The 115,343-nt window shown below is 44.1% G+C and carries 101 protein-coding genes and 14 tRNA genes (1 of these 115 running past the window's edge); 38 read left to right on the forward strand and 77 right to left on the reverse strand.

What is annotated here, in order from left to right; all coding sequences use genetic code 11:
- Nucleotides 1–354 precede the first annotated feature (354 nt).
- The 3 genes from OA79_RS01585 to OA79_RS01595 are packed head-to-tail and all read right to left on the reverse strand — an operon-like array spanning nt 355 to nt 3,624.
- Nucleotides 355–1,527, reverse strand: a complete 1,173-nt coding sequence (locus OA79_RS01585; RefSeq protein ID WP_063331479.1) for a sodium ion-translocating decarboxylase subunit beta — start codon at nt 1,525–1,527, stop codon at nt 355–357.
- Nucleotides 1,528–1,559: 32 nt separating this feature from the next.
- Complete coding sequence (oadA, locus tag OA79_RS01590) at nt 1,560–3,341, reverse strand: sodium-extruding oxaloacetate decarboxylase subunit alpha (protein ID WP_063331480.1); 1,782 nt, start codon at nt 3,339–3,341, stop codon at nt 1,560–1,562.
- A 37-nt stretch (nt 3,342–3,378) separates the two neighbouring features.
- Nucleotides 3,379–3,624 carry an OadG family protein gene (locus OA79_RS01595; protein WP_063331481.1) on the reverse strand — a complete coding sequence of 82 codons (246 nt, stop codon included), beginning with the start codon at nt 3,622–3,624 and terminating at the stop codon, nt 3,379–3,381.
- A gap of 157 nt (nt 3,625–3,781) precedes the next feature.
- Here OA79_RS01595 and OA79_RS01600 point away from each other — a divergent pair, with 157 nt between their 5' ends.
- Entirely contained in the window at nt 3,782–4,789 is a 1,008-nt protein-coding gene (locus tag OA79_RS01600; RefSeq protein WP_231908777.1) for a tRNA dihydrouridine synthase, read from the forward strand.
- Between the two features lie 77 nt (nt 4,790–4,866).
- Here OA79_RS01600 and OA79_RS01605 read toward each other — a convergent pair.
- The 9 genes from OA79_RS01605 to OA79_RS01645 all read right to left on the reverse strand — a co-directional run bounded on the left by OA79_RS01605 (nt 4,867) and on the right by OA79_RS01645 (nt 12,214).
- A tRNA-Arg gene (locus tag OA79_RS01605) sits at nt 4,867–4,943 on the reverse strand.
- Nucleotides 4,944–4,966: 23 nt separating this feature from the next.
- Nucleotides 4,967–5,043: transfer RNA gene (locus OA79_RS01610), tRNA-Arg, on the reverse strand.
- Between the two features lie 54 nt (nt 5,044–5,097).
- Nucleotides 5,098–5,174 (reverse strand) — tRNA-Arg (locus tag OA79_RS01615).
- Between the two features lie 60 nt (nt 5,175–5,234).
- A tRNA-Ser gene (locus OA79_RS01620) sits at nt 5,235–5,324 on the reverse strand.
- A 68-nt stretch (nt 5,325–5,392) separates the two neighbouring features.
- Complete coding sequence (gene csrA, locus OA79_RS01625; protein ID WP_013795210.1) at nt 5,393–5,581, reverse strand: carbon storage regulator CsrA; 189 nt, start codon at nt 5,579–5,581, stop codon at nt 5,393–5,395.
- A gap of 146 nt (nt 5,582–5,727) precedes the next feature.
- Entirely contained in the window at nt 5,728–6,969 is a 1,242-nt protein-coding gene (locus OA79_RS01630; RefSeq protein WP_063331482.1) for an aspartate kinase, read from the reverse strand.
- A gap of 47 nt (nt 6,970–7,016) precedes the next feature.
- A complete protein-coding gene (alaS, locus tag OA79_RS01635) occupies nt 7,017–9,632 on the reverse strand; it encodes an alanine--tRNA ligase (RefSeq protein WP_063331483.1) in 2,616 nt (871 codons plus the stop codon).
- Nucleotides 9,633–9,847: 215 nt separating this feature from the next.
- Nucleotides 9,848–10,948, reverse strand: a complete 1,101-nt coding sequence (alr, locus tag OA79_RS01640) for an alanine racemase (RefSeq protein ID WP_063331484.1) — start codon at nt 10,946–10,948, stop codon at nt 9,848–9,850.
- Nucleotides 10,949–10,960: 12 nt separating this feature from the next.
- Nucleotides 10,961–12,214 carry a D-amino acid dehydrogenase gene (locus tag OA79_RS01645; protein ID WP_063331485.1) on the reverse strand — a complete coding sequence of 418 codons (1,254 nt, stop codon included), beginning with the start codon at nt 12,212–12,214 and terminating at the stop codon, nt 10,961–10,963.
- A gap of 191 nt (nt 12,215–12,405) precedes the next feature.
- On the opposite strand from OA79_RS01645, the gene OA79_RS01650 reads away from it, so the two are divergent.
- On the forward strand, nt 12,406–12,855 hold the full coding sequence (locus tag OA79_RS01650; RefSeq protein WP_063331486.1) for a regulatory protein RecX: 450 nt from the start codon (nt 12,406–12,408) through the stop codon (nt 12,853–12,855).
- Nucleotides 12,856–12,908: 53 nt separating this feature from the next.
- On the opposite strand, the gene OA79_RS01655 is transcribed toward OA79_RS01650, so the two are convergent.
- From OA79_RS01655 to OA79_RS01665, 3 genes are all read right to left on the reverse strand, one after another.
- Nucleotides 12,909–14,480, reverse strand: a complete 1,572-nt coding sequence (locus OA79_RS01655; RefSeq protein WP_063331487.1) for a coiled-coil domain-containing protein — start codon at nt 14,478–14,480, stop codon at nt 12,909–12,911.
- A 159-nt stretch (nt 14,481–14,639) separates the two neighbouring features.
- A complete protein-coding gene (gene recA / locus OA79_RS01660; protein ID WP_197465344.1) occupies nt 14,640–15,695 on the reverse strand; it encodes a recombinase RecA in 1,056 nt (351 codons plus the stop codon).
- 100 nt (nt 15,696–15,795) lie between these two features.
- Nucleotides 15,796–16,293: a CinA family protein gene (locus tag OA79_RS01665; RefSeq protein ID WP_063331488.1), complete on the reverse strand. Its 498-nt coding sequence runs from the start codon at nt 16,291–16,293 to the stop codon at nt 15,796–15,798.
- A 78-nt stretch (nt 16,294–16,371) separates the two neighbouring features.
- Between OA79_RS01665 and mutS the strand changes: the two genes are divergently transcribed.
- Nucleotides 16,372–19,005: a DNA mismatch repair protein MutS gene (gene mutS / locus OA79_RS01670; protein ID WP_063331489.1), complete on the forward strand. Its 2,634-nt coding sequence runs from the start codon at nt 16,372–16,374 to the stop codon at nt 19,003–19,005.
- 129 nt (nt 19,006–19,134) lie between these two features.
- The gene (gene fdxA / locus OA79_RS01675) at nt 19,135–19,458 is read left to right on the forward strand and encodes a ferredoxin FdxA (RefSeq protein ID WP_063331490.1); all 324 of its coding nucleotides are present in this window, start codon (nt 19,135–19,137) and stop codon (nt 19,456–19,458) included.
- Between the two features lie 557 nt (nt 19,459–20,015).
- Here the strand turns inward: fdxA and OA79_RS01680 are convergent.
- Complete coding sequence (locus OA79_RS01680) at nt 20,016–21,236, reverse strand: EAL and HDOD domain-containing protein (protein ID WP_063331491.1); 1,221 nt, start codon at nt 21,234–21,236, stop codon at nt 20,016–20,018.
- Between the two features lie 137 nt (nt 21,237–21,373).
- On the opposite strand from OA79_RS01680, the gene ilvD reads away from it, so the two are divergent.
- The 3 genes from ilvD (at nt 21,374) to OA79_RS01695 (ending at nt 25,385) form a co-directional block, all read left to right on the forward strand.
- Entirely contained in the window at nt 21,374–23,218 is a 1,845-nt protein-coding gene (ilvD, locus tag OA79_RS01685; protein WP_063331492.1) for a dihydroxy-acid dehydratase, read from the forward strand.
- Between the two features lie 74 nt (nt 23,219–23,292).
- The gene (locus tag OA79_RS01690) at nt 23,293–24,135 is read left to right on the forward strand and encodes a 23S rRNA (adenine(2030)-N(6))-methyltransferase RlmJ (protein ID WP_063331493.1); all 843 of its coding nucleotides are present in this window, start codon (nt 23,293–23,295) and stop codon (nt 24,133–24,135) included.
- 26 nt (nt 24,136–24,161) lie between these two features.
- Entirely contained in the window at nt 24,162–25,385 is a 1,224-nt protein-coding gene (locus OA79_RS01695; protein ID WP_063331494.1) for a sensor domain-containing diguanylate cyclase, read from the forward strand.
- Nucleotides 25,386–25,446: 61 nt separating this feature from the next.
- Here OA79_RS01695 and OA79_RS01700 read toward each other — a convergent pair whose 3' ends face one another.
- Both OA79_RS01700 and OA79_RS01705 read right to left on the reverse strand, forming a co-directional pair.
- Nucleotides 25,447–25,869: a secondary thiamine-phosphate synthase enzyme YjbQ gene (locus OA79_RS01700; protein ID WP_063331495.1), complete on the reverse strand. Its 423-nt coding sequence runs from the start codon at nt 25,867–25,869 to the stop codon at nt 25,447–25,449.
- A 6-nt stretch (nt 25,870–25,875) separates the two neighbouring features.
- Entirely contained in the window at nt 25,876–26,385 is a 510-nt protein-coding gene (locus OA79_RS01705; protein ID WP_063331496.1) for a dihydrofolate reductase, read from the reverse strand.
- Nucleotides 26,386–26,529: 144 nt separating this feature from the next.
- Between OA79_RS01705 and OA79_RS01710 the strand changes: the two genes are divergently transcribed.
- Nucleotides 26,530–27,381 (forward strand): thymidylate synthase, encoded by an 852-nt coding sequence (locus OA79_RS01710; protein WP_063331497.1) that lies wholly within the window; start codon nt 26,530–26,532, stop codon nt 27,379–27,381.
- 65 nt (nt 27,382–27,446) lie between these two features.
- Here the strand turns inward: OA79_RS01710 and OA79_RS01715 are convergent, their stop codons facing one another.
- From OA79_RS01715 to OA79_RS01730, 4 genes are read right to left on the reverse strand one after another with little or no spacing between them, the layout of a single operon-like run.
- Nucleotides 27,447–27,683 carry a DUF2164 domain-containing protein gene (locus tag OA79_RS01715; protein ID WP_063331498.1) on the reverse strand — a complete coding sequence of 79 codons (237 nt, stop codon included), beginning with the start codon at nt 27,681–27,683 and terminating at the stop codon, nt 27,447–27,449.
- Between the two features lie 24 nt (nt 27,684–27,707).
- Nucleotides 27,708–28,505: a prolipoprotein diacylglyceryl transferase gene (lgt, locus tag OA79_RS01720; protein ID WP_063331499.1), complete on the reverse strand. Its 798-nt coding sequence runs from the start codon at nt 28,503–28,505 to the stop codon at nt 27,708–27,710.
- 27 nt (nt 28,506–28,532) lie between these two features.
- Complete coding sequence (gene ptsP / locus OA79_RS01725) at nt 28,533–30,821, reverse strand: phosphoenolpyruvate--protein phosphotransferase (protein ID WP_063331500.1); 2,289 nt, start codon at nt 30,819–30,821, stop codon at nt 28,533–28,535.
- Between the two features lie 45 nt (nt 30,822–30,866).
- The gene (locus OA79_RS01730; RefSeq protein ID WP_063331501.1) at nt 30,867–31,352 is read right to left on the reverse strand and encodes an RNA pyrophosphohydrolase; all 486 of its coding nucleotides are present in this window, start codon (nt 31,350–31,352) and stop codon (nt 30,867–30,869) included.
- Between the two features lie 135 nt (nt 31,353–31,487).
- Here OA79_RS01730 and OA79_RS01735 point away from each other — a divergent pair, with 135 nt between their 5' ends.
- On the forward strand, nt 31,488–32,144 hold the full coding sequence (locus tag OA79_RS01735; protein WP_063331502.1) for an HAD family hydrolase: 657 nt from the start codon (nt 31,488–31,490) through the stop codon (nt 32,142–32,144).
- 62 nt (nt 32,145–32,206) lie between these two features.
- Here the strand turns inward: OA79_RS01735 and OA79_RS01740 are convergent, their stop codons facing one another.
- Entirely contained in the window at nt 32,207–33,403 is a 1,197-nt protein-coding gene (locus tag OA79_RS01740; RefSeq protein ID WP_063331503.1) for a class I SAM-dependent rRNA methyltransferase, read from the reverse strand.
- A 129-nt stretch (nt 33,404–33,532) separates the two neighbouring features.
- Between OA79_RS01740 and OA79_RS01745 the strand changes: the two genes are divergently transcribed.
- Entirely contained in the window at nt 33,533–34,399 is an 867-nt protein-coding gene (locus OA79_RS01745; protein ID WP_063331504.1) for an HDOD domain-containing protein, read from the forward strand.
- 12 nt (nt 34,400–34,411) lie between these two features.
- Here the strand turns inward: OA79_RS01745 and OA79_RS01750 are convergent, their stop codons facing one another.
- The 19 genes from OA79_RS01750 to ffh form a co-directional block, all read right to left on the reverse strand.
- Nucleotides 34,412–35,479 carry an ABC transporter ATP-binding protein gene (locus OA79_RS01750; RefSeq protein ID WP_063331505.1) on the reverse strand — a complete coding sequence of 356 codons (1,068 nt, stop codon included), beginning with the start codon at nt 35,477–35,479 and terminating at the stop codon, nt 34,412–34,414.
- An 8-nt stretch (nt 35,480–35,487) separates the two neighbouring features.
- A complete protein-coding gene (locus tag OA79_RS01755; RefSeq protein ID WP_063331506.1) occupies nt 35,488–37,134 on the reverse strand; it encodes an ABC transporter permease in 1,647 nt (548 codons plus the stop codon).
- A gap of 42 nt (nt 37,135–37,176) precedes the next feature.
- Nucleotides 37,177–38,250, reverse strand: coding sequence for a Fe(3+) ABC transporter substrate-binding protein (locus OA79_RS01760; protein WP_063331507.1), 1,074 nt, complete (start codon nt 38,248–38,250; stop codon nt 37,177–37,179).
- Nucleotides 38,251–38,433: 183 nt separating this feature from the next.
- Entirely contained in the window at nt 38,434–39,261 is an 828-nt protein-coding gene (locus OA79_RS01765) for an HDOD domain-containing protein (RefSeq protein WP_063331508.1), read from the reverse strand.
- A 117-nt stretch (nt 39,262–39,378) separates the two neighbouring features.
- Nucleotides 39,379–40,584 (reverse strand): UbiH/UbiF/VisC/COQ6 family ubiquinone biosynthesis hydroxylase, encoded by a 1,206-nt coding sequence (locus OA79_RS01770; RefSeq protein ID WP_063331509.1) that lies wholly within the window; start codon nt 40,582–40,584, stop codon nt 39,379–39,381.
- Nucleotides 40,585–40,598: 14 nt separating this feature from the next.
- On the reverse strand, nt 40,599–41,915 hold the full coding sequence (locus OA79_RS01775) for an aminopeptidase P N-terminal domain-containing protein (RefSeq protein ID WP_063331510.1): 1,317 nt from the start codon (nt 41,913–41,915) through the stop codon (nt 40,599–40,601).
- Nucleotides 41,916–41,959: 44 nt separating this feature from the next.
- Nucleotides 41,960–42,550: a UPF0149 family protein gene (locus tag OA79_RS01780; RefSeq protein ID WP_063331511.1), complete on the reverse strand. Its 591-nt coding sequence runs from the start codon at nt 42,548–42,550 to the stop codon at nt 41,960–41,962.
- An 82-nt stretch (nt 42,551–42,632) separates the two neighbouring features.
- Entirely contained in the window at nt 42,633–43,475 is an 843-nt protein-coding gene (gene folD, locus OA79_RS01785) for a bifunctional methylenetetrahydrofolate dehydrogenase/methenyltetrahydrofolate cyclohydrolase FolD (protein WP_063331512.1), read from the reverse strand.
- A gap of 109 nt (nt 43,476–43,584) precedes the next feature.
- Nucleotides 43,585–45,309, reverse strand: a complete 1,725-nt coding sequence (recJ, locus tag OA79_RS01790) for a single-stranded-DNA-specific exonuclease RecJ (protein ID WP_063331513.1) — start codon at nt 45,307–45,309, stop codon at nt 43,585–43,587.
- Between the two features lie 73 nt (nt 45,310–45,382).
- Nucleotides 45,383–46,480, reverse strand: a complete 1,098-nt coding sequence (locus tag OA79_RS01795) for a GGDEF domain-containing protein (RefSeq protein ID WP_063331514.1) — start codon at nt 46,478–46,480, stop codon at nt 45,383–45,385.
- A gap of 168 nt (nt 46,481–46,648) precedes the next feature.
- Nucleotides 46,649–47,368: a 16S rRNA (uracil(1498)-N(3))-methyltransferase gene (locus tag OA79_RS01800; protein WP_063331515.1), complete on the reverse strand. Its 720-nt coding sequence runs from the start codon at nt 47,366–47,368 to the stop codon at nt 46,649–46,651.
- An 83-nt stretch (nt 47,369–47,451) separates the two neighbouring features.
- Nucleotides 47,452–48,837 carry a threonine synthase gene (gene thrC, locus OA79_RS01805; protein ID WP_063331516.1) on the reverse strand — a complete coding sequence of 462 codons (1,386 nt, stop codon included), beginning with the start codon at nt 48,835–48,837 and terminating at the stop codon, nt 47,452–47,454.
- A gap of 11 nt (nt 48,838–48,848) precedes the next feature.
- Nucleotides 48,849–50,150, reverse strand: a complete 1,302-nt coding sequence (locus OA79_RS01810; protein WP_082825336.1) for a homoserine dehydrogenase — start codon at nt 50,148–50,150, stop codon at nt 48,849–48,851.
- Between the two features lie 138 nt (nt 50,151–50,288).
- Complete coding sequence (locus OA79_RS01815) at nt 50,289–51,005, reverse strand: DsbC family protein (RefSeq protein ID WP_063331517.1); 717 nt, start codon at nt 51,003–51,005, stop codon at nt 50,289–50,291.
- Nucleotides 51,006–51,106: 101 nt separating this feature from the next.
- The gene (gene rplS, locus OA79_RS01820; protein WP_063331518.1) at nt 51,107–51,469 is read right to left on the reverse strand and encodes a 50S ribosomal protein L19; all 363 of its coding nucleotides are present in this window, start codon (nt 51,467–51,469) and stop codon (nt 51,107–51,109) included.
- Between the two features lie 69 nt (nt 51,470–51,538).
- Complete coding sequence (gene trmD, locus OA79_RS01825; RefSeq protein ID WP_063331519.1) at nt 51,539–52,291, reverse strand: tRNA (guanosine(37)-N1)-methyltransferase TrmD; 753 nt, start codon at nt 52,289–52,291, stop codon at nt 51,539–51,541.
- A gap of 21 nt (nt 52,292–52,312) precedes the next feature.
- Nucleotides 52,313–52,858, reverse strand: coding sequence for a ribosome maturation factor RimM (rimM, locus tag OA79_RS01830; RefSeq protein ID WP_063331520.1), 546 nt, complete (start codon nt 52,856–52,858; stop codon nt 52,313–52,315).
- 14 nt (nt 52,859–52,872) lie between these two features.
- A complete protein-coding gene (gene rpsP / locus OA79_RS01835) occupies nt 52,873–53,121 on the reverse strand; it encodes a 30S ribosomal protein S16 (RefSeq protein WP_013795135.1) in 249 nt (82 codons plus the stop codon).
- Between the two features lie 177 nt (nt 53,122–53,298).
- Complete coding sequence (gene ffh, locus OA79_RS01840; protein ID WP_063331521.1) at nt 53,299–54,678, reverse strand: signal recognition particle protein; 1,380 nt, start codon at nt 54,676–54,678, stop codon at nt 53,299–53,301.
- Nucleotides 54,679–54,807: 129 nt separating this feature from the next.
- Here ffh and OA79_RS01845 point away from each other — a divergent pair, with 129 nt between their 5' ends.
- From OA79_RS01845 to OA79_RS01855, 3 genes are all read left to right on the forward strand, one after another.
- Nucleotides 54,808–55,575 carry a cytochrome C assembly family protein gene (locus tag OA79_RS01845; protein ID WP_063331522.1) on the forward strand — a complete coding sequence of 256 codons (768 nt, stop codon included), beginning with the start codon at nt 54,808–54,810 and terminating at the stop codon, nt 55,573–55,575.
- A gap of 83 nt (nt 55,576–55,658) precedes the next feature.
- Entirely contained in the window at nt 55,659–56,915 is a 1,257-nt protein-coding gene (locus OA79_RS01850; protein ID WP_063331523.1) for an HlyC/CorC family transporter, read from the forward strand.
- Nucleotides 56,916–56,925: 10 nt separating this feature from the next.
- On the forward strand, nt 56,926–57,471 hold the full coding sequence (locus OA79_RS01855) for an NUDIX hydrolase (RefSeq protein WP_063331524.1): 546 nt from the start codon (nt 56,926–56,928) through the stop codon (nt 57,469–57,471).
- 9 nt (nt 57,472–57,480) lie between these two features.
- Here the strand turns inward: OA79_RS01855 and OA79_RS01860 are convergent, their stop codons facing one another.
- The 10 genes from OA79_RS01860 to dinB all read right to left on the reverse strand — a co-directional run bounded on the left by OA79_RS01860 (nt 57,481) and on the right by dinB (nt 64,813).
- Nucleotides 57,481–57,789: a hypothetical protein gene (locus tag OA79_RS01860; protein WP_063331525.1), complete on the reverse strand. Its 309-nt coding sequence runs from the start codon at nt 57,787–57,789 to the stop codon at nt 57,481–57,483.
- A 35-nt stretch (nt 57,790–57,824) separates the two neighbouring features.
- Complete coding sequence (locus OA79_RS01865) at nt 57,825–58,688, reverse strand: DUF72 domain-containing protein (protein WP_063331526.1); 864 nt, start codon at nt 58,686–58,688, stop codon at nt 57,825–57,827.
- Nucleotides 58,685–59,194 carry a transcription elongation factor GreB gene (greB, locus tag OA79_RS01870; protein ID WP_063331527.1) on the reverse strand — a complete coding sequence of 170 codons (510 nt, stop codon included), beginning with the start codon at nt 59,192–59,194 and terminating at the stop codon, nt 58,685–58,687. The genes OA79_RS01865 and greB overlap by 4 nt, the downstream gene beginning before the upstream one ends.
- A gap of 89 nt (nt 59,195–59,283) precedes the next feature.
- Nucleotides 59,284–60,114, reverse strand: a complete 831-nt coding sequence (locus tag OA79_RS01875) for a mechanosensitive ion channel family protein (RefSeq protein WP_063331528.1) — start codon at nt 60,112–60,114, stop codon at nt 59,284–59,286.
- A 29-nt stretch (nt 60,115–60,143) separates the two neighbouring features.
- Complete coding sequence (locus tag OA79_RS01880; protein WP_063331529.1) at nt 60,144–60,515, reverse strand: hypothetical protein; 372 nt, start codon at nt 60,513–60,515, stop codon at nt 60,144–60,146.
- Nucleotides 60,512–60,973, reverse strand: a complete 462-nt coding sequence (locus tag OA79_RS01885; protein ID WP_063331530.1) for a DUF2489 domain-containing protein — start codon at nt 60,971–60,973, stop codon at nt 60,512–60,514. The genes OA79_RS01880 and OA79_RS01885 overlap by 4 nt, the downstream gene beginning before the upstream one ends.
- 97 nt (nt 60,974–61,070) lie before the next feature.
- Nucleotides 61,071–61,871, reverse strand: a complete 801-nt coding sequence (locus tag OA79_RS01890) for an inositol monophosphatase family protein (RefSeq protein ID WP_063331531.1) — start codon at nt 61,869–61,871, stop codon at nt 61,071–61,073.
- An 18-nt stretch (nt 61,872–61,889) separates the two neighbouring features.
- Nucleotides 61,890–62,558 carry an alpha/beta hydrolase gene (locus tag OA79_RS01895; RefSeq protein WP_063331532.1) on the reverse strand — a complete coding sequence of 223 codons (669 nt, stop codon included), beginning with the start codon at nt 62,556–62,558 and terminating at the stop codon, nt 61,890–61,892.
- 138 nt (nt 62,559–62,696) lie between these two features.
- A complete protein-coding gene (locus tag OA79_RS01900) occupies nt 62,697–63,677 on the reverse strand; it encodes a hypothetical protein (RefSeq protein WP_063331748.1) in 981 nt (326 codons plus the stop codon).
- A gap of 74 nt (nt 63,678–63,751) precedes the next feature.
- Nucleotides 63,752–64,813, reverse strand: coding sequence for a DNA polymerase IV (gene dinB / locus OA79_RS01905; protein ID WP_063331533.1), 1,062 nt, complete (start codon nt 64,811–64,813; stop codon nt 63,752–63,754).
- Nucleotides 64,814–65,202: 389 nt separating this feature from the next.
- On the opposite strand from dinB, the gene OA79_RS01910 reads away from it, so the two are divergent.
- The 7 genes from OA79_RS01910 (at nt 65,203) to OA79_RS01935 (ending at nt 69,069) form a co-directional block, all read left to right on the forward strand.
- Nucleotides 65,203–65,847, forward strand: a complete 645-nt coding sequence (locus OA79_RS01910) for an LPP20 family lipoprotein (RefSeq protein ID WP_063331534.1) — start codon at nt 65,203–65,205, stop codon at nt 65,845–65,847.
- Nucleotides 65,847–67,040, forward strand: coding sequence for a flagellar assembly protein T N-terminal domain-containing protein (locus tag OA79_RS01915; RefSeq protein ID WP_063331535.1), 1,194 nt, complete (start codon nt 65,847–65,849; stop codon nt 67,038–67,040). The genes OA79_RS01910 and OA79_RS01915 overlap by 1 nt, the downstream gene beginning before the upstream one ends.
- Before the next feature lie 64 nt (nt 67,041–67,104).
- Nucleotides 67,105–67,335: a cell division protein ZapB gene (locus OA79_RS01920; RefSeq protein ID WP_063331536.1), complete on the forward strand. Its 231-nt coding sequence runs from the start codon at nt 67,105–67,107 to the stop codon at nt 67,333–67,335.
- Nucleotides 67,332–67,814, forward strand: a complete 483-nt coding sequence (locus OA79_RS01925) for a hypothetical protein (RefSeq protein ID WP_063331537.1) — start codon at nt 67,332–67,334, stop codon at nt 67,812–67,814. The genes OA79_RS01920 and OA79_RS01925 overlap by 4 nt, the downstream gene beginning before the upstream one ends.
- Nucleotides 67,815–67,819: 5 nt before the next feature.
- Nucleotides 67,820–67,987: a hypothetical protein gene (locus OA79_RS18165; protein WP_156486200.1), complete on the forward strand. Its 168-nt coding sequence runs from the start codon at nt 67,820–67,822 to the stop codon at nt 67,985–67,987.
- 11 nt (nt 67,988–67,998) lie between these two features.
- On the forward strand, nt 67,999–68,934 hold the full coding sequence (locus tag OA79_RS01930) for a ProQ/FINO family protein (protein ID WP_063331538.1): 936 nt from the start codon (nt 67,999–68,001) through the stop codon (nt 68,932–68,934).
- A gap of 51 nt (nt 68,935–68,985) precedes the next feature.
- Nucleotides 68,986–69,069 (forward strand) — tRNA-Tyr (locus OA79_RS01935).
- A 158-nt stretch (nt 69,070–69,227) separates the two neighbouring features.
- Here OA79_RS01935 and OA79_RS01940 read toward each other — a convergent pair.
- The 10 genes from OA79_RS01940 to OA79_RS01985 all read right to left on the reverse strand — a co-directional run bounded on the left by OA79_RS01940 (nt 69,228) and on the right by OA79_RS01985 (nt 71,687).
- Nucleotides 69,228–69,710 (reverse strand): hypothetical protein, encoded by a 483-nt coding sequence (locus OA79_RS01940; protein WP_063331539.1) that lies wholly within the window; start codon nt 69,708–69,710, stop codon nt 69,228–69,230.
- A 64-nt stretch (nt 69,711–69,774) separates the two neighbouring features.
- Nucleotides 69,775–69,850, reverse strand: a tRNA-Lys gene (locus OA79_RS01945).
- Between the two features lie 26 nt (nt 69,851–69,876).
- Nucleotides 69,877–69,953, reverse strand: a tRNA-Pro gene (locus OA79_RS01950).
- A gap of 1 nt (nt 69,954) precedes the next feature.
- Nucleotides 69,955–70,030: transfer RNA gene (locus OA79_RS01955), tRNA-Asn, on the reverse strand.
- A 39-nt stretch (nt 70,031–70,069) separates the two neighbouring features.
- A tRNA-Lys gene (locus OA79_RS01960) sits at nt 70,070–70,145 on the reverse strand.
- A 14-nt stretch (nt 70,146–70,159) separates the two neighbouring features.
- Nucleotides 70,160–70,235: transfer RNA gene (locus tag OA79_RS01965), tRNA-His, on the reverse strand.
- Nucleotides 70,236–70,258: 23 nt separating this feature from the next.
- A tRNA-Pro gene (locus OA79_RS01970) sits at nt 70,259–70,335 on the reverse strand.
- Between the two features lies 1 nt (nt 70,336).
- Nucleotides 70,337–70,412, reverse strand: a tRNA-Asn gene (locus OA79_RS01975).
- A gap of 42 nt (nt 70,413–70,454) precedes the next feature.
- Nucleotides 70,455–70,545, reverse strand: a tRNA-Ser gene (locus OA79_RS01980).
- A 62-nt stretch (nt 70,546–70,607) separates the two neighbouring features.
- On the reverse strand, nt 70,608–71,687 hold the full coding sequence (locus OA79_RS01985) for a polysaccharide deacetylase family protein (RefSeq protein WP_082825337.1): 1,080 nt from the start codon (nt 71,685–71,687) through the stop codon (nt 70,608–70,610).
- Between the two features lie 209 nt (nt 71,688–71,896).
- Between OA79_RS01985 and OA79_RS01990 the strand changes: the two genes are divergently transcribed.
- From OA79_RS01990 to glsB, 4 genes are all read left to right on the forward strand, one after another.
- The gene (locus tag OA79_RS01990) at nt 71,897–73,108 is read left to right on the forward strand and encodes a glycine C-acetyltransferase (RefSeq protein WP_063331540.1); all 1,212 of its coding nucleotides are present in this window, start codon (nt 71,897–71,899) and stop codon (nt 73,106–73,108) included.
- Complete coding sequence (gene tdh, locus OA79_RS01995) at nt 73,105–74,130, forward strand: L-threonine 3-dehydrogenase (RefSeq protein ID WP_063331541.1); 1,026 nt, start codon at nt 73,105–73,107, stop codon at nt 74,128–74,130. Before OA79_RS01990 ends, tdh begins: the two co-directional genes overlap by 4 nt.
- An 11-nt stretch (nt 74,131–74,141) precedes the next feature.
- Entirely contained in the window at nt 74,142–75,008 is an 867-nt protein-coding gene (gene nudC / locus OA79_RS02000) for an NAD(+) diphosphatase (protein ID WP_231908778.1), read from the forward strand.
- 99 nt (nt 75,009–75,107) lie between these two features.
- The gene (gene glsB, locus OA79_RS02005; protein WP_063331542.1) at nt 75,108–76,019 is read left to right on the forward strand and encodes a glutaminase B; all 912 of its coding nucleotides are present in this window, start codon (nt 75,108–75,110) and stop codon (nt 76,017–76,019) included.
- Between the two features lie 92 nt (nt 76,020–76,111).
- Here glsB and ppnN read toward each other — a convergent pair whose 3' ends face one another.
- From ppnN to OA79_RS02055, 10 genes are all read right to left on the reverse strand, one after another.
- Nucleotides 76,112–77,485, reverse strand: coding sequence for a nucleotide 5'-monophosphate nucleosidase PpnN (gene ppnN / locus OA79_RS02010; protein ID WP_063331543.1), 1,374 nt, complete (start codon nt 77,483–77,485; stop codon nt 76,112–76,114).
- Between the two features lie 125 nt (nt 77,486–77,610).
- Entirely contained in the window at nt 77,611–78,837 is a 1,227-nt protein-coding gene (locus OA79_RS02015) for an MFS transporter (protein ID WP_063331544.1), read from the reverse strand.
- A 148-nt stretch (nt 78,838–78,985) separates the two neighbouring features.
- On the reverse strand, nt 78,986–81,820 hold the full coding sequence (locus tag OA79_RS02020; RefSeq protein WP_082825338.1) for a M16 family metallopeptidase: 2,835 nt from the start codon (nt 81,818–81,820) through the stop codon (nt 78,986–78,988).
- An 82-nt stretch (nt 81,821–81,902) separates the two neighbouring features.
- On the reverse strand, nt 81,903–84,665 hold the full coding sequence (locus tag OA79_RS02025; RefSeq protein WP_063331546.1) for a TonB-dependent receptor: 2,763 nt from the start codon (nt 84,663–84,665) through the stop codon (nt 81,903–81,905).
- A 103-nt stretch (nt 84,666–84,768) separates the two neighbouring features.
- Nucleotides 84,769–85,761, reverse strand: a complete 993-nt coding sequence (locus OA79_RS02030) for a DUF4880 domain-containing protein (RefSeq protein WP_063331547.1) — start codon at nt 85,759–85,761, stop codon at nt 84,769–84,771.
- On the reverse strand, nt 85,758–86,276 hold the full coding sequence (locus OA79_RS02035; RefSeq protein ID WP_063331548.1) for a sigma-70 family RNA polymerase sigma factor: 519 nt from the start codon (nt 86,274–86,276) through the stop codon (nt 85,758–85,760). Before OA79_RS02035 ends, OA79_RS02030 begins: the two co-directional genes overlap by 4 nt.
- A 78-nt stretch (nt 86,277–86,354) precedes the next feature.
- A complete protein-coding gene (locus OA79_RS02040) occupies nt 86,355–87,020 on the reverse strand; it encodes a glutathione S-transferase (RefSeq protein WP_063331549.1) in 666 nt (221 codons plus the stop codon).
- Nucleotides 87,021–87,145: 125 nt separating this feature from the next.
- The gene (locus OA79_RS02045; RefSeq protein WP_063331550.1) at nt 87,146–88,861 is read right to left on the reverse strand and encodes a putative bifunctional diguanylate cyclase/phosphodiesterase; all 1,716 of its coding nucleotides are present in this window, start codon (nt 88,859–88,861) and stop codon (nt 87,146–87,148) included.
- Nucleotides 88,862–88,879: 18 nt separating this feature from the next.
- Nucleotides 88,880–89,296 (reverse strand): response regulator, encoded by a 417-nt coding sequence (locus OA79_RS02050; protein ID WP_063331551.1) that lies wholly within the window; start codon nt 89,294–89,296, stop codon nt 88,880–88,882.
- Nucleotides 89,297–91,087 carry a CHASE domain-containing protein gene (locus OA79_RS02055; RefSeq protein ID WP_063331552.1) on the reverse strand — a complete coding sequence of 597 codons (1,791 nt, stop codon included), beginning with the start codon at nt 91,085–91,087 and terminating at the stop codon, nt 89,297–89,299.
- A 784-nt stretch (nt 91,088–91,871) separates the two neighbouring features.
- Here OA79_RS02055 and OA79_RS02060 point away from each other — a divergent pair.
- The 12 genes from OA79_RS02060 (at nt 91,872) to OA79_RS02115 (ending at nt 109,125) form a co-directional block, all read left to right on the forward strand.
- Entirely contained in the window at nt 91,872–93,575 is a 1,704-nt protein-coding gene (locus OA79_RS02060; RefSeq protein WP_063331553.1) for a purine-cytosine permease family protein, read from the forward strand.
- A gap of 20 nt (nt 93,576–93,595) precedes the next feature.
- Nucleotides 93,596–95,083: a mannitol dehydrogenase family protein gene (locus OA79_RS02065; RefSeq protein WP_063331554.1), complete on the forward strand. Its 1,488-nt coding sequence runs from the start codon at nt 93,596–93,598 to the stop codon at nt 95,081–95,083.
- A 140-nt stretch (nt 95,084–95,223) separates the two neighbouring features.
- Complete coding sequence (locus tag OA79_RS02070) at nt 95,224–95,967, forward strand: helix-turn-helix domain-containing protein (protein ID WP_063331555.1); 744 nt, start codon at nt 95,224–95,226, stop codon at nt 95,965–95,967.
- A gap of 209 nt (nt 95,968–96,176) precedes the next feature.
- Nucleotides 96,177–98,243, forward strand: coding sequence for a TonB-dependent siderophore receptor (locus OA79_RS02075; RefSeq protein ID WP_063331556.1), 2,067 nt, complete (start codon nt 96,177–96,179; stop codon nt 98,241–98,243).
- Nucleotides 98,244–98,840: 597 nt separating this feature from the next.
- Entirely contained in the window at nt 98,841–101,093 is a 2,253-nt protein-coding gene (locus OA79_RS02080; RefSeq protein WP_063331557.1) for a TonB-dependent receptor, read from the forward strand.
- Between the two features lie 105 nt (nt 101,094–101,198).
- Entirely contained in the window at nt 101,199–101,885 is a 687-nt protein-coding gene (locus tag OA79_RS02085; RefSeq protein WP_063331558.1) for a TetR/AcrR family transcriptional regulator, read from the forward strand.
- A gap of 13 nt (nt 101,886–101,898) precedes the next feature.
- Nucleotides 101,899–102,882: an ABC transporter permease gene (locus OA79_RS02090; protein WP_269447810.1), complete on the forward strand. Its 984-nt coding sequence runs from the start codon at nt 101,899–101,901 to the stop codon at nt 102,880–102,882.
- On the forward strand, nt 102,879–103,826 hold the full coding sequence (locus tag OA79_RS02095) for an iron chelate uptake ABC transporter family permease subunit (protein WP_063331559.1): 948 nt from the start codon (nt 102,879–102,881) through the stop codon (nt 103,824–103,826). The genes OA79_RS02090 and OA79_RS02095 overlap by 4 nt, the downstream gene beginning before the upstream one ends.
- Complete coding sequence (locus OA79_RS02100; protein WP_063331560.1) at nt 103,823–104,596, forward strand: iron ABC transporter ATP-binding protein; 774 nt, start codon at nt 103,823–103,825, stop codon at nt 104,594–104,596. The genes OA79_RS02095 and OA79_RS02100 overlap by 4 nt, the downstream gene beginning before the upstream one ends.
- The gene (locus OA79_RS02105; protein ID WP_063331561.1) at nt 104,596–105,609 is read left to right on the forward strand and encodes a siderophore ABC transporter substrate-binding protein; all 1,014 of its coding nucleotides are present in this window, start codon (nt 104,596–104,598) and stop codon (nt 105,607–105,609) included. Before OA79_RS02100 ends, OA79_RS02105 begins: the two co-directional genes overlap by 1 nt.
- Nucleotides 105,599–107,371 (forward strand): ABC transporter ATP-binding protein, encoded by a 1,773-nt coding sequence (locus tag OA79_RS02110; protein WP_063331562.1) that lies wholly within the window; start codon nt 105,599–105,601, stop codon nt 107,369–107,371. The genes OA79_RS02105 and OA79_RS02110 overlap by 11 nt, the downstream gene beginning before the upstream one ends.
- Nucleotides 107,372–107,373: 2 nt before the next feature.
- Nucleotides 107,374–109,125 carry an ABC transporter ATP-binding protein gene (locus OA79_RS02115; protein ID WP_063331563.1) on the forward strand — a complete coding sequence of 584 codons (1,752 nt, stop codon included), beginning with the start codon at nt 107,374–107,376 and terminating at the stop codon, nt 109,123–109,125.
- Nucleotides 109,126–109,166: 41 nt separating this feature from the next.
- Here the strand turns inward: OA79_RS02115 and OA79_RS02120 are convergent.
- A tRNA-Arg gene (locus OA79_RS02120) sits at nt 109,167–109,243 on the reverse strand.
- Between the two features lie 200 nt (nt 109,244–109,443).
- Between OA79_RS02120 and OA79_RS02125 the strand changes: the two genes are divergently transcribed.
- Nucleotides 109,444–109,797 carry a c-type cytochrome gene (locus tag OA79_RS02125; RefSeq protein WP_063331564.1) on the forward strand — a complete coding sequence of 118 codons (354 nt, stop codon included), beginning with the start codon at nt 109,444–109,446 and terminating at the stop codon, nt 109,795–109,797.
- Here OA79_RS02125 and rep read toward each other — a convergent pair.
- The 4 genes from rep to OA79_RS02145 all read right to left on the reverse strand — a co-directional run bounded on the left by rep (nt 109,794) and on the right by OA79_RS02145 (nt 114,859).
- A complete protein-coding gene (rep, locus tag OA79_RS02130) occupies nt 109,794–111,842 on the reverse strand; it encodes a DNA helicase Rep (RefSeq protein WP_063331565.1) in 2,049 nt (682 codons plus the stop codon). The genes OA79_RS02125 and rep overlap by 4 nt on opposite strands.
- 265 nt (nt 111,843–112,107) lie before the next feature.
- Complete coding sequence (locus tag OA79_RS02135) at nt 112,108–113,022, reverse strand: bile acid:sodium symporter family protein (protein WP_063331752.1); 915 nt, start codon at nt 113,020–113,022, stop codon at nt 112,108–112,110.
- Nucleotides 113,023–113,237: 215 nt separating this feature from the next.
- Nucleotides 113,238–114,008 (reverse strand): hypothetical protein, encoded by a 771-nt coding sequence (locus tag OA79_RS02140; protein WP_063331566.1) that lies wholly within the window; start codon nt 114,006–114,008, stop codon nt 113,238–113,240.
- A gap of 71 nt (nt 114,009–114,079) precedes the next feature.
- Nucleotides 114,080–114,859, reverse strand: a complete 780-nt coding sequence (locus OA79_RS02145; RefSeq protein ID WP_063331567.1) for an IclR family transcriptional regulator — start codon at nt 114,857–114,859, stop codon at nt 114,080–114,082.
- 229 nt (nt 114,860–115,088) lie between these two features.
- On the opposite strand from OA79_RS02145, the gene OA79_RS02150 reads away from it, so the two are divergent.
- Nucleotides 115,089–115,343 carry the start of a tripartite tricarboxylate transporter substrate binding protein gene (locus tag OA79_RS02150; RefSeq protein ID WP_063331568.1) on the forward strand. Its footprint extends 699 nt past the window's final position, so the window shows 255 of its 954 coding nt (coding positions 1–255); the start codon lies at nt 115,089–115,091; its stop codon lies off the right edge, out of view.

Here is a 115,343-nt window from a genome sequence, read left to right on the forward strand (position 1 = left end):
ACACTCACAATTTTACTTAATAAAGCGAATTGACGTGTTTGACTCTCGTAAGACTTCAATTTCTTTTTTGAAGCCCCAGCGAGCGCCCACACAAATTATCTGATTATCTATTTTAAAGAGCGTTGCCGTTACACTTAAGCTGCTTCGTTTCTCTTAGAGAGTGAAGCCCTGTCCGTGTCAGCGAGGGCGTATATTAAGGATATACAGATTTAGTGCAACTCTTTTTTGCGTTTTTTTGATGTTTTGGTTAAGTTTTATTGTATAGGCATACTAAATCACCAAAATCGTTTAAAAAACAACCAAAAGACAATAAAAAAGGCGCATGAGCGCCTTTTTTATAACGCAATAACAATCTTAACCACCAACATAACTCAGCATAACACCAGCCGCTACCGCAGAACCGATTACTCCTGCAACATTTGGCCCCATAGCATGCATTAGCAGGAAGTTTTGTTTATTGGCTTCCAAACCCACCTTGTTAGCAACACGCGCAGCCATCGGTACAGCCGACACACCAGCTGCGCCAATCAATGGATTAATTGGATGCTCAGATACTTTGTTTAGCACTTTCGCCATTAGCACACCCGTTGCCGTACCAATTGCAAAGGCCACCAAGCCAAGAGACAAAATTCCCAGAGTCTCTATATTCAAAAATGCTTCTGAGCTGAGTTTAGAACCAACGCCTAGGCCGAGAAATATTGTCACGGTATTGATCAAGGCATTTTGAGCGGTATCACTAAGACGATCAACCACACCAGACTCTTTCATTAAGTTACCAAAACAGAACATCCCCAGCAGAGGCGCAGCAGAAGGCAAGAACGCCGCCGCCAATAAAGTCACAACAATTGGAAATACAATTTTTTCTGTTTTCGTGACGTGCCTCAATTGCACCATTTTAATCGCGCGCTCTTCTTGAGAGGTTAACGCCCTCATTATAGGCGGCTGAATCAATGGCACTAACGCCATATAAGAGTACGCTGCCACCGCAATAGCACCAAGTAAATCGGGAGCTAATCGGCTCGCCACGAAAATTGCCGTTGGACCATCCGCACCACCAATAATACCAATCGCGGCCGCATCTGCTAACGTAAAGTCCATAATACCGCTCGCACCAAGCACCACCGCTCCGATTACCGTTGCGAAGATACCAAATTGAGCAGCCGCCCCCAGTAGCAAGGTTTTCGGATTGGCCAACATAGGGCCAAAGTCGGTCATTGCGCCAACACCCATAAAGATTAATAGCGGAAACAAACCAGTCTCAATACCACCATGATAAATGTAGTACTGCAGTCCGCCTGGCGACACCATATGTCCAGCAGCATCATAAACGGGCGCCGCCATAAAACCTGCACCAGGAATGTTAACCAAAATAGCCCCAACCCCTATTGGTAACAACAACAGCGGCTCGAAACCTTTCTTAATGGCAAGGTAGACAAGTAACAGCCCCACACACATCATCACAGCTTGACCGAACTCAAGCTGATATATGCCCGTATCGTGGTACAGATTTAATAATTTTTGTTCCATTTGGTTAAACCCTTTTTATTCTTGCAAATGAATTAAAGTGACAGCAATGCTTGACCCACTTGTACAGCATCACCTTCTTTAACGTGAATAGAACCAACCACACCCGCTTTAGGGGCAGAGATTTCGGTTTCCATTTTCATCGCCTCTAGAATCATAATGGTTTCACCTTCTTGAACCTGTTGCCCTGGCTTCACAAGCACTTTAAATATGTTACCCGCCAATGGCGCAGGAACATCTTCACCACCACTTGGTGCCGCTACCGATGAAGCAGCAGGAGCCGTTGATGATGCAGAAACAGGTTGAATCTGGCTAATATCACCCCCCTCTTCCACTTCAACAACATAACTTTGACCCGCAACACTAACCGTATAAACCGCTGGCCCCTCAACACTTTGAGCCGCTTCCACTAACTCTTGACCCGTTGGGACAGGCTCGAAGACGTCTGGGTTATTTCGGTTTTCGAGGAATTTCAAACCAATCTGCGGGAATAAGGCATAGGTTAAAACATCGTCAATCAAGTGTTCAGAAAGATCGATTTGCTTCTCCTTCGCCAAGTCCTGCAATTCTTGAGTCAGTTTTTCAACTTCAGGCTCAAGCAAGTCAGCAGGACGACAAGTAATCGGCTCAGCGCCATCCAATACCCGCTGCTGTAACTCTTTATTGAATTCAGCTGGTGCAGCACCGTATTCACCTTTTAAAATACCAGCCGTTTCTTTTGAAATCGATTTATAGCGCTCACCAGTCAACACATTCAGTACAGCCTGCGTCCCTACAATCTGAGACGTCGGCGTTACCAAAGGAATCAAACCAAGATCCTCACGCACTTTTGGAATCTCTTTTAGCACATCGTCAAACTTATCCGCAGCGCCCTGTTCTTTCAGTTGACTTTCCATGTTCGTCAACATACCGCCAGGCACCTGGGCGATCAGAATACGTGAATCCGTACCACGCAACGAACCTTCAAACTTCGCATATTTCTTACGCACTTCTCGGAAGTAGGCTGCAATATCCTCCAGCGCTTCCAAATCTAAGCCTGTATCTCTATCCGTTCCCTGCAATGCCGCAACGACTGACTCTGTTGAAGAATGCCCGTAAGTCATAGACATTGAAGAAATGGCGGTATCCACTCGATCAATTCCAGCTTCAATTGATTTCAGAATGGTCATATCAGACAAACCTGAAGTCGCATGTGCATGCAACTGAACCTCAAGATCAGTCTGCTCCTTTAATAAAGACACGAGATCAAAGGCATCATAAGGCGTCAAAATACCCGACATGTCTTTGATGGCAATGGAATCTGCCCCCATATCTTCAAGGGTTTTCGCATAATCCACCCAATTCTTAGTCGTGTGAACAGGGCTTTTAGTATAAGAAATCGTACCTTGCGCATGCTTGCCCATTTCTTTTACTGACTTAATGGCTTGCTCAAGGTTTCGAGGGTCGTTCATCGCATCAAAAATACGAAATACATCAACACCATTGGCTGCGGCACGCTCCACAAATTTAGCAACCACATCGTCAGCATAATGACGATATCCTAATAAATTCTGTCCGCGCAAAAGCATTTGCTGAGGCGTTTTCGGCATAGCCTTTTTCAGCTCACGGATTCGATCCCAAGGATCCTCACCGATAAAACGAATACAAGAATCAAAGGTCGCCCCACCCCAAGACTCCAACGACCAAAAACCAACATTGTCTAGCTTTTCAGCAATGGGCAACATGTCATCAATTCGAAGACGAGTTGCAAATAATGATTGATGAGCATCACGTAACACGACGTCCGTAATACCAAGAGGTTGCTTAATTGTTGTCATAGATCCAGCCTCTGCTATGTTCTGCGATTAAATGAGATTATTTATTACGATGTTGATGGATAGCAGCGGTAATTGCGGCCGCTATCTGTGGATCAACCGCCGCACTGGTTACGCTATCGGATACCGGAGTACTAGACTTAGCCACCGGAACGACTTCTGGAAAGAATTTATTAATAATGGACGACATGTAGCCAGTAGCAAAAATCAGCACGACTAGAAAGACGAAGACAAACCCCATCCCCAATACCATCAGGCCTACACCTTCACTTATCAATTCGTTCATTACCCTACCCTTATGTGCACGAATTATTGCCTTGTTTAGAGGCAGCGAATGTGATCATATTCATTTTTTGAACAGATCTTCTTAATTTGGTAACTCTTTTTTTACCATAAACCAGAACAGTTTCATATTTTTTTTGCATAACAGTTAGACTTATTTCGTGAACAATTCCCTAGAAAACAATCAAAATTTACACAAAGAACCCCAGCGTAGTGACATCATACTGGCCGTTGCTCCAATGGAAGGTGTCATGGATCACACTATGCGCGCCTTACTCTCAAAAATTGGCGGCATGAACTACCTTGTGTCGGAATTTGTTCGCGTCACTCAATACCCAATTCCGACATCCAGTTTTAAAAAGCTCATCCCTGAAAATAAAAATAGCGCAAAAACAGACTATCACCACCCAGTACACACACAACTACTAGGCAGCAATGCCGAACTCATGGCAGAAAGCGCTGTCAACGCCATTGCCGCAGGCGCTAATCATATTGATGTGAATTTTGGTTGCCCAGCAAAACGAGTCAATGGACACGGAGGCGGCTCAGTCTTACTACAAGACTCAGAAACCTTATTTCGCATCATGAATGCCATCCGCCAACAGGTTCCGGCACAGATCCCTGTGTCCGCCAAGATCCGACTAGGTTATGAAGATGAAGAAAAACTGTTTGATAATGTTGCCGCGATTGAAAGCGCTGGCACAAATGCACTAACAATACACGGTAGAACAAAGAAAGACGGCTATAAGCCACCAGCAAGATGGGAAAAAATTGGTTTAATTCAAGACCGAACTCAAATGCGAGTCATTGCCAATGGCGACATCACAGACCTTGACTCACTCACCAAGTGCAAAACCATTACAGGCTGTACTGAGTTTATGATTGGTCGAGGATCATTAAATAACCCTTTTATATTTCAGGATATTAGAAATGCTTCATACGAAGCTGGATGCACTCAACACAAAACCCAACTGGCTTTACTCTTTGTAGAATACACACAAAGACTGCAACTCGAATACGATGAAGTAGCGACCCTAGGGCGATTAAAACAGTGGATTGGTCACTTACGCTTTGAATTCTCAGACATTCAACATCACTTAAAAATGTTGCGTCAAAGTAAAAGCGTTGCAGAATTCACTATGAAGATACAAAACATTTTGAAAGCTTAATAACGTTTAGATTTTAAGATATATCGACGACAAGAGAGAAGATTTTTTAGAACAAGGAAAAATAAGAAAGGCAGTAATGGCGCATCCGAGAGGATTCGAACCTCTGACCGCTCGGTTCGTAGCCGAGTACTCTATCCAGCTGAGCTACGGATGCGTAACTACTTGTTTGACATTAAATGGCGCATCCGAGAGGATTCGAACCTCTGACCGCTCGGTTCGTAGCCGAGTACTCTATCCAGCTGAGCTACGGATGCGTATATAACGTCTAGAATGATTGTAAAACCATTTGCAGAAATTTTAAATTGAAGTGGCGCATCCGAGAGGATTCGAACCTCTGACCGCTCGGTTCGTAGCCGAGTACTCTATCCAGCTGAGCTACGGATGCGTAACTACAATTTTCAACCTTACAACTCAGAAAGGATAGTCTCTGAAAGGTTGACTTGAATGGCGGAGAGTGAGGGATTCGAACCCTCGATGAGTGTTAACCCATACTCCCTTAGCAGGGGAGCGCCTTCGGCCACTCGGCCAACTCTCCAAACAAGTGCGGCGTAGTATATACTGCTCTAACGCCATGTAAAGACTTTTTGGAAATTTTTTTAAAAATTAATCCTCAGAATCTTGTCCATCTTGCTCTTTTTGAATTCGAAGATATATTTCTTCACGGTGAACAGAAACATCTTTTGGTGCATTGATACCAATACGCACCTGATTCCCTTTTACACCCAACACAGTAACGGACACTTCGTCACCAACCATCAAGGTCTCACCAACACGACGAGTCAAAATAAGCATAAGAATATCTCCCTGTAATTGCTATATTCTAAAATTTAATTGATAGATATTACCTACAACATTGTAGGCTATTTCCTACAAGGTATATTCTAGCCGCTCAATAAAAATTAAACCATCGCAAAAAACAAGGATTATGTATTCATTTGTTACGCTTCGCTAACACCTGCAGCAGAATCACTCAATTTGAAAGCAGAATGTAACGTACGTACTGCTAGCTCCATGTATTTCTCATCAATAATAACCGACACTTTAATCTCTGATGTAGAGATGAGCTGGATATTAATCGACTCTTCCGCCAAGGCTTTAAACATCGTACTCGCCACACCAGCATGGGATCGCATACCAACACCAACAATAGACACCTTAGCAATCTTAGCATCAGACAAAACAGATTTTGCCCCTAACTCTTCAGCAATCTGATGTAACGTCTTCAACGCCAACTCATACTCATTACGATGCACCGTAAAAGTAAAATCAGTGGTACCGTCTACCGATACGTTTTGCACAATCATATCCACTTCAACATTAGCGTCACTGATTGGCCCAAGGATTCTTGATGCCACACCAGGAATATCTGGAACGCCTTTTAGCGTCAGCTTCGCCTCATCGCGATTAAATGCAATACCAGAAACAGCGGCTTGTTCCATATCAAGTTCCCCATCAGTTGTAATTAACGTGCCTTCACCATCTTTAAAGCTGGACAGTACACGCAACGGCACTTGGTACTTACCAGCAAACTCAACAGAACGAATCTGCAACACTTTAGAACCGAGACTCGCCATCTCTAACATTTCTTCAAAGGTAATCTTGTCCAATCGACGAGCACTGTCTACTACACGAGGGTCAGTTGTATACACACCATCTACGTCGGTATATATTTGACACTCATCGGCTCCTAACGCGGCAGCCAACGCCACCCCCGTTGTATCAGAACCACCACGCCCTAAGGTCGTGATATTGCCAAATTCATCAGCGCCCTGAAAACCAGCAACCACCAGCACTTTACCTTCTGCCAGATCCGCCTTCATTGCCTCCGTATCAATTTCTTGAATACGAGCTTTACCATGAGCGCTGTCAGTCGTAATGCGCACTTGAGAACCCGTGTAAGAACGCGCAGCAATACCTCGCTTCATTAGAGCCATAGATAACAAAGCAATCGTTACCTGCTCTCCCGTAGACAGCAACACATCCATCTCACGGGCATCAGGTGTAGACTGGATACTTTTTGCAAGCTCAATCAAGCGATTCGTCTCACCACTCATTGCAGACACCGCGACAACAATATCATCACCTTGCTGCTTATGCTTCTGCACTCGATCAGCCACTGCTTCGATACGCTCTATTGTACCGACCGAAGTACCACCGTATTTCTGAACTAACAACGCCATAGTCTTATCATTACCTAAAAAGAGCCCGACTCGTCGGGCTAAACATTTTAAACTCGTTCAGCAACCCAATCCGGTACTGAAGCAAGAACACTTGGTAGCGCATCTGGATTATTACCGCCGGCCTGAGCCATATCAGGACGACCACCACCTTTACCATCGACTAAAGGTGCAACCATCTTAATAAGGTCACCCGCTTTTACTTGCTTTGTCAGTTCTTTAGTCACACCAGCAATTAAACTCACCTTACCGTCGTTAACCGCAGCCAACAAAATAACCGCTGACTCTAGCTTGCTCTTCAGTTGATCTAACATATCGCGCAGCGCTTTTGGATCCGCCTCTACTTGAGCAACCAACAGCTTGCCACCATTAATATCGACCGCCTGAGAAGCCAAATCGGCTCCCGCCATGGCAGCCAATTTGCCTTTAATCGCATCTAACTCTTTCTGTAGCGTGCGGGCTTGGTCATTAAGTGCCGTCACTTTATCAAGGACAGAGTCTTTATTCCCTTTCACCAGTGACGCAATTTGTTGTAGGGTATTTTCCATCACTCGATTCACTTCAACAGCCGCTTTACCTGTCACCGCTTCGATACGGCGAACACCCGCTGCAATGCCGCTTTCCGTGATAATTTTGAACAAACCAATATCACCAGTGCGCTTAACGTGCGTACCGCCACATAATTCGATGGAATAGTCGGCACCCATAGTCAATACTCGCACTTGGCTATCGTATTTCTCACCAAACAGCGCCATCGCACCTTTGTCTTTTGCTGCTTCAATATCCATGATATCGGTTTCAACAGCATGATTTAGGCGAATTTGCTCATTTACCATGTCTTCAATTTGTTCAATTTCAGCGGCAGTTACACCTTCAAAATGAGAGAAATCGAAACGCAAACGCTCCGCATCCACCAAAGACCCTTTCTGCACAACATGGTCACCAAGAACACGACGTAAGGCTTCGTGCATCAAGTGTGTTGCCGAGTGGTTCAATGCAGTGGCTTGACGCATGGAGCTATCCACTTGCGCAGTCACTTTATCCCCTACCGACAAAGTACCTTCTTTTAATTCGCCATGATGAAGATGCGCTTTACCTTGCTTGGTTGTATTGCTCACTTTAAAAGCCAAACCACCACGCAACCAACCTTGATCACCAACTTGTCCACCAGACTCACCGTAGAAAGGTGTGTTTTTCAGTACTACTAACGCTTGTTGACCGGCTTCAAGTGTTTGTACTGACTGACCATCCAACAAAATGGTTTCAACCTGACATTCATCTTCAAGCTTGTCATAACCAGTAAACTCGGTTTCGGTATCCAAGCTCACACTGCCGGACATATCCATACTGAAGTTGCTTGCCGAACGCGCACGCGCACGCTGTGCTTCCATCGCAGCTTCAAAACCCACTTCGTCAATTTCCAAACCGTTTTCACGAGCAACATCATTGGTTAGATCCGCTGGGAAACCATAGGTATCATAAAGCTTGAAAACCGTCTCACCAGGGAGCACTTTACTACCATCTAATTGCGCAATGGCTTCTTCAAGAATGCGCATACCTTGGTCTAGAGTTTTAGCAAACTGCTCTTCTTCTTTTAACAGGATAGACGTCACACGATCTTTTAGCTTACGCAATTCTGGGTAAGCATCACCCATTTCGACATCCAATGCGGCTACCAACTTGTGGAAGAAGGGTTTGTCCTGACCTAATTTATTGCCATGACGTACCGCACGGCGAACGATACGACGTAACACATAACCACGACCTTCATTCGACGGCACGACACCATCCACAATCATGAAAGAACAAGAACGAATATGGTCAGCGATAACACGTAAAGATTGCGCTTCCAAATCCTCTGTACCAACAACGTCTGCAGAGGCTTTGATTAAATTTTGAAACAGATCAATCTCGTAGTTGCTGTGCACGCCTTGCAAAATGGCCGCAATACGCTCCAAGCCCATTCCCGTATCAACCGAAGGCTTAGGAAGCGTTGACATATCACCATTTGCAGATCGATTAAACTGCATGAAGACAACGTTCCAGATTTCGATAAAACGATCACCATCTTCTTCTGGCGATCCTGGTGGCCCACCCCAAATGTGTTCACCATGATCATAGAAAACTTCAGAACAAGGACCACACGGACCAGTGTCTCCCATAGCCCAGAAATTATCAGATTGATAACGACCACCTTTATTATCACCAATACGAATGATTTTTTCTGCTGGCAAACCAATTTGTTTATGCCAAATATCAAAGGCTTCATCATCGTCTGCGTATATAGTAACCAAGAGCTTTTCAGTTGGTAGCTTTAATACTTGTGTTAAAAACTCCCACGCATAACTGATGGCTTCAGTTTTAAAGTAATCACCAAAACTAAAGTTACCCAACATCTCGAAGAAAGTATGGTGACGCGCTGTATAACCGACGTTTTCCAAATCGTTATGCTTACCACCAGCACGGACACAGCGCTGAGACGTGGTCGCTCGCGTATAAGGACGCACATCGTCGCCAAGAAAAACATCTTTAAACTGCACCATACCTGCGTTAGTAAACAGCAAAGTAGGGTCGTTACCTGGAATCAGTGAGCTGGATTCAACTATCTGATGTTGCTTACTTTCGAAGTAAGACAAAAATGACTGACGTAACTCAGAACTCTTCATAATGGGGTGAGTCTCTATCTCTATATTTCTGGGCGAATTAAGGCTGCGCTAGCCGCGGTAAACAAAATGCGGCCACTATGCAACGAAAAGCACAAAATAGTACACGCAAAGGATAGGTTTTTTCAAAAGAAACCGCAGGAATTTTAAGCTTATTTTGTGCAAATCCTATACAAACACCTCTTTTTTGAATCAAAAGAGGTGTTTGTATAGGAAGATTAGGTCGTTTTTGTTGTGGAACAATAACGATAATGAGGTCGAGAAGTCATACGTGTCACCACTTCATATCCTATGGTGCCAGCATAATCCGCTACTTCTTCTACAGGAACGTCTCCTCCCCACAAAACCACTTCCTGACCGAGCTCCATCACCATGTCAGAATCATCAGGCAAGCGAACCGTAATCATATCCATAGAAACACGACCCGCTAAATAACCCGCCTCGCCCGCGATACGAACCGGCGCACCGTTTTCCGTCACGCGAGGATAGCCATCGCCGTAACCTACAGCAATGGTCGCTAGCTGATGCGCTTGCTCCGCCTGATAAGTACGACCATAACCCACCTGATCACCTTTCTGTAAATGACGAACAGAAATGATCTTTGACGATAAAGTCATGGCTGGTTTCAACCCCAACTGCACACCAGCAACACCCGCAAAAGGCGAAATGCCATACAACATGATGCCTGGACGAATCCAGCCACCTTCTGGTACAGACCATTTCATGATGGCTGCCGAATTGGCCACGCTGGCTTCAATGTCACCAATATCACGGCGCGCACTTTCGAAGTAGGCTAATTGCTCCATAGTGGTCAAATCAGACAAATCGTCGGCGCAAGAGAAATGCGTCATCAACAAGACATCATCCACCAAACCACTTTGACGCAATTGGACCACCAAATTGTTAGCTTCAGCTTTATCAACCCCCAAACGATGCATACCCGAATCCAGTTTGACAAACACCTTACCAATCTTTGACTGACTTTCTAACAAACCAGCCAATTGCTGCTCATTCTCCAGAGCAGACCAAAATCCATGTTGCTCACACAACTGCCATTCCAAGGGTTCGAACACCCCTTCAAGCAACATAATTGGTGATTCTATGCCCGCGTCTCTAAGCTCAATCGCCTCTTCAATCGCCGCAACAGCAAACGCATCCACTTCTTTATCCAAATGCTGGGCTACAGGCACAGCACCATGCCCATAGGCATTACTTTTTACGACAGCAAATGCTTTACAGCTTGGCTGAAGTTTTTTAGCAAATTGATAATTGTATAAAATTGCATCCAAATCGATGCTGGCAACTAACGGCCTAGCCATAGATGTTCCTTACTACTGATAACGCTTAACCGACAAGTCAGATGAATCGACTTCCGTTTGATTGCCCGCCATGATATCCGCAATCACTGCTGCAGAACCACAACTCATTGTCCAGCCTAATGTTCCGTGACCAGTATTAAGATACAAGCCGGCCACATTTGTCGCTCCTACGACAGGAGTGCCATCCGGAGTCATAGGACGCAACCCCGTCCAATACTCAGCCTCCGCCAACTGACAACCTTGACCAAACAAGTCTTCCACCACATGACTAATGGTTTCGGTACGGGATTTTGGCAATTCAAGATTGTACCCTGTCAACTCAGCCGTACCCGCTGCACGAATACGATCACCAAGGCGAGTCACCGCCACCTTGTATGTTTCATCCATCACAGTCGAAACCGGAGCGTATTGCGTATCTGTAACAGGGACGGTCAGGGAGTATCCTTTTACTGGATAAACCGGAATATCAATATCACAAGCTTTTAATAGTTCTTTTGAATAACTGCCCAAGCTGACCAGCACATGATCAAAAGCTTGTAAGCCATTTTGCGTAATAACACCGCGAATTTTACCAGATTCAACAGACAAAGATTGAATATCGGTATTAAATTGAAACGTGACGCCTAACGCATCGCAATGCGCTTTCAAGGATTGGCAAAATACATAACAGTCGCCCGTTTCATCACCGGTCAAACGAAGGCCACCTTTAAACTTATCGATGACAGGCACTAAGCCAGGCTCCACCTCAATAATTTGCTCAGGCGTCAACATTTGATGCGGTACATTTAAGGCCTGCAGCACCTTGATGTCTTTAGCGGCAGCCTCTACTTGCTCTTCCTTACGAAACAACTGTAAAGTCCCGCCTTGACCATCATCGTAACGAATGCCGAGTTCCTTTCGCAAAGCAATGAATTGATCGCGACTGTATTCAGCAAGGGCCATCATGCGGGATTTATTGGTGTTGTATGCTCCCTCAGTACATTGCGACAGCATCTTCCCCATCCACAGTAGCTTTTTCACTTCTGGATCAGGACTAATTTTCAGCGGCGCGTGTTTTTGCATTAACCATTTAATGGCTTTAAGCGGCACACCTGGCGCTGCCCAAGGTGCGGAATACCCTGGTGAAATTTGCCCAGCATTCGCAAAACTGGTTTCCAACGCAACACTGGGCTGACGATCAATTACCGTCACCTCAAACCCTTTTCGAGCCAAATAGTAAGCAGATGTTAAGCCAACAACGCCAGCACCCAATACGCAGACCTGCATACAACCTCCAATAAACCAATAAGTCGTTTGAACTATGATTACATACAAAAACCAGTTTTATCATCTATTTTAATTTCAATTTAAAGATATAAAAACCACTAAAATTGAATTTTAAAGACATTTAAACCATTTATATTAATGAATTTAGTTAATGACAATGGCACAATGCAAAAAACACAGAAGATAAAACTATGAACACACCACAGCTAACCACTTATGACCACGCGTTACTCTTACTAAATCAGAGAGAGCACGCCTGCGCCGAGGTCGCGGTTAAACTAAAACAAAAGGGGCATTCAGAAGAGGACATTGACAACACCATTCAGCAACTAAAAGAATTGAACTACTTGAATGACGAACGATTTGCTGAAATTTATGTAAGAAGCAAAGCCAACCGATCACTTGGTCCGACTCGAATTAGACAAGAATTAATACAAAAAGGACTCTCTAGTGACATTATTAAAAACGCCATAGAAGAAGCCGAATGCGATTGGTACGAATTGGCCAAAGACGCAAAGGTCAGAAAATTTGGCGAACAACCTGCCCAAGACTTTAAAGAAAAATCAAAACAGATGCGCCACTTACAATACAAAGGCTTTGATTATGATCAAATCCAATATGCCGTCTCACAACCCGATTAGAAAACTGACCTATTGACACATCAGAGCAGACCATCAAACACAAACCTAAGGGGTTAGAAACCATCTTCACCGGCCATAATAGCATTGAGGTATTTCTCCTCCATCTCAACATAGCTTTGCTGAACCGAATCAATTTTTTTATCTAGCTCATCTACTTTATCGCGTAACTTTGAAAACTCTTCCGTCTGCGCCTGTCCATCATACAACTCAGTAATTAAGCGCTTTCGCTCAGCTTCAAGCTCATCGTTTATTTCTCGAAGGTTCTCAAGCTCTTCTAGCTCTTTTTCCAATAAAATATCACTGTCTTGAAACGCTGGATTGGCCAGTGACTCAGGGTGACTCAATTTATACTCAAGGTTTTCTCGAAGCACTCGTGCCTTCTCTAAGTCCCGCTCCAAAGCCTCAACATAAAGCTCCGAATCATTTACCATTTGACGCAACTCTTTGATTTTAGAAGCTTGTTCCGTTGCGAACGCATCAGATGCTTCCGTTAAGTCACCTTGTGAAAGCAAGTCTTCCATATTTCTCATGGTACTTAACTCTTCATCGATGACACTGTAAATATCTGCGCCGTTCGGTTCACTGCCCGTTAACTGAGCCGTCTTCTGTGCCAATGCTTCGTCGCGTTTAACAAGATCGATATTCAAGTTATGTTTAATATTATGCAGATTCTCAAGCTTTGACTCTAAACGCTTAATCACTCGACTGCTTTCCAACAGCGATTTCTCAAGTCTAGCCATAGCAATATCATATTCACCAATATGATGTTGATCCCCATCACCTTTGAGCTGTCGCATTTGCGCTTTCAATTCTTCAATAATGGCTTTCTGATTGGCAGCAAGCTGCTTAAGATCAGCCACTTTGTCATCCATTTCAGAACCGACAGCATTCAAAAAGTCCGATTCGTCAACACCACCTAAAAAGTCCTCGAGCGCTTCTATGTATTCAGGCGCCACACCGCTTTTTTTCACTTCTTCTAAGTGATGCTTTAGACGCTCCGCCAACTCAAACATACTGGCGATTTCAGATCGCAATAAACCCAGCGATTCATCCAACTCGGCTTCTTTTGCGAGTTGTGCTTGTAGTTTATCCAGTTGAGCATTCAGATCAGCGGTAATATTGACTTGATTAAAAATTTTATCACCCGTTCGCTGAATAACTTTATTCAGCTCACGCAACACAGTTTGATTCACTTTGAGGGATTTCAATAAAGCATCAATCTCTTGCGCCTTATCTATTTTGTCGAGGATATTTTTGAACGCGCCTAACAAGGCTGTGACATCTATGTCGTCTAGCCCTTCTTCAATAATTTTAATTTCCACATCTAAAAAAATCGACCAGCAAGATAAAGAAGCTCGCCCTTGAAAGTCCTCTTTCGCCAGTTTGCCTAATAGCTGACCACAAATTAATTTTTGCTGATTCAGTAACGCCAACCATTGCTCTTTTTCTGAAGGCGGAGCGGCATCAATTGAAGGCGTGTTATGGCTTTCATTTTGAGATCCATCCTCATCACCTTGGTCCGCATTCAATTGCTTTCTTAATGATAAGTAGCGAACCACGAGCACAACAAAAGCCACGACTAACATCACACTGGTTGCAATTAATCCCCACTGCCAAACCAACATAGCACAATCTTCCTATTTATCAGTGAATAACCCCTATTACTTATCATAGAAGTTTCTGACTCATGACACCATAAAACCTACATTTCTTAACTCATCTACCGCAAAAAACAAAAAAGCAGGCACTAGGCCTGCTTTTCTTAACCATACTCAAACTTCACATTAGAAATCGAGCTGTTCAGCTTCTTCTTTTTCACTGGCCGCATCTTCTGCTTTAGTACGTTTTGGCAGCAATGCCTCACGAATCTTAGCTTCGATTTCAACCGCAATCTCAGGATTGTCGGATAAATATTGTGCCGCATTCGCTTTACCTTGACCGATTTTATTGCCGCCGTAAGCATACCAAGCACCAGATTTATCAACCAAACCTTGCTTCACACCAAGATCAATCACCTCGCCCATACGGTAAATACCGGCACCATACATAATCTGGAATTCGGTTTGTTTGAATGGCGGTGCAATTTTATTTTTCACGACCTTCACACGGGTTTCATTACCAATGACCTCATCGCCCTGCTTAACAGAACCAATACGACGAATATCCAAACGTACCGAAGAATAGAATTTCAGTGCGTTACCACCTGTCGTGGTTTCTGGCGAACCGAACATGACACCAATCTTCATACGAATTTGGTTAATGAAGACCACCAGACAGTTAGCGTTCTTAATAGAACCCGTCAATTTACGCATGGCTTGAGACAATAGACGAGCTTGAACACCAACAGATGAACTGCCCATTTCACCTTCGATTTCAGATTTTGGCACCAACGCCGCCACCGAATCCACAATCACCACATCCACACTATTTGAACGAACCAACATGTCAACAATTTCAAGAGCTTGCTCACCAGTATCAGGCTGAGAAATCAACAAGTCTTCTAAGTTAACACCCAGTTTTTCAGCATAAGACGGATCCAAGGCATGCTCAGCATCAATAAAAGCACATATCTTACCTTGTTTTTGCGCTTCGGCAATCACACTGAGTGTCAATGTGGTTTTACCAGAAGACTCTGGACCATAAATTTCACAAATTCGACCAAAAGGAAGACCACCAGCACCCAAAGCAATATCCAAGCCCAAGGATCCTGTTGATACTGTCTCTATGTCCATCTTAGTGCCTTCACCCATTTTCATGATGGCACCCTTACCAAATTGACGCTCAATTTGTGACAGCGCAGCGTCTAGCGCTTTTTTCTTGTTATCAGCAATAGATGACATAACGGGATCCTTAATGACTTAATCTTCAATTTTAATGTTGCTAACTCTATCGTTTTTTTTTCCGAAGCTCAAGAAAATACTGTATAAAAAACCAGTAAAACTATCTTTCTGCTAAAATACGATTTTTCACTCCTTGTAACGCCTCCAAAACCACTAATTGTCGAATTTGTTTCCGGTCTCCCGAAAATTGAAAGCGGACGACCTCAGCCTCCTTTCCCAACAGTTGCCAACCAATGTAGACGCAACCTACAGGTTTTTCTGGCGAGCCACCACCAGGGCCAGCCACTCCGCTGACAGCAACGGCCACATCACCACCCAACTGCAATGCGCCACCACACATTTCCTTTACCGTTGCCTCGGATACCGCCCCGTGCTCTGCTAACGTAGCTTCGGCAACAGACAACCCCTTTACTTTTGCGTCATTTGCATAACTAATAAGCCCACCAAAGAACCAAGCAGAACTTCCAGACAATTCCGTGCAAGTCGCACCAATCAACCCACCGGTACAAGATTCAGCTGTGACCAACATTCGTTCCTGTTGTACTAACAAGTCCGCCACTTGCTGAGCGCTTTTTAGCATTTCTTGCTCATGATTCATTATGCTTATCTCTTAAAACCTCGACAAATATCCCGTAGAATAACCCCCAATTTTTTGGATCACAATTGAGCAGTTTAAATGAGCAAAACATCAGCCGATAATCATACTCCCATGATGCGCCAATACTTTGGCCTTAAGTCACAACATCCAAATCAGCTGTTATTTTATCGCATGGGGGATTTCTATGAACTCTTTTATGACGATGCCAAACGCGCCGCTCAATTATTGGATATCACCTTAACGGCTCGAGGCCACTCTGGTGGGCAACCAATCCCAATGGCCGGCATCCCCTTTCATGCCGCCGAAAACTACATTGCTCGCTTAGTGCGGATGGGGGAGTCAGTCGTGGTCGCCGAACAAACTGGTGACCCAGCCACCAGCAAAGGACCGGTTGAACGACAAATCGCTCGCATTGTTACACCCGGCACCATCAGTGACGAAGCCTTCCTAGAGGAAAAGCGTGAAAACCTTCTACTGTCGATTGCCCATCAATCTCGTAAAGGTTTAGACATTTTTGGCTTTTCTTATCTCGACATGGCCAGTGGTCGTTTTTGTCTTTTTGAAGTCGATGGACATGAAGCTTTGGCAAATGAGTTACAGCGACTGTCCCCAAGAGAAATTCTCATCTCAGAAGACTTTCCAGCTCGAAAAACACTGCAACTTGAGAAAGGCATTGCGGAACTCGGCCCATGGCACTTTGATTACGAATCCAGCTATCGTCAACTCATACAACAGTTCAATACAAAAGACCTTTCCGGCTTTGGTTGTGAAGCCTTAACCGCTGCCATTGCATCAGCTGGTGCACTCTTACAATACGCAAAAGACACACAACGCTCGGCTTTACCGCACATACAATCCATTATGGTCGAGCATAAAGACGATTCTGTGCTGATTGATGCCGCCACACGACGCAATCTCGAAATCGACATCAATTTAACCGGCGGCACCAGCAATACACTTAGCCAAGTATTAGATCAATGTGCCACTCCAATGGGAAGCCGACAGTTAAAACGTTGGCTTCATACACCAGTAAGAGATTTGAGTGAAATACAGTCTCGTCAAAGTGCCGTGGCAGAATTAAAAAGTCAATTTTATTACCAACCCTTAAACAGTGCTTTAAAAAAGGTCGGTGACTTAGAACGTATCTTGTCTCGCGTTGCCCTTCGATCGGCACGCCCGAGAGATCTGTTGCGCTTAAGATTCGCACTAGAGATGATCCCACTGATCAACCAAGACTTAGAAAAGGTAAATTCAGCTCGACTGAGCCAATTAAATCATCGCATTGTGGCGCAACCGGAGATCACTGAGACCTTGACCAAAGCCTTGGTTGAAAACCCTCCATCCGTTGTAAGAGACGGTGGTATTTTTGCGACTGGCTACGATCCAGAATTAGACGAATTACTGTCTCTATCCAGCAACGCAACGGATTTCTTGGCCGAAATGGAACGCAGCGAGAAAGAACGTACCGGCATCAGCTCACTCAAAGTTGGTTTCAACCGAGTACACGGCTACTACATAGAAATTAGCCGTTTACACTCGGAACAGGCTCCGGTGGAATACATTCGTCGCCAGACACTTAAAAATGCCGAGCGCTTTATCACACCAGAGTTAAAAGCCTTTGAAGATAAAGCCTTGAGTGCTAAGTCCAAAGCACTTGCTCGTGAAAAAGAGCTTTACGAAACCTTATTGGACCTATTGAACCAACATTTAGGAGAGCTACAAACCACCAGCCAAGCGCTCGCGCAACTTGACGTTCTAAATAACTTTGCAGAACGCGCTGATCAACTCAATTTAACACAGCCAGAACTCCACACAGGACGCGGCATTGATATCACTGCTGGACGCCACCCTGTGGTCGAATCGGTCATTTCAGAGCCCTTCGTACCCAACGATTTAACCTTAAACGATCAACGCTCCTTATTAATGATCACCGGCCCCAACATGGGGGGTAAATCCACTTATATGCGTCAGATTGCCTTGATCACGTTATTGGCACATACCGGTTGCTTCGTACCAGCAGAAGCCGCTTCTATTGCGATCGTCGATCGTATTTTTACGCGCATGGGATCATCAGATGATTTAGCCGGTGGCCGCTCTACCTTTATGGTGGAAATGACGGAAACCGCCAATATTTTGAACAATGCCACACAAAACAGTTTGGTCCTAATGGATGAAGTCGGACGTGGCACAAGTACTTTTGATGGCTTGTCATTAGCTTGGGCGGCGGTGGAACATTTAGCACAAAAATTAAAATGCTACGTCTTGTTTGCAACCCACTATTTTGAATTAACCGGCCTTGCTGAGCAGTTAGAGAATGCCGAAAACGTTCACCTCACTGCCACAGAGTATGAAGATGAAATTGTCTTCCTTCATAAAGTTCATAGCGGTCCAGCAAGTCAATCATATGGGCTGCAAGTGGCTCAGCTAGCGGGCGTGCCGAAAAATGTTATTCAACAAGCTAAATACAAACTCAAAGAGCTGGAAACCGTCACTGACATTGAATTAGGCGATACGACACAAAACTCTGTAGCAAACAACCTAGCCAGCTCAGTACCGCAAACTGCTATGCCTAATCACTCCCCACTACAAGCCGATTTATTTGTACAGGCCGAACAGAATAGTTTGAAAGACAGCATTGCGTCATTGGATTTAGACAACATGACGCCAATCGAAGCCATGAATCAGTTATATAAACTAAAATCAACGCTATGAGCATTGAAACGCGGTATAAGCTAATACCAGATAAATTTAGTCTATTTGGTATTCTGACTTGCCGCCAAACTGCCTATGCCACTAAAATAGGCGGCAATATTTTTTGTAAAGCTTGTGAGGAGAAGTCGAATGGCTTTCATCGTTACTGATAACTGCATTCGCTGTAAATACACCGACTGTGTGGAAGTCTGCCCAGTAGATTGCTTCTATGAAGGGCCAAATTTTCTGGCCATTAATCCAGACGAATGCATTGATTGTGCGCTTTGTGAACCAGAATGCCCTGCCAATGCTATTTTCTCAGAAGATGAATTACCAGAAGAGCAAGAAGTGTTTGTTGAACTGAACAAAGACCTTGCCATGATTTGGCCAAACATCACAGAGAAAAAAGATGCGTTAAGCGACGCAGCGGAATGGGATGGCGTAGAAGATAAACTAGAACACCTTGAGCGCTAGAAATACAATTTAGAACGAAAAAAAGCGACCACGGTCGCTTTTTTAATATCCTATTATTGACACCCTGTCTGGCCTAATCCTTGCTGGCCATATGTAACATCCTGTTTGACATCCTTCTCGTAAAAAAGACAGCCTAAGCTGCCCTTTTTATGCTTAATTCCGTTTAAGCCACTCTTCCGATGAGTAAAACATCACTGTCTGTTTCATCATGAAACCCAAACAATCCTTAACACATGGTGCGATCCTGAACCACAATATCCATTAGAACCATCCTTTGTTCTGAACATCCTAGTTCTGTCCTAAACGCCATCAGTGGCATTTTGCTCCTCAATGTGCTGATCATCCTTGAACTCTGTTTGGATAAGACTAATTTACCACTTATTTGACTAATTACAATTTTTTACATTTCGAGAAAATCAATATTTTATAATTTAAATTCAATAACTTAGACTATTTCCGGCAAGAAACATTACATTACAATACAGTATAAAGAGAAAAGACCTACAGACTTGTAGGACTCCCCCTACATAAATAAGGAATAAAAAGAAAAAGGGAGGTTAAATTTGAGTTAGAAATTCATCAGACCATTTCAAAGCCGCTAAATAAGTTCCTTTCAGGTCACTAAGATCCTGATCACTGTCAATGCTACGCTGGTTAGAATATCGATCTACCAAATCCAAGGTTTCTCCAACACGTCCAGCGCGATGGACAATGGCATTGATAAACTCATTAGGTAACGGCAGTTCCCCTAAAACCTCTTCTAAAGGCATGCCTGTGCACACATCCATCATGGATAACATGCCAGCTAAAAAGTATTTATCTTGATTGTCATAAGAACGGTATATCGCCATTAACTCAGCGTGCTTGGCTCGAATAATAATCTGCTCAAGCAAAGCGTGTTGTTCGCCAACCATTTCTGACATCAAAAGCAGATTAGTCAGTGCCTTTAGTTTTTCCACACCAATTAACATAACCGCCAAACGAACAGAGTCAACTGACACCATTAATCCAGTCATGGGGGAATTCAAATAGCGTAGCAACTTATGAACTAACCCTGCGTCTTGACTAACAATTTGCTCAATATCATCCACATTTAGATTACTGGTATCTAAGAGCGACGACATTAACCTTAATAAGGTCATGCTGTTCACACGAGATGATTTAGTCGTCATCAATTCAGGTTTTTCGAAGAAGTAACCTTGAAAGTACTCGACGCCTAACAAGCGGCAGAATTGATAATCTTCCCAAGTCTCCACCTTTTCCGCAATCAACTTAACATCAAAGCCTCTTAGTGCATCAACTTGCTGGTGAAAACCATCATGCCCCAAAGATAAAATATCCAGTTTGACGTAATCCACCAGTTCAACAAAAGGCGTTAACTTAGTTTCAAACACAAAGTCATCCAGTGCCAGTAAGCAACCAGCGCTTTTCCAACGTCTTAACGCGGCCAATAAATTAGCATCGAAGCCAGCGGTTTCAAGTACTTCAACCACAAGGTTTTCACGACTGGTCGGTATGCCATTTGCGCTTAATAAGTAGGAGCGAGGGAAATTCACAAACGCTTTGTTGCTGCCGACTAAGTTTTCCATACCCAATTCAAATAAACTGGCCGAAATCACTTGAGCAGTCGCCCCCACCTCATCCACCACATCCGCATGATGGGCAAGTGCACTCTTACGATACAATAGCTCGTAGCCCATGACGGCCAAATGCTCGTCTACAATCGGCTGTCGTGCTACAGCAACGTCAGAATAAACATAGGTTTCCTGCTCTGCCATACTTAATCCATCAGTTTCAATTTAGCTGGTGTAAACTCACAGTGTCTCAATATTGTCGCAAAATTGCCATTGGGTGAAGACAATAATCTTGGTAAGATGGTCGGCTATATAAAGAAAAAAATCCTGTGGGGAAAATAATGCCAGTCTACCGCTCCAAAACAACCACCTCTGGCCGCAATATGGCTGGGGCTCGCGCCCTTTGGCGTGCAACCGGTATGAAAGACGACGACTTTCAAAAACCTATCATTGCCGTTGCTAACTCTTTTACGCAATTTGTACCCGGTCACGTACATCTAAAAGACCTAGGACAACTGGTCTGCCGAGAAATTGAAGAAGCCGGTGGTGTCGCCAAAGAATTTAACACCATTGCGGTAGATGATGGTATCGCAATGGGCCATGACGGCATGCTATACAGTCTGCCATCACGAGACCTGATTGCAGACTCAGTGGAATACATGGTCAATGCGCATTGTGCCGACGCGCTCGTCTGTATTTCTAACTGTGACAAAATCACCCCAGGAATGTTAATGGCCGCTATGCGCCTGAACATTCCCGTTATTTTCGTCTCCGGTGGCCCTATGGAAGCGGGCAAAACCAAACTATCAGAACATAAGTTAGACTTGGTTGACGCCATGGTCATTGCTGCGGATTCTTCTGCTTCAGATGAAAAGGTTGCGGAATACGAGCGCTCTGCTTGTCCTACCTGTGGCTCTTGCTCTGGCATGTTTACGGCTAACTCTATGAACTGCTTGACCGAAGCTTTGGGCTTGAGTTTACCGGGTAACGGCACCACGTTGGCAACTCACTCAGATCGTCATCGTCTGTTTGTTGAAGCGGGTCGTCGCATTGTCGAGATTACCAAACGCTATTACGAGAAGGATGAATTGCATTGGGCTCCTCGCGCCATTGCCAGTTTCGAAGCATTTGAAAACGCCATGACTCTGGACATCGCTATGGGTGGCTCCACCAACACCATTTTGCACTTGTTGGCGATTGCTCGTGAAGCAGGCGTAGACTTCACCATGGAAGACATCGACCATTTATCACGTCGCGTTCCTCAACTTTGTAAAGTTGCTCCGAATTCACCTCAATACCACATTGAAGACGTTCACAGAGCAGGCGGTATTTTCGGTCTGTTAGGCGAAATCGATCGCGCGGGTTTGCTGCATAACCAATGTCACACAGTGCATGCTGAGACGATGGAGAAAGCACTTCAATCTTGGGATATTATGCGTTCGCCAACCCCAGAAATTGTTGAGTTTTTCAAAGCCGGTCCAGCTGGCATTCCAACTCAAACCGCGTTTAGTCAATCCACTCGCTGGCCAACACTGGATGGCGACCGCGAGAATGGCTGTATTCGCTCACTTGAAAATGCCTTTTCACTAGAAGGTGGCCTCGCCGTATTGTATGGCAATATCGCTCTAGACGGTTGTGTGGTTAAGAGTGCCGGTGTCGATGAGTCATGTTTGGTCTTTGAAGGACCAGCACACATTACCGAATCGCAAGACGAAGCCGTTAAAAACATTCTTGATGACAAGGTTAAATCAGGCGAAGTCGTAATAGTTCGTTATGAAGGACCAAAAGGCGGTCCAGGTATGCAGGAAATGCTTTACCCGACGTCTTACATCAAGTCGAAAGGCTTGGGTAAAGCTTGCGCCCTACTAACGGACGGTCGTTTCTCTGGCGGTACATCTGGTTTATCGATCGGTCACGTTTCGCCAGAAGCCGCAGCAGGCGGTGCTATTGGTCTAGTGGAAAATGGTGACATTATTCGCATCGACATTCCAAACCGTACTATCAACGTACTTCTTAGCGATGAAGAACTGGCGACACGTCGTGCTGCTATGGAAGCCAAAGGTGCTGAAGCCTGGAAGCCTGTACAAGAGCGTCCTCGCAAAGTATCACCGGCTCTAAAAATCTATGCACACTTTGCAACCAGCGCAGACAAAGGTGCGATTCGAGATCTGAGTAAACTCGACTAACTGTCTATCGACTCTTCTAAGGCCGCTTTGCCAATGTAACGGCGGCGGCCTTTTTTAATCAATTAGGAAACAACATGCTGAGTTATCGCCATATATACCATGCGGGCAATCATGCTGACATTTTGAAGCACATTACGATGAGCCAGATTTGTCGCCATTTCATTAAGAAAGACACGCCTTTCTTTTACTTGGACACCCACGCGGGCATTGGTCAATACGAACTCAATTCAGAACAAGCACAGAAGAACAAAGAGTATCACTCAGGCATCAGCCGATTATTGTCTGAATCAAAAGTACCGGAAGCCGTAGAAGGGTTACTGGAGATTGTCCGAGAGATGAATCCAACGGATCAATTAGAATATTATCCTGGCAGTCCAAAAGTCGTGGATTATTACACTCGACAAAAAGACAAACTTCACTTATGTGAACTGCACCCAAACGACTATCCTTTATTAGCGGCCTTATTTCCTCAGAAACGAAAAGCCAATGTGGTAAAAGAAAATGGCTTCGCGGCGGTAAAAGCCATGCTGCCACCACCACAGAAGCGAGGGTTTGTCTTGATGGACCCGCCTTATGAGGTAAAAAAAGACTACCAATTTGTTGTGAAGTCCTTGGAAGAAGGCTATAAACGTTTTCCTCAAGGCACATTTGCAATCTGGTATCCTGTACTAGGTCGCCAACAAGCTGACCAGTTACTAAAGTCAGTGAAAGTAACGAATATCCGCAATATCTTGCTATTAGAGCTCAATGTTCGCGATACAGAAAAAGAGCGAGGCATGGCAGGAAGCGGTATGATCATTGTGAATCCACCTTGGACACTCGAACAAGATGCTAGGGAGTTTATGCCATTTTTGAGCAAAACACTGGCAGAAGATCAAGAGGCGAACTACCAAATCACATGGATTTCGCCTGAATAAACTGATTTTTCATAAGGAGAGCGTCAATGAGCAACGCTTTTGAACAAGCTTTCAAACACATGCCGACACCGGCTTTTATCATCGAAAGCGACACTGGGCACTTAATTTCTTATAATCGCAACTTCGAAGTATTGTTTGAAAATTGGAATGCGACACCGCCTGACTCTTGGTTAAAGTTAAGTGAAGAAGCCAATTCAGTTGAAGACTGGCAAAATCTGAATCATAAGATACAACAAGGTAGTATTGAGCGTTGTGAAACATTAATTCATGTTGGCAACAAACTCATCAACATTCAGCTTGAATTACAACACTTAGGACAATCCGTATTAGCTTGTGTCTACCATACGGATCATATGGATTTATCCGCAGCTGAGAATACTTTGTTAAAATTTGCACTAACAGAATCTTCTGCTGGTTTGTGGATCTGGGAAACCGAATCCGACCTTGTATCATGCTCAAAATCCATCGCTAACCTGTTAAAATGCAGCGTGGAAGACACCCCACGGTCTACGGCTGACTGGCACAAACTGGTTCATCCGGATGATGTCAAACAGCTAGCCGCGGTGGTCAATGAGCACGTGGCTTTAAATCAAGATTACTATGAAGCCGAATACCGAATTTTAAATGGTGACCAAGAATACCTTTGGGTCAAAGAACGAGGCCGTACTTACACCAAAACACCTGACAGTAAGATCAAGAAAGTCATCGGCTTTGTCGTGGATATTAGCCATCAAAAAGCCTTAGAAGATCACTTACGAAACCAAGCCACCTTTGATGAATTAACCGGATTATTGACCCGCAGCTCTGCATTAACTCACTTCAAAAAGCAGCTCGGATTAGCCAAACGTCAATATACGCCATTAACCATGGCAAAAATTCATTTAGATGCAAATGACAGGTTGAGCCATTTACCGATGGAATCTCGCAACATCGCCATCCAAACGTCAGCACGGTACATTTATAAAAAAATTCGTGAAGCGGACGTACTGGCGCGAGTAGAAGCGGATAAATTATTGCTACTCCTACCAAACACCAGTGTTAAAGATGCCAATAACTTATTAACCAATCTAATCAATCCGAAAGAAGATGAAAGTGCAATATTGTCTGAAGGCAATTCAGACCCTGCGGATTTCTGTATTGGCATTGCTGCTTTTCCTGAAGACGGTGAAAGCATCGAAGAGCTGGCCTTAAGTGCCAATCAGGCGGTAGAAGAAGGGCAGAAAAAATGCGCGCAAATTATCGTCAATTAAACCTCAAATAGTACCGAAAAAACGTCGCCGATTGGTGACGTTTTATCTTCGCTCACACGGACTAAGAGTCACCCTGAAGAGTCAATAGCAATCGACGAGCCCCCCCATAGTCCCGATGTTCACCAAGGTAAATCCCTTGCCAAGTCCCTAAACGCAATTGCTGATTAGTGACAGGAATAGTCAAAGAAGACCCTAGCATGCTGGCTTTTATATGCGCTGGCATATCATCGCTGCCTTCGTATACATGCTCATAATAGGGCTGATTTTCAGGCACCATATGTGAAAAATGTCGCTCCATGTCTCGACGTACCGAAGGATCTGCATTCTCATTGATCGTCAAAGACGCTGAAGTATGCAGAAGTTGAAGATGTAGCAACCCCACCTTCACCGCCGTCAACTCACATAAAGCGTCTTCCACTTCTTGGGTAATCAGATGAAAACCCCGTGGATAGGGAGGTAATGTAAACTCAACTTGTTGCCACATGACCCATTACTCTGCACTGGTTCTTTGATACACAGAAAAACGGTAGTCATAAGGATTATGACCTTCTGCGGCAAAACTTTCTTCGGCCAGTAAAGTAAAAGATGGCCAATCCACTTCAGGGAAAAAAGCATCCCCCTCAACGTCAGCGTCTACATGAGTAATGTATAATCGATCGACTCTTGGTAATGCCAATTCATAAATCTGCGCACCGCCAATGACCATGACCTCTTCTTGCCCATTCACCAGACAAATATCTTCACCTAAGGTGATCGCCTGATCTAATGAGGACACCACATCAATGCCATCTGCCTGATAATTCACGTCTCGAGTAATTACAATATTACGACGGCCCGGCAATGGCTTACCAATTGACTCAAAAGTCTTACGCCCCATCACAATTGGTTTGCCCATGGTTGCTTGCTTAAAGTATTTAAGGTCATTTGGCAGATGCCAAGGTAGCGAATTATTAATACCTATGGTTCGGTTCGTAGACATAGCAACAATAAGTGACAACATATATGGGTACCTTCTCAATCTATACTCGAATAGTCCAATCCAAGCCTGATATAATCTTTGCCAAACATTATACCTATGGCGACGTAGAATGCATTGTTCCTCAACCTTGCCAGTCACCGCCATAGACTAACGAGAGTACATGGTATGAAGCAATATTTAGATCTGTGCCAGCGCATCGTCAACGAAGGTGAGTGGGTCAACAATGAACGAACCGGCAAACGCTGCTTAACTGTCATTAATGCCGATCTTACCTATGATGTTAGCAAAGGCGAATTTCCGCTTGTAACCACACGCAAAAGTTACTGGAAATCGGCCATTGCAGAAATCATTGGTTACTTACGTGGCTATGATAATGCGGCAGACTTTCGCACGCTGGGTACAAAAACATGGGATGCCAATGCCAACGAAAATCAGGTTTGGTTAAACAATCCCCACCGTAAAGGTGAAGATGACATGGGACTTTGTTACGGCGCCATTGGTCGCAACTTTCCCAAGCCAGATGGTGGCCATATTGATCTATTAAAACAAATCATTGACGATCTAAGTCGTGGTGTGGATAACCGTGGTGAAATCCTCACCTTTTATCACCCTGGTGCATTTCACATGGCTTGTCTTCGTCCTTGTATGTACAGCCATCACTTTTCATTACTTGGCGATACGCTTTACCTAAACAGCACTCAACGCAGCTGCGATGTTCCCCTTGGATTGAATTTCAATATGGTTCAGGTTTATGTATTACTGGCCATCGTTGCACAAATTACAGGCAAAAAAGCGGGCCAAGCATTCCATAAAATAGTAAACGCTCACATCTATGAAGATCAGCTAGAATTAATGCGTGATGTTCAACTAAAGCGTGAACCTTACCCATTACCAAGATTAAAAATCAACCCAGACATCAAATCTCTAAAAGACATAGAGACCTGGGTTACCATGGATGACTTTGAAGTAGAAGGCTATCAATTCCACGAACCTATTGCTTACCCATTCTCAGTGTAACTGAGCGTATACACAATCGATCCAACGAAAAACGGCGAGTAATTTACTCGCCGTTTTTCTTTTTTTCAGTTTACAGGTTGCTCTAATTCTTGGATTAGATAGCTTATTTCTTCGGTTTTTTCGAGCAGAAGTTGACTGGCATCCGCCAACCCTTTGTTATAAAAATAAGGGCCTATTTCTTTGGCAAAAAACGCCAGTAAAAACTCTGCTTCAAAACCACCTATATCTGAATCCAACTCATCCGTAAAATATTTTTTGATTTTACTAACAATGATGTCCGCCTCTTGTTGAGTAAATTCCATCGCCCTTTCCTTGTCTCTGATTGTTTATTTTTGAGGATAAAGGTTGCGTTTGAAACCCATTACCAAAAGCACAGCACCCAACACAACCATAGGCAAAGACAATAATTGACCTTGCGTCAACCAACCCCAAGCAAGATAACCAATCTGAGCATCCGGCTCACGGACAAACTCAACCAAAATTCTAAATACACCATAGCAGAGTAAAAACATGCCAGACACACAGTAACGAGGCTTAGCACGTTGTGAGAAGAACCAAAGAATGGCAAACAACGCCACGCCCTCTAAAGCAAATTGGTACAACTGAGAAGGGTGGCGAGCCAATTGCAACGGATCATTCGGAAAAATCATTGCCCATGACACATCAGTTGGTTTACCCCAAAGTTCACCACCGATGAAATTACCAATACGCCCAGCCCCTAAACCAATTGGCACAAAAGGCGCCAAAAAATCTGTCACATCCACCAAATGCTTCTGGTATTTGCGAGCAAATACATACATGGCCACAATCACACCCAACAAGCCACCATGAAAAGACATTCCACCTTCCCAAATGCGTACCATAATCAGCGGGTTATCCACAAAGGCGGGGAATTGGTAGAACAGGATATAACCAATACGGCCACCTAGAATCACACCAAGTGCGCCATAAAATATCGCGTCACTGACCATATCTTTGGTCCACAAACCATTGGAACGTTTGGCGCGATATACACCAAATGCATAGGCACCAGCAAAACCAATCAGGTACATAATGCCGTACCAATGCACAGCGATTGGCCCAACCGAAATGGCGATAGGATCAATATTAGGATAGGAAATCATAGAAAAGTACCAAACCTCTGGTAAAAACTAGCCCACTCGAGTGGTCTTGGATGGTCGGATTAAACGTTCAATATTCGCTTCTCGCATCAAGCGAGTCATGGTTTGCACCACGGTTTCAGCGTGTGACAAGCTCATCACTTCGTTTAACATATCTTGTGATTGTGACAGGGAAATATTACGAATAACGGCTTTCACCTTGGGCAAACTGGTAGAGCTCATGGATAACACGTCATACCCCATCGCCATGAGCAAAATGGCCCCCATTGGATCGCCGGCCATCTCGCCACAAACACTTAAGCCAACGCCTTCGTCCTTCACCTGATCGACAATACTGGCTAAGGCATGCAGTACCGATGGGTGAAAAGAGTTATACAAATCGGCAACCCGGGGATTGTTGCGATCAACGGCTAATAAATACTGAGTTAAATCATTACTACCAACCGATAGGAAATCCACCATTTTCGCCAAGGTTTTGGCCTGATAAACAGCAGCAGGAATCTCAATCATGACACCGACTTTCGGCATCTTAACGTCATAACCTTCTTCTTTGACTTCCGCATAAGCACGACGAATTAGCGCCAATGCTTCTTCCACTTCGGCCACATTAGAAATCATCGGCAACATAATTTTTAAGTTATGCAGCTCTGCACTGGCTTTGATCATGGCTCGAATTTGTGCCATAAAAATTTCTAAATGATCGAGCGTAACCCGAATACCGCGCCAACCTAAGAAAGGGTTCGCCTCGGTAATAGGAAAATAAGGCAGCGCTTTATCACCACCAATATCCAAAGTTCGCACTGTAACCGGTGCAGGCGCAAAACCTTCAAGTTGCTGACGGTAAATGACCACTTGCTCTGCTTCAGTCGGAAAACGATCTCGCACCATAAAAGGCACTTCGGTTCGATACAAACCGATGCCTTCGGCGCCACGATCTAATGAACGTGCCACATCTGCTGACAAACCAGTATTCACAAACAAGGACAAACGTTGACCGTCTAACGTCTCACAAGGTAAGTCTTTAAGGCTTTCATACTCTTCTTCCAGCAAACGTTCTTCATCAACAATTTGCTGATAATTATCAATTAACGCTTCAGAAGGGTAAGTAAAGACCTGACCTTGGTAACCATCAACGATCAAATCGGCTTTATCCAATTGAGCATAGGGAAGATCTAACGCTCCCATGACCGTCGGTATGCCCATGGCACGAGCTAAGATCGCCACATGAGAGTTCCCTGATCCCATCACAGAGACCAACCCTTTGATCTTATCAATGGGGATTTCCCCTAACATGGAAGCGGTCAACTCTTCACCAATAATAATGGCCGGCTCGCTGAAACGCTCAACAATATTAGGGGCTTTTTCTTGCAAATGGGACAGAATACGACGCCCCAAATCTCGTAGATCCGACGCTCGTTCACGTAGGTATGGATCGTCCATACGATCAAATTGACGAATGTGAGCTTTAATCACTTGGCGCAATGCACCTTGAGCCCACTGACCTTCTTTGATCTTTTTAACGACTTCTCCGGCAATCGAGTTGTCATCTAAGATTTTTAGATAAACATCGAATAACGCTTTTTCATCCGCCGATAAATGCTGGCTAATGCGATTACTGGCCTCTCTGATATCACGCCTAACGGCGTCCAGAGCTTGGTAAAAGTCATCAATTTCTTGTTCTGGATTGGTGGTTTCACGATCTGGAATCACATCCAGATCCGCAGGAGGGAACACCACCACACCGCGCCCAATCGCAACGCCCGAGCTACCAGGAACGCCTTTATATCGAAAGTCTGCGCCACGCGGTGTTGCGTTTGCATTCAGATTGGTTATAGCACCCGTCGCTTCGGCATGAGCAATAACACCGGCTAATTGCGCTGATAACGTGATTAGGAAAGCTTCCTCCCCCTCATCAAAACGACGCTTTTCTTCATGCTGAACCACCAGCACTCCCAGCACCTGTCGATGATGAATGATCGGCACACCCAGAAAAGAACGATAACGCTCTTCTCCTGTACCTTGAAGGTAATGAAACGAAGGGTGAATATGGGCGTCTTCTAAGTTAACAGGCTCTGCACGACGACCGACTAAACTGACTAGGCCTTCATCTGACTTTAAACTTACGCTACCCGCCATATCAGCATTTAGACCTCGGGTTGCCATCAAGACATATTCCGAAGTGTTGCTGTCTACTAGATAAATCGAACATACTTCAGCACGCATAGCACGGCGAACACGACGGACAATAATATCCAACGCGGCAGACAAAGACTGTGCAGCCGTCACCTCTTGAGTGATACGTCTTAATAAACCTAGCATAGCTCTCCCATTGCGCTGATTACCTCCTCAAAATGATACACTTCATCACTTATCTAATCGTCGATGCGCACTCTGGCTCAACTCTTTTAGAGCTCGCCTGTACACATCTTTCTTAAATGCGACTACTTGTCCAAGCGGGTACCAATAACTTACCCAGCGCCAGCCATCAAACTCAGGGCAATCTGTTCCATCCACACATACCGACGCGTCAGGGCATCGAATAGAGAGCAAAAACCATTTCTGTTTTTGCCCAATACACAAAGGTTTACTATTGTGTCTTAACATGCGCTTCGGGAGACGATAACGTAACCAACCCCTTGTTTTTCCGATAATTTCAACCTGATCTGGATTGAGACCTACTTCTTCTTTCAGTTCTCGATACAAAGCTTCTTCAGGAGTTTCATCAGATTTGATACCGCCTTGGGGGAACTGCCACGCATTTTGTCCTACACGTCTCGCCCAAAGAAGTTGGCCACGCTCGTTCATCAGTATGATGCCCACATTCGGTCTATATCCGTCTGCATCAATCACGAGCTATCACCTTCTAATATAAGAATAAATTAGATTCATTGTTCCATAATTCGCCCATTCGCACAATTAAGACTAATGTTATTTATTGTCTCTAAGGCTATAATTTCCGCACTTCATACCAATTAAGGACCAACCGTGACACTCGCAATCTTTGATCTAGATGGCACCCTACTCAGTGGTGACAGTGATTATTCTTGGGGACAATTTTTAGTTGAAAAAGGCTTAGTGGATACACAAGTCTACCAGGCCGCTAATGACAAATTTTTCAAACAATATCAAGCTGGCACACTGGACATACATGAGTATCTCGCCTTCAGTTTGGCACCTTTAAAGGATTTCTCAGCACAAGAGTTAGCGCAGTTGCACCATGACTTCATGGTTGAGAAAGTACAGCCAATGATGCAACAGAAAGCCGCTGAATTGCTGAAACAACATAAAGAACAAGGACATTTCTTACTACTGATTACCGCAACCAATCAGTTTGTTACAGGTCCAATTTCCGAGGCCTTGGGGATGGATCACATCATCGCCCCTGTGCCCGAAGTTATAGAAGGTCGCCACACTGGCAAAGTCGTTGGTGTACCTAGCTTTCAAGCCGGTAAAGTCACTCGCCTTAATGCGTGGCTAGCAGAGACAGGTCACAGTATGGAAGGCAGCTATTTTTACAGTGACTCGCGAAATGACTTACCACTGTTAGAGTTAGTGACTCACCCTGTGGCGGTCGATGCTGATGAAACCCTCAGCAAGATTGCCAAAGAGCGTGGTTGGCCACACATTTCTTTGCGCGACTAAGCCGCTTAGAAGTAAATAAACACCAATAAAAAAGCGCCTTTGAGGCGCTTTTTTATGCGAATTTACAGTCCCATATTATTGTGAATGCGATAAAACAAGGCTTTTAAATACTCGGTTTCCGCAATGGCTGGGTGAACTGGGTGATCTGGCGCTTGGGTACCACGGTAAATCAACTGCGAAAAACGCTCTAATTGACGACTGTTGCTGCGCACAATGTCATGCAGACGATTGGTTTCCAAGTGCATTGAACAAGAGCCCGTCACCAACACTCCACCTTTTGCCACCAAACGCATCGCCAACTGATTGGCTCTATGGTACGCCCCTTCACCAGCTTTAATGTCTTTGCGGCGAGCAATGAAAGCCGGTGGGTCCATTATTACCACATCAAAACGCTCTTTGTCTTCAATCAGAGATTGCATAGCCTCAAACGCATCACCGTGCATTAAATTGGCATCGCCTTCATATTGGTTCAACTTGAGGTTCGCATCCACATGACTTAAAGCACTGTCAGACGCATCGATGAAAGTCACATCAGTGGCGCCAGCAGAAGCCGCTTGCACCCCCCAACCGCCGACATAGGAAAAGACATCTAATACACGCTTTCCGGCACAGAAACCTTGCATAGTCTTACGATTTTCTCTGTGATCATAAAACCAACCCGTTTTTTGACCATCCCAAACCGGCGCTTGGAACAACACCTCATTTTCTTGCAAGAAGACCACTTCTGGCACCGTCCCAAAGGCTTCTTCGACATAAGAGTCAAGACCTTCGATCTGGCGCATCTTGCCATCATTCTTCACTAAAATTGCCGTCGGCTTGACCACATCTTGTAACGCTTCGATGATCTCCGACTTAACACGTTCCATACCTGCCGTCGAAATTTGCACCACTAAAATATCAGCGAAACGATCCACCACCAAACCAGACAGGCCATCAGAGTCCCCAAATACCAAACGGTAATAAGGCGCAGGATAGGTCATTTCACGCAACGACAAAGCAATTTTAAGACGATGAACTAGCGTGGATTTATTCAGTACCGTATCAGTGCTACGGCTAATTAAACGACCGCAAATCAGTGTGTTAGGATTAATCGTAGCAACGCCTAATGGCTTACCTTGAGCCGATTCAACAACCACTTGATCACCAGGCGAAAATTGCTTTAATGGCGTCTGCGATGTATTTACTTCGTTACTATAAATCCATTGATGCCCAGCTCTAATACGTCTGTCTACTTGACCTTTTAGTCGAATTACGCTCAAAATGCTCACCTACGTTGTTTAAAACGATTATTTAAAAACCGCTATTATAGTGACTCTAGGCGCAATTGCTATGGAATAGACGCCTATCGTTTGCTTTACCTCATATAGCACCGTTGTAAAGAAGTTCGTATGACATCATCTGTTAATGAAAACCAGCTAGGACGCATACTTCGAGGTATTAGCATTCCGCCACAACCTCAGGTAATGGTCGATCTTCACATGGAACAGGCGATGCCAGATCCAGATATGGAACGCATTGCGGAAATCATTGCGCAAGACGTGAGCCTCTCCGCCGCCGTTCTAAAATTGGTGAACTCTAACGCCTTTAACATCGAGCAAAAAATTGCATCGATTCAACAAGCCGTCACGTTGCTCGGCACCGACTGTGTCACTAACTTGGTTAATGGCCTTGCCGTAAAAAGTGAATTAACCGATGACGCCATACAAGCCTTGCACAGCTTTTGGGATACCGCCACTGACGTAGCCGCCATCAGTGCTAGCCTGGCCAACCAGCTCAACTTTAAATATCAAGATGAATGCTACGCGTTAGGACTTTTCCATAATGCCGGGATGCCATTGATGATGAGTCGCTTTGAAAATTATCAAAGTATCATTGAGGAAGCTTACCAAACGGCCGAATTCGCTTTAACGGATGTCGAAAACAGAGCCTTTAAGACCAATCATTCTGTCATCGGTTATTATCTGGCAAAGTCTTGGGGCTTGCCGAAAAGCTGTTGTGCAGTGATTGCAGAACATCATAGAGTCGATCACTTATTCCGTAATCGTCTACCTGGGAGTCGTCTGCATTTGTCTTTCGCGGCGATTTTAAAAATGGCGGAGCACATCGCTTCCGCTTATCAGCACCTGGGCGGTGCTGACGAAGACCATGAATGGAACTGTATCAAACATTATGCTTTAGATCACTTCGAACTCACTGAGTATGACTTCGATGGCTTGATCGAAATCTGTCACGAACAAGGCCTTGGTTTAAACTGATGTTCAATGATATCAGCGATTGAACATTACCAGATGATCAAGATGAATGGTCAAACCAATACTCTGGCCAATCGAATGATTATGGTGTGAAGACGCAAAACAATAGACCACTTTACCAGAAGCCAAACTCACACGATAAAGGAAATGTGAGCCTCGAAACCACTTACTCACAATGGTTCCCACAAACTCACTATCATCATCATGCAAGATGTCATCCGGCCTGACCAGCAAATCCACTTCGGCCTGATCAGCAAAACCATGATTCAAATTTCCTTGGATTCTACCCAAGTCTGAATGAACACAATTTGGTCCACATACCGTCGCAGGCAAGAAGTCCCCATGACCAATAAAGCTGGCAACAAAGCGGGTTGCAGGCTTGTGGTAAATTTCATAGCAGGTGCCTGTTTGATGAATCTCACCATCGAACATGACAGACACTTGATCTGCCATAGCAAACGCTTCCATTTGATCATGCGTCACCAAAATCGCACTCATCTCCTCATGCAACAGAATGCTACGAATGTCAGGGACTAATTCTTCCCTCAGCTTAGCGTCCAACCCAGAGAAAGGCTCATCCATCAGTAATAACGTTGGCTTTGGCGCCATCGCCCGGGCTAATGCCACTCGCTGCTGCTGACCACCAGAAAGAGAATGAGGGTAACGAGATTGAAAGCCCGCCAGCCCCACCAGCGCTAGGAGTTCATCGACTCTAGCCTGCGCTTGTTGCTTGTTCCAAGAGGTTAAACCAAAGGCAATATTTTCCCCCACCGTGAGGTGTGGAAACAAAGCAATGTCTTGGAATACCATACCGATTTGGCGACGCTCGGGTGGCAAACTGGTTTCAGCGGTTGAGATAACCTGTCCTGCCACGTCAATCTGACCCGACATCAATGGTTCAAAGCCAGCGATGGCCCGTAACAAGGTTGATTTACCACAACCACTTGGTCCTAGCAGACAACCAATTTCACCCGCCGCTAAGTGAAAACTCGTGGGGGCGACTATTGGTTGACCATCATAGCCAACGGTCACATTCGAAAGCGTGAGATCAGAAGCCATATTTGAAGAAGATTCCTGAGTCATATATAGACCTACTTAGACGATGCAACATCAGATGAAATGGAACGACTTAATAAAATAACAGGCACAAGACTGACCAATACGATCATTAAAGACGCAGGTGCTGCGTCAACCAAACGCTCATCTGAAGCCAATTCAAACGCTCGCACTGCCAAAGTATTAAAGTTAAACGGACGCAATACCAAGGTCGCTGGAAGCTCTTTGAGTACATCGACAAAAACGATTAAAATGGCCGTTAAAATAGACCCTTTCAGCAGCGGCAAATGAATTCGGGTTAATACTTTCCATGAGTTCATGCCCAAGGTTCGTGCTGACATGTCCATACTGGGTTTTATTTTTCCTAAACCATTCTGAACGGCCCCCAATGACACCGCCATAAAACGCACCGTATAAGCGAACAGCAAGGCAAATAAAGTTCCAGATAGCAATAAGCCGATTTTTTGTCCCGTATACTGCTGCACCAAATTAATGATTTGATGATCTAACCAGGCCAGTGGCACTAAGGTACCAATAGCAATAATGGTTCCTGGCAGAGCATAACCTAAACCAGACAAACCAACAGACGCACTCACAACTTTATGCTTATACAAGCGTCCAGCGTAACTTAATACCAAAGCAAAACTCACTAAGATTAACGCGGCTAATGCCGCAAGGTAAAAGGAGTTCCAGGCCAATTGAAGGAAACGATCAGCGACAAATTCAGCCTTAAACATCGCCCAATACGCTAATACTATGGCAGGGACCAAAAACCCCAGCATAATTGGCAAAAGGCAAAACAGCAAAGCACAGACGCCTTGCCATCGGCCCAACTGAATGCGTCGACTGCTGGCTTTTTTAATGCCCGAATTATGATATCGGATACGATGCCTTGAATACCTTTCTAACACGATCAACACCGTCACAAACAGCAACAGGACACCCGCTAATTGAGAGGCAGCGGCGACATCACCAAAACCATAAAAAGTTCTTAGGATGCCAGTGGTGAACGTATTCACACTGAAATACTGTACCGTCCCATAATCAGCGAGCGTTTCCATTAAGGCTAAGGTTAATCCAGTTACAATCGCAGGACGCGCCAGAGGCAAAGCCAGTTTCCGAAAGGCTTGAGGGTTCGAATAACCTAAAGTCCGCGCCACCTCTAAGGTATTAGCAGATTGCTCTAAAAACGCCGCACGAGTCATTAAGTAGACATAAGGGTACAACACCAAAATCAACATGGTCATGGCGCCCCCTAGGGAACGTATTTCAAAAAACCAATAGTCCCCATAACGCCAACCGGTTAGTTCTCGAATAAAGGTTTGAACTGGCCCCGCAAAATCCAATATACCAGTGTAGGTATAGGCAATGATGTAAGCAGGAAAAGCCATCGGTAACAATAAGGCCCAAGCTAAAAACTGACGTCCAGGGAAATTGCACATACTGGTTAACCAAGCAGCAGGCACACCAACACAAAGCACACCAATTCCCACTCCAACCATAAGCAGCAAAGAATTATGGACGTATTCCACCAATACGGTTTGATACAAGTGCTGCCAAACCTGACCATCTCCGATCACCACATTGACCAGAACCACCAAGATAGGCAAAGACAACAGCGCAGCGATAAATACCGCCGCGCCGAATAGAGGAGAGAAATTAGATGTTTTGAACCCGTTCAATGACTCGTTACAACCTGTAATTCGTTCTGTTCAAATGAGCCGTTACTTCCAGCCGCCGATGTCCATGAGCTCAACCGCTTGACGGTTATTCTCACCCAATTTACTTAGCGACAGACTATCAGCATGAAAAGTACCATAAGGTGCCAACATTTCAGGTGCACCAACACCCTTAACAACCGGATATTCGTTATTCACATGAGCGTACCATTCTTGTGCCGTTTGACTGGTGAGAAACTCAAGTAAACGTTTCGCATTTTCCACATTTGTCGCGGCTGACGTAAGACCAGCACCACTCACGTTAACATGAGCACCACGCTCACCTTCGCCTTGATTCGGCCAAAAAGGTTTTACTTTGGCATAAACGTCACGATCGCTCGCCAAATCACTTTGCCCTAATCGACCATAGTAGTAAGTGTTTGCCAAGGTCACATCACACACACCCGCAGCAACCGCTTTTAATAGATCCACATCACCACCAAACGGAGGACGGGCAAGATTTGCCATCAGCCCCTTAATCCATGCCTGAGTCTGTTCAGCACCATCGGCCTCAATCATCGAGGCAACGAGTGATTGGTTATAAATATTGGCAGAAGAACGCACGCAAACGCGACCTTGCCATTGATCATCCACCAAGTCTTCGTAACGAGATAACTCACTAGGATCGACCGTTTCAGGATTGTAGAAGATGACACGAGCACGTTGAGATAAACCAAACCAATAGTTATCGTTGTCTCTCAAATGACTTGGAATATTGGTCTCGAGAACCTCACTTTGTAATGGCTGCAATACACCAGCGGCTTTAGCACGGTGCAATCGACCAGCATCAACGGTAATAAAAACATCCGCGGGACTAGCATCCCCCTCAGCTCTTAACCGACTTAACAAAGCATCTGCCGAGCCTGTGATCAAATTAACAACCACATCATTCTGATCAGAGAACGTCTCTAGAATGGGGGCTATTAATGACTCTTTGCGAGCCGAATAGATATTTACTTCACCTTCTGCTTGAGCGCTTAAAGGCATTAAAATTGAACATGAAAGCAGAGCTAAACCTGCATTTTTGATATAAGAACCGAGCTTATTGCGCTTCAGAGAGCGCTGAGAAATTACTGCCATTATTCACCTTCCAAAACTTGAAAACATTTTCTCGTATCTCAGATACTTCCGTGCATCAAAGCATAGAAAATAAGGCCTTTGGGGAATTAGTCAAAATTGAAAGAAGAAATTAGCACAAGCACAGCACAAACACTAGCGATTCTCATTCCATTGAGCCTGTGTTATTTCTATGAAAACACCCACCTATATTATAAGCTGATTTAAACCATCGCCAATAATTAGAGCGTCATCCAACTCAAAAAGAATGCCCTCACCTAAACCCGCCCCCTTAGCAACAGCCATGGGAAAGCCTTCTCTAACCAAGTCAGAATCCCGTTCATTGCGGATACAAGCATTTAAATAGCAAGCCAAATTGAGTACGCAAGCCAATGCCTGAGGCTCATCATTCATAAACGGACGCTTATGCTGCTGCACGGCATCTCCCATAGCAGCAGGAAACTTCCACATATCCATCAAGGTTTTACCGGCCTCTTGAGTGGTAAAACCCAAAAGGTCCTGCTCCGCTTTCACTCGGCTTGCTTTGCGATTATTGACTAACGCCTGGATCTCTAGGGCAAGGTCTGGCTGAGTTAGATGCAGCAACAGGCGTCCAATGTTATGGACAATCCCAACGGTAAACGCTTCGTCTTCGTCGACTAACTCCGTTCGCTTCGCGACCCACTTCGCTAACTCCGCCACTCGAAAAGAATCCGCCCAGAAAGCGGGTAAATCAATGCCTTCCACTTTTTCAACGGAACTGGCAAAACCGGAGGCAATCACCAGAGTTTTTAGTTTGGACATGCCAAGCAAAACAGTCGCTTCATCAATAGACGAGATCTTACGAGACAAACCAAAGTAGGCTGAATTCACCATGCGCAGAATTTTCAGGGAAATGGTTTGGTCATGGGCCACTCGTTGACTGATGTCAGAATAATTGGCATCAGGATCATTAAGCAGTTGAATGAGCTCACGAACCACATCCGGTACATTAGGAAGTTTGTCGGTTTGCTTTAAAAGCGCTTCTACACGCATAGGAGGCGACCCTTCAGTAATCAAAAAAATACCATTAAGCAGGATAAGGTAGCCAAATGTTTTTGCAACCGGAAATAAGTAGCGTTTTGAAAAGCCTGTCTTCTGTCTCCGTTAATATCAAGAAAAAGAAGACAAACCAGCAGCACGTGCCACGACCTTATCTTTTAAAAAACGATTTTGATTAAAGCACTTCATACCCACATTACGAACCCCTACCACCGCAGGATGATGACTTGCGAATAAACGCTTAAAGGTTTCCATGCCAGCCGCCATAGCAATGTTATCTAACATACGAGCCCGTTGATAACGTCGTAATACTTTTAACGATCCTAACGCTTCTCCGCGGCGCTGTGCTTTGGATAATACTGCCACTAAAGCCTTGACATCACCAAAGCCAAGGTTGGCCCCCTGACCTGCTAAAGGATGAATAGTATGAGCCGCATCACCGATCAAAGCTAAACCGGCCTTCACATATTGTTTGGCATGACGTTGACGTAATGGAATCGCTTGGCGTTCACGAGTCACCGAAAGGACATCAAATTTACGATTAATCGCATAGTGTAAACGCTGGCAAAATGCCTCATCCGATAAGCTCATTAAGGCTTCAGCATCGCTAGGAGGAACAGACCAAACAATGGAGATATACTCTTTACCATCCACACTGGGCATGGGTAAAAAGGCCAAAATACCTTCTTCACCAAAACTTTGCCAAGCGGTATTTTGATGACTTTGACCTATTTCTATGGTGGCGACGATGGCCGTATGGCCATAATCCCATTCGACCGTATCAAAGTCATTGTCTTGCCTTAGCTTAGACATAGCGCCATCTGCCGCGATAATGGCCTGAGCATTCAATTGATGGCCAGAGAGCAAGCTTGCCGTCACTCCAGACTCGTTTAGTTCATAGCTATCTAGCTGGTCACCCAAATAAAGATCAACATTAGCATTGTCTTTAAGCTGAGCCATCAGTTGCTCATTTAAGACCGCATTTTCAATTAAGTGGCCTAACTCGAGCATGTCACTATTATGAGCATTAAAATCGACCATGCCCTCACCCAAGCCATCCCAAACCACCATATTGTCATAAGAAGCAATTCGGTTTTTAGGGATATTTTGCCAAACCCCAGCGTCTTCTAATAAGCTTTTAGATTGACTGGAAATGGCACTGACTCGAGCATCGTAAGCAGGCGGTGTCGAAAGTGTGTATAACCCTGTATGTTTATCCACAAGCGCAATTCGCAGGGACGACTTTGCCAACAATATTGCAGATAAGCCTCCAACCATACCAGCACCGACAAGGATCAAATCATAGGATTTTGCCATCACACTTTCTCCAATTAACTAATAGAATGAGCCTCAGCCATTAAAGCTTCGATCTCACTTATTTCTTTCGCTAAACCATGGGTTAGAACATAGGGACCAGATGCCGTAATCAACACATCGTCTTCAATACGAATGCCAATGCCACGCCACTTGGGATCTACCTTTAAATTGTCTTCTGACACATACAAGCCCGGCTCTATGGTCAATACCATACCTTCTTCTAAGGCACGCGACTCACCTGCTAGCTTATAAGCGCCACAATCGTGTACATCTAACCCTAACCAGTGCCCTGTATTGTGCATATAAAAGTCGCGATATGCCTTGCTCTCGATCAGGGTATCCACTTCTCCGGATAACAACCCTAGCTGAACCAAACCTGTGGTTAGTGTCTTTACTGCCGCATTGTGACAAGCCTCATAAGGGTTGCCCACTGTCAGTTCTTGCATCCCATCCTGATAGGCATCAAGTACCAATTGATACAGCGCAGCCTGAGGCTCACTAAATTTACCGTTAGCCGGAAAGGTTCGTGTGATATCAGACGCATAACATGACAACTCAGCACCGGCATCGATTAACACCAAATCGCCATCTTTAATGTCTTCATCATTTTTAATGTAATGTAGAACACAGGCATTTGAACCAGACGCCACAATGTTGTTATACGCAGGCTGGCGTGCACCAGATTTCATGAAGACATAGTTAAGTTCGGCTTCTAGCTGATATTCTTTCATACCAGGCTTCACTGAGCGCATCGCTTGTTTATGAGCCTCAACGCTAATTTGAGCAGCGGCTTCCATGATCGCAATTTCTTCAGCGTCTTTCCGCAGACGCATTTCCGCCACATAATTGGTTACATCAAGCAATTGCACAGGCGCTTGCGCACCCAGTCGAACTCGCGCGGCTAAACCATCGCGACATACGGCTAGCTGCTCACGTAACGCTTGATCTGCAAAACGATAGACTAGGCAATCCGCACCATCCAGTGCTGTCGATAACACCTCATCCAGTGCCTCTAAAGCAAAAGCCTGAGTGGCGCCAAACTCTTGAATGGCGCCATCAATACCATAACGGAAACCATCCCATTGTTCTTTTTCTGGGTCTTTTGGCAGACTCACTAGAGTCAAATCACCTTGTCCCGAGATAATGGCGTACGCACTGGGCTCTGGAAACCCCGTTAAATAATAGAAACTGCTGTCAGATCGAAATTCATAATCACAATCATTATTACGCACCGCCAACTCGCCATTACGAATGACCACAACACTGTTATCAGGCAAAGCTGCCATTAAACGCTCACGACGGGATTGATAGGTTTGCAAGGTGATTTTCATAGTGACCTCATTTCATCTGTATCAAGTTGTCCATTAAGTGGGGATTAATGAAGTGCGTTTTGCTTCGAATGATCGGCATCTGGATTAATATCATGATGCTCTGAGTACATCATCATGGCAGACAAACGAACATACTCAACCAATTCGGTCAAATCCGCTTCATTATCATTATTTTCTTCGAGACTGCGCATTTCAGACTGCATGCCCGAGATGTTTGCGAAGTCACGTAATATCTGCTTAGTTTCTTCTGATAAGTCTTTTTTCTGACCAGATAAACCATAACCGGCCAAGAAGCCATGAGCCCATTGGGACAAAGTTACACCACGCTCACATAATTCGGCATCGTCGTCCGCAATGCTGGGCACAAGTGCATATTCACCATTTTGGAACAAGGTTAAAGTGGCGTTATACAAGTCAACAATGGCCACTCGACTGGCCTCTTCTTTCCAGCTTTCGATGTCGCAAAACTCCACCACCATGGTAAGCCAATCTTCTAATGGCAAGGTTACCCCAGAGGCTAAATAACCGCATAACTGACCATGTAATTCAGCTGGTGATGCCGTAATAGACTCCGACACAAACACATCCGCAATGAGATCAAAATCCAATGCGTCTTTTAACATTTCTGTAGACATAGCCTACCTCGTATCATCTCTACTCTGCTTAAAAAAGAAGCCGCACCTATGACAGTGCGGCTCGATCGTTCAATCTATCGTTTTAGGCCAGTTGTTTCAAACCAGATTCTAAGGTTTGCAAAATAAGCGTGTTAATTGTCATTGGCCCCACACCACCAGGCACAGGTGTATAAGCGGATACTCGATCAGTAAGAGGACCAAGTTCAATGTCACCAACACCGCCTGGGTGATAACCCGCATCAACCACCACGGCACCGTCTTTGATCCATTCCGCTTTGATGAATTCTGGCTTACCAACCGCACCGACAATGACGTCTGCTTGTTTTACGTAATCAGCCAAATTCTGTGTGCGAGAATGACAAATGGTCACTGTCGCATTGGCATTCAACATCATCATGGCCATAGGCTTACCTAAAATTGGACTGCGCCCAACGACCACCACATGCTTACCTTCCAAGTTCACATCGTACTCAGCTAACAGACGCATAATACCCGCTGGCGTGGCCGCGCCATAAGCTGGCTCTTGCATCGCCATACGACCAAAGCCAAGACAAGTCACACCATCAACGTCTTTGTGTGCCGCAATTGCATCAAAACACAAACGCTCATCGATTTGTTCTGGTACCGGATGTTGCAACAAAATACCGTGCACATCAGGGTTATCATTCAACTCATGAATCTTGCTTAGTAACTGTTCAGTGGTGGTGGTCTCATCAAGCTCAATGGCCATTGAGTCCATACCAACACGACGACAAGCATTGCCTTTCATTTTTACATACGTCGCTGATGCCGGATCAGCACCAACCAAAATGGTCGCTAAAATCGGGGTGCCGCCAGTACGCTCTTTAAGCTCCGCCACTTGAGCCTGTAAGCGAGTTTCGGTTTCTTTGGCGCATAATTTGCCATCAAGAACCAATGCTGTCATGAATGAACTCCAGTATAATTAGGTGATGTTTGAGGGAGGCACATTGTACCTCAAGTTTGCATTCGATGGGCAATCAATGGCTGGATTTGTTAAGCAAATTTATACACCACTAAACGGCTTCCAGATAATCCACTAGCAATTGTAAATTGCGCTGACCACGGAATTCATTGATATCCAGCTTATACACTAAGCGCACTTGGCTGGCTTTTTCATTCGGCCACTTATCCAGATCAACAAAGAAACTAATTGCATCCAACAACAAGCCGCTGTTTGGCTCTCGCACCATGAGCTTTAGATGTTTTTCACCGACAATGCGTTGTTGCAAAACATCAAATACACCATCAAAACAAGGCTCAGGAAACGCTTGCCCCCAAGGACCAGACAATCTCACTAATTCAGCAAAGCTCAAGCTGAAATCTTCGGCGGCCAATTCACCATCCGTCATGATCCGCGCCTCTAACTGATCCGCCGTTACCCACTCAGCGATGATGGCATCAAACGCCAATCGAAAAGCCTCATAATGAGACTCTTTAATGGACATGCCTGCCGCCATCGCATGGCCGCCAAATTTGCTTAATAACTGAGGGTAGCGCTTGGCTAAAAGATCCAGAGCATCTCGAATATGAACACCTGGAATGGAACGAGCCGAGCCCTTTAATTCATCTTCACCAACACGAGCAAAAGCAATCACAGGGCGGTGGCACTTCTCTTTCATGCGAGATGCCAGGATACCAATCACCCCCTGATGCCAATCCGCATCATAAAAACACATACCATGAGGCATACTCTGTTCATCGTCTAATAATGACTCAAGCAATAATTCAGCCTGCTCTTTCATATCGGACTCAATGGCTTTTCGCTCACGATTAAACTGATCTAATTGCTGTGCATATTGCTGAGCTTGATGTGGCTGGGTAGCCAATAAACATTCAATACCTACCGACATGTCATCCAATCGACCTGCAGCATTCAGCCTTGGCCCTACCACAAAACCAAGATCAGAGGCTTTGAGCTGACGATAGTCACGACGCCCCACTTCCAACAAAGCCAAAATACCAGGACGCGCCAAACCGGCTTGAATACGCTTAATCCCTTGCTGAACCAAGATACGATTGTTGTTATCCAGCGGCACCACATCAGCCACTGTGCCCAGCGCCACCAGATCTAAAAAATCCGCCATTTTAGGTTCGGGAATATGCTGCTCAACAAACCAATTCCGTTGATTCAACTCAGCCCTTAAGGCCGACATAACATAAAAAATCACCCCAACACCGGCTAGATTCTTACTCAAAAACTGACAACTAGGGTGGTTTGGATTCACAATGGCATCCGCGTTTGGCAATTGATCTCCAGGTAAATGATGGTCAGTGACCACCACTTTCATGCCATGAGATTTTGCCGCCTGAACACCATCAATACTGGCAATGCCATTATCAACCGTTACCAGTACATCAGGGGAATACTGTTGCGCAACGGCTACAATTTCTGGCGTCAATCCATAACCAAATTCAAAACGATTGGGCACCAAGTAAGTCGGTTCGACGGCCCCCATCGCTTCTAACGCCAAAATGCCTAAGCTAGTGCTGGTTGCGCCGTCCGCATCAAAATCACCGACAATCAGAATTTTTTCACCTACCACAATGGCATCGGCTAAAATAGAGGCCGCCTTGGGCAAATCAAACAAGGCATTCGGTCTCAAAAGATGAGGCAAGCGATAGTCAATTTGCTCCGTACTAAAGACCTCTCTCGCCATAAAGATACGCTGTAAACTGACGGGCATACTGGTAGGAAATTGGCAAGGTGCCGATGGCACTAGACGACGCTCGATACGCATAAGGTCACTCAAAGAAAATCACTGAGGCGCAAGAATAACACGAATTAATTTAAGGCAGGCAAAGACCGTCAAATTAGTCTTTACGAGTTTGATTTCGACCGGCACGCTTAGCATTGTATAAATGACTGTCTGCTAAAGTAATCGCTTCACGTAAAGAAACCGTTTCATTCATCGTTGCGACACCAAAGCTCAAAGTAACGCGGAAACTTTGATCCAGATAATTGAATTCATAGTCGGCCACTAGGTTACGGATAGACTCTGCGACTTCATAGGCGTCATGCGATGAACAGTCAAATACAGCAAGAAGAAACTCTTCCCCTCCCCAACGTGACGATAAAGCCCCTTTGGGCAATCCTGAGGCCATAATTTGGGCGATTTTTTCTAACGCATAATCTCCGGCATCATGTCCATATTCATCATTTACACGTTTAAAAAAGTCCACATCCGCCAACAACAAATGAGCCTGTTGTCGCTTCTCAAGTTTTTGATAAATACCACGACGGTTCAAGAGGTTCGTTAACATGTCGGTATAAGCCACCAATTTTAGCTTCGCCGACGTGCGCTTTAATTCATCATTAAAACGAGACATAGAGAATTCATAAATACCGGATAAAAAGACCACGACAGCAAAGGCAAAGAGGATTCGAGACTTTAATGATGAGTGATAACCAAACTGTGAAAAATGATTATCGGTATAAAACATTAGCGCCGTTAACAGCAGAGTAAAAATGCCCAGCTCAATCAGCCCTTTCTTTAAACCGTGTAAAAACAACGCCACAGCAGGCACACAAAAAAGCCACACATGCCCTGTTCCATTAACGCCTCCCGTGTAAATCAGGTAAAGCATTAAGGCATATAAAGGGTATATCACAAAATTTCCGGACATGGCGTGATGATGAGTACGCCTGAGGTACAGATGGTTAGCGGCATACAAAAAAGCAATACTGATTAGCACCACGCCTAACAGTAACTTACCCTGAAAAAACGAAGCAATCCCCAAAGGAAAAGTAAAAAGGATACCAACACTGGCAAACAGATTAATGATCAACACTCGACGAATGTCATCTGGAGACAACTTAGATACATCGCCCACATAAAAGCGAGTAATAAAATGAAGTTTTGACTTTAAACTTGTTGGTCTCTGTAAAGCAGCTGAATCTTTATCTGACATGCCGTAACCCTGACTTATTACCCTTAATCTAGTTAAGGTTATTTAAGAAAGATATTACCCTAAAGACCCAAACACCTCTTCCCAAAAAGCACTTTAGTTACAAATAACAACAATTGAAGGAGTTTAAGCTAAATATAAGTAAGATTAAGAGATTAAGAGATTAAGAGATTAAGCTGGGTATAAGCGAGACAAAAGAACAGGGACAACCGTTTCTACTTTCAAAATTCGCTCACCTAAATGCACACTCGACATTCCCGCCTCTAACCACTTGCTGACCTCAAACTCGTTCCAACCACCTTCTGGCCCCAATGCCAAGACACATGACTCCTGCAAATCCACTGGACACGATTTAGCTTGATAAGGGTGAGCCAATAGGCCTAATTTCCCACTTAATATATGTGGCAGTTGGTCTTCCACAAAAGGACGGAATCTTGGCACCATAGTATAATTTGGCATGATGGTATCTTTTGCTTGCTCAAGCCCTTCTAACAAAGTCTGGCGAATTGACTCCGGCTGCAACACAGGGCTTTGCCAATAACTTTTTTCTACTTTGGATGAATGGATTAAATACAGTTCTTTGACGCCCATCGCGGTAATATTATGCAAAGTCCGTTTCAACATATTAGGACGAGGCAATGCCATCACTAATACCATAGGCAAGGCTTTAGGTGGCTTTTGCGTAAGCTGCAAAGAATGAATGTGTGCCGGTAAATCGGCACTTGCCGCTTGGTACACGCCTTCTCCTAAATCACCACCCAATAGACCGACTCGTAATACATTCCCCGATTCCGCCTTAATCACTTGATTAATATGTGACTGCTGACGTTCCGTCAGTGCATAACGCCCTTCGGACAATGTCAGGGCAGGCTCTAGTATAATCAGGTTCATATAATAAGGTTTAAAACTAAGAGGAATGATGAAAGATCGCGGTCAAAACTCGACCGCGATAACAAGGCAATTTACTACGTTACTTAGATACGATCAGCCACAAAAGACTGAACTTGCGCCAGTTCATTGTCCAACACAGTATAAGACTCTTCACGCTCGAACAAGTCTTTCATATGTTCAGGCAAACTAGGCGATTCACAGCCAGCTTTTTCTACTGCTTCAGGGAATTTCACAGGGTGAGCTGTCGCCAAAGTAATCATAGGCACAGACTTATCTTTCCAGCATTGGCGTGCCGCTTCCAGACCAATCGCCGTATGCGGATCCAACAAATACTGAGTATTGGCATGGACTTCAGCAATGACATCACAAGTGCGCTTATCATCCACTTTGTAACTGTCAAAGTTCTCTTTTACATAAGACCAAGCTTGATCATTTAACGATACATCACCCTGATTGAAACGCGCCATTAACTCATCAATTGCGGCACCATCACGGCCATGAGCATCAAACAACAAACGCTCAAAGTTACTCGATACCATGATATCCATACTGGGTGACAAGGTTACATTTAAGGCTTGGCGACTCATATCATTTTCACCAATCACACGATGTAAAATGTCATTCTGGTTAGTAGCAACAACCAGCTGATCCACTGGCAAGCCCATCTGCTTGGCTAAATAACCCGCAAAGATATCACCAAAGTTTCCCGTTGGAACCGAGAAAGACACTTTACGATGTGGCGCACCAACAGCCAGAGCCGAAGAGAAGTAATAAACGATTTGAGCCATAATACGCGCCCAGTTAATCGAATTCACCGCACCAAGTTTCGCACCTTTCAGGAAAGATTGATCCGCAAAGCTGGATTTCACCATGCCTTGGCAATCGTCAAAGTTACCTTTCACAGCCACATTAAACACATTATTATCAATTACCGTTGTCATTTGACGACGCTGTACTTCGGACACACGTTGATAAGGGTGCAAAATAAAGATATTCAGATGTTCTGAATGACGGCAACCTTCAATCGCCGCCGACCCTGTATCACCCGAAGTGGCACCAAGGATAACCAGTTTTTCTTTACGTTCAGACAGAACATAGTCCATTAAACGACCTAGCAATTGTAATGCAAAATCTTTAAAGGCCAAGGTTGGACCACGGAATAATTCCAGTATCCACTCGTTATTACCGACCTGAACCATAGGCGCGATAGAAGTATGATTAAAGCTCGCGTATGCCTCATTAATCATGTCCTTAAAGGCATCAGCAGGAATGTCACCTTCTACAAAAGGCCACATTACTTTGAAGGCTAAGTCTTGGTAACTAAGGTTCGCCCAAGACGCAATCTCTTCTTTGCTGTAATGAGGTAGGCTTTCTGGCACATACAAGCCACCATCGTTTGCCAAACCGGCCAATAAAACGTCACCAAAGGACAAGGCCGGTGCTTTACCACGAGTTGAAATGTATTTCATATAATTCTCTCTTAAGCCAAGTTTTCGACACGAATACGTTGCACAGAACCCGCAACGTCCGGTAAGGCTTCAATGGCTGCAATGGCAGCATTCATATTGCGTTCTTTTACTTCATGCGTCATAACAACCAAAGGCACAAGGTCACTGCCTTCACGCTCACGCTGAATCAGAGATTCGATACTGATATCATTATTGGATAAAATTTGCGTAATGTTTGCCAAGACACCAGCACGATCTTGAATCGTCATGTTAAGGAAGAAACCACACTCAATTTCTTCGACTGGCAGAACCTCAACATCTGACAAGGCATCCGCCTGAAACGCCAAATGTGGGACACGATTCGTTGGATCTGCGGTCAGCGTACGTGCCACATCAATCACATCAGCAACAACAGAAGAGCCCGTTGGCAACGCCCCAGCACCAGCACCGTAGGTCAATGTTGGACCCACTGCGTCCCCCTGCACCATAATGGCATTCATCACACCATTGACACTTGCCAACAAGTGTTTACGAGCAATCAAGGTCGGGTGAACACGCAACTCAATACCCTGTTTAGTTCGGCGAGCAATACCTAAATGTTTAACCGCATAACCAAGCTCATCGGCAAAAGCAACATCTTCAGACGTGACACGACTGATTCCCTCGGTATATGTCTTTTCAAACTGCAATGGAATGCCAAACGCGATGGACGCTAGAATAGTCAGCTTATGCGCAGCATCAATGCCTTCAACATCAAACGTCGGATCCGCTTCCGCATAGCCTAGGGCTTGCGCTTCGGCCAACACATCATCAAAGTTACGCTGCTTTTCGCTCATTTCTGTCAGAATAAAATTGCCAGTACCATTAATGATGCCAGCCAACCAATCAATGCGATTCGCAGAAAGTCCTTCACGTACCGCTTTGATAATCGGAATACCGCCAGCAACAGCCGCTTCAAAGGCAACGATGACGCCTTTTTCCTGTGCTTTGGCAAAAATCTCGTTGCCATGTTCGGCGATTAACGCTTTATTCGCTGTAACAACGTGCTTACCATTTTCAAGCGCCGTCATTACCAGCTCTTTAGCAACGCTGGTACCACCAATCAATTCAAGAACAATATCAATCTCTGGATTGTTAACCACGTCGAAAATATCACGGGTTACGTTAATACCTGTGGTATCACATGTATCATTGTCACGACGAGCACCCACCTGCTCAATAACAATGCTACGTCCAACACGTCGCGTAATTTCTTCTGCATTTTTCAAAAGAATATTAAAACTACCGGATCCTACTGTTCCCAGCCCACAAATTCCGACTTTTACCGGTTTCAAAACGTTACCCCACAGAGATGATTTAATTATTTGTTATTTCGCCACTAAAAACGCTTCATTATAACGCCTGAACCACATAAACCCAACGAAGAAAAGGCTGAACTAGGCTCATGTTAAGTGGAATATTTTGCAATAAGACTATAACCCAAGTTTACTAGCCAGCTCTTTCGGTGGCAGATAACCTGGCAAAAACACACCATCTTTAGAGATTATGGTCGGCGTGCCTCGGACACCCAGCTCACTCCCTAACTGATACTGATCAGCGACAGGATTAACACATTTGTTTTCTGGCACATCTGCACCTGTTTTCGCTTCTGTCATCCACTTTTTAGGGTCATCAGAACACCAGATACTCACCATCTTACGATAAGAAAAAGAACCAATTCCCGCTCTTGGGTAAGCCAAATAACGCACCGTAATTCCCATCTCATTCAAACTTGCGACATCGTTATGCAACATACGGCAATAACCACAATCGACATCGGTAAAAACCGTGATGTGTGTTTTTTCATTTTCCGCTTTGAACACCACCATGTCTGACTCTGGTAACGATTCCAACTTAGCGCGTTTGGCTTGCTCAGTTTCATTCACCAGACCATCCGCGTCTATTCGATATAAATTACCAACAACAAAGTATTGAGCATTTTTCGTCATGTAAAGAGTTGGGCCACCCTCTACTTCCACTGAGTAGATACCAGCCTGCTCATGCCACTCTATCGAGCCAATAGTGTATTGAGGTAACGCGGTTTGAAGCGATTGACGAACTTGGTCTTGGTCAGCAAAAGTAGAGGTATAAGGAAGGGAAAGTCCGACAATGCAAAACGCACGAACCAAGAAAGAAAAGATGTGTTTCATGAAAACCTCAAAGACAAATGAATTGTCTCTATTAGGCCATACGAAAGGGAGTTAGTTCCACAAAAAAAGGCGACTTACGTCGCCTTTTTAAGGAAGATAAATTAGCGTTTAGCCAACTTCTCTTTAATACGTGCAGATTTACCAGAACGCTCGCGTAGGTAGTAGATCTTAGCTTGACGCACGTCACCGCGGCGTTTCACTTCAACACTCTCAACCAATGGGCTGTAAGTTTGGAAAGCACGCTCAACACCGATACCGCTCGAAATTTTACGAACAGTAAATGCTGAGTTTAGACCACGGTTACGCTTAGAGATTACAACACCTTCATAGGCCTGTAGACGCTCGCGTGAACCTTCTTTAACTTTAACTTGTACGACAACCGTGTCACCAGGACCAAATGCTGGGACTTCTTTTGTCATCTGTTCAGCTTCTAGTTGCTGAATCAGTTTAGTTTTATTACTCATGGATGTGACTCCTAATAATATGGTTTCTTATCAGTTCGAAGGTTCTTCTATCTGATAAGCTCGCAATTCCTACTCTGCCGAGGTTGAATCTTCAGTTTCGCGAATAAACTCTTCTAACAACTTCTGCTGTTCCTTGTCCAACTCAAGGTTCTGCAAAAGGTCTGGCCGGCGTTGCCAAGTTCTTCCGAGCTTCTGCTTTAATCGCCAGCGCCTTATCGCCTCATGGTTGCCGCTAAGTAGTACCGGTGGCACAGGCTCACCGTTAAGCACTTCGGGGCGAGTATAATGCGGGCAATCCAACAAACCATCAGCAAACGAATCCTCTTCTGCTGAAGCCTGCTTTCCTAGTACTCCTGGCACCATCCGAAAGACAGAATCCATAAGCACCATAGCCGGCAACTCACCACCACTTAGGACAAAATCACCGATTGACCATTCTTCATCAATCTCAGATTGAATCAAACGCTCATCGACGCCTTCATAACGACCTGCTACCAGAATAAATTCTGCTTGTTTAGCAAGTTGCTGCACACCTTCTTGCGTCAGTGTACGCCCTTGAGGGGATAAAAAAATAACTTTTGCGTTGGGCACTTTTTGCTTAGCGCACTCAATCGCATCTTTGAGAGGCTGAACTTTCATCAACATCCCAGGACCACCACCATAAGGTCGATCATCCACAGTCTTATGTTTATCCTGAGTAAAATCGCGGGGATTAATATAATCCACCTCAACCAACCCAGACTTAATGGCTCTGCCCGTTACACCGTATTGGGTAATGGCTTGAAACATTTCCGGAAAGAGCGATATAACGCTTACCTTCACGTGATGACCTCAGCTTGTTAGTTAAAATTCCGGATCCCAATCAACGACCATTTCCTTTTGTTCCAAATCGATGTTTAGAACATAAGTGTCTGGTACATAAGGAATCAGGCGTTCTTCACGATCAAAACTACCTTCACACGCACTGACAACCACAACATCATTCGCACCGGTTTCCATAAGTTGCGAAACCTTCCCCAAGAGGACACCCTCTTTGGTAATTACCCTTAGACCTTCTAGTTGACTCCAGTAATAATCACCGTCATCTAAATCAGGAAGATCCTGCGCATCAATGTAAATATCCAAACCACAGATTTCTTTAACTTGATCTCTGTCATTATAGCCATTCACCGATGCCACCAAACCTCGCCCTTGCAAGCGACCTTGGCTTAACTCTAGCGTTTTCCACCCACTTGGGGTTTTCAACCACCAATGCTTGTAATCAAAGATCCCTTGCATTGGGTCGGTGTGCGAATACAACTTCACCCACCCTTTAACACCATAAACAGATGTAATGCGTCCAACCACAAGGGCTTGCTCAGGAGCGGCCGCTTGCTTTACTTTAGACATAGCACTACCTCTGATTAAGCGTTTTTGCTAGCTTCTTTAACAAGCTGAGCAGCACGGTCAGATAGCTGAGCGCCTTGGCTAACCCAGTGATTTACACGATCTAAATCGACGCGTAAACGTTCTTCTTGACCACGAGCAACAGGATTAAAGAAACCCAAGCGCTCGATATAACGACCATCACGAGCACGACGGCTATCAGCCACGTTCAAGTGATAGAATGGGCGCTTCTTAGAGCCACCACGAGAAAGACGAATAGTTACCATATGATTGGTTCCTTATTGCTTAACGAAACACCTCTTGCCGAGTCGATTTTTGACTCATACTACAAGAAGGCGGCATATTCTAGTCGATAAACTAGAAAAACGAAAGGGCGAATTGCTCGCCCTTTCAATAAAATCGGCACTTTTTTTGCTAATGCCTGTAAAAACAACTAAATAGTGCTACAGCTTAGGAAATCCGCCACCACCAGGAAGACCGCCAGGCATCATTCCACCTAGTTCGCGCATCATTTTTTTCATGCCGCCTTTGCTGCTGAACTTCTTCATCATCTTCTGCATCTGTTTATGCTGCTTTAATAATCGATTCAAATCCTGAATCTGTAAACCCGCACCAGTGGAGATACGTTTTTTACGAGAACCATTAATCACATCCGGATTCCGACGTTCTGCTGGGGTCATTGAGTTAATCAAAGCCTCCATTCGCACAAACATCTTGTCATCCACTTGATCTTGAATATTACCTAACTGCCCCATGCCTGGCAGCTTATCCAACATAGAGCTCATTCCGCCCATGTTTTTCATCTGCTGAAGCTGCTCTTTAAAGTCTTCTAAGTCAAAGCCTTTGCCTTTCTTTAATTTACCGGCCAGTTTTTCGGCTTTATCTTTATCAATCTTTTGCTCGGCTTCCTCGATCAAGGACAACATGTCGCCCATGCCCAGGATACGAGACGCCAAACGATCAGGGTGGAATGGTTCTAATGCGTCGGTTTTTTCCCCTACACCCAAGAACTTGATCGGCTTACCGGTAATATGACGGACAGACAGAGCCGCACCACCACGAGCATCACCATCGGTCTTAGTCAACACAACACCGGTCAGTGGCAATACATCGCCGAAAGCCTTGGCTGTATTAGCGGCATCTTGACCTGTCATGGCATCCACAACAAATAAGGTCTCGATTGGATTAATGGCCGCGTGAAGCAACTTAATCTCAGCCATCATGTCTTCATCAATCGCCAAACGACCCGCTGTATCGACAATAACGACGTCTTTATGAGCCTTTTTAGCGTAATCAATCGCATTATTCACAATGTCGATTGGTTTTTGTGACAGATCACTGGGAATGAAGTCCACATCAATTTCATTTGCCAGCGTTTCTAACTGCTTAATCGCCGCTGGACGGTAAACGTCAGCACTGACCACAGAGACAGATTTTTTCTCACGTTCTTTTAAATATTTAGCCAGTTTAGCCGTTGAGGTTGTTTTACCCGCCCCTTGCAAACCCGCCATTAAAATCACGGCTGGACGAGCAACGCGCAGATTCAAGCCATCATTGGCTTGACCCATAACCGCTTCCAGTTCCTGTTTAACAATCTTTAAAAAAACCTGCCCAGGACTAAGGCTTTTTGAGACTTCTGTACCCACAGCGCGTTCTTTAACGGCGGCAATAAAGTCTTTGACAACAGGAAGCGCCACATCCGCTTCTAATAAAGCCATGCGTACTTCACGTAGCACATCTTTAATGTTGTCTTCGGTTAATTTGGCTCTTCCTCGAATTCGATCAAGGGAGGAGGTTAAGCGTTCTGATAAACTGTCGAACATATTGCCCTCGAATTTGGCTCAAAAATAGAAAAAAACTGACGCTATCAGTTTATCCAAGGTGAAATTGGTTTTATTATAACGGATAAATGATTATCACCCTATACCTTTACTAAGCGGACATCCTAGTTCATGACTCAAATATCGCTTTGGTTAGCTTGCACAGCCTGCTTAATTGCTGGTGCGGTTTACTTTTTTCGCCCCCACAACCGCTTCACACAGCTGATTGGCGCGCTTGCCATTGCGGTACATACATTTTCATTAATGCAATTATTGCTTAATCGTGATGGCTTCAATTTTTTAACCATTGGCTTATTAATCGCCTTAATTGGCAACACCTTGCTGTGGTTTAGTAACAGAGACAAAGATTTATCCCTACTAATCGGCACAGCGTTCCCTCTTAGCGCCATTATTTTGGCTCTCAATGCCATTGAACCTTGGGATTTGAAGCCGCTTCACAGCAATTCATGGGGCACCAGCGCTCACATTCTTATCGCTTCCGTTGCTTACAGCTTATTTGCCACCGCTTGCGGGGTCGGGATTTTGCTGGCCATGCAAGAATACCAACTTAAACACCACAAACTAAAGCAACTGCTGCGCGTCCCTCCACTGCAGGTTTTGGAAAGCTTAATGTTTGAATTCATTTGGGCCGCTTTTATTCTATTGACCATCACCATACTGACTGGCTTCTACTTTATAGAAGACATGTTTGCACAACACTTAGTACACAAAACCTTTTTCACTATAGCGTCTTGGTTTGTGTTCGCAGGCCTATTGCTTGGCCGACATTTAGCGGGCTGGCGCGGGCAACTTGCCGTCAAATTAACCCTTAGCGGCTTCTTCTTGTTAATGCTAGGCTACTTTGGTAGCCGCATTGCATTACAAATCCTATTGCAATAATGATCGAATTCACAAAGTATGTTTGACAGTCGGTTCGTAAGAACTAATAATTCCACTATCATAATTATTGAGGCGATCCATTTTTGAACGAAGTCCCCTTAAGTATTCTCGGCGGAATACTGTTTTTTCTCATTCTATTCTCTGCTTTCTTTTCAAGCTCAGAAACAAGCATGCTGTCTTTAAATAAATACCGACTAAAGCATCTTGTGAAGAACAAGCATAAATCAGCGATTAAAGTCAGCTCTTTACTTGAACGCCCAGATCGCCTTATTGGCGTAATTTTGATTGGCAATAATTTTGTCAATATCCTCGCTTCCGCCATTGCGACCATCATTGCGGTAAGATTATGGGGAGACGCAGGGGTTGCCATTGCAACAGCAGCGCTCACTTTGGTCATTCTTATCTTTGCTGAAGTCACACCAAAAACCTTTGCCGCCTTGTATCCAGAAAAGTTGGCTTTTCCATTCTCATGGATTCTTGCGATTATATTAAAATTACTTTATCCACTGGTATTGCTCGTCAACACCTTATCCAATGGTTTATTACGTATTTTTGGCGTACAAGCACACCACAACAATCAAGACACATTGGACTCTGAAGAACTTCGCACCGTGGTAAACGAAGCCAGCGGACTTATTCCAGCCGCTCACCAAGAAATGCTGCTATCCATTTTAGACTTAGAAAAAGTCTCTGTGGAAGACATTATGATTCCACGAAATGATGTTGTTGGCATTGATATTGAAGACTCTATCGAAGAGATCATTGAACAAATCTGCCAAACACGCCACACCCGTATGCCCGTCTATAATGGCGAGATCAACAAGGTGATTGGCATCCTACATGCTCGCCATGCCGCCATGTTCTTACGCGATCCAACCCCTTCTAAAGCCGCATTACTAAAAGCGACCGTTGAACCCTACTTCATCCCAGAAAGCACCTCGTTAAATACGGTTCTATTAAATTTCCAAAAGGACCATCAACAGATGGGGATCGTGGTCGACGAATACGGTGACGTTCAAGGCATAGCGGCATTAGAAGACGTTCTTGAAGAAATTGTTGGCGAGTTCACGCCACCAACCCAAGACGAAGAAGAAGAGATTCAAACACTGGATGATGGCTCCTTCCGCATCGAAGGCTCAACTCACATTCGAGAGATCAACAAGGCGCTAGATTGGCACTTGCCAACCGATGGGCCAAAAACCCTAAACGGTTTGATCATAGAAACACTTGAATTTATCCCTGAACACCCAATCAGCCTTTGGGTAGAACATTACCAAATTGAAATCCAAGAAATCGAAGACAAGGTTGTGAAATTCGCCAAGCTTCAATTAAAGCGGTAAAGGATACGTCATGAGATACTGCCCTAAATGTGGTCACCAAGTTGAAATGACCATCCCACAAGGTGATAACCGCACACGAGCAGTCTGTCCGAATTGCGCTCATATTGATTATGATAATCCGAGGATGATCACCGGCACCATTCCACTTTATCAGGGCAAAATCCTTCTATGTCGTCGTAACATTGAGCCACAGTTTGGATTCTGGACCTTACCTGCTGGCTTCATGGAAAATCAAGAAACCACCAGCGAAGGCGCTCTTCGCGAGACATTAGAAGAGTCCGGTTCGGTAGCCAAATGCCGGCAAGCCTTTAGCATGATCAGCATCCCAAGAATTAATCAGGTACACCTTTTCTACCTTGCAGAACTGGAAAAAGACGACTTTCACCCAACAGAAGAGAGCTCCGAAGTCGCACTCTTCGACTTAAAAGACATTCCATGGGAGGAGTTGGCCTTTAGTAGCGTCACCAAAACCTTGGAATTTTTTATCGAAGACCACAAAACAGGACAATACGGTTTTCACGAAGACGTCATACTACTTAACTCTGTGCCAGATTAAACCAACACATCAAGATTCTAAGTGAATCAAATGATAAGCCACTTCCTCATAGGGATGAGCTAAACGCAAAGCAGCGACGACCGCTTCTTTATATTGCTCCAACAACACCATTTCTACTCGGTACTCTTCAACCCGCTCAGCCTTGCCCACCTCACCAAGAAAAGGTTGAGCACCAGACATAGGACGAAACTGCCCTTGCCCAAGCACCTGCCAGCAACACGCCTCATAATTTCCCATTCGACCAGCGCCAGCAGCAAAAACCGCACTCTTTACCGCCTCAAGATGCGTTGCAGGAACATAAAACACTAACGAATACATAAACACGTCCTTCATTTCAAAGAGAGCATTAATCGCTAAATCAAACTCATTTGTTCTAAAGTATCAGGCAAAACCAGTTGTTTATGGGGTAAAGCACCATTCGCCACCAGCTTATCATCCAACCAAGACGCCAAAGTCGGCGCGGCAATATTGTCGGAAGAATGCACAAAGACGATAGGACATAACCCCAGCTCTAACCATTGCTTTATTTTGACCGCCCATTGATCGAGCCAGACATGATTACGCTGCAGATCTGGATGACCAATATAGCGCACGACAGGAGCTGTCGCCGTCGCAATAGGATGACACGGCACTCTTGGCTTCTTTTGTTGAGCCTCCACAAGACTCTCATTATAGGCTGGTGTTGAAAACACAGGGCGCGAATCCATAACGACTCGATCAACTTGGCGCTCAGATAAAGCTTTCATGAAAATCATTTCATGTTCGCCTTTATCAAAAAAATCCAAATGACGAACCTCCACACTTAACGGTGTACTCAACTGCCACTCATCCATTAAGGCTAAAATGTATGGCAAACGCTCCGCTGCCAATCGCCCAGGAAGCTGCAACATGGTTGGCCCTAGCTTAGCGATAAGCGGCACCAATGTTTTCTGAAAAGCCATCCAATCATCACGTACGGCTTGCCATGGACGTTGCGCTGACGCATGCGAAATTTGTTGCGGCACTTTAAAACAAAAGCGAAACTCCGCTCCAACCTGCCGGTACCAGCGCATTAATTGCTCATCCGCCACTGGCGCATAAAAGGTACTGCCCACCTCTACCGAAGAAAAGACTTTTGCATATTCTGCCAACCGCTCACCACCAGGCACCGCAGACGAATACAGCCAATCGATCCAAGCCGGATGCTGCCACTGCGCCATGCCGTACAAAACAGTCATAAACTGACCGGACGATATTCAACACGCTCAATGAAGTAGAGTTTTTCCCCTTGAGCTCGACGAATCGTTACCTCATCACCCTCTTCTTTTTTCAACAACGCCTTTGCCACTGGCGAATCCATGCTGATGTAATCTGCCTGATGATCCAACTCATCAGGCCCAACAATACGAAAACACTCTTGTTGCCCGTCCTCATCTTCTAAAGTGACCCAAGCACCAAAAAACACCTTACTTTGATCATCAGGGATGCGATCAACCACTTTGCAATGATCCAGACGTTTTTCTAAATAACGCACTCGACGATCAATTTCACGCAGCTGTTTCTTTCCGTATATGTATTCTGCATTTTCCGACCTATCCCCTTGTGCAGCAGCCTCACGGACAGACTCCGTCACAGCCGGACGCTTTTCTTTCCAAAGATACTTAAGCTCCGCCAATAATGTTTGCGAACCCTCATAAGTAATGTAATTCGATTTAGGTGGTGCAGGAGGTCGATAACGACTCATGTAAAAGCCTCAAATGGATAACAGCAGCCATAAAAAATGCCGCTAAGTAAACGTACTTAGCGGCATTTTAATCTTAATTGGTAAAAAAATTAAGATTCTTGTTTGTGCACATGAACGTCCATTTGCGGGTAAGGAATACCAACACCACGTTCATCAAAGGCATATTTGATTTTTTCTAACAAATCCGCACGTACCGTCCAATAGTCTGCCGACGCAACCCAAGGACGCAGATTAAAGTTCACGGAACTGTCCGCCAGTTCTGCAACAGCAATCACGCAAGCTGGATCTTTTAAAATGCGCTCATCAGCTTCCACAATTTCTTCCATAATCTGCTTTGCCAAACGAATGTCCGCATCGTAACTGATCCCAACCACGAGATCCAAACGACGAGTCGATTCACGAGAGAAATTCACGATAGCACCGTTCATTATCGCTGAATTAGGTACGATGATGACACGGTTATCCGGTGTGGTTAGATGCGTATGAAACAGCTCAATACGATTCACAGTTCCCATTTGACCACCCGCATCCACAAAATCACCCGAACGAAATGGACGCAATAGGATAATCAACACACCAGAGGCAAAATTAGACAAAGAGCCTTGCAGAGCCAAACCAACAGCCAGACCAGCCGCACCTAAAATGGCAATGAAAGAGGTCGTTTCCACCCCGATTTGACCCAACGCCATCAATACAACACCAGCAAACATCAAAGCATATAAGATGCTTGAGGCAAAACCGGCTACGGCTTTGTCCACAGAAGATTTCAATAAACGCTTTTCACACCAACCAGAAATCTTTGCCGCAATAAATTTACCCACAAAGAAAATAACCAAGCCAACCGCTAGATTAAGTGCGATGTCCATTACCCAAGGCATCCACTCAGCACCCTGATCAAATACCGCCTGTATATCATTCATAATCTAAACCCTATCCTTAAAAAATTTCATCAGACCAAATAATCTGCCTTATGCTGCCACTCATCTAACAATTTTTCTAATTCTTTCCGCCCTTCGTTACTAAAAGACACACAAAGTCGCCCCTTTACCAACTGAGTTCCTTTCGTTTCGAATTCATCAATCCAGCAACATTGCTCCCTGAGGGCATCCAAACTTTCATTATCACGGATACTCAAACCAATAAAGGCATGCCATTCATACTCAGGCAAACTTCCCGCAAGTGCTTTTTCTAACATAGCAACCCAATCCGCCTGACTTTGTCTATAATAAGGTAATTTGGACTGATGACGAACAAAGAAAAGCATCAACCCCACCAATAAAACAAAAAAGACAAACGCAGACAGCAGAAGCTCTAACATCATTCTGAAAAATCAAACGCCAACAATGACACTTTGGCTTTTTTGAGATCGTCTAAATGCGTCTTTTCATACCCATCCATTTCTTTTTGAAATTTATTTTTAGCTTGTTTCGGCAGAGTTCGCCATTGTTCATGGGTTGGGATATGTTCGGTTTTCTCGGTAACCAGATAAAATACCGAAATGTCTTCATGCTCCGATAAATCGATACTCAGCCTGTCTAATAAATTTTTAATTCGAATGCTTGCTTCAATCCAATTCACTTCATCCGTGCCAGCCACTTTCAGCAACACTCGGATGCTGTCCACCGCTTTTTGACGCTCTTCTTGATAACGCGCTTCACCCGCTTGAATGCGCTCCGCTCTCAATTGATTGGCCTGCAATTGTTGGCGAATAAACCAAAGTGAAACACCCATTACGACAACACAAGCTAGCAACACTAAGAAAAATACGGTCAGAGACATACAAAACCTTCAAACTTAATCTATACAAATAAAACACCCAATTATGTCAATCAAATAACAACGGGGTGACATTCCAACAATACTTGTCGCTTACTAATTAAAGCAACGCCTTTAAATCATCATATAAATCCGGTGTCGATACCAACAGCCCTTCTCCATTGACCGCTTCAGGCCAAGCCGCCTGAGGCGCGGAAAAATACCCTAACTGAGCACCAGCTTCTTCCGCAATCAAAGCACCAGCCGCCATATCCCAAGGCTTCACCGTCTCGTAATAAGCGTCTAATCGACCCGCTGCCACCCAACACAAATCCAATGCCGCAGAACCATTTCGCCTGACATCCTGACAAGCATGAAGCACTCGACTTAATCGCTCAATCAAACTTGGCAATGATGTTTTCTGATACGGAAAGCCTGTTGCAACCAGCGCATTGCGAAGCGTTGTAGCTCCGGAAACAGCGAGCTTTTTATCATTACAATAAGCACCTCTTCCCCGCAATGCAGAATAGCATTCAGCCAAAAAAGGCGCATAAACCACGCCTAAAATACGCACCGAACCAATAAACAGACCAATCGAAACCACCACATGGTGATGGCCATGAGCAAAATTGACCGTACCATCAATCGGATCAATTACCCAAACAGGCACATCTTCGATCAAGTTATCAACATCAAGCTCAGGAAAAGACTCTTCTGAAAGTATTTTATGATGTGGAAAAGTCGCCGTAATTTTCTCACATATAAAAGCATCCACCGCAATGTCTGTCGAAGTTACCAATTCATGATGCAACTTATAGTTACAATCAAACATCGCCGTTTCACGAGCCTCAATGATAAGGTTACCTGCGTCTTGAGCTAACTGCTTAGCGAAATTCAACCATTGATCATAATCAGACGACATATCATTTCCTTTTACTAATTATCCCAGCTGCGCATTGAGCCAAGTCGAAATATCTTGCACCTGCTCAGGACAAACCGCATGAGGCATATCATAGGTTTGATAAGTCACAAGATAACCTTTAGCCGCTAAATTAGCTTGCGCTTGCGCTCCCAAAGTCGGTGCGACGACAGGGTCCTGAGAGCCATGATGAATTAAAAATGAGGTTTTTCCGTTTGGGCAAAATTCAGCCTGAGGCACCTTGTCACTGCTCACCAAATAAGTAGACAAAGCCATTACACCACCCAACACATGAGGAGTGTGAAGCCCCACCTGATATGCAATGACGCCGCCTTGTGAAAAACCAGCCAAAATAATGCGGTCAGCAGAGATACCTTTACCAATTTGATCTTCAATGAGGTCTTCGACTTGCTGCGCAGACTCTTGAATATTCGCCATGTCGACTTTGCGCTCCAACGTCATTTCCAAAATATCGTACCAAGCGCGCATTGGCATCCCACCATTAATGGTAACTGGACGCTGTGGCGCATGAGGAAACACAAATCGTATCGCCAAACCATCTTGCAAGGACAATGCAGGGACCAAGGCTTCAAAATCATGACCATCAGCCCCCAATCCATGCAACCAAATTACCGCTGCATCCGGTTTAGCGGCGGTTTCTACTTCTACTGTTGGCAGCAAATCTGTCATTCTCTAAACTCTCCCAAAAAACATCATAAAGCGTTAAATACAAAAATGGCTCTAGTACCTAAGCCAAAAAAAATAGGCTATCGCGAATCGCTATAGCCTATCATATTGATGCTCTTACCGTGCTGCTTAAGACATTTTTTAGTGCTCGGTTGGGTACCGAACCTCTTGCACACCTTGATTTTCATCCAAACGCATAAGCACATCGGCCCGCTCCGGCATCACCGCCAACATATGACGCGTAAGGCGCTCATAATATTGCATAAACCCCTTTAACTCTTCCGGTGACATGACTTTTAAATCTAAGGTATCTAACAGCACACCGTGAATATCATGCAAGTGCGCCTCCAATAGCCGCTCTTGCTTATTGCGCCATTCATAGACGATGTCATAATTTGGCGCCTGCATCCAAACCATTAAATCCAACATGGAAAACAACTCGCGATATTCATTTTTTAACAATTCATTGACCGATTGTCGCCAAACCTCCTGCCCATCTCTATCGCGTTCTAAGGCATTCAGTGGTGAATGCAGATCCCCCGTCATCTCAGGCGCACCAACACACCAACCTTCAAATAAAATCACATCAATCGGGCCCCGAACCTCCTTCCAAAGATGCACCGGCTTTCTTTCATCAATGGACTTATCAAAGCATGGAAACATCATCACTTCACCGTCCTTTAATTGTCTCGCACGCTGGAATAGATTCATGGCCAAAGAGACATCGTGCGTCCCTGGCACTCCGCGCACTGAAAATAGGGACGTGGTCTGATCAGCAAAATTCAACCGGTCCTGACGAGTACTGTACAAATCATCCAAACTAATCACGACTGCATTTAATTCAAACCCTTTCACCAAGACTCGACTAACAATGCTCGCAAAAGTGGTTTTACCGCAACCCTGTGCACCGCCTAGCCCCACAATCATAGGCCCTTCTCGATGACCCACTTTATTACTTAACCAACTCGCGAAAGGCAAATACAAACGATCAAGCTGATCAATTAAAGATACATCGGCATACAATGCATGTAATGTTTGCTCAACTTCGAATCTCAAACGCTGGGACAAAGGATCTGGTAAGCTGGAATGAATCACATGAGATTTTGCTTGCTGCTCTAACATAATAAACACCTCCATACCGTTGGCCTTAAAGTATAGTCAGAGATATTCAGAGCTGTACAAATTTTACACAGAAATTAAAAAGGCAATAACAATTGCGAAGAAATCACATTGGATAAACGGTAGCCAACACCAATCAAACGCACAGGCCGCTTCGAACGTGAATGAGCTTGCCGCAACAACTCAGAAAAAACGGCCGTAGAAAGTTTTTTTTGGATCGGTTGCTCTATCGTGGTTTGTTTAAAATCATCAAACTTAAGCTTCAGATAATATTTGCTCAAACGCGCTTCATACCCTCGTCCAGCCATACGCTTTTGTAACGCATCAATCAGTTCAGGCAAAACAGTCAAACAGGGCTCAATTCCCGTTAGATCTTCAGCAAAAGTATGCTCAACAGAAATACTTTTTCGCTCTCTCGAGATTTGCACAGGGCGCTCATCAATACCTAACGCAAATTGAGATAAACGAAATGCCATGCCACCAAAGTGTTTTTGCAATACTGGAAACGCCACTTTTTGTAGATCCGCACAATAGTACACACCAAGTTCTGCCAGTTTTTGCTGAGCAACTTTGCCAATCCCAGAAATGCATTTCACAGGAATAGCGGCGACAAAATCCGTTTGCTGCTTAGGAGTCACAAGTGTGAGACCGTCGGGTTTATTCCAGTCACTCGCTACTTTGGCGATGAACTTATTCGTAGCAATGCCAGCTGATACTGTGATTCCAACCGTCGATAGAATTTGTTGACGTATACGATCGGCCATGAGGGTCGCACTGCCCTGACATTGTACTGAGTGAGTCACATCCAAATAGGCTTCATCCAAAGACAAAGGCTCAATAATATGAGTATATTGCTTAAAGATATTGTGCATTTGCTGTGAAGCAAGACGATACTTCTCCATGCACCCAGGTAAGATCAGCAAATCGGGACACAAACGTTTCGCGACAGCCACTGGCATTGCCGATCGAACCCCATAGGAACGAGCAGGATAATTAGCAGTAGATAATACGCTGCGACGCTCAGATGAACCGCCAATAGCCAAAGGTCGATCTTTCAAGGCGGGGTTGTCACGCATCTCAATGGCAGCATAAAAACAGTCTGCATCAATGTGTATAATTTTACGTTCTGAAAGTGTCATGATAGAAAGCACAAAATACTGTATATAAAAACAGTATATACAGCAAATCACACTGAAACAACTTAATGTAAATTCTATGATCAAGCCCACGAGACCTGATAGAATCAAAAAATATCCGTAAAAATACCAGTCGAAAAACATCAGCCAATGGCTAAGTTGTTATTTTTGCCATATAAAACAAAGAAAATCGTCGATTTGAGACTGTAAAAATAGACGCTAACACGTAAAATAGTTTACATTTTATCCATGGGACAGAATGTCTCGAATAGGAAGCGAGCCTTCGTCACTGCGAATGCAAGGATTCATTTCTAACTGACAAGGTAAAAGTGAAGAAACTCTGACACTTGCCGACAAGAAAAAGTAGAGACTACTACACAAAGGGCACCACCATGACACACGTAATTCGCATTCTTTTGATTGCAACAGGGACAATCCTATTAGCAGGTTGTCAAAGCCTAAACCAAACCAGTACTGCTGGCGCAGGCACCTGTACTTCCGTGGCACCATGTAATGGAAATCAAGTTGGCCCCTCTGGCGGCGCTTTAAACTATGGTCAAACAGGTGCCATCAATGCAAACAACACGATTGCCGTCATCAAACAAGAACCCATCATCATAACGGCAACAGGTTATGCCGCGCTAACAACCAATAAGCGTCTAACTAAATCACAAGCCCGCATCATGACATTACGCAGCTCTATGCTAGACGCTTACCGCAACCTTTCTGAACGTGTTTACGGTTTAAAAATTGACGGTTCAAGCTCCTTAAGCAATATGGTGATTCAGAACGACGAATTACGTACTTACGTTGATGCTTATTTAGTCGGTGCAAAAGTCGTGTCTCAAAGAGAACACGAAGATGGCACTTTCGAAACCGTTGTTGAAATGGCACTACAAGAAAACTTCCGTCAATGTGTTTCAGCGGCTCATGGACATGGCATTGCCAACGACCCTAATTGCCAAGTTCAACCAGGTTACCGTGCGGTCAATGTACAAAGCTCAACACCGACAACTAACTTCTACAGCATTGAGTGATGACTTTGCAACTCAACAGACGACTCTTTAGCCTCGTGTTATTGGCTTTATCTAATGCCACATTTGCGGTCACCATTGACGCCGTTGGTGAAGCCGTTATCTATAATAACGACATAGCGGATGCACGCTATCGAGCAACAGAACAGGCCATAAAACAGGCCGTTTTGGAATCAGGCTCAAGAGTGAATGTAAAAGATGAAATGACCAATGGTGAAGTGAACTCGAGCATTACTATTCGCAGCTCAAGCCACGTTCAACGAGCCAAAATCCTCTCAGAGGAACAAACAGGCAATTTTTTAAAAATCATTGCCCGCATTGATGTCACCCCAGACTCTCAATGCAGCACTGGACCAACAAGCTATTACCGAAAAACGGTTGGGGTAACTGGCTTTGACCTGCAAATACCACAACAGGCTCAACTTGGTGCCATTAATAACATTTCTCGAGAACTGCCCAAGAACCTAGCTGACGAAATCAATAAACAAGGGTATTTAAAAGCCTTAACCGCCACCAACATTTCAATCTATCCTGATTTAATCAACGCTCCCTCTTCTACTAATTATGACGGCTCTCTGACCAATGTCACCCGCATCAGTGAGCAACTCGGTGTACAGTACATCATAAGTGGTGTCATTCGTGACATCGGTGAACTTTACCAACGACAACCCAACAACAAAACCAATACCACATCTTTAGCCGCTGAGGATAAAGAAAGGAACTTTGTGGTCGATATCTATCTATACGACGGTTTCAGTGGTGCCTTGCTGTTTGAGCACAGATACAACGAAATAGGTCATTGGGATATAGCTGACAATCAGCGCGTTGGTTTTGGTAGCGCCAAGTTTTGGACCGTAAATTATGGCAAAGTGGTTCAGCAAGCACTAAAGCAAAGCGCCTTAGATACTAGCGAACAGTTGCGCTGCCAGCCATTCATTGCCAATATCTTTCGTACAGAAGGCAATCGCATCCACATTGCTGCCGGGTCAATTGCCGGCATTAAAGTAGGGGATAAATTTAACGTATACCGTCGTTACGAAGTATTTAATCAGCTGCAGTCCGCTCAGACTCAGCTGAACAATGCCAATATCAGTGTTACAATCAAACAGGTACAGCCTAATTTTTCAGTTGGCGAACTGGTTGTTGACTCACATATATTGAACGTTCAGCAACAAGATGTTGTCATTGCTTGGTAAACTGACGCACTTTAAAACACACGCTCAACATCAGCGATTATATTTATTTTTTTAGGATTTGATTATGAATAACGAACTACTTCATCACTTAGAACAACGCATCAACGAAGCAGTTGAAGAAATTGGCTCTCTGCGCAAGCGCATTGCTGATTTAGAAATGCAGAACTACGAGCTAAATGAAGAAAAATCTGAACTACAGAACACGTTAAATCAAACCAAAGAACAGCAATCAAATTGGGAAAGCTCACTCTCTCAAATGCTGAGCCGATTAAATCAAATGGACAATAAACAATGAGATCCCTACTACTAGCAGCACTGATGTTAGTCAGTGCTCATACTTATGCTAATGACCAAGGTGGTCAAATTGCGAGCCTAATCACCTTTGAATCCGCTGCAGCTCGTCCTGATGGACGAGATGGAAAAGACAATGTGACCTCCATATTAAATGCTGGCATGGAATTCACCACACCCGAAAACATTTCTTTCCATGGCGGCTTTACTTTCGTTTTAGGCGAGACCTTTGAAAGTGCAATCCACCTAGGCACACGCTTTTACAGTGCTAGCCCAGCATTACAGATTTTTCCAGGCTTGCCTATGTGGTCCTATATCGGAGGCGGAGTATCGTTTCTAGATGAGACCGTATTTTACCCAGAAGCTGGCTTTCGCATCGCCACCTCCGATGTCTCTCGTATTGATGTATTCATTAAAATACTGAACAGCGATGACGAAACCTATGACAAGCACATCATGGTTGGCGCAGGATTAACGTTTTAAACAAGATGAAATTTGCACCATTTATCATTGCAGGCTTTTTGATTACAACAACCTACGTTTGGTGGCAAAGTAATGAAGACATTACCATCACGCTGCCAAATGAAGCGCAAAAAAAAGAAATGCTTGGCACCAGTAGTACCCGAAGCATTCCATTAAGCCCAATACAAAACTGAGCCTCGTGTTTATGGAACATTTAATTGCCCAACTCGAAGCAAGGATTGACTGGCTAACAAAACAGCTAGAAGATGCTAACGAGGAGATACAACAGCTAAAGGATAGCAAATCAAGTACCACTGAGCACAACGCCTCAATGGACTTACTAACACAAATGGAAAGTCGCTCAACTGAAGATCAACTGCAATTTTATATAGCAGATTCATTGGATCTTCTGGAAACTAAAACCGCAGCAGTGACACCACAACAAAAAGCAAGTCCAGCAGTTGAGCAACAACTCAACTTTGACTTACTGTACGAAGGTGTTGAAACTGACACCACCAACACGACAACTGAACAGACGAATTACATGACTACACAACAACCAGAGCCTAGCAAGCTAGCGGAAGAAGATAAGCAAACTGATGTCGATACGACGCCAAGTGACACGCCTACTCAACAGGAAGCCACGATGACAGCGGAGCAACGCAGACGTCAGCGCAATCAAAAAAACAACCGTCGTCTTATTAAGATGTTGGAAGACCGCTACCCGAAAGCCTTCAACTGGAACCAACCTAAGCCTCTGAAAGTAGGCATAGACCAAGATATGGTTTTAGATGATGACTTTAACGCCAGCAAACAAAAACGAGCGCTTGCCGCCTACACACGCTCAGACAGATATAAGAAATGTCTTTTGTCTGGCCAGCCTCGCATTGATTTAGAAGGCATCGCCGTAAACGACGAACCCGCCTTACCAGAATCCATGATGCCGCGTAAACCAAAAGCGACAACCAATCGCCCGAACAAAGACAAAGCGCCACGCCCCAACAAGGCCAAAGCAAACACAAAAAGCCAACCCAATAAAAAGCCTAAGAAAGTTGCTCCGAAGGCAGACAGTCAATACGACAATCTATCACCTGAAGATCGAATGAAGGCAAAACTGGAAAAATTGTTAAATAAATCTTAAAAAACAGTTTACATCCCTGAGCGCGGTATATATTATATGCCGCGCTGCTGTGGAGGGGTTCCCGAGTGGCCAAAGGGAGCAGATTGTAAATCTGCCACGAAAGTTTCGGTGGTTCGAATCCACCTCCCTCCACCATTTCTCTTTTTACAAGATAACGTCTTGTTTCTTATCTAAAAAATTCCTCAAGATCTTAGACACAACCCAACAGCACAAAACACATATTATCCAAGCAACATCCATTTAATACAAACAATAGTTCAAGTCAAAAAATCAGCTCCTGATATACAGCAAGCTCAGAACACCACAGAGCCCAGCACAGAGCCAAATCCTACCAAACAACAAATCACCAAGCCAAACTCAAAAACCACCTTACAACTAAGATCACAACCCTCTACAAGACATAAAAACCAATACAGACCAAAAAGCACAGCATATAGCCATTTTAAGCTGGAAAACTGGAAAGCTGGAAAGCTGGAAAGCTGGAAAGCTGGAAAGCTGGAAAGCTGGAAAGCTGGAAAGCTGGAAAGCTGGAAAGCTGGAAAGCTGGAAAGCTGGAAAGCTGGAAAGCTGGAAAGCTGGAAAGCTGGAAAGCTGGAAAGCTGGAAAGCTGGAAAGCTGGAAAGCTGGAAAGCTGGAAAGCTGGAAAGCTGGAAAGCTGGAAAGCTGGAAAGCTGGAAAGCTGGAAAGCTGGAAAGCTGGAAAGCTGGAAAGCTGGAAAGCTGGAAAGCTGGAAAGCTGGAAAGCTGGAAAATAAACAACACCCCATAAGCAATCAAGAAAAATCTTAATAAAAGGCAAAATAAAGGGGAAATAGAATTGAAACAAAGAGTAGAGTAAGAATGGTGGGTCGTACTGGATTCGAACCAGTGACCAATTGATTAAAAGTCAACTGCTCTACCAACTGAGCTAACGACCCATTCTTAGTGATATTCTGTATTCTGATGGTCGGAGTAGAGGGATTCGAACCCCCGACATCCTGCTCCCAAAGCAGGCGCGCTACCAGACTGCGCTATACTCCGATGGCTCCTCGAACTGGACTCGAACCAGTGACCCAATGATTAACAGTCATTTGCTCTACCAACTGAGCTATCGAGGAATTAATCAGATTAGTGCAGAATCTTGCATCAGAGATAGTTGGTGGGTCGTACTGGATTCGAACCAGTGACCAATTGATTAAAAGTCAACTGCTCTACCAACTGAGCTAACGACCCAACTATCATAGTAATGGGGTGGACGATGGGGCTCGAACCCACGACCGATGGAATCACAATCCATAGCTCTACCAACTGAGCTACGCCCACCATTACTAAATGGTAGATAAAAATGGTCGGAGTAGAGGGATTCGAACCCCCGACATCCTGCTCCCAAAGCAGGCGCGCTACCAGACTGCGCTATACTCCGATGGCTCCTCGAACTGGACTCGAACCAGTGACCCAATGATTAACAGTCATTTGCTCTACCAACTGAGCTATCGAGGAACTAATTTTATCTTGTTCGCAACACACTTCCTTTAAGGAAGATGGCGGAGGAGGAGAGATTCGAACTCTCGGTAGGCTATTAACCTACGCCAGTTTTCAAGACTGGTGCATTAAACCGCTCTGCCACCCCTCCGTTGCGAGCGAGGTGTATATTACTGATTTGAAATTTCAGTGCAACATTTTTTTGAAAAAATTTTAACTTTTTTCGCTTACATAGTTTTGATCTGCCGCTGCACGAATCCAAACATTGGAATACCAATAGTAACTACGCCCCGTTCTATCCGGCATGGTACAGTTAATACGACCACGCCCTGTGCCGAATGCTTTCGGCGCTGTCGCCACTACCTCATAGTCTGAAGCCCATTCTAGAGTGGCTTTTCCCTGGCCAGAAACATAACAAGCCAAATCTTTGAGACGATATTTACCTTCTTTAAAGGTCAAACGAATCGATACAGGGTTTGCGCCTGCAAAATCCCCTCCAGCATCCACATTCAATAATGGCATAGGCTGTGAATTTAGCTTGGTTTTCAAGGTCGACAACTTAGCATAGGCACCTGACGCAGGAAAACGTGGCAAATTCTCAAAATCGGAATCTGCACTGACCACACCGGATTGCTGGCCAAACGCCATGATGCCCTTGTCGGCCATCATGTCACGAATCGTGTGATCAGACTCACCATATGGGTAAGCCAACATTTTCGGCGAATGACCAAGGTGTTCATTCAACAAGGCTTCGACGGTATCGACTTCCTTTTCCATGCGCTTAAGCCAAGCCACATCCGTTTCACCTTCCAGCTTACGCAACATATAAGGATGGCTGATAGTATGATTGGCAAATACCCCACCAAATTCTTCCATCTCTTTCATTTGTTGCCACGTTAAGAAACTACGACTGTTACGCTCAACTGGTTCAGTATTAATGAAAACCGTAAAAGGAAAGTTGCGCTCTTTTAAAATTGGAAAACCCGCTTTATAGATATTACGGTAAGCATCATCAAACGTAATGGCGACCGCCTTTTCAGGCAAAGGTTTATTGGCTTTTAAATCCTCTAACGCGGTTTTAAGGTCAATCACCTTAAAGCCTGCCGTTTGAAGATAGTCCATATGCTCAGTAAATTGTTCAGGGGTTACTGAGGTGGATTTCGGTGATGTCGTACTCACATGGTGATATTGCAAAACAGGGATAAAATCCTGCGCTTGCGCCATCACACTCATACCCAACGCACCGACCAGCAAACCACAACGCATCACTCCATAGCGAACCTTTGACCACATGCCACTTCTTCCTCTTTGTTTAAAGTTTGCCTCATTCTACGCGACCCTTGGGCAAAATGACCAGCTCAGCCCAGAACTTCCAATCAGCACAAACTGTTATGGCCGTTTTACTATGCCACTGCATCTACTTTTCTCATCATCAGAACTCTACACTCAAATGATCTTACCCTTCTTACTTACCCCTATTAGACGACACTCTGGAGTGCATTATGAAAAAAGCTGATTTTTACCAAAACCTCGCCACTCAACTAGAGCAATTAAAAGATCAAGGTTTATATAAACAAGAGCGTCCCATGATTACGCCGCAGTCCAGCCAAATTACCACGGCAGACCAACAAGCTATGATCAATCTATGCGCCAACAACTATTTAGGGTTAGCCAATGACTCTGACGTGACGCAAGCGGCTCATCGGGCGTTAGATCAGTTTGGCTATGGCATGGCTTCAGTACGCTTTATTTGTGGCACTCAAAACATACATACCGAACTTGAACAAAGTATTAGCCAATTTTTGGGTATGGACGACACCATCCTCTACTCATCCTGCTTTGATGCCAATGGCGGCTTATTTGAAACACTCTTAGATAAAGACGACGCCATCATCAGCGATGCCCTTAATCATGCCAGCATTATTGATGGTATTCGCCTCTGCAAAGCTCAGCGTTATCGCTATGCTAATAATGATATGGCCGAACTCGAAGCGGCTCTACAAGATGCGGACAATAATGGGGCAAAAACCAAACTCATCGTCACTGACGGCGTGTTTTCGATGGATGGTATCATTGCAGACCTAAAGAGCATCTGCGACCTTGCGGATCAATATCAAGCGTTAGTCATGGTAGATGATTCACATGCAGTAGGCTTTCTTGGTGAACATGGCCGTGGCAGTCATGAATACTGCGATGTGATGGGTCGCATCGACATTATCACGGGGACATTAGGAAAAGCCTTAGGCGGCGCGTCAGGTGGCTATACCAGTGCGTCTAGAGAGATTGTGGAATGGTTGCGCCAACGCTCCCGTCCTTACCTCTTCTCGAACGCCCTAGCCCCTGTCATTACCGCGACTAGCCTTAGCATTTTGGAAAAAATACAAGACAATAGCCAAGTACGCAGACAGTTAAAAGCCAACAGCCAATATTTCAGAACGGAAATGGCCGCACTGGGCTTCGAGCTGGTAGCAGGAGACCACCCGATCATTCCTGTCATGTTAGGTGACGCAAAGCTGGCACAAACCATGGCAAATGCGCTATACAAAGAAGGGATTTTCGTTACTGGCTTTGCGTTTCCGGTCGTTCCAATGGGGAAAGCCAGAATTCGAACGCAAATGTCAGCAGCACATACACAGGAGCAACTCGATCAAGCCATACAAGCCTTCGCTAAAGTGGGTCGAGAAATGGGCATTATTAAAGGAGAAGTGCGATGAAAACACTGGCCAAACTGCACGCTGAGAAAGGCATCTGGTTAACCCAGACGGAAGCCCCAGAATGCGGTCACAATGATGTGATTATTAAAATTCGAAAAACAGCGATTTGCGGCACTGATATGCACATTTACCATTGGGATGAATGGTCACAAAACACCATTCCTGTGCCCATGACAATAGGCCATGAATTTGTTGGTGACATTGTTGAGATTGGCCCTGAAGTAAGCGGTTTTAAAATAGGGGATCGTGTCTCAGGAGAAGGCCACATTACTTGCGGTCATTGTCGCAACTGTCGCGCAGGTCGTCGTCACCTCTGCCGTAAAACCCTCGGAGTGGGGGTGAATCGCACTGGGGCTTTTGCCGAATATCTGGCCATTCCAGCCAGTAACGCGTTTAAAATTCCAGATAACATCAGTGATGATTTGGCGGCCATTTTTGATCCTTTTGGTAATGCCGTTCACACGGCTTTATCTTTTGACTTAATTGGTGAAGACGTCCTTATTACCGGTGCTGGCCCCATTGGCGCAATGGCTGCCGCTATTGCTAAGCATGTGGGCGCACGCAATGTAGTGATTACAGACATCAACGACTTCCGTTTAGACTTAGCTAAAAAACTGGGCGCGACTCGCACCGTCAATGTGACACGCGAATCACTCACTGACGTCATGAAAGACTTGGGCATGAGCGAAGGCTTTGATGTGGGTCTAGAAATGTCTGGTAACGATCAGGCGTTTCGCTCCATGTTGGAAAACATGAATCATGGGGGCAAAGTGGCCATGCTCGGCATTCCGGGCAACAACACCCTGATTGACTGGAATCAGGTGATCTTCAAGGGTTTAATCATTAAAGGCATCTATGGTCGAGAAATGTTTGAAACCTGGTACAAAATGGTGGCCATGCTGCAATCTGGTTTAGACATTAGCCCTATTATTACCCATCAATTTTCAGTCGATGAGTTTCAAAAGGGCTTCGATACAATGGGATCGGGTCAATCAGGAAAAGTCATCTTGGACTGGCGCTAAGTGATTAAAACTTGCGTCAAAAACATGATCGCGTTAGCGTGATTCTTTTCGACGCAAAACTGAGCGGTAACATGTTAGAAATTGGCACTCAAGCGCATCCGCGTCCACACCAAGATGCGCTCTATATTCTGTTACATCGTCAACAAGTACTGGTCGAAGCTGACCAGCAATTTTTAATTCCCTTTCACCATTTTCAACCTAACGCCAATATGGGCGCTGTCTATTGTGGTCAATGGCACGGTCAGGACGTGTTTGTTTGCCGCTTTGACACCGTGCCAAAAGGCTTTACGGAAATAGGGTTGCGTGAACTCTTGTTCCTACAGGATCAAGAGCACTACATCTTACTCAGTCGGGCCCATCAATTATCCACTTGGGACAGAGATCATCAGTTTTGTGGTCGCTGTGGCACAAGCCTGCAAGAAAAACACCACAAAGAACACACGAAAATTTGCCCGAAATGCCATTTACGTCATTATCCACGCATTTCACCTTGTATCATCGTCTCCATTCGATATGACAATCGCATTTTGCTTGCTCGTGGCCCACAGGCTCCGAAAGACCGTTACAGCAACATTGCCGGATTTGTCGAAGCTGGCGAAACCTTAGAACAAGCTGTCGCTCGTGAAGTCAAAGAAGAAGTCGGCATTGAGATCAACAACATTCGCTATATCAGTAGCCAACCTTGGTCATTTCCCCATCAATTGATGGCAGGCTTTTTCGCAGATTACCAGTCTGGCGAATTAACACCTGCGCCTGGCGAAATCGAAGAAGCAGATTGGTGGCATATAGACGATTTACCCATGATACCAAACGCGGCCACCATATCAGGCCAACTGATATTGCAGCATGTTGATTGGATCAAGACTGAACAAAATTAAAGCGCCGGTTGGCACTGGTATTCCCGTGCCAACCTCCTATACTAGCTTTCCCCTTTAGTCGTGTGTTCACTCCCTATTAATAATAAGACTGAGAAAAACGTGGAAGCCTTACTTCAATCCATTGAGAAAAAAGTTCGCCCTTTAATTGGCCAAGGTAACGTGGCCGACTACATCCCAGCCTTAGCAGAGGTTGACCCTAATCAGTTTGGTATCGCCATTTACAGTAACGATGGCACGCTATATCAAGCTGGGCAAGCAAACACCGAATTCTCCATACAAAGTATCTCAAAAGTGTTCAGCCTCACACTGGCCATTAAGCATTATGGTGAAAGCATGTGGCAACGAGTCGGTCGAGAACCTTCTGGTAATCCATTTAATTCTTTAGTGCAGCTAGAATACGAAGCAGGCGTACCAAGAAACCCCTTCATCAATGCAGGGGCATTAGTGGTCAGCGATATGAACCAATCGCGCTTTGCCTCACCCCATTACGCTATGCGCGAGTTCATCCGACGGTTGGCCGATAATCCACATATAACATCAGATAAAGCGGTCTCTGACTCAGAGTATGAATTTCGTGCTCGCAATGCGTCCATGGCCTATTTAATGAAAGCGTTTGGCAATTTTGATAATGACGTTGAAGCCGTATTACACAGCTATTTTGATAATTGTGCAGTGCGTATGAATTGCATCGACCTTGCCAAAGCCTTCAGCTTTTTGGCGAACAAAGGGTTTTCACAACATTCTAATGAGCAAATTCTAAGTCCGAGAGAAACCACACAAATCAATGGTTTACTGGCCACCAGCGGCTTATACGATGAAGCCGGAAACTTTGCCTATCGTGTTGGTTTACCTGGAAAAAGTGGCGTTGGCGGAGGCATCATCGCCATTGTGCCAAACCAATTCTCCGTGTGCGTCTGGTCACCTGAACTCAACCAGTCAGGTAACTCCTTAGCGGGCATGGCGGCCCTAGAAGCGCTATCCGAAAGCATTGGCTGGTCAGTATTCGGCTAATCCTATTGGTCTAATCAAGCACCAAACATTAAAAAAGGCGCTCAAACTGTGTTGAGCGCCTTTTTGTTTATTACCTAGCTAGATACAAATAACTAATCAGTGATCACTTTGTAACAAGGTACATAAGCCGTACCGGGTAGTTTCATACGCTGCTGATCAACAAAGGCTTGTAACAGTACATCCAATTTGGCTAACAAGGCCTTATCACCATGAATTTCAAACGGGCCAAACTCTTTAATGTGAGCCACACCTTGCGCTTTCACATTACCCGCCACAATAGAAGAAAAGGCACGACGTAAGTCGGCAGCCAGTAAATGCAACTCTTGTCCGAAGTGCAGGTTCAAGCTGCGGACATTGTCATGAGTGGGCTCAAAAGGATGCTGAAACTCTTCTGGAATGTGTAATTTCCAATTGTAGTAAAACGCATCTTGATGCGCTTTACGATAATCACGCACCTCTTCCATACCCTGTTTCATGATACGCGCCACCGCCACTTCATCATCAATGACAATTTGGTATTTGTTTTGCGCTTCTTTTCCTAGCACGTCCCCAATAAAAGCGTGAATTTGCTCAAAATAATCCGCACTTTCTTTTGGTCCAGTGAATACCAATGGAAAAGGAATATTGGCATTTTTAGGGTGCAATAAAATCCCCAAAATATAGAGAATTTCTTCCGCAGTGCCAGCGCCACCAGGGAAAACAACGATACCATGCCCAGCTCGTACAAAGGCCTCAAGACGTTTTTCAATGTCCGGCATAATTACCAATTGATTGACGATCGGATTTGGCGATTCGGCGGCAATAATACCAGGCTCAGTTAACCCCAAATACACGCCATCTTTAATGCGTTGCTTAGCATGCGCAATCGCCGCGCCTTTCATCGGCCCTTTCATGGCACCAGGCCCACAGCCAGTACAAATATTGAGATCCCGCAACCCCAATTCATGACCAACACGCTTAGTGTAATCATATTCATGACGGGCAATAGAGTGGCCCCCCCAACACACAATCAAATCTGGATTCTGAATACGGCGAAACACATCGGCATTACGCAGCAATTCAAACACCACATTCGTCAGTTTTTCTGAACTTGCGGTTTTTAAGCCATTTTCTAAATCGTATTCATGATGGGTAAAAATAATGTCGCGCAGCACACTAAATAGCATTTCACGCACACTGCTGATCATCTTACCGTCAACAAACGCACTACCGGGCGCATTTTTTAGCTGTAGCTTCACACCACGTTCTTGTTGAATAATTTTAATATCAAAATCACGATATTCATCCATAATCGCTTGCGGATCATCCGAATCACTGCCGCAGTTCAAAATGGCCAACGCACAACGGTGGAATAAATCATGAAGCGGCCCTGATTCCTCAGACAAACGCGCCATTTCATCTTGTGACAACATTTCCAAAGCGCCTTTTGGCGCCACTAACGCATCTACGCGATCTTCATACTGCATGATCGCCCTCCTCTTTTTTTATCTTACTTTTTAACGGTTTTATCATTACTTTATATTGGTAGTGATGGACCGCTTTATCAAGCAGACTAAACAAAGTTAACAAAATATCCCTAATTAAAGATCAATTAGTTAGTCGCCATTTGAGTTCGTAAGCGCCCAACAGGGCGCTCATCAATCACAATGTGAATCAAGGCCGTAACCAGAGCAATGAGGCAAGCGGCCCACCAAACAACATCATAAGATCCAGTGTGATCGTATAAGTAACCACCTAACCAAACGCCACTGAATGAGCCAAGCTGATGACCAAGGAAAACAATACCGTACAACATGCCCATGTATCGCAAACCAAACATTTGCGCGACCAAACCTGAGGTCGGTGGAACCGTGGCTAACCAAAGCAACCCAGTCACAATCGAGAACAGATACACAGACCAATCCGTCATTGGAAACACCATAAAGAGTGCAATAGCGACGGCGCGTAACGCATAGATAATGGTGAGCAACTTTTTCTTCGAATAGATGCCCGCCCAACTACCCGATAACAAACAACCAAAAATATTAAACAAACCAATTAGCGACAAACTGGCGACGGCCACTTCGGATGAAAAGCCTTCATCGGACAAGAAAGCTGGCATATGTACGGTAATAAAGGCCAACTGAAAACCGCACACAAAAAAGCCCACCACCAGCAACCAGTAATGCGAATACACGCCCGCTTCTTTTAATGCTTGCGCCATAGTTTGCGTATTTTCTGAATTCCCTGACTGAGTAAGTTTCATGTCTTTTTCATTGCGAAACGGGCTCGACAACAACACCATCATCAAAGCACCACCCGCGAGCAAAAGCAACGCGGTACTCCAGCCATAAGCTGAAATAAAACCTTGTGCCACAGGGATGACCAAAAGCTGTCCAGCCGAACCTGCTGCACTGCCTAGCCCCAAGGCGAAAGAACGTTTTTCAGGAGCCACCATTCTCGCCATAGCTGGCAAAACAACCCCAAAGCCTGTGGCGGCAATGCCCATTCCCATCAAGACCCCGGCGCCAAGATTAAGGCCAAAAATAGTACTGGCTTCCGCCGTAACATACAGACCTAATGCGTATAAAACCGCCCCAATAAATAAGGTTTTCAAGGTACCAAAGCGATCAGAAAAAGCCCCGGCTAGAGGCTGAAACAATCCCCAACATAAGTTCTGCAATGCCAACGCGAAAGCAAACACTTCACGACCATAACCAAACTCTTCAGAAATAGGCGCCATAAAGAAGCCCATGGACGAGCGCAAGCCAAAATTTAACGCCAATAATATGCACACAAGCGCCATGGCTAAACTGAATAATCGAACGGGTTGTGACATGCTGATCCCCTGCATCGTCCATAGCTAAAGATAAGCTCTAAATCATAGAGCTAAGCGCAGAACAAGAGCAAGCCAAAAGAAAAAAAGGCCCAGTGACAATCACTGAGCCTTTCGCCAACAAAGAGCATTTAATATTTAACGACCATGGTCATTCTGATGACTTGGGTCGCAAATAAGCCAAGACCTTATTATCAAACTGCAGTGAGTGCACCAATTTTTGGAAGTCATCCAGTGTCAAAGAGCCAGCCAATTGAGACATGTCGTTTAAATAACGGGCATCGTCAAACTTAACAAAACTCAACTCTAACCTGTGCACTAAGGTTGAACGGAAAGACGTTTTTAAACGGTTGTTTTCCACATCAACAAAAGCGGCCTGAGTTTCTGCCACCCACTGAGGCGTAATGAGCGCAGGCAAGTCCGCCAATACTTGCTCCGTTTGCGATGCCAAAGCGTCGACTCGCTGTGGGTCACTAGAAAATTGAACAGAAAGTTCTGCGCGATTTGATTCACGATTTAGCTCCAGACCCACTCGAACACTGTAAACGCCTTGTACCTTATCGCGAAGTTGTCGTTTCAACACCTCTTCCAAGCGCTCGCCAAGATAGATGAGCTGTAATGCCAATTGTGGCGACCAAGGCATGTCTTGATAAGCGTACAAACGAAACTCCGCTTTTGGTGTTTCATTTATCGGCAAATCTAATATTCTGTGCCCTGCTTTTTGCAACACGGCTTGAGTTTGCCACACTGATGATGCTGTTTGTGTATCCACACGCGGAATGCTCGCTAAATGCTTTGCTACGGACATCAGCAGTTCTTGCTCATCCAGACGAGAAACTATGAAGTATTGAACTGGCTGCGCAATCTGTCGCTCACGAACTTGGTTCAACTCAGCAAAACTAAGCGGCTCAAGCCCCTCTACACTGGGCACTAACTCTTGCTCATCACCAAAACGCGTTTTGGCAACCGCCCTTGCAAAAGCCTCATTCACTCTTACCACATCCACTTTGGCATTGCGCAACAACGTCTCCATTACGTCCTGATACACCGGCAGGTTAATGTTTGGCAGGCTTTGTGACTGATGATAATAAGCGAATAAGGTATCGAAGTTTTCATCTTCTGTGTTGCCTCGGTAAAACACGCTTTGCGCTTTTTGTTTGATGGACAAATTTATTTTGTGCGTTTGTCGCCATTTGATTAGCTCTTTTTCTGTCCAACCATAGATGCCAGTCGCTTCTGAGAGTTGTAATGCAATTTGCTCCGCCCAGTGATTACCCTCTAATACTTGATAACCTGCTTTAGAGTAAGCAGAGAAATAACTAATAGACTCTTCAGCAGGCTGATAAACGTCTGCATAGCGCTCCGCCAAAACCGTCGGATCCAATAAGGTCAATCCATCACCATTTGATAACTGCCACTCAGACAAACCTAATTGCGTATCACGAGACAACAAACGATACTCCCCACTCGAATCACTTTCCGGCAGTACTTTATCTACTACTTGTACGGCTTTTTGCAAGGGATTGTGGGTAGCTTGCAAAGCGTTTGAAAATAGTTTCTCTACTGCTTCAGCGTTGCCAAGCTCTACTTTCTTTCCGCCAACCGCTTGGCTGTAGAGAATGCGATCCGCGGAACTCAACCAGTCTCGCATTCGCTGATTAACATCGTCTAAATGAATCGTTGGCAATACTTCAAGCACTTGATTATTAGACATCTCGGGGTCCGCTAAAACTTTATTAGAGGCAACCGCATCTAACATTTTCATGCTCCATAAACTGCCTCTTTGTTGCGCTGCCTGCTTATTCGTTTCAACTGTATCCATGACTTTTTGTCGTATTGCATCAAAATCAGCTTGGTAAAAACCTTGCTGTTGAATGGCGGCCAATTCTGACGCCAATACAGACAAACCGAGCGCGTGAAAGCCCGTATCGACATTCACTGAAAAGCCCAGAATATCCACATTTGGAGACACACTGCCTTTGGTACTTGAAAACGTTCTCACCTGATCGTCTAGCGTGCTGTTTTGACGACGCACTTGTTGCGTTAGTAGACGACGGGCCATGTAATCGATCAAACCATTACGTCGCCCTTGTTGTGAATTATCATAATAATTGGCATAACGCAGTAGATAGGCCACGCGATTAATTTTGCCCGCCGCATCCGTTAATTGACCGATTTTCAGCGTATCATCTAGTTGCGGGTCTTTTTCATGGCGCGGCGGTAATGGGTTATTTTCAACTTGACCAAACAGTTGCTGTATTTGCTTAGCAAGATGCTCAGGATTGCTTGGAGTATAGAGGATTAACGCCATGTTACTGGGCTGATACCAGTCCTGATAAAAGGCTTTTAGTCGCTCTACCGAGGTATTTTTAATGGACTCTTGAGTACCAATAACAGGACGCTCAGGATACAAAGACCCCACCCGTAATAACGATTTTTTCTCTTCATTAATACGCGTTCTGGGCGACAATTTTTTACGCCACTCTTCTTCTATTACCAAACGTTCTTTAATTAAGGATTCATCCTTAATTTGCGCATAAAAAGCCATTTGTTGATAAATTTTCAGCATAGCGGATAAGCTTTTGTCATCCGTCTTTTTTAGATTCATCATATAGCGCGTATTTTCGCTGTTGGTCATCGCATTAAAGCCCCGACCTTGCTTAAGACCAAGTTCAGTTAATGCACTTCTCACGCTCTGCGGGTAATCATCACTTTCGTGGAACACCATGTGCTCAACCATATGTGCCACGCCCAGTTGATCCTGCTCTTCATCCATGGCACCCGCTTTGACGAATAAGGTCGCCATGGTCAATTGCTCTGGGTAGTCACTCTCTTGTCGTGAGTCAAAAATATAATACTGAAAACCATTGTCCAAAGTGCCACGAACAATCCGTTTATCCCAAGACAGCTCCCCCACTTCATTAGCCAACACTGGCTGAACGAGCAAACAAAACAAGACACTCAAAACTCGCTGATAAAACATCATTCACATCCAAAAAAACGAGAAAAGTAGTGACCAAATTGCGTCACTACTGATAAAAGAGATTTAATCCAACCATTAGCATCAATTAGAAACGCATTCCCACTTCGATAGTGCTTGAGCGCCCCAGGGTGTAAGAATAAGTATTGGAGTTCGTGGAAGTATCAATGTAGTCATCAAAGACATTATTGATCTTTAATTTTAGGTAACCATCCACATCATTGAACAGCTCTGGTCGCCACTCAAACGTGGTGTCTAAGGTAACCAATTGATCAAAGTCTAGATCATCGTATATGTCATATGTGCCAGTACTGTCTGTGTAATCCTCGTTCGTGTCTTTCGCTATCGTACCGCCAGCTTTCACATTAATGCGGTTTGACCAAGTCAGGTTCCATTTAGGAATAAACGTCTCAGTAGAAAACTTAACAGTAAAAGGAATATTAAAATCCGTTTTTGGCAATTGAGTTTCGTAGATCACTTGACCGTGGTAGTAGATAGAGTCAGAAGAAATCTCCTCTTCGTATGACACATCACTCAACACGTTGGTTTCGCTTTCTTGATAACTGATGGAAAAACCACCGTAAGTTTGTGTGCCTGCGACTTCAAAAGGTTTCAGTGTTTCGAAACTCAAAGAAAGGGTTTCAGTAAGACTTTCCCCTTCATTTGTGTAGTAATCACCAGTGTCGTTTTCAGCACGCGTCACTAAATCCTGAGAATCTCGACGTACCCACTTGAGAGTGGCGTTAACGTTGCCCAGTTTTTGCGACACTCCCAACACCAATTCATCCGAATAAGGCGTGTCTAAGTCATACTGGTAGAAAGAATCATCGGAATAATTCGTCACACGATTTAAACTACCATCGGAATTGTATCGATACACGGTACGCCATGAGCGTAACTGACTGTTCACCTCGTAACGGAAGAAATCACGGCCATAGTATCGATTGGCGCCAGTAATCAAATAGGTTTGCTGGTTACTGAAAATATCCCAAGTGGCACTAGCGCGGGGAGAAATATCCAAGTTTTCAAGCGAAGTATTGTAGTCGGCTCTCAACCCCAAGTAGTAAGTCCAATCTTTGTGTTTGATGGAGTCCTCAACAAAAGCACCGTAAGCCAAATAGCTTTTTTCTAATTTGTTTGCTGCGATTTCACTTTGAAATAACAGATATTCATCATCGTAATCCACCACACCATCAGAGTTTGCATCGGCACAAAACTGATTAACAGTGCTAATGCACTTATAAGTTTGACTAATAATGTCGTCTTCTACTTCATAAAACTGCTTAATATGTTTTAGCTCTCCACCCAGGTGAAAAGAGTGCTGAAAATCCCCAACAACAAAGGCATTTTGTAACCAGTCCAATGTCAGTGCTGCGGTATTCTGTTGCTGATTCACATCACCAAAACCACCGGAATAAGGCCAGTCACCATTGGCTGCATCCGCTGGGTGGTTGATATAAATCGAGTCATCGGATGCTAAGGTATCTTGCGCCTGGTTATAGCTCAAACGGCTAGTCAACAAGCCTTTTTGCGCTTGATAAACCGTATCAAAGGCGATACCTGTCGCTTTGTGGGATTTTACAAAAGCCGACTCGTATGAACTACTGGTGAGGCCATCGTGATAACGATTCGAATAAAGGACTGACGCACCAAGGTTTAAATCTGAGGTGGCTTTAAAATCAATGCGCGTTGCGAGATTATCCACAGTATCGTCGTATTCAATTCCCTGACGCCCTAAATCAAGGTTTGATGTCTTCCTCTGATAACTCTGAGCAAAACGAGAGGTTCCGCGTGAAAAGCTATAGGTCATGCCAGCTTTCTCTCCCAACCTTTGAGCACCTGAGAGGGTATAACGCTGCTTTAGATAATCTGGCGTGTACTCACCTGCTATAGAGTTCCCTTCCTCCATTTTTTCTTCCAATGACTCATCAGCGTGCATTTCATCCCATTCATCGCGTGAAATCTGATACCTCCAAGAAAAATAATCTTCACCATCATAACGTTTGATTTCCGAGCTAATCACACCGCCAAGAAAGCCCCCAAACGCCGCTGGCACGTTGGAATCATAAATGGTCACCGATTCCAAAATTGCTGGATCCACATAGAAGCTCTGTGATGAGCTACCAGACAACATTTTGAGGCTGGCTGGATTAATTGGGTTAGTATATTTGTCCTCTGAATCCCCAGGACTCAAGTCATTGTTGGCCGACATGCCATCGATAATATAAGCATTCTGATAATGAGCTTGGCCGTGAATAGAGACTTCATCAGGGCGCATACTGGCACTACTAGCAGAGTTACTGGAAGATAGACTGAAACGCGCAGCCGCATTACCTTTCAGCAAGTCAGTTAAATTGGTGCTCTCCCCTGCCATACTTTCTATCTCAGAAGAACGAATGGTTTTCTCTCCAATCTTGGTCGTATCTTTGGTGTCGTTAATTAATATAGGAGAGAGTTCAATGCCATCTGAGGTTTCCGTTACGCTGTTCGCATCAACCAAAACAAGGCTGTTACCCGTGCCTTCTTGATAAGATAACCCAGTACCTGACAATAAAAGATCTAACGCTTGTGTGCGCGAGTATTGCCCTTCTAAACCCTTTGTTCGTTTGCCGCGGGTTAATTGAGCATTCCCACCAATAAACCAACCTGATGTTACTGCGAATTGGTTTAACGCTTTCTCTAACGATCCTTCTGGAATACGATAAAATTTATGCTCATTAATAACGGATGCCGCAAGCGCACTATTTGGCACAATAAAAGAAAAGCTTCCTGTTACCAAGCCTATGCTCAAAGCTAGTAACGTGGGAGTGGTTCGCTGCTTGACACAACGAAAAGAACGGCGGGTTAACATGTGATACTCCGGTAATAGTAATACTTCTTATTTCTATTACCGAACACAGTTACGAAAAAGGGACATAAGAAAGGTTATTTATTTTAAGGCATCGCTTAAATTCTTATGCGGCTACGACATTAATCCACCAAGGCATGATTTTTTCGACCTTAATAGGAAATGCCGTTTCTAACATTGCCAAAACGGTATCAATATCTTGGGTTGGATAGGTTCCAACCACGCGCCAGCTTGCTAAGCTTGGATCGAGATTAATATGACCATACTGATAACGGCCAATCTCATTAATAAAATCTCTTAAAGACATGTCATCGACAATTAATTGACCACGAGTCCAAGACTCATACATAGCCAATACTGACTGAGGTTGCATCGAAGCATTTTTATGTAAATGCACCTCTTCTCCAGCATTAATCAGCCTAGACTGTTTCGAGTGCAAGGAAGAAAAAGACAGTTGTCCATGATAGACAGCCAGTACAGCCTGTTGATCAGATAAATGGCGCAAACAAAAACGAGCTTTTGGGGACGTCAGTTTTATGACCGCATGAGGGCAACTCACTAAGAAAGGCCGTTCATCTTGTGTTTCATTTAAATCGAAAAATGCTTCGCCTGAAATCAAAGACATGGCCCGCACGTTGTCATCAAACTCATCATTTAAGCCTGTCAATGTGTTTAACCAAACATCAGAACCATCTGCTAGCGTGAAATGCTTCACCTCACCAGTCGAAGTATGAAAATCGGCCTTCCAAACCGCCACCATAGTGGACAAGCTGACCTTCTCCCATCCAATCCAACCAAGGCCTAACGCCGCCGTGACGCCGAATAAACCTTTAGTAAATTGTCGACGTGACACTTGTCTGGCATGACTGTGGTCGAGAACCTGCTTAACGGGAGTGTTAAGCCCCTGTTGTTGAAAAGAGTCAAACATGGCGCCGACTGATTCAACTTTTGACCAAGCCCGCTGATGCTCTATATCAGCCTCTAACCATTTTTGCCAAGCTTGTTTATCTTGTTCCGATACCGCTTCATCCGACAATATGGCAAACCACTCAGATGCCGCTTCTAACTGTTTGAAGTGATTCGATTTTGAATTAATCATGGGGAAAGTTCCGACTGCAACATCACGCACTCAAGCATCGCCTGGGCCATATAACGTTTTACCATTCGCTCAGAAACAGACAAATGATCAGCGATCTCTCGATACGTTAAACCGTGTAATTGCGATAAAATGAGCGTGTTTGCTACCTTCATCGGCATTTTTGCAATCAAGGCATCAAGCTGGCACAAAACCTCGATCATCTCTGCGGAATGCTCGGCTGACGGTTGAAAATCTTCTTCTAAGTTTGTCAGCGACTCAAGCCAAGCCTGCTCAATTTGTTTACGGCGCCAGTGATCAATAAACAAACCTCGGGCAATGGTGGCAAGCAAGCCTTTTGCTTCCCTACCATTCCATGAGGTATTTGATTTTTTCAGCAGGCGCACAAAAGTATCTTGAGTTAAGTCTGCCGCCAACTCATTGCAACCCAGTTTTTTACGAATCCATCCTTTTAACCATTGATGATGCTCAATATAAATGTCTCCAACCCTTTGAGCATTTTCTTGTTCAGGACTCATCGCTTGGGAGCACCTCGCCTTATATCACTGTATGAAGAGCGAGCAAAATAGCAAAAATGAGAATCAATATCAATTAATTTAAAGCGTCGTAAAAGCCCCGCCTTTTGCCAATGCCCGTTGGTAACCCGCTTGTTTTTCCACCTGAGACAAAAAATGGCGGATGTTAGGATAAGAAGATAAGTCCATTCGCGTACTGGAAGCCTGTAATGGGAAACTCATTTGAATGTCCGCCGCCGTTAATTCTTCTCCGGCAAACCAAGTTCGATCCGCAAGCGTCGCTTCAATAAACTCAATTTGCGGCTCTAAACGCGGCTGAATGAATTTTTGTATTACTTTACCTGTCAGCGCTTTGGCAATTGGCTTTATAAAAAATGGCATAGGATTTTTTGGCACTCGAGTCATGACCAGCTTCATAACCAACAAAGGCATTAGCGAACCTTCGGCAAAGTGCAACCAATATCGATAGTCCAGTAAAGCTTGCCCTTTGGTTGGTCGAAGACGATTGTCTTCATCATATTGATCCAACAAATATTCAATGATAGCGCCGGACTCAGCAAGAGTATGATCGCCATCAGTCAAAATCGGCGCCTTTCCTAAAGGGTGCATTTTTTTAAGTGATTCAGGCGCTGAAGCGGTGTCGGGGTCACGTTTATATTCAATGATTTCATAGGCCAAATTGAGTTCTTCAAGCAGCCACAAAATACGCTGTGAACGAGAATTTTCTAGATGATGAACTTGAATCATAACGGTATCCTTACATTTAGGTATTTCAAACGTAACACAGTCGTAAAGACACAATTAGGAAAGAAAGCTGAAATAACAACCGTATTCAGCCTTTTATGATCATTTCAGTCTGCACCATGATAGCGCTATTGTAATGCAGGTTTAGGTTGCCACATTTTCTCAATTTCTTTGGCCGGTATTGGTGGCGAGAAGAAGTACCCTTGCAGTCGCTTAACCCCTAACCTAGCACAAAGGTCTCTTTGAAAACTGGTTTCCACACCTTCTGCAACCGTATCAAAACCAAGAGAATGGGCGAACGAACTAATGGCTTTTAACAAATTGGCTTCGTCTTCATGTTCAATAAAACGGACAAAAGACTTATCAATCTTAAGAATATTAAACGGGTATTCGTTCAGGTGAGACAACGAAGAATAGCCAGTACCAAAATCATCCAAGGCTAACTTCACGCCTATTGTGGACAATTTTTTCAGCATATCGAGCGCAACTAGACTGCTCTCTAAACTACTTTCTGTTAATTCCAATTCGATTCGTTCAGCAGGAATACAATATCGATCTAAACATTCCAACAAAAATTCACTAAGACCTGTATCTTTAAATTGACGTGCTGATAAATTCACAGAAATGGTGAAATTGAGTTCTTTCATACTCGGCTTATTCAACCAAATCTGAAACTGTTTACACGCTTCATTCATGACCCAGCGTCCCAGTTCAATGATCAAATGATTTTCTTCCGCGATGGGAATAAACTCATCTGGTGGCACCAACCCCATCTCAGGGTGTTGCCAACGAATTAAAGCTTCCACTCCGACTAAATCAAAGCTTTGTGAATCCACTTGAGGCTGGTAATACAGCACAAATTCATCTCGCTCAATGGCTCGCTTCAAGTCATGCTCAATTCGAATACGACTTTCGATTTTCTGATGAAACTGTTTTGAGTAATACTGAGCTTGCTTACCCCCCAAGCCCTTTGAGCGATACATGGCAACATCAGCGCACTTCATTAGATCAATCGCTGATACTGCGCATTCAGGATAAGTAGCCACCCCAACACTGCCCGATATGTCAATGGTTCGGCCACTGTAATGAACCGGTTGTGACAACTCAAACATGACTTCATCAACCAAACAACGAACTTGATTAAGGTGCTCAAAATGGCTAAGTAAAATAGCAAATTCATCGCCGCCAAGACGACATATTTTATCTCCAATCCCCAAAACACATCGCAATCGAGACGCCACCTTTTTCAACACGTCATCACCAACGGCATGTCCAAGAGTATCATTGATGTGTTTAAATTTATCCAAGTCCAATAGCAACAAGGCTATTTTTCGGCCATCAAGTTGCGCTTGGGTAATCTGGTCTTTTAGTGCCGCATCAAAAAAGTAGCGATTACTTAAACCGGTTAAACTGTCTTGCTCAGCCAAGTTTCTCAGTTGCTCATGACTCTCTCTAACCTGTTTTTCCAAATTACTCCGTTCCGCCGCAATCAGAATGGCTCGCTTTAGCCTTGAAGCCGTAATTTCACTCTTCATTATAAAGTCTTGTGCGCCAGCTTCCACACACTGTAAAGCGAGCTCTTCATCACTACTATGACTTAGCATGACAATAGCGGATGAGAAATTCTCGGCACCTCTTAGCTCTCGTAATACTTCAATACCATTTTGCGACGGCAACTGATAATCCAACAAAACAATGTCATATTGTTTTTTATTAGCGAAATGAATTCCCTCATCAGCAGAGTGAGCTTGATCGATGCTACTTAAAGGCAAATCTGAGCGCCTTAACGTTCTAATTGCCGCCATTCTATCAACCGCGTCATCATCAATAATCAATAAATCCATACTTCCCTCTGATTCAATTTACCTTGGCAATTCTGCCAATTGCCAATATTTCACTAATAGATCTGACAAAGACTGAAAACCTTGTCCTAAACTCGTTTTACTAAAATAACCCGCGACATTAAGACGATAGGAAGCGGCCACTTCATTTGGGCTGTTTGACGTGGTTAGAACAAACACGGGGAGATCTTGTAACGATTCATCTTGCCTGACTCTCTCTAACATTTCCAGACCGCCCATTCGAGGCATGTTCAAATCCAACAAAGTAATAAAAGGTCGCTTTGATTTATTTTCATGGAGCCATTCCAATGCTTCAATGCCATCTTTAACACGCTGCAGTGAGTAGTCACACCCAAGCTGACAAAGCGCTCTTTCGACGACCATGGCATCCACATCATCGTCTTCAATCAATAACACATTAAACGCTGTTTTATTCATTTATTCCTCTCTCAGCGCCGTTTCAAATGGCCACTCAAATTCAAAACTGGTACCTCGCTCGCCATTCGATGAAATCTGATAATGACATTCGTAACGGTCGAGTATTTTTTTCACCATGGACAAGCCCAATCCACTGCTTTCTACTTCGTCTCTCGGTTTTAAGGTTTTGAACAAATCAAACACTTTTTCCTGATACTGTAATGGAATACCAGGGCCGTCATCGATCACACAAATTCGATAATGATCAGATTGTTTTTCCGCTTTGAACTGAATCGTTCCTTGGCCTTTGTCATGATGCTTTATTGCATTCGATAATAAGTTTCTTAACACCAACTCAAGTGGTACCGCTAAGGTATTCATTTCGCCTACGTTATCTTCGCACTCAAAAATAAACGCCTTATTGGCGTTGATCAAAGAAAACAACTCTGTAACCCGTGCCCCCAAATGAAACTGTTCAAAGGTATTCTGTTCACGACCAATTCGGGAGTAACTTAACAACGCATCAAGTAGCTTTTCTAAGCGTTGAATTCGACCTTGTAATAAGTCCATAAATTCACGAGTTTGACTCGTAAAATTCTCTCTTAGGTCTTCTTCAATCCACTGGGCTAATTGGCTAATCCCTCGTAATGGCGCTTTTAAATCATGTGATGCCACAAACGCAAATTGATCCAAATCTTTATTGGCTTCTTCTAACTCTTGATTACGCAACTGCAAGTCTTCATGAGCGATTTCCAATTCTTCTTTTTGCTGTTTCAAATCCTGTGTTACTTTATCAGCATAAGACACAGCGCGATGATTTGCGCGAGAAAGTAGGATAAAAATGATCAACAAGAGTGAATCAATCACAATCCCCCCTGCAAGAATAATCAAGGGTTGATTCTGGGTGTTTTGCGCTCGAAACAGGCTAGATGATTGCACCGTAAACAACCAGTCTCGACCATACATGTTGATTTCTATTTGCTTGGAATACAGAGGATTATCGTCATAATTTTCTGAGCTTTCATTCAGCTCACTGTATAACGCTTCACCACTATCATGAATACTAAAGTTGACCTGACGATTACTGTTCGTTAGCACCCCCCCCATCAATTTCTTCATAATAAAAGGCGAGTAAACCAAACCAAGAAAATCACCGTTCTGATCACCGTAAAAATGTCCACCCTGACGGTCGCCATACCATGGCGCATAAAATAAAAATCCTGGGGTCCTCTTGGCATCTTGAACGAGGGTAATGGGAGCGGTGATAGTCGCTTTCCCTGTATCTCTTGCTTTTTTAGCGGCACTGTAACGGTTGATTTCATGTGCCATATCCAACCCGACCGCAGCTTGATTTGTCACCTGCGGTTCAATGTAAGTAATCGGCCAATATTCATTTTTTGTGTGTGCAGGGTGCAGGGTAAAGTTTGGTGTGGTTTCACGTTGCCAAGCAAGGTATGAATTCAACTTATCCTGCTCTAGATAATGAATAACACCAATCCCATTAATACCAGGAAAACGATCTTCTACTTTTAGGCTATTTGCAAAAATTCGCCAATCAGCACGAGCCATATTATTCGGCAAGGTATGAAGTGCAGCGACACCAGCCCACAAGGCTTCTTCATATTTTTCCATGCGCTCTTGCACCAAACTCACAATTTGCTCCGCTTGAAAGTCAAATTGCGCTTTGGTTTTTTGCTCCGCTTGCTGATTGCTAAAGTACCAAGCTCCCAGAGTCAGCAATAGTGACAGGCTGATAACAGCCCAATGACTCCAGTGGAATCCGTTAAAAGAAATTCCCTTCTGATCTTGCATAATAATGTTTTCATCCTAAAAATTTAATTTCTCCACACTGAGCTTAAACACATTATTGGCTACAACATCTCGACCCAACTCATAAGCTTAGAAATTAGAAATGATAATCTCTCTTAAATAGCATAGCGAAAAGCGATTATATTGAGTGCCTAATCGTGTTTATTTTTGTCACCATTTCCGCTTTAAAAGCGCATTTTAGATACAAATGAAAACAAAGGTGCGTTTTACCAAGTAAACGTTAGGCGCCAATATTTTTTATTGTTTCAGCCAACAATAAGGTACGACGCTTTCTGAAAACGAAAACAGCAAAAAAATATCACCTTAAGTCAAGTCAATATCAAAAAAACCACATTCCTCTTTTTTTGCACGATTACAGCTATATTTTATCTTAGATCACGCTACCTATGAAAAAAAAGGGCTGCTATAGTTCGTCGCGGCTTATAAATAACAAAATAAGTTATTAAAAATACAAAAATAAAAGCTAATAACTATCGAAATACGATCTATATAGATACTTTTATGCGGTCTTGTTTACGCTCCTACGTTTTAAGGAAGAGCGAATTTCATCAAACTCAAACACGAGCATTCCTGCTTAGTACTTTCAGCGATTCTCATGTTTTTCAAATTGCTTTAATTTGACCCTTTTTGAAACCACACAAGCTCAATTCAGAGAAAGACTCGTCTTAAAACGATGTCGACCCACTGTCGATCTGACACCGTAAACAAAACCTATAAGCACACAGACAAACCACGATTAATCCTTGAAAATTAAAGAGATAAGAATATGAATTTCAAGCAACTGGATAATGTCAGCGAAGAACAACTGCCGATAGCAAAACATAAGCGCCATGGTTGGAAACACTTCTTAGGCTTATACGCAGGTGAGCACGTTGCTGCGACCGAATTTGTCATTGGTGCCACGTTTGTCGCACTTGGCGCTAAGACAATGGATATTCTGCTGGGGCTACTCATTGGCAATCTACTGGCGATCTTAAGCTGGACTCTAATTACAGCGCCAATCGCAACCCAAACCCGCTTGAGCTTATACACCTACCTACATAAAATTGCCGGCGACTCGATGACTAAGCTTTATAACTGGGCCAATGTCATTATTTTCACCGTCATATCCGCCGCCATGATAACGGTCTCAAGTACTGCTGTTCGTTATCTATTTAACATTCCCGCGCAACTCAATTGGTATCCGACAAATCTCTGGTTTGTCTGTGTTGTGTTGTTTGTTGGCATAGTGGTTGTATTTGTAGCCATGTACGGCTTTAAAGCCGTCTCTGAATTTTCCAGTATTTGCGGCCCTTGGCTATTTGTCATGTTTATTTCCGGCGCGCTTGTCATCATGCCTGCTCTGGCTGATTCTGTGTTAGGCACAACCAGTCTGTCCAACTTTACCGACTTTATTACCATAGGGGACCAATCCATTTGGACGGGCATCAATGCTCAAGGCGAACCTGGTATCGGTCTAGTTGAGGTTATTGGCTTTGCCTGGGCAGCCAATACCATTACACATTTTGGCTTGATCGATATGGCATTATTGCGCTACGCCAAAAAACCTATTTACGGTTTGGCCACCAGTTCAGGCATGTTATTTGGACATTTTGTTGCTTGGGTTTCGGCAGGCATCATGGGTGCAGGTACGGCAGTACTTGTTAAGAAGTCAATTACCGAGCTGGATCCAGGTGATGTGGCTTTTCAAGCACTGGGATTATCCGGATTTGTGATAGTCATTATCGCTGGTTGGACCACCGCTAATGCGAACCTGTATCGTGCTGGATTAGCAGCTCAGGCCATTTTTAAACAACGCACTCGAAAACAAACAACACTCGCGGTTGGCCTAGTGACTATTTTAGTGGCCTGCTTTCCTTTTGTGTTCAGTAAAATGCTACCACTACTGACTTACGCAGGACTACTAGTAGTACCTGTCGGCGCGATTGTGTTCGCCGAACACATAATTTTCCCAAAAATAGGCTACAGCCGTTATTGGGCAAGTTACCAAAAACTGACTCACAGTCGCCCTGCCGTGACCGCATGGGGAGTCGGTTTGGTATTTGGGTTTGGCTTAAATGCACTCAACATCATGTCGTTCTACTATCTCTTTTTACCCACCTGGTGCGTCACTATTATCATTTACACCTTGCTAGCAAAGCGTCATGGGGCCAATAAAACCTACCCCGTAGAGCAAGCTGAAATGGAAAAATACGACGCTTTAGTTGAAGACTACCAAGCCAAACAAGCGCAACAAGAAAGTCCTTTGATAGAAGATCAACGTGCCTTTTCTAAAGCCTTGGTTACCATCTCTTGGATCAGTCTTGCCATCACCTTAATGCTGGCCTGCATCACCATGTTCTTAAGCTCTGATGTGGACAGCTATCAACAAAACCGAGATACCTTCTTTTTTTACGGCTTCACCTGCACCGTCATTTACTTTGTCACGGCATATTGGTCATTACGCCGTCGTAAAGCGTTGCAAGCTTAACCCTCTATCGAGATGTATAAATGACAAACGTACAACTAAATCAACAAACACTTTCGTCTTTACCTGACGCTATTGCGCGTCCTAACTATGATAGAAGCAACTTGAAGGCTGGCATTGTTCACATTGGCGTAGGTGGTTTTCACCGCTCCCATGAAGCTTTTTATACCGACCAACTGCTCAATCAAAACCAAACGCTGGATTGGGGAATTTGCGGCATTGGGCTTAGAGAGTCTGATCGTCAAATCGCAACCGCCTTAGCGCAGCAGGACTATCTCTACACACTAATAGAAAAGCATCCTAGTGGTGAGGTAAAACATCGTGTTATTGGTGCCATCATTGACTTTATTTTAGCCATTGATGATGCACCTGCAGCGATTAATAAAATGGCACATGAAGACACTAAAATTGTGTCATTAACCATTACTGAAGGAGGCTATTATTTCAATCCAGCAAGCAACGAATTTGATCTGTCTCATCCAGATGTACAACACGATCTAAATAATCCAGACAACCCTAAAATGGTATTCGGCTTTTTAACCGCGGCCTTGAAAAAAAGACGCTCAGCAGGACTCCCTGCGTTTACGGTTCAGTCCTGTGACAATATTCAACACAATGGCGACATGACCAAAAAAATGCTGCTGGCGTTTGTTCAGCAACACGACGCTGATCTCGCAAGCTGGATTGAACAGGAGGTCAAATTCCCTAATGCCATGGTCGATAGAATCACCCCCGTCACCACTCGCGATGACATTGACGCACTTGCAAACGCAGGTGTTACAGACGCTTGGCCGGTAGTATGTGAGTCATTCCATCAATGGGTTATCGAGGACGAATTCGGCAATGGACGTCCTGCATGGGAACGGGCTGGAGCACACTTTGTCAGTGATGTAACCCCCTATGAAACCATGAAAATTCGTCTCTTAAACGCAGGTCATTCGGTGTTGGGGCTATTAGGCTCTATTCATGGTCACCAAACCATTGATGGTTGTGTTGCCGACCCTCTTTTTGCAAGCTACCTAAGACGATTCATGGATGTTGAAGCAACACCTATATTAGATCCAGTAGACGGAATTGACCTTGATGACTACAAAAACACCTTAATTGAGCGCTTTGGCAATCCTAATGTCAAAGATCATTTATCTCGTATTTGCCTAGAAAGTTCCTCTAAATTACCCAAGTTTTTGATCTCAACGATCAAAGAAAACTTAGCCAATGGTGGCAGTATCCGTTACGCCACCTTAGTCATTGCAGCATGGTGTTATTATTCTGACAAAGGCACTGACCAAACAGGGCAAGCACTAGACATTATTGACGAGATGAAAGAACAGCTTCATCACGCCGCAACCAACTCAAAATCGGATCCATTGGCTTTTCTGAAACTGTATAATGTGTTTGGCGATTTAGCGAAAGAGCCCTCTTTTACCGCTGTGTATAAACCGATGCGTGAGACCCTATATCAAACGTCTAACATCGCAACACAAATGCAAAACCTCATGGCAGAGCATTAAAACAGACTTAACCAATACCACCACCAATTAGCGCTAAAGCGAGAGCCACCATATAACGAAAAAGTAACAGTGGCTCTTATCTTCCACAAAAAGTAGAATGAGTCTCATTCATCAATTTATAGAGCTATTCTACTCTCACAATGAAAGACACCATTCAAGTTACCTCATTGGCGCCAAATGAAGCCTTGTCTCCCTTCATCGAAAGCTATTGGATGATTCGTAACCCCAGTGATCAGGATGAAGAACTGGTCACCTTTCCTGACGGCGGTATTGATGTCTATTTTTTCAGTAATGAGGAGTTTCCCTTACACGTTTCTTTAGTCGGATTGGAAACACAGAAACAACAAGGCATCATGCCAAAACAATCCGTATTAATGGGCGTCCGATTGAACCTGCTAGCGGTGGAATATTTATTAAAAAGATCCGTTGCAGATATTCTTAATGACCACATCAGCTTAACATCAGGTTACGCTGGCATAAAGCAAGTAGATCTTGAAGATTTTAATGGTTTTTGTGACAAGCTGGAGCGCTACTTTACCTCTCAGCTAAAACAAAAAATAGACTCTCGAAAGCGCATCATGTCTGATTTAATCTACCAAACAAATGGTACAATCACCGTTAACGACATTGCTCAATCAGCCAATTGGAGTAGTCGCCAGATAAACCGCTATTTCAATAAATGGTTGGGATTACCCCTGAAAAACTATTGTGACATCCTTCGCTTCCGACACAGTTTTGACTCATTAAAAGCGGGAGAACTCTTTCCTGATAGAGGCTTTAATGACCAATCTCACTACATTCGATTCACTCGAAAATACGCCAGCCTTACCCCCAAACAACTCGCTCATGATAAAAGTGACCGATTTATACAATTATCTTCTTAACAAGACTCCTATCATCTTTTTGCTTGTATCAAATATAACGAGATACGTTCAGATAAAAGATGAAAGCCATGGCCCTACATCCTGTACGCATCTCATAAACCTCCCTTTTTAAAATGTTATGATGTGACAAAGATGCATTTTGTTATTAATAACCATTAACACTAGCATTGTTATTCATTGATTGGGGAGAAACGCTACTGGAGAAAACGATGAGAAGAAAACTAACCCCATATACCACCTCCCTATTCTGCTGTTCAGTCATATTACCCAGTGCAGCTTTAGCCGAAACAGATGAAGACGTATTTCGTCTTTCGCCCATACTCATCAACAGCCAAGCCGAAGAGGCCGATGATGACAGCGAATCCATCGTTGCGACAGAACTTTGGGTTGGCGGTAAAGTCGCCACCAGCATTCAAGACACACCGGCGTCGGTCTCCGTCATCACAGAAAAAGAAATCCAGCAACGCGGAGCTTCCACAACAGAAGAAGTTCTGCAATATACGCCAGGTACTGTAACGGGTTACTACGGCGCCGACGATCGTACCGATTTCTATCAAATTCGAGGCTTTAACGCTTCCACTTACCGTGACGGTTTGTATCTTGGCTCTCTATTCGACATCCGTGAAGAACCCTTTGCTTACAAACGAGTTGAAGTGATTCGCGGTGCGAATTCGACCTTATTCGGCCCAGCAGAACCTGGCGGTTCCATTAATTTCGTTAGTAAAACACCAAAATTTGATGAATTTTCCAGCGCCTATTTAACCTATGGTTCTCACGACCATAAAGAAATTGGCCTTGATGTGAACAGTACTTTGGACGAGAGTGATACCCTAGCCTATCGCTTAACGGCTAAGGTGAAAGACAGTGACCGAGAGTACGACTACTCAAAAGACGATTCACAGTTTGTTATGGGCGGCTTAACCTGGCAACCAAACAGCCAAACCAGTGCAACACTTCTTGTTGATTACCTAAATACAGATACCAGTGCCAATAGTAGCGGCGCACCGTTTGATAAAGAATACGATAGAAGTACTTTCTTTGGTGAGCCAGACTTTAACTATCAAGATGTAGAACGCACCAACATCAGTACGCAACTTAATCACAGCCTAGATAATGGCCTTAACATCTCATCCAACCTAAGATACACAGATTCAACAAACCGATATGGCTACACTTATATTACGGACACAAGCGATCGAGTAGGCGACACAGTCAATCGCGGTTTCATTGCAACAGACACGGCAATACAACAATTTAGCGGTAACTTACTAGGACAATACGACATTACCTTTGATCGTCTCGACAGCAGCACAGTATTTGGTATTGAGTACCAAGATTCTAGCAAGACTGAGAACAGTGCTTGGGGAACCGCGACCAGTATCGATGTCAATAATATTGTCTATTCTGGCGCACCAAGCGTTCTAAACCCTCTCGCCGATAAAAAAACCGACTATCAAACGCAAGCCGCTCTATTACAGCAAAACTTAGCATGGGATGATAAATACATTCTTTCCATCGGCGCTCGACACGATGACATTGAGGTTTCAGAAAACGATTATCAGAATAATACTGAAACCCAAAGTGACTTTTCTGAAAACACTTTCCGTTCGGCCTTTACCTACAAATTCAACGACCAAGTGTCGGCTTACATCAGTCAAGTAGAATCTGTTTCTCCACCTTCTGTAGGCACAGAAATTGTGCGTGGAGACCAAACTGAAATCGGCGCAAAATTTTCGCCTAGCGATCTAAATGCCATTTTCTCTGTGGCAATTTACGAGCTTGAAAAAAGCAATGTCAACATCGCTGTCGCACAGAATGATGGTTCAATTGATCGTGAGGTCATCGGCAAAAACCGCGTTAAAGGTGTTGATTTAGAAATGAGAGCAGAACTAACAGAAAGCTTGAGCCTTTCTGGAGGTTATTCTTACATGGATTCTAAAGTCACCGAAGACGACTCTTATGAAGGCAAAGATTTCGCGATCACACCACAACATTCCGCTTCCCTGTGGGGACATTACATCTTACCACGTCAAGATATGTCTGTCGGATTAGGCGCGCGTTATATAGGCTCATACTACTTCGACGCGGCTAACAGCAAAAAAAGTGAAGCAGCAGTGACTCTTGATGCCTCGTTTAACTACGACATCACCCCAGCGACGCAACTCGCTATAAACGTCAGTAACCTATTAGATGAGCAACACGTTGTTGGATCAGGTACTGCGGATTTTTACAATCGAGGCCGCGACATAACCATGACCCTAAACCACGCTTGGTAAACACAAGCCTTAATAGCCCCCCCCCTTTAAGCCAGAACATACCTTGTTCTGGCTTTTTTCAAGCAAAATCATCCATATCGAAGATAATATCCATTTATGCCTCATCCCATTACAGACATAATGTTAAATCCAGTTATCTGACGTTTCGACTGACATTCAATTCATCGAGGACATCGATAACCTTGAAACAAACAGATACTTCCAATCAAATCTCAAGCCCATCTCCTACAGACGCGCTATCAGCGATTTTATGTCATTCGCACGATTAATATCTCATGAAAATACTGCGGCCTAATAATATGGCAAAGCAATGCCATCAAAGTTAATCAACATTGGGGGTAAAGCACCATAGCAAGACCAGATCCCCATTAAATCCTTTCTTTTTCACTTACACATTTTATCCGTAGCCTTTAGACACCGCTTAATTTTATTTAAACATCACACCATTTCAATTTACTTCGCACCTAAAAAAACAATTTATAAACATCACGTTTATAAATCTATTGATAATGATAATAACTTGCATTAGTATCCTTTTAAAAATTTCCACATACTGTTGGAAAATAGATTTTAACCAATAAATGGAAGGCACTTACGATGTACGATGTTCAGCATTTAGATCACGACCATAAGGTTACAAAGAATATAACTCAGGCAACGCAATACTCTGCACGAAACACTCTGAGCACAAAGAAAAATAGCGTTTTATTCAGTATTGTCGTTGGCGCCATGCTGACATGTGGTTCATCGGTTTATGCTGAAGCAACAACCAATATAGAAACGGCTAATACGGCGTCAGAAGTAATGCTATCTACTGTAAAGGTGGAAGGTGATCGTGAGGAAAACCCTGTTTATTCCGGCTCAGAAGGTCAGATAACCGAGACCAATCATGCTGGTTTTTTGGGAAATAAAGACGCATTAGAGACGCCATTCAGCGCTATCAGCTATACAGATAAGTTTATAAATGATCAACAAGCAACAGATGTCATTGATGTCATTGCGGCGACTGACCCTGCGATTCATACCAGTAATGTCGTTGGTGAAAACCTTGAAAGTTATTCTATCCGAGGCTTTTCCTCAAACAGCAACGATGTCACTTTCAATGGTTTATCCGGTATGGCTCCCTATTATCGTAGTGCCACTGAAATGTTTGAACGTATTGAGGTATTAAAAGGACCATCAGCGATGCTAAATGGTATGGCTCCAAATGGCTCTATTGGTGGCTCTGTTAATTTAGTAACTAAACGAGCAGATAATGAGTCTCTCACTCGTTTCACAACGAAATACATTTCTGACTCGCAAATCGGTACAAGCATAGATATTGGTCGCCGCTTTGGTGAAGACAAAGCATTTGGTGTGCGAATCAATGGTGCCTACTCAGAGGGTGACACCACGATTAACCGTCAGGAAAAAGAATCCGAGCTGGGGTCGGTCGCTTTGGATTGGCGAGGAGACCGAATTCGTTTATCCGCTGACTTATATCGCACTTCTGAGCATGCTGATGCGCCAATTAGAGGAATCACCATTGCTTCGGGGGTGGACATTCCAAGCGCGCCAGACTCCGACACCATACTTAATCCAAGTTGGGCTTTTTTTGATACAGAAACCGAAGGCGTGATCACTCGCGGTGAATTTGATGTGAATACGCAACTAACGATTTATGCAGCTCTGGGGGCGAATAAAATGTCCTATGAAGGGTTAAGTGCATCAAAAGCAGAAGTCTCTAATTCAGATGGTGATATTGATACTACCCTTGGTTACGTAGACGATACGAACGAAAGAATGTCTATGGAAATCGGATTAAATGGTGACTTTAAAACAGGCCAAGTAAATCATCAAGTTGCATCTAACATCACGCATTACAATGAAACATACAACCTAAATGGCCTCAGGTTTACAGATGTATATTCTACTAATATTTATAATCCAGTATGGGGCGATCGACCTGATTTAGATTTAAATGCCCCTCTTTTATTGACAACAGAAACGAATTTAACAAGCGTTGGCGTGGCTGACACCTTATCTTTTTCTGAAGATAAATATCAACTCACTTTGGGTGCGCGCTACCAAGAAGTCAAAACCGAACAAACAGGTGGATTACTTTCATCTGGCGCTAAATACGATGAAAGCGCAGTGACACCATCCCTTGCCTTTGTTATAAAAATGACAGATCAAGTCTCTCTGTATGCCAATTACATTGAGGGCCTAAGTGAAGGCGACACAGTCACTGATAATAGTGCCAGTAATTATGGTGAGATTTTCGCTCCCTACAAAACAAAACAAAAAGAAATAGGAGTGAAATTTGACGGAGGGGAATTCTCTCATACCGTTAGTCTTTATGAAATTAAAAAACCGAACGCATATAAAGACAATGATACTGACGTATATGACTATTATGGTGAGCAACGCAACAGAGGTATAGAGTGGAGTTTCTTCGGTACACCAGTTAATCATCTCCGTTTAATGGGTGGTGTTTCACACATTGATGCCAAAATAACCTCCGCAAGTGATGCATCTACTGTAGGCAATCAAGCTTCGAAGACACCTAAATGGCAGGCAAAACTTGGTTTAGAATGGGATACACCTCAAATTCAGAACCTAACACTGACGGCCAACACTACCGCGGTCTCTAAACAGTATCTTAAGAACGATAATAAGCAATCTTTACCAAGCTATACTGTTTATGCTTTAGGCGCTCGCTATGTCACTACAATTAAACAAGCCCCTCTGACCATCCGTGCGAATATCGAAAACCTGCTGGATAAAAATTATTGGTCAACCAGTCATTACAATGATTTAGCGTTAGGCCAAGGTCGCACATTCACACTTTCTGCAAGCATGGATTTTTAATTTAGGCATGGTTTAAATCTATATGAAAAGGGAGAGGCTTGCGCTCATCCCTTTTCATGAGTTTTACTTCACGCCTTTATTACTAATAAACATAGGGACAAATGCATGACAGATTCTTCAACCCCAGTAAAACGTAAACGTGGACGCCCAAGTAAAATAACTCGTCAAAGTATTGCACGAGCCGCTTTGGAGATTGGCGTCAATAAAGCCACTATTCCGACACTGGCGTTGCATCTTGGGGTGGATCACTCCTCGCTATATCACCACGTAAAGAGCCGTGATGAAATCATTGCAATGGCCGCCGAAATTGCCATTGAAGAGCTCGAGTGGCGAGCGCCAGAAACCGTAAACTGGAGAGAAGAACTTGTTGTTCTAACCGACTCTATTTGGGCTTTATATGATAAACATCCAGGTCTTGCAGAGGCATTAAATCAAGCTGAAATCGCCCCCCAAAATGGCATTTTATCTTTTGCAGAATCAGTCAAATCATTACAAGAAAAAGGCTTTCCATTAGATGAAGCCGTTGTCGCAGTGGATATGTTAGTGGATATGGTGAAGGAATGCTTCATCGGCTGGTGGTCTATTGTGAAAACCGAGCAAGATGGCCGTCTTCGTATAGAGCGCATGATTGAAATATGGGAAACAGAAGCACATAACTCACCAGAACGAGCTGAACAAATAAACGCTATGGTGAATATTATGAAAGCAGGCCCTAGAGCATGGTGGGAACGTAAACGAGACATTGCCTTAGATGGTATCGCCATAGCTCGTGAACGTCACACCCCCCTATAAAAGAAAGTGAATAATGTATAAACATACTACCAATGAGAAAATCTACACATCGATAAATATGCTTTTCATAGGATTACTTTTTTTTATCTTATGTGTAATTTCTCTTTTAGTAGGTGCTAAGCAGCTGTATTTATCACAGATCATGTCCTTCTCCAGCGAGGCTTGGTTAACCTTAACAGCGAGCCGCTTCCCAAGACTTATGTCACTTATTTTAGCTGGTGTCGGGCTGTCGGTTTGTGGCGTGATTCTGCAACAGATTGTCCGTAATAAATTTGTTGAACCCGCAACGTCAGGAGGGTTAGATGCCGCAAAACTTGGCATTCTGATTTCGCTTATTCATTTCCCCACGTTGGGCATCGTAGGGAAAATGCTTTCTACATTGGTTTTCTGTCTCATTTCTAGCGTATTTTTTATCACCATTATTCGCCTTATCCGATTTAAAAATGCCGTGTTAGTTCCCGTTATTGGTTTAATGTATGGGGCTATTTTAAGTGCTATCGCTGAGTTTTACGCCTATCAAAATAACATATTGCAAAGCATGCAAGGCTGGCTATTAGGTGACTTTTCAAGGGTGGTTCAAGGACATTATGAAATTATCTATTTCATTTTTCCAATAGTAGCTCTTACTTATTTATTTGCTCATCGCTTTACTATTGTCGGCATGGGAGAGACGTTAGCAACGAGCCTTGGTTTAAATTACGTAGGGGTCACTGCTTTAGGTCTTATTTTAGTGGCCATTACGATTTCTTCAGTCGTCATTACAGTAGGCGCCATTCCTTTTGTTGGGCTAATTATCCCCAATTTAGCCGCCATGTTTTATGGCGATAATCTAAAACGAACGTTACCGATTATTGCCTTAGGAGGTGCATCGGTATTACTCATATGTGACATTTTTGGTCGTCTTTTATTGTACCCCTTTGAAATCCCTATTGGCTTGACCGCTAGTTGTGTTGGCGGATTCATGTTTCTTATTGTGATCTGGAAAACAAAAAAATGATGAATTTTGCACGGTATTTTCTGTGGATACTGGTATGCATACTAGCGGTAACTTTTGTTTTTATGGGTGCCGAATTCGATTATAACTACATCATTCCAAACCGGATAACCCGATTGGCGGCCATCATCATTGGAGGCGTTTGCATTGCGTTTTCTTCGATCACTTTTCAAACAATTACAGAGAATAAAATACTCACTCCAGCGATCATGGGTTATGAAGCCATCTACCTTTTATTCCAATCACTATTGGTCTTGTATATGGGTATGGAAAGCCAAATCGTCATTGATAAAAACAGTAATTTTTTCCTTTCCATTGGCATTATGCTGCTGTATTCATGGGTAATTCACCGTTGGTTGCTTGCTGGTGAAAATAACAATGTTTATTTACTTCTGCTTGTTGGGCTTGTATTGACGCTTCTATTAAGTGCTTTTACCCAATTAATTCAATTTAGTATCAGTCCCGGAGAATTCTCTCTATTACTTAGTTATAGCCAAGCGTCTTTTAACCGAGCACAGCTAAGTCAACTGACAATAGCAGCCGTTTTAGTCGGGGCTGTCTGCATCATAATATGGAAGGCACTGCCTACTTTTGATGTACTTTCATTAGGTCGATATCAAGCGACATCGCTTGGTATTGATTACCAAGTGTTTATCAAACGGCATTTTGCTTTGATCGCGTTACTTGTGGCGACATCTACCAGCCTACTTGGTCCAACGGCTTTTATGGGGATTTTTGTAGCCAATACTGCTTATATGATCGCCCGTTCCCCCAAGCATCGCCTGACTTTGCCATCGGGATGCGCAATAGCGATCGCGACCTTCCTGATAGCTCAAATCATGGTTGAACACCTATTTAACTATAAGACAACAGTGGGAATTCTCGTCAATTTGATGTGTGGGACGTATTTTCTCATGTTGATTTTACGCCTAAGGAAAGCCTCATGATTCATGTCAATAACATTCATAAATCCTATGGAACAAAATCCGTGCTAAACAATGTGAGCGCGAGCTTTCCAGCGGGTCAACTTACATCGCTCATTGGCCCTAACGGCGCTGGGAAAACCACACTATTAATGATGATTGGTCGCTTATTAAAAGTGGATTCTGGCGAGATATTTATCAATGAACAGAACATAACCGACATTCGCATTAGTATGTTTGCAAAACAAGTCGCGACATTGCGCCAGTCTCAAGATTTTACCATGCGTTTGACTGTCGAAGAGCTCGTCGCCTTTGGCCGTTTCCCTTATAGCCGAGGTTCACTGACCAAGGAAGATCATCAAGCCATTGATAATGCAATTTCGTTCCTATCACTGGAACCATTACGCCAGTCTTATATTGATGAACTGAGTGGAGGCCAGCGACAGATGGCCTTTTTGGCAATGACCATCGCGCAGGAAACTGACTATCTGCTACTAGATGAACCATTGAATAATCTAGACATGAAGCACGCGGTTGAAATAATGCGGGCCCTTCGTCGTCTATGTGATGAGCAGAACCGAACGGTCATTTTGGTTATTCACGACATCAATTTTGCAGCCAATTATTCCAATCACATTGTTGCAATGAAATCAGGCAATGTCTATGACTCAGGCTCTGTAAAAAACATCGTTACGGAAGAAAACTTAAAAGCATTGTATGAAATAGAATTTGAAATTTTACAAAGTAAACATGGGATCGTATGCAATTACTTTCATCCACAGGAGGAGTTTTAATGGACATTTTCACAAATAGACGACGTGTCAGAAAAAATAGTTTGGTAATGACCTTTCTGTTCATATCAACCGCATTAATTTATGGTTGTGACCAGCAAAAAAATAACATGCATGACACAAACATGGCTCAATCATCGAAAAATGACTTTGCGCCAATGACCATTGAGCATAGATTGGGGACAATTACTCTACAACATCGTCCTCATAGAGTCGCTGCGCTTGGTATGAATGATGTTGATTTACTCGATGTCTTGGACATCGCCGTTGCAGGTATGCCTAAAGATTTTGCGCCTGAATACTTATCAGATTACGTAAATGACCCAGAGATAGTAGATCTTGGCGCGATAGTGCAACCAAATATGGATCGAATCTACTCTCTTAAACCAGACCTCATACTTATTTCACCACTGCATGCTAGTCACTATGAACAGCTATCAAAGTTAGCACCCACCTTATATTTTGATGTGAATTATAAAGACAGTGGTAGCAACCACTTTGATATCGTAAAAGATCACCTACTAACACTTGGTAAAATTTTTGGCAAAGAAGCCCTTGCAAAACGTAAAGCGTCTGAGCTTGAAGCTAAAGTGGCGAACGCCAAATCCATTATTCAAAACCACTCAGATAAAGCAATGATAGTGATCCATAATAATGGCGCCTATCGCTTCTTAGGTGAAAAGTCGCGTTATGGTTTTGTCTTCGAAGCCTTGGGCGTCCAGCCCGTCTATTCCCCCATGGAAGCTGGCTTGCATGGACAGCCTATTTCCAGTGAATTTATCTATGAGAATAATCCCGACATTATTTATGTTCTAGATCGAACCGCCGTGATGGAAAAACACTCAGGGCTCAACCTAGAAAACATGGATAATCCACTACTTCGTCAAACGAATGCTTGGAAAAACAATCGAGTCATTTTTGTAGACTCCGAAGCTTGGTACATCACTGGTGCTGGCGTAACATCTCTGGAAATTATCATTGATGATGTGCTAAAGGGATATCTCAATGACAAATAAGTCCCCTGTTGATCGGTTATTACTGCCCATAAGAGGACCATTACTTTTCGTAATGGTCCTAGCTGGCCTTGGCGCCATGCTAACACTTGTGCCATTGGCCGGAATTGCTTATATCGCCAAGCTTTTAATAGGTAACCCCAATACAACGACCACTTTATTTCAAGCAAATATAGAGTCTGAAATATGGTGGGTCATGGGAATCAGTTTGCTAAGCCTAGTTATTGGCACTCTTTTAATCGTGACAAGTGAGCTGCTTGCCCACCTTGCGGACCACAAGATTACGCATAGTCTACGACGGTCAGTATTGCAACGCCTCACAAAAGTGCCACTAGGATGGTTTACAAATCAAGCATCAGGCGATGTTAAACAAGCGATGCAGGATGACATCAGTTCATTACATGAATTAACGGCTCACTTTTATAGCACTAGAGGCAGATGTTATGGCGTTATTTCACTCTCAGTGATTTACCTGTTCCTAATGGACTGGCGCATGGCAATTGTATCTCTCATCCCCTTCCCTTGTTTTTATTTGATCTTCGGTGCTGCCAAAAAAGCCATTAGTGAAGAACGTATGAAAGGGTTTATATCAGGGCAAGCTCTCATCAACAACGCCATTACTGAGTTTATTGGCGGGATTTCAGTAATTAAATCCTTCGCGGTAAGTGGCCAAGCCCACAAGGGATACCATGAAGCAGTGGACAGTTTCCTACAAGGATTTTTGAATTTTACTCGCCCATTAGTAGCCCCCTTAGCAAATGCTAATGCAGTCATCGCCCCAATAACCGTTTTGGGTACGGTACTCACTTTCGGCACCTTGTTTGTGAGTTTTAATTGGATGGATCCTATTGATCTACTTCCTTTTATTCTTGTGGCACCAGGAATTTCATCTCCCTTAATGCTATTAAGCTTTAGCACCCATAATTTAGCTCACGCCACAGCGGCAGCAGATAGATTGCAAGCACTATTAGAAACGCCTGTTCTTACACAACCAACAGTAGAAAAAAGCAACCATATGGTTAATCACCAGATTTGTATTAATAACCTCAGTTATGCTTATGATGATCAAAATGCAGTATTGAAAAATATTAATCTAACTCTTACTCCGAATACCGTTACCGCTATTGTTGGTGCTTCAGGTTCAGGAAAGTCCACATTAGCACGGTTAATCTTACGCTTCTTTGATCCTTCAGAAGGTTCTATTACGCTTGGAGGCGTTGATTTAAGAGACATAAACACGACGGAGCTCTATCGACGTATAGGTTTCGTATTACAAGAGGTTCGCCTCATTCACGCTAGTTTGCACGACAATATTGCGTTAGGGCGTCCATCAGCGACACGACTTGATGTTGAAGAAGCCGCGCGTGCAGCGAATATTCACCAACGTATCATGGATTTACCAAAAGGCTACGATTCCATTATTGGCGAAGACATAACCCTTTCGGGGGGAGAACAGCAGCGAGTAAGTATTGCACGCGCTATTCTTTTAGATCCACCCATCTTGGTGCTTGATGAAGCAACCGCCTCGACCGACGCTGAAAATGAAGTCGTTATTCAAGAGTCTCTTTCTCAATTTTCTCAAGGACGAACCGTCCTTGTTATTGCTCATAAACTGGACACCATTATGACCGCAAACCAGATTGTTGTTCTCGAAAATGGTGAAATAAGAGAACAAGGAACACACGAAAGCCTACTATCAATACATGGCCGTTATGCTCAATTGTGGTCGTTAGGAAATTATCAAGCCCCCTTAGAGGCACTTTAATTATGTTAAATACCTTGCTCCAATTATTAGGAGAAGACGCATCAAAATTCCGACGTTACGCGTCTATGGCCATTATTTATGGACTGCTTAATGGACTTACCATTATTTCATTAGTGCCTCTGCTTCGTTACCTTTTACTCAGCGAGACAATCAATACTGTCATTTGGTTGGTGGTTTTGTTAATGGGTGCCTTAGTGTGTTGGCGTTGGCGGCTAAGAGTCGAAAAAGCTGGTATAGAAGTCGGTATTGCCCTTTTGCAAGGCGGTCGCCATCGATTAGGCGATCATATATCACGGTTACCCCTTGGTTGGTTTAACTCTCATAATACCGCTCGTCTCAGCCAGGTTATTTCCCAAGGTATAATGGAAATAGCACAACTTCCGGCTCACGTTTTTACGCCAGTGTTGAGTGGCGCCATGACTCCGTTGATTATTGTGTTGAGTCTGTTTTCGATCAACTGGAAAATGGGAATAATTGCCCTATTCTCACTGCCTTTACTGGCCATTGTGTTTATCATAACAGCACGCCTAGGTCAGCGCATAGATCAAGAGTTTCATCATAATACCGCTGAAGTTAGTCATCGCATTATTGAATTTTCACAAGCACAGTCTGTACTACGAGCATTTAACGGTGAAGGAAGCAGTACAGATTTTCTAAAAAAAGCATTCGAGTCACAAAAAAAATCCAGCAAGAAAATCATCTACCTTTCAGTTATGTCAGTGATACTTAACGCTTGGGTAGTACAAGCAATTCTTGCCGTTTTAATGATTACAGCCTTGTTATCATTTAACAGCTCTGCAGTCATAGGCGTAACCAATACCAATGAAATACTCATTAGTATTATTACGTCTTTATTACTTGTTAACCGCTTTGTTGAGCCACTACTAGATGTGACAGGCTACAGTGAAGCCATTCGAGGCGCTCGCAATCAACTCAAAGACGTACAGGGAATTCTTGATATTGAACCATTGCCAGAGCCCGAAAAACCTCAATTTTCTCAAGACCATACCCTGACTCTAAATGGCGTTGGTTTTACTTACCCAGAAAACAAACAGAGCGCCATCCATGACATCAACTTAAGTATTAAACCTGGAAGTATGACTGCACTGATTGGCCCTTCTGGTTCAGGTAAAACCACTTTACTGTCATTAATATCACGCTTTTTTGATGTCACCGAAGGAAGTATCAGCATTGGTGGCATTGATTTACGACAAATGTCTAATGAACAATTGAGTGAAAAAATCAGTCAGATTTTCCAAACACCTTATTTATTTCAAAGTAGCATAGCTGACAATATTCGTATCGGTAAACCAGACGCTAGCGATGCTGAAATAAAGGAAGTTGCTCAACTATCCGGCGTCACTGAAATCATCTCGCGCCTCCCAGAAGGCCTGAACACCTTGGTAGGGGAAGGTGGAGCACGGTTATCAGGCGGAGAACGTCAACGTATATCCATTGCTCGCGCATTATTGAAAGATACACCAATCTTATTAATTGATGAAGCAACCGCCGCTTTAGACACGGAAAATAAAGCCATTATTACCCAAACATTTGCTCGGTTACGTGGCCAAAAAACCCTAATCATTATTTCGCATCAACTGTCGACCATTGAAATGGCCGATCAAATCATTTTTCTAGAAAACGGACATATACAAGAGCAAGGGTCTCCGGATCTGTTATCCGACTCAAATGGCCTTTACAGTCACTTTCTAAAACAACAACATAAAATTAAGAAATGGAAGGTCGTAAAGTAAACAGAGAAGATCAAGCCATCCCTGCCAGTGGATTAAAGAAATGGCACGCCCGAAAGGATTTGAACCTTCGACCTTCGCCTCCGGAGGGCGACGCTCTATCCAGCTGAGCTACGGGCGCATTAGACACTTTTGATCGACCGATCAGAAGTAAATTGGAGTGCGTATTCTAAAGGAAATCACGCAGGATGCCAGTGCTTAATCGCAGAAAAATGGGTGTTTTATCCCAGCGGTTTGATCCATTGCATTTACCTCATCGTAAAAGTGGCAGATAATTCATCCCAGTTCCCTTACGCTGGATTTTATAGGAAGCCGATCCACATGCTTTATCAAAGCGTTAAGCACCATTCCATCTTTTCTCAGGCCACCCACCTCTTCCTTTTATTGACTGGCATGATGATTAGTTCTGCAGCATTGAGCGCAAGTGCTTCCACTGAACGGTCTGGCGGTAAAATATTTAACTCGTTTTGCGTAGCGTGTCATATGCACGGTGTGGCGGGCGCGCCAAAATTAGGGAGCCAGGCGGATTGGCTACCGAGAAAAGAACAAGGCATGCCTACCTTGTTGAAGCATGCCATTGAAGGTTTGAACGCCATGCCGCCAAAAGGCATGTGCTCCAATTGCAGTGAGAACGAAATTCAAGCGGCGATTCAATTTATGTTAGACAATAGCTAATCGTTTAACATGGCTTTCAATGCGGATAACGAGGCTTGTCCACGCTCTTTTTTCGCACTTTCGCCTTCATCGCCACGACCTTCCCATACTAGGTCCTCTTCTGGTAGTTCATCCAGAAAACGACTAGGGAGACAGTCAATTTCTTCACCATACTGACGGCGCTTTGCGGCTAAGGTAATGCATAAAGTTCGCTTTGCTCGGGTAATCCCTACGTAAGCCAGGCGACGCTCTTCTTCTATATCATCGTTTTCAATGCTGTTACGGTGCGGCAGTAACTCTTCTTCACAGCCAATCAGAAACACATGGGGGTATTCCAACCCTTTGGAAGCGTGTAAGGTCAGCAGTTGCACCTTGTCTTCGTCTTCCTCTTCTTCTTGTCGCTCTAACATATCGATTAACAAGAGCTTGCTGATGGCTTGGTCCAGTTCTGCACTTTCGTCTTCTTCCCAAGCGGATTCCATCATGCGCTGAATGGAATCCAGTAAAAAGCGTACGTTTTCAATGCGGCGCTCAGCGGCTTTGGTTGACGAGCTTTGTTCTTGAATCCAGCCATAATAATCCATGTCATGAATCATTTGCTCTATCACAGGCACTGGCGAAGCCCCTTGCAGGCGTTGTCGCAAGGTTGACATCCAACGCTCAAAATCTTGCAGACTTTTTAGAGAGCGACCAGTAACGGTTTCTTCCAGCTCTTTGTACCCAGACGCTTCAAATAAACTGACTTGACGCTCAGTGGCAAGATTGCCCACTTTTTCCAAGGTCGCAGGACCAATTTCTCGACGCGGTAAATTCACCACACGCAGAAACGCATTATCGTCCGAAGGGTTCACTAAAAGACGCAAATACCCCATCAAATCCTTGATTTCAGCGCGAGAAAAGAAGGATGTGCCACCATTCATCTTGTATGGAATGCGATAGGCTTGCAGCTTAATTTCCAGTAAGCGTGCTTGGTGGTTACCTCGATAGAGGATGGCAAAATCCCGATAAGGAATGTCATGACGCAAGTGACGAGATTGAATTTCGGCAGCGACACGTTCGGATTCGGCATCTTCATTGCGCGTCACCATCACTCGAATCGGATCCCCTAACCCCAAATCACTCCATAAGGATTTATCGTACACGTGTGGGTTATTGGCGATTAAGGTGTTGGCGGCTTTCAGAATGGTTTTAGTGGAACGATAATTTTGCTCCAGTTTGACCAATTTCAAATTCGGATAGTCCACCGATAAGCGCTCTAGGTTTTCGGGTCGCGCCCCACGCCAAGCGTAAATGGATTGGTCATCGTCACCCACTAGGGTGAAACAACGACGGAAGCCAGCTAAGAGGCGAATCAATTCGTACTGACTGGCATTGGTATCCTGACACTCATCCACCAAGAGATAACGAACTTTCTTCTGCCACTTATCTCTTAACTCTTCATCCGACATCAAGAGACTGACAGGCAACAGAATCAAATCATCAAAATCCACCGCATTGTAAGCACGAAGGTAGCGTTGATATTGCGCATAAACTTGTGCCGCGAGAAGGTATTCCTCTGTGTCCGCATTGGTCATCGCCTCTTGCGGCGTGGTCAGATCATTCTTCCAATTAGAAATAGTGTGCTGGCAATGGGCAGCGGAATCCGTTTGACCATTAAATTCTTTGTCCAAAATTTCTTTAATCAGCGACAAGGAGTCTTGTGAATCGAAGAGAGTAAAGCCTTCTTTTAAACCCACTCGACGGTATTCACGGCGTAAAATGCGCAGCCCTAAATTGTGAAAGGTCGAAATGCTCAACCCTCGACTTTCGGCTTTACTCAGCATGCCCACCACACGCTCTTTCATTTCTCGCGCCGCTTTGTTGGTAAAGGTGACCGCGATAATGCTGCTGGCCTTGAAACCACATGTTTGAATCAGATAGGCAATTTTCGTGGTGATTACGCTGGTTTTACCCGATCCTGCGCCCGCTAACACAAGCAGAGGCCCGTCAATCTGCTTTACCGCTTCGAGTTGGCGATCATTTAGATTACGCATGCGTTGTGATATGGAAGGTAAGGATTCACTCATATAGGCTCACAGCTGAACGGATAAAAGACCCATTCTACACCAGAGAGGAGCCAAGGTTCGATACAAAGACAACACCACTTTAAAAATGGCTCTATTGAATGGCTCAGTACACTCGCGTTGGTCTTTCAATATGACATCATTTTGTCACTTATTAAACTCACTAAAAACTCGAATTTCATCCGGATAGTCAGCAGCAAACGCAGACTTAATACCAATAAAAACAGGTAGCCAAGCTACCCGTTTTTATTCACTGAAAGATACTCGATTAAGCGTCAGTTTTGTCCACAGAGCGACGGCTCCAATAACTGGCCAATAACGAACCAGAAATATTATGCCAAACACTAAAGATGGTACCTGGCAATGCCGCCATCGGCGTAAAGAATTTCACTGCCAGCGCCGCGGCCAAACCTGAGTTTTGTAGGCCAACTTCAAACGCAATGGTACGACACACGCGAGCATCAAAGCCCAAGGCTTTGGTGACCCAGTAACCTAATAACAAACCAATGCTGTTATGAATAATCACGGCTGCTGCGACAATCAATCCTACCTGAACAATTTTCGATGCACTCAATGCCACCACAATCGCAATGATTAATACAATGGCGAACATGGAAATATAAGGAAACACCACTTCTGCTTTGCGCACATATTGAGCGAAGAAAGTGTTAATCAATACCCCAGCGGCTACCGGTAACAGCACAATTTTAAACAAGCTCCACAACATGGACACAACGGGCACATCCACGCTTTGACCTATCATCAAAGAGACCAGTAGAGGCGTTAAGACGACGCCTAATAAAGTCGAGATGGCCGTCATAGAAATAGACAGCGCAGTATCGCCTTTTGCTAAGTAACACATCACATTGGATGATGTACCACCTGCCACGCTGCCCACCAGCAACATGCCAACCGTCAACTCGCTATCGAAACCAAACGCAAACGCCACACCGAAAGCCGCGATTGGCATGACTAAAAACTGCAGCAATACGCCCACGCCTACTGCTTTACCATTTTTTAACACCTGTTTGAAATCACTAGGGCTCAGGGTTAACCCCATTGCCAGCATGATCACCGTAAGAAGAGGAACAATTTGAGTCTTCAAACCAACAAACAGATCAGGTTGGAAAAAAGCCAATACTGAAAGCAAAATAGCCCAAAGAGGGAATAACTGAATTACCATATTTTTAAACTCCATTTTGACAACATCATGTCCACCACATGGCTGCCATTCATTATTATTGATTCCCAATTCACGCCTTCCAGTCCACTATGTGTATAGGAAAAAGGTCTTCCAGAATACGAAAGTCATTGTTCTGAAAAGGAGAAAACAAAACTGGGAGCGGAATTGTAACCAAATGAGGTGTTGAAGAATAGAGAACTGGAAAATAGCGAAGATTAAAAAGACAATAAAAGGGAGACGCCCCACTCATTAGAAGAATGATTGGCCGTATTCGCCGCTAAACCTGATTTCTCGGCGTCGTTTGCTTGCCAGTATTTGTAAAAGGGTTCAATCACAATCCCCCCACCATCTGGGTTCAATAAACGTTGTAACTGCAAATAAAAGTGGTAGCCACGCGCTTTGGTTAAATCGGTTTCTATGTCTCGATACCCTTCAGCAGCGGAGAGCCGTGTTTCATTTCTTGCCAACAGCACGGTATCGTATTCAATGCGCGCCCCTAACGCCCAACCGGCTTCGTTCACCAGTTCTTGAAATTCGATACCAATAGGGTTGTAAAGGTAGGTTTGTTGGCTCTTGTAACCTTCAATAGACGTGCTGGATAGCTTGCCTCGAGAATCCAAAAGAGAACGTCGGTAGCCCAACCCTAAATAGGGCGTAATTCGATAACGGTTATTCACATACAAAGCCCGACCAATCATGCTTCGTAAGTCATAGACTTCATTCTTCACTGACTTAATTTTGCCAGCGCCTTTTTGACTAATGTCATCACTGGCGTAAGACACATCAACGAATAAAACAGAAAAATTATAATAAGAAGAATAGCGGGCCAACACACCCGTCAACACCCCGTATTGGCTGACATCACCATGCTCACTATAGTCCATGTAGGACAGATATGGTCCCATCTCAAGATCGAAGCCTCGATCATTCGCCATAACGATGGAGGAAAAAAGTGTCAATAAAGCGGCCAAAAAGAAAGTCTTCATGATGCCTCTGGTTTGCGTTCCCTGTTCAGTACACTATATACACTCACTAGAAATCATGAAAGTACTCCGCTCTACTCGCTTCCTATGTACCCCATCGCCGCTGATATTTTACGACCCGTAGTACGCAATTGCTCCAACACTTCGCCTTCTAGCTGCTCAGTGGAAATGGTTGCTAGCGGACAAGATACACTGATTGCCGCCACACATTGCGAATGCAGGTTCAATACAGGCACGGCAATACACTGAAGCCCCATAGCATGCTCCTGAAGATCCAACCCATAACCACGATTTTTTGTCAGTAGCAGCTGCGCTTCAAATTTTTCAATATCGGTTTCCGTAAACGGCGTAATTTTATGCGGTTCAAGAGAAGCTAGAATATTTTTAAGGGCACCCAATTCTAAATTGGAGAGCAGTACTTTGCCTGATGCTGTTGAATACACATCCGTTCGTAAACCGATGAAAGAAGCACAATGCAAAGCCCCCGCCTGATGCTGAACATCCACTTTATCAACATACACCACTTCATTCTGATCCAGCACCAGCATATGTACCGTTTGGTTTAAGGCTTTACTCAGCTCTTCAAGGTAAGCGTGACCGCGCTCTCTGACATCCAACCGTTGTAAATACGCTTGACCAACACGCACTAAATTTAAGCCGATTTCATATTTTCGCGTCTCAACATCTTGCTGCAGGTAACCAAACTCCACCAACGTTTTCATATGATGGTGCAAAGACGATTTATTTAGCATCAAGGTTTCTGCAATCTCTTTCATGCTTAACGGTTTTTTTGCGTCGCGAATCGCTTCAAGTACCGCAATGGCTTTACCAATCGTGTTCAATTTTGTTGTCATAACCCCTCCTTTTCGTTTGATATTATGAAACAACATTTCTAATTAGTAAATTTTTTTCTGTAAAACGGATTATTTTATTGACGCTCTGAATTTAAAGTATTAGTTTTAATTTGCGTTCAATATAAAGCAACACCATTTCAAATAAAGAAACGAACTCACAAGTATTAAGGTATTCCCCCTTAAATCATGTGAATAAGGCTAAGAAAAAAAACAAGAAGGAGACACAGCCATGAAGAAAACTCTATGTCTTGCCGCTGCTGCAATACTTGCTTTCAGCTCGTCCAGCTTCGCTGCATTCCCAGAAAAAGATATAACTCTTGTCGTACCTTGGTCCGCAGGGGGTGGAACAGACACCATAGCACGGGCCCTTGTCAAAAATGCCAAACAGCATATTGGTGTTAATGTGAATGTCGTCAACAAAACCGGTGGACAAGGTATTGTTGGTATGGGAGCAACCAAAATGGCTCGTCCTGACGGTTATACC

The sequence above is a fragment of the Marinomonas sp. TW1 genome, from assembly GCF_001625355.1.
Taxonomy (GTDB): domain Bacteria; phylum Pseudomonadota; class Gammaproteobacteria; order Pseudomonadales; family Marinomonadaceae; genus Marinomonas.

Bases quoted from the DNA above. Each gene is read 5' to 3' on its own strand.
- OA79_RS01585 (WP_063331479.1), bottom strand. From the start codon at position 1,527: ATGGAACAAAAATTATTAAATCTGTACCACGATACGGGCATATATCAG.
- oadA (WP_063331480.1), bottom strand. From the start codon at position 3,341: ATGACAACAATTAAGCAACCTCTTGGTATTACGGACGTCGTGTTACGT.
- OA79_RS01595 (WP_063331481.1), bottom strand. From the start codon at position 3,624: ATGAACGAATTGATAAGTGAAGGTGTAGGCCTGATGGTATTGGGGATG.
- csrA (WP_013795210.1), bottom strand. From the start codon at position 5,581: ATGCTTATTTTGACTCGTCGTGTTGGTGAGACCTTGATGGTTGGTGAC.
- OA79_RS01630 (WP_063331482.1), bottom strand. From the start codon at position 6,969: ATGGCGTTGTTAGTTCAGAAATACGGTGGTACTTCGGTCGGTACAATA.
- alaS (WP_063331483.1), bottom strand. From the start codon at position 9,632: ATGAAGAGTTCTGAGTTACGTCAGTCATTTTTGTCTTACTTCGAAAGT.
- alr (WP_063331484.1), bottom strand. From the start codon at position 10,948: ATGGCTAGGCCGTTAGTTGCCAGCATCGATTTGGATGCAATTTTATAC.
- OA79_RS01645 (WP_063331485.1), bottom strand. From the start codon at position 12,214: ATGCAGGTCTGCGTATTGGGTGCTGGCGTTGTTGGCTTAACATCTGCT.
- OA79_RS01650 (WP_063331486.1), top strand. From the start codon at position 12,406: ATGAACACACCACAGCTAACCACTTATGACCACGCGTTACTCTTACTA.
- OA79_RS01655 (WP_063331487.1), bottom strand. From the start codon at position 14,480: ATGTTGGTTTGGCAGTGGGGATTAATTGCAACCAGTGTGATGTTAGTC.
- recA (WP_197465344.1), bottom strand. From the start codon at position 15,695: ATGTCATCTATTGCTGATAACAAGAAAAAAGCGCTAGACGCTGCGCTG.
- OA79_RS01665 (WP_063331488.1), bottom strand. From the start codon at position 16,293: ATGAATCATGAGCAAGAAATGCTAAAAAGCGCTCAGCAAGTGGCGGAC.
- mutS (WP_063331489.1), top strand. From the start codon at position 16,372: ATGAGCAAAACATCAGCCGATAATCATACTCCCATGATGCGCCAATAC.
- fdxA (WP_063331490.1), top strand. From the start codon at position 19,135: ATGGCTTTCATCGTTACTGATAACTGCATTCGCTGTAAATACACCGAC.
- OA79_RS01680 (WP_063331491.1), bottom strand. From the start codon at position 21,236: ATGGCAGAGCAGGAAACCTATGTTTATTCTGACGTTGCTGTAGCACGA.
- ilvD (WP_063331492.1), top strand. From the start codon at position 21,374: ATGCCAGTCTACCGCTCCAAAACAACCACCTCTGGCCGCAATATGGCT.
- OA79_RS01690 (WP_063331493.1), top strand. From the start codon at position 23,293: ATGCTGAGTTATCGCCATATATACCATGCGGGCAATCATGCTGACATT.
- OA79_RS01695 (WP_063331494.1), top strand. From the start codon at position 24,162: ATGAGCAACGCTTTTGAACAAGCTTTCAAACACATGCCGACACCGGCT.
- OA79_RS01700 (WP_063331495.1), bottom strand. From the start codon at position 25,869: ATGTGGCAACAAGTTGAGTTTACATTACCTCCCTATCCACGGGGTTTT.
- OA79_RS01705 (WP_063331496.1), bottom strand. From the start codon at position 26,385: ATGTTGTCACTTATTGTTGCTATGTCTACGAACCGAACCATAGGTATT.
- OA79_RS01710 (WP_063331497.1), top strand. From the start codon at position 26,530: ATGAAGCAATATTTAGATCTGTGCCAGCGCATCGTCAACGAAGGTGAG.
- OA79_RS01715 (WP_063331498.1), bottom strand. From the start codon at position 27,683: ATGGAATTTACTCAACAAGAGGCGGACATCATTGTTAGTAAAATCAAA.
- lgt (WP_063331499.1), bottom strand. From the start codon at position 28,505: ATGATTTCCTATCCTAATATTGATCCTATCGCCATTTCGGTTGGGCCA.
- ptsP (WP_063331500.1), bottom strand. From the start codon at position 30,821: ATGCTAGGTTTATTAAGACGTATCACTCAAGAGGTGACGGCTGCACAG.
- OA79_RS01745 (WP_063331504.1), top strand. From the start codon at position 33,533: ATGACATCATCTGTTAATGAAAACCAGCTAGGACGCATACTTCGAGGT.
- OA79_RS01750 (WP_063331505.1), bottom strand. From the start codon at position 35,479: ATGACTCAGGAATCTTCTTCAAATATGGCTTCTGATCTCACGCTTTCG.
- OA79_RS01760 (WP_063331507.1), bottom strand. From the start codon at position 38,250: ATGGCAGTAATTTCTCAGCGCTCTCTGAAGCGCAATAAGCTCGGTTCT.
- OA79_RS01765 (WP_063331508.1), bottom strand. From the start codon at position 39,261: ATGCGTGTAGAAGCGCTTTTAAAGCAAACCGACAAACTTCCTAATGTA.
- OA79_RS01770 (WP_063331509.1), bottom strand. From the start codon at position 40,584: ATGGCAAAATCCTATGATTTGATCCTTGTCGGTGCTGGTATGGTTGGA.
- OA79_RS01775 (WP_063331510.1), bottom strand. From the start codon at position 41,915: ATGAAAATCACCTTGCAAACCTATCAATCCCGTCGTGAGCGTTTAATG.
- OA79_RS01780 (WP_063331511.1), bottom strand. From the start codon at position 42,550: ATGTCTACAGAAATGTTAAAAGACGCATTGGATTTTGATCTCATTGCG.
- folD (WP_063331512.1), bottom strand. From the start codon at position 43,475: ATGACAGCATTGGTTCTTGATGGCAAATTATGCGCCAAAGAAACCGAA.
- recJ (WP_063331513.1), bottom strand. From the start codon at position 45,309: ATGCGTATCGAGCGTCGTCTAGTGCCATCGGCACCTTGCCAATTTCCT.
- OA79_RS01795 (WP_063331514.1), bottom strand. From the start codon at position 46,480: ATGTCAGATAAAGATTCAGCTGCTTTACAGAGACCAACAAGTTTAAAG.
- OA79_RS01800 (WP_063331515.1), bottom strand. From the start codon at position 47,368: ATGAACCTGATTATACTAGAGCCTGCCCTGACATTGTCCGAAGGGCGT.
- thrC (WP_063331516.1), bottom strand. From the start codon at position 48,837: ATGAAATACATTTCAACTCGTGGTAAAGCACCGGCCTTGTCCTTTGGT.
- OA79_RS01815 (WP_063331517.1), bottom strand. From the start codon at position 51,005: ATGAAACACATCTTTTCTTTCTTGGTTCGTGCGTTTTGCATTGTCGGA.
- rplS (WP_063331518.1), bottom strand. From the start codon at position 51,469: ATGAGTAATAAAACTAAACTGATTCAGCAACTAGAAGCTGAACAGATG.
- rimM (WP_063331520.1), bottom strand. From the start codon at position 52,858: ATGTCTAAAGTAAAGCAAGCGGCCGCTCCTGAGCAAGCCCTTGTGGTT.
- rpsP (WP_013795135.1), bottom strand. From the start codon at position 53,121: ATGGTAACTATTCGTCTTTCTCGTGGTGGCTCTAAGAAGCGCCCATTC.
- ffh (WP_063331521.1), bottom strand. From the start codon at position 54,678: ATGTTCGACAGTTTATCAGAACGCTTAACCTCCTCCCTTGATCGAATT.
- OA79_RS01845 (WP_063331522.1), top strand. From the start codon at position 54,808: ATGACTCAAATATCGCTTTGGTTAGCTTGCACAGCCTGCTTAATTGCT.
- OA79_RS01855 (WP_063331524.1), top strand. From the start codon at position 56,926: ATGAGATACTGCCCTAAATGTGGTCACCAAGTTGAAATGACCATCCCA.
- OA79_RS01860 (WP_063331525.1), bottom strand. From the start codon at position 57,789: ATGTATTCGTTAGTGTTTTATGTTCCTGCAACGCATCTTGAGGCGGTA.
- OA79_RS01865 (WP_063331526.1), bottom strand. From the start codon at position 58,688: ATGACTGTTTTGTACGGCATGGCGCAGTGGCAGCATCCGGCTTGGATC.
- greB (WP_063331527.1), bottom strand. From the start codon at position 59,194: ATGAGTCGTTATCGACCTCCTGCACCACCTAAATCGAATTACATTACT.
- OA79_RS01875 (WP_063331528.1), bottom strand. From the start codon at position 60,114: ATGAATGATATACAGGCGGTATTTGATCAGGGTGCTGAGTGGATGCCT.
- OA79_RS01880 (WP_063331529.1), bottom strand. From the start codon at position 60,515: ATGATGTTAGAGCTTCTGCTGTCTGCGTTTGTCTTTTTTGTTTTATTG.
- OA79_RS01885 (WP_063331530.1), bottom strand. From the start codon at position 60,973: ATGTCTCTGACCGTATTTTTCTTAGTGTTGCTAGCTTGTGTTGTCGTA.
- OA79_RS01890 (WP_063331531.1), bottom strand. From the start codon at position 61,871: ATGTCGTCTGATTATGATCAATGGTTGAATTTCGCTAAGCAGTTAGCT.
- OA79_RS01895 (WP_063331532.1), bottom strand. From the start codon at position 62,558: ATGACAGATTTGCTGCCAACAGTAGAAGTAGAAACCGCCGCTAAACCG.
- OA79_RS01900 (WP_063331748.1), bottom strand. From the start codon at position 63,677: ATGTTAGAGCAGCAAGCAAAATCTCATGTGATTCATTCCAGCTTACCA.
- dinB (WP_063331533.1), bottom strand. From the start codon at position 64,813: ATGACACTTTCAGAACGTAAAATTATACACATTGATGCAGACTGTTTT.
- OA79_RS01910 (WP_063331534.1), top strand. From the start codon at position 65,203: ATGACACACGTAATTCGCATTCTTTTGATTGCAACAGGGACAATCCTA.
- OA79_RS01915 (WP_063331535.1), top strand. From the start codon at position 65,847: ATGACTTTGCAACTCAACAGACGACTCTTTAGCCTCGTGTTATTGGCT.
- OA79_RS01920 (WP_063331536.1), top strand. From the start codon at position 67,105: ATGAATAACGAACTACTTCATCACTTAGAACAACGCATCAACGAAGCA.
- OA79_RS01925 (WP_063331537.1), top strand. From the start codon at position 67,332: ATGAGATCCCTACTACTAGCAGCACTGATGTTAGTCAGTGCTCATACT.
- OA79_RS18165 (WP_156486200.1), top strand. From the start codon at position 67,820: ATGAAATTTGCACCATTTATCATTGCAGGCTTTTTGATTACAACAACC.
- OA79_RS01930 (WP_063331538.1), top strand. From the start codon at position 67,999: ATGGAACATTTAATTGCCCAACTCGAAGCAAGGATTGACTGGCTAACA.
- OA79_RS01985 (WP_082825337.1), bottom strand. From the start codon at position 71,687: ATGTGGTCAAAGGTTCGCTATGGAGTGATGCGTTGTGGTTTGCTGGTC.
- OA79_RS01990 (WP_063331540.1), top strand. From the start codon at position 71,897: ATGAAAAAAGCTGATTTTTACCAAAACCTCGCCACTCAACTAGAGCAA.
- tdh (WP_063331541.1), top strand. From the start codon at position 73,105: ATGAAAACACTGGCCAAACTGCACGCTGAGAAAGGCATCTGGTTAACC.
- ppnN (WP_063331543.1), bottom strand. From the start codon at position 77,485: ATGCAGTATGAAGATCGCGTAGATGCGTTAGTGGCGCCAAAAGGCGCT.
- OA79_RS02015 (WP_063331544.1), bottom strand. From the start codon at position 78,837: ATGTCACAACCCGTTCGATTATTCAGTTTAGCCATGGCGCTTGTGTGC.
- OA79_RS02020 (WP_082825338.1), bottom strand. From the start codon at position 81,820: ATGATGTTTTATCAGCGAGTTTTGAGTGTCTTGTTTTGTTTGCTCGTT.
- OA79_RS02025 (WP_063331546.1), bottom strand. From the start codon at position 84,665: ATGTTAACCCGCCGTTCTTTTCGTTGTGTCAAGCAGCGAACCACTCCC.
- OA79_RS02030 (WP_063331547.1), bottom strand. From the start codon at position 85,761: ATGATTAATTCAAAATCGAATCACTTCAAACAGTTAGAAGCGGCATCT.
- OA79_RS02035 (WP_063331548.1), bottom strand. From the start codon at position 86,276: ATGAGTCCTGAACAAGAAAATGCTCAAAGGGTTGGAGACATTTATATT.
- OA79_RS02040 (WP_063331549.1), bottom strand. From the start codon at position 87,020: ATGATTCAAGTTCATCATCTAGAAAATTCTCGTTCACAGCGTATTTTG.
- OA79_RS02045 (WP_063331550.1), bottom strand. From the start codon at position 88,861: ATGGATTTATTGATTATTGATGATGACGCGGTTGATAGAATGGCGGCA.
- OA79_RS02050 (WP_063331551.1), bottom strand. From the start codon at position 89,296: ATGAATAAAACAGCGTTTAATGTGTTATTGATTGAAGACGATGATGTG.
- OA79_RS02055 (WP_063331552.1), bottom strand. From the start codon at position 91,087: ATGCAAGATCAGAAGGGAATTTCTTTTAACGGATTCCACTGGAGTCAT.
- OA79_RS02060 (WP_063331553.1), top strand. From the start codon at position 91,872: ATGAATTTCAAGCAACTGGATAATGTCAGCGAAGAACAACTGCCGATA.
- OA79_RS02065 (WP_063331554.1), top strand. From the start codon at position 93,596: ATGACAAACGTACAACTAAATCAACAAACACTTTCGTCTTTACCTGAC.
- OA79_RS02070 (WP_063331555.1), top strand. From the start codon at position 95,224: ATGAAAGACACCATTCAAGTTACCTCATTGGCGCCAAATGAAGCCTTG.
- OA79_RS02075 (WP_063331556.1), top strand. From the start codon at position 96,177: ATGAGAAGAAAACTAACCCCATATACCACCTCCCTATTCTGCTGTTCA.
- OA79_RS02080 (WP_063331557.1), top strand. From the start codon at position 98,841: ATGTACGATGTTCAGCATTTAGATCACGACCATAAGGTTACAAAGAAT.
- OA79_RS02085 (WP_063331558.1), top strand. From the start codon at position 101,199: ATGACAGATTCTTCAACCCCAGTAAAACGTAAACGTGGACGCCCAAGT.
- OA79_RS02090 (WP_269447810.1), top strand. From the start codon at position 101,899: ATGTATAAACATACTACCAATGAGAAAATCTACACATCGATAAATATG.
- OA79_RS02095 (WP_063331559.1), top strand. From the start codon at position 102,879: ATGATGAATTTTGCACGGTATTTTCTGTGGATACTGGTATGCATACTA.
- OA79_RS02100 (WP_063331560.1), top strand. From the start codon at position 103,823: ATGATTCATGTCAATAACATTCATAAATCCTATGGAACAAAATCCGTG.
- OA79_RS02105 (WP_063331561.1), top strand. From the start codon at position 104,596: ATGGACATTTTCACAAATAGACGACGTGTCAGAAAAAATAGTTTGGTA.
- OA79_RS02110 (WP_063331562.1), top strand. From the start codon at position 105,599: ATGACAAATAAGTCCCCTGTTGATCGGTTATTACTGCCCATAAGAGGA.
- OA79_RS02115 (WP_063331563.1), top strand. From the start codon at position 107,374: ATGTTAAATACCTTGCTCCAATTATTAGGAGAAGACGCATCAAAATTC.
- OA79_RS02125 (WP_063331564.1), top strand. From the start codon at position 109,444: ATGCTTTATCAAAGCGTTAAGCACCATTCCATCTTTTCTCAGGCCACC.
- rep (WP_063331565.1), bottom strand. From the start codon at position 111,842: ATGAGTGAATCCTTACCTTCCATATCACAACGCATGCGTAATCTAAAT.
- OA79_RS02135 (WP_063331752.1), bottom strand. From the start codon at position 113,022: ATGGTAATTCAGTTATTCCCTCTTTGGGCTATTTTGCTTTCAGTATTG.
- OA79_RS02140 (WP_063331566.1), bottom strand. From the start codon at position 114,008: ATGAAGACTTTCTTTTTGGCCGCTTTATTGACACTTTTTTCCTCCATC.
- OA79_RS02145 (WP_063331567.1), bottom strand. From the start codon at position 114,859: ATGACAACAAAATTGAACACGATTGGTAAAGCCATTGCGGTACTTGAA.